This is a genomic window from Burkholderia latens, assembly GCF_001718795.1.
GTDB lineage: Bacteria > Pseudomonadota > Gammaproteobacteria > Burkholderiales > Burkholderiaceae > Burkholderia > Burkholderia latens_A.
On record NZ_CP013437.1, the window covers coordinates 745,886 to 860,451 of the forward strand.

The 114,566-nt window shown below is 67.7% G+C and carries 99 protein-coding genes (2 of these 99 running past the window's edge); 63 read left to right on the top strand and 36 right to left on the bottom strand.

Going from position 1 to position 114,566, the window contains the following annotated elements:
- Positions 1-498, top strand: the final stretch of a protein-coding gene (locus tag WK25_RS18850; RefSeq protein WP_069242355.1) for an HD domain-containing phosphohydrolase. The gene continues 915 nt to the left of window position 1, outside the view; the window shows 498 of its 1,413 coding nt (coding positions 916-1,413); its start codon lies off the left edge, out of view; the stop codon is at positions 496-498.
- 76 nt (positions 499-574) lie between these two features.
- Complete coding sequence (locus WK25_RS18855; protein ID WP_069242478.1) at positions 575-2,347, top strand: histidine kinase; 1,773 nt, start codon at positions 575-577, stop codon at positions 2,345-2,347.
- Positions 2,348-2,383: 36 nt separating this feature from the next.
- On the opposite strand, the gene WK25_RS18860 is transcribed toward WK25_RS18855, so the two are convergent.
- The 6 genes from WK25_RS18860 to WK25_RS18885 all read right to left on the bottom strand — a co-directional run bounded on the left by WK25_RS18860 (position 2,384) and on the right by WK25_RS18885 (position 9,084).
- On the bottom strand, positions 2,384-3,487 hold the full coding sequence (locus WK25_RS18860; RefSeq protein WP_069242356.1) for a PHB depolymerase family esterase: 1,104 nt from the start codon (positions 3,485-3,487) through the stop codon (positions 2,384-2,386).
- Between the two features lie 272 nt (positions 3,488-3,759).
- Positions 3,760-4,950: a glycosyltransferase family 87 protein gene (locus tag WK25_RS18865; RefSeq protein ID WP_069242479.1), complete on the bottom strand. Its 1,191-nt coding sequence runs from the start codon at positions 4,948-4,950 to the stop codon at positions 3,760-3,762.
- Between the two features lie 52 nt (positions 4,951-5,002).
- Positions 5,003-5,386, bottom strand: a complete 384-nt coding sequence (locus tag WK25_RS18870) for a GtrA family protein (protein WP_038571762.1) — start codon at positions 5,384-5,386, stop codon at positions 5,003-5,005.
- A 15-nt stretch (positions 5,387-5,401) separates the two neighbouring features.
- The gene (locus tag WK25_RS18875) at positions 5,402-6,445 is read right to left on the bottom strand and encodes a glycosyltransferase family 2 protein (protein WP_038571764.1); all 1,044 of its coding nucleotides are present in this window, start codon (positions 6,443-6,445) and stop codon (positions 5,402-5,404) included.
- Between the two features lie 24 nt (positions 6,446-6,469).
- Positions 6,470-7,849, bottom strand: a complete 1,380-nt coding sequence (locus WK25_RS18880) for a glycosyltransferase family 87 protein (protein ID WP_069242357.1) — start codon at positions 7,847-7,849, stop codon at positions 6,470-6,472.
- Complete coding sequence (locus WK25_RS18885) at positions 7,846-9,084, bottom strand: glycosyltransferase family 87 protein (RefSeq protein WP_069242358.1); 1,239 nt, start codon at positions 9,082-9,084, stop codon at positions 7,846-7,848. Before WK25_RS18885 ends, WK25_RS18880 begins: the two co-directional genes overlap by 4 nt.
- Before the next feature lie 1,060 nt (positions 9,085-10,144).
- On the opposite strand from WK25_RS18885, the gene WK25_RS18890 reads away from it, so the two are divergent.
- The 15 genes from WK25_RS18890 (at position 10,145) to WK25_RS18960 (ending at position 23,163) form a co-directional block, all read left to right on the top strand.
- A complete protein-coding gene (locus tag WK25_RS18890; protein WP_038571776.1) occupies positions 10,145-10,336 on the top strand; it encodes a Flp family type IVb pilin in 192 nt (63 codons plus the stop codon).
- 137 nt (positions 10,337-10,473) lie between these two features.
- On the top strand, positions 10,474-10,656 hold the full coding sequence (locus WK25_RS18895) for a Flp family type IVb pilin (protein WP_038571779.1): 183 nt from the start codon (positions 10,474-10,476) through the stop codon (positions 10,654-10,656).
- A 91-nt stretch (positions 10,657-10,747) separates the two neighbouring features.
- On the top strand, positions 10,748-10,954 hold the full coding sequence (locus WK25_RS18900; protein ID WP_038572347.1) for a Flp family type IVb pilin: 207 nt from the start codon (positions 10,748-10,750) through the stop codon (positions 10,952-10,954).
- Between the two features lie 30 nt (positions 10,955-10,984).
- Positions 10,985-11,524: an A24 family peptidase gene (locus WK25_RS18905; protein WP_038571782.1), complete on the top strand. Its 540-nt coding sequence runs from the start codon at positions 10,985-10,987 to the stop codon at positions 11,522-11,524.
- Positions 11,525-11,551: 27 nt separating this feature from the next.
- Complete coding sequence (locus WK25_RS18910) at positions 11,552-12,949, top strand: ATPase (protein ID WP_038571785.1); 1,398 nt, start codon at positions 11,552-11,554, stop codon at positions 12,947-12,949.
- Positions 12,950-12,984: 35 nt separating this feature from the next.
- Entirely contained in the window at positions 12,985-13,821 is an 837-nt protein-coding gene (cpaB, locus tag WK25_RS18915; RefSeq protein WP_038571787.1) for a Flp pilus assembly protein CpaB, read from the top strand.
- 113 nt (positions 13,822-13,934) lie between these two features.
- On the top strand, positions 13,935-15,929 hold the full coding sequence (locus WK25_RS18920) for a type II and III secretion system protein family protein (protein WP_069242359.1): 1,995 nt from the start codon (positions 13,935-13,937) through the stop codon (positions 15,927-15,929).
- A 20-nt stretch (positions 15,930-15,949) separates the two neighbouring features.
- Positions 15,950-16,249, top strand: a complete 300-nt coding sequence (locus WK25_RS18925; protein ID WP_038571791.1) for a hypothetical protein — start codon at positions 15,950-15,952, stop codon at positions 16,247-16,249.
- A gap of 25 nt (positions 16,250-16,274) precedes the next feature.
- Positions 16,275-17,546, top strand: coding sequence for a pilus assembly protein TadG-related protein (locus WK25_RS18930; protein ID WP_038571793.1), 1,272 nt, complete (start codon positions 16,275-16,277; stop codon positions 17,544-17,546).
- Positions 17,547-17,559: 13 nt separating this feature from the next.
- Positions 17,560-18,093 carry a TadE/TadG family type IV pilus assembly protein gene (locus WK25_RS18935; RefSeq protein WP_038571795.1) on the top strand — a complete coding sequence of 178 codons (534 nt, stop codon included), beginning with the start codon at positions 17,560-17,562 and terminating at the stop codon, positions 18,091-18,093.
- A complete protein-coding gene (locus tag WK25_RS18940; RefSeq protein ID WP_038571798.1) occupies positions 18,090-18,533 on the top strand; it encodes a TadE/TadG family type IV pilus assembly protein in 444 nt (147 codons plus the stop codon). Before WK25_RS18935 ends, WK25_RS18940 begins: the two co-directional genes overlap by 4 nt.
- A 21-nt stretch (positions 18,534-18,554) precedes the next feature.
- Positions 18,555-19,763, top strand: a complete 1,209-nt coding sequence (locus WK25_RS18945; protein ID WP_059545589.1) for an AAA family ATPase — start codon at positions 18,555-18,557, stop codon at positions 19,761-19,763.
- A gap of 18 nt (positions 19,764-19,781) precedes the next feature.
- Entirely contained in the window at positions 19,782-21,149 is a 1,368-nt protein-coding gene (locus WK25_RS18950) for a CpaF family protein (protein WP_069242360.1), read from the top strand.
- 32 nt (positions 21,150-21,181) lie between these two features.
- On the top strand, positions 21,182-22,159 hold the full coding sequence (locus tag WK25_RS18955) for a type II secretion system F family protein (RefSeq protein ID WP_069242361.1): 978 nt from the start codon (positions 21,182-21,184) through the stop codon (positions 22,157-22,159).
- A gap of 38 nt (positions 22,160-22,197) precedes the next feature.
- Complete coding sequence (locus WK25_RS18960) at positions 22,198-23,163, top strand: type II secretion system F family protein (protein WP_069242362.1); 966 nt, start codon at positions 22,198-22,200, stop codon at positions 23,161-23,163.
- Between the two features lie 247 nt (positions 23,164-23,410).
- On the opposite strand, the gene WK25_RS18965 is transcribed toward WK25_RS18960, so the two are convergent.
- The 3 genes from WK25_RS18965 to WK25_RS31345 form a co-directional block, all read right to left on the bottom strand.
- Positions 23,411-23,812, bottom strand: coding sequence for a helix-turn-helix domain-containing protein (locus WK25_RS18965; RefSeq protein ID WP_069242363.1), 402 nt, complete (start codon positions 23,810-23,812; stop codon positions 23,411-23,413).
- A 310-nt stretch (positions 23,813-24,122) separates the two neighbouring features.
- Positions 24,123-24,665 (bottom strand): hypothetical protein, encoded by a 543-nt coding sequence (locus WK25_RS18970; protein WP_069242364.1) that lies wholly within the window; start codon positions 24,663-24,665, stop codon positions 24,123-24,125.
- Between the two features lie 383 nt (positions 24,666-25,048).
- Entirely contained in the window at positions 25,049-25,264 is a 216-nt protein-coding gene (locus tag WK25_RS31345; protein WP_156789058.1) for a hypothetical protein, read from the bottom strand.
- 141 nt (positions 25,265-25,405) lie between these two features.
- On the opposite strand from WK25_RS31345, the gene WK25_RS18975 reads away from it, so the two are divergent.
- From WK25_RS18975 to WK25_RS19010, 8 genes are all read left to right on the top strand, one after another.
- Positions 25,406-26,425, top strand: a complete 1,020-nt coding sequence (locus tag WK25_RS18975) for a helix-turn-helix transcriptional regulator (RefSeq protein ID WP_038571822.1) — start codon at positions 25,406-25,408, stop codon at positions 26,423-26,425.
- A gap of 10 nt (positions 26,426-26,435) precedes the next feature.
- Positions 26,436-28,070 carry an ATP-binding domain-containing protein gene (locus tag WK25_RS18980; protein ID WP_038571824.1) on the top strand — a complete coding sequence of 545 codons (1,635 nt, stop codon included), beginning with the start codon at positions 26,436-26,438 and terminating at the stop codon, positions 28,068-28,070.
- A gap of 251 nt (positions 28,071-28,321) precedes the next feature.
- Positions 28,322-30,829, top strand: coding sequence for a dynamin family protein (locus tag WK25_RS18985; protein WP_167432657.1), 2,508 nt, complete (start codon positions 28,322-28,324; stop codon positions 30,827-30,829).
- 20 nt (positions 30,830-30,849) lie between these two features.
- Complete coding sequence (locus tag WK25_RS18990) at positions 30,850-31,488, top strand: hypothetical protein (protein WP_069242366.1); 639 nt, start codon at positions 30,850-30,852, stop codon at positions 31,486-31,488.
- Positions 31,485-33,326 carry a dynamin family protein gene (locus tag WK25_RS18995; protein ID WP_069242367.1) on the top strand — a complete coding sequence of 614 codons (1,842 nt, stop codon included), beginning with the start codon at positions 31,485-31,487 and terminating at the stop codon, positions 33,324-33,326. Before WK25_RS18990 ends, WK25_RS18995 begins: the two co-directional genes overlap by 4 nt.
- The gene (locus WK25_RS19000; protein WP_069242368.1) at positions 33,323-35,152 is read left to right on the top strand and encodes a dynamin family protein; all 1,830 of its coding nucleotides are present in this window, start codon (positions 33,323-33,325) and stop codon (positions 35,150-35,152) included. Before WK25_RS18995 ends, WK25_RS19000 begins: the two co-directional genes overlap by 4 nt.
- 15 nt (positions 35,153-35,167) lie before the next feature.
- A complete protein-coding gene (locus WK25_RS19005; protein WP_069242369.1) occupies positions 35,168-35,626 on the top strand; it encodes a hypothetical protein in 459 nt (152 codons plus the stop codon).
- A complete protein-coding gene (locus WK25_RS19010; protein WP_059545573.1) occupies positions 35,623-35,955 on the top strand; it encodes a hypothetical protein in 333 nt (110 codons plus the stop codon). Before WK25_RS19005 ends, WK25_RS19010 begins: the two co-directional genes overlap by 4 nt.
- Before the next feature lie 105 nt (positions 35,956-36,060).
- Here the strand turns inward: WK25_RS19010 and WK25_RS19015 are convergent, their stop codons facing one another.
- The 5 genes from WK25_RS19015 to WK25_RS19035 all read right to left on the bottom strand — a co-directional run bounded on the left by WK25_RS19015 (position 36,061) and on the right by WK25_RS19035 (position 40,975).
- Complete coding sequence (locus WK25_RS19015; RefSeq protein WP_069242480.1) at positions 36,061-37,020, bottom strand: SphA family protein; 960 nt, start codon at positions 37,018-37,020, stop codon at positions 36,061-36,063.
- A 42-nt stretch (positions 37,021-37,062) separates the two neighbouring features.
- Positions 37,063-37,581 (bottom strand): flavin reductase family protein, encoded by a 519-nt coding sequence (locus tag WK25_RS19020; RefSeq protein WP_038571852.1) that lies wholly within the window; start codon positions 37,579-37,581, stop codon positions 37,063-37,065.
- A 5-nt stretch (positions 37,582-37,586) separates the two neighbouring features.
- Positions 37,587-38,825 (bottom strand): styrene monooxygenase/indole monooxygenase family protein, encoded by a 1,239-nt coding sequence (locus WK25_RS19025; RefSeq protein WP_069242370.1) that lies wholly within the window; start codon positions 38,823-38,825, stop codon positions 37,587-37,589.
- 64 nt (positions 38,826-38,889) lie between these two features.
- Positions 38,890-39,678, bottom strand: a complete 789-nt coding sequence (locus WK25_RS19030) for an SDR family oxidoreductase (RefSeq protein ID WP_038571858.1) — start codon at positions 39,676-39,678, stop codon at positions 38,890-38,892.
- Between the two features lie 67 nt (positions 39,679-39,745).
- Positions 39,746-40,975 carry a dienelactone hydrolase family protein gene (locus tag WK25_RS19035; protein ID WP_069242481.1) on the bottom strand — a complete coding sequence of 410 codons (1,230 nt, stop codon included), beginning with the start codon at positions 40,973-40,975 and terminating at the stop codon, positions 39,746-39,748.
- A 354-nt stretch (positions 40,976-41,329) separates the two neighbouring features.
- On the opposite strand from WK25_RS19035, the gene WK25_RS19040 reads away from it, so the two are divergent.
- Positions 41,330-42,355, top strand: coding sequence for an AraC family transcriptional regulator (locus tag WK25_RS19040; protein ID WP_069242371.1), 1,026 nt, complete (start codon positions 41,330-41,332; stop codon positions 42,353-42,355).
- A 218-nt stretch (positions 42,356-42,573) separates the two neighbouring features.
- On the opposite strand, the gene WK25_RS19045 is transcribed toward WK25_RS19040, so the two are convergent.
- From WK25_RS19045 to WK25_RS19055, 3 genes are all read right to left on the bottom strand, one after another.
- Complete coding sequence (locus WK25_RS19045) at positions 42,574-43,683, bottom strand: S-(hydroxymethyl)glutathione dehydrogenase/class III alcohol dehydrogenase (RefSeq protein ID WP_069242372.1); 1,110 nt, start codon at positions 43,681-43,683, stop codon at positions 42,574-42,576.
- A gap of 57 nt (positions 43,684-43,740) precedes the next feature.
- Positions 43,741-44,016, bottom strand: coding sequence for a formaldehyde-responsive transcriptional repressor FrmR (frmR, locus tag WK25_RS19050; RefSeq protein ID WP_038571867.1), 276 nt, complete (start codon positions 44,014-44,016; stop codon positions 43,741-43,743).
- 95 nt (positions 44,017-44,111) lie between these two features.
- On the bottom strand, positions 44,112-45,074 hold the full coding sequence (locus tag WK25_RS19055) for a LysR substrate-binding domain-containing protein (protein WP_069242482.1): 963 nt from the start codon (positions 45,072-45,074) through the stop codon (positions 44,112-44,114).
- A 199-nt stretch (positions 45,075-45,273) separates the two neighbouring features.
- Here WK25_RS19055 and WK25_RS19060 point away from each other — a divergent pair, with 199 nt between their 5' ends.
- From WK25_RS19060 to WK25_RS19070, 3 genes are read left to right on the top strand one after another with little or no spacing between them, the layout of a single operon-like run.
- Positions 45,274-46,395 (top strand): M20 aminoacylase family protein, encoded by a 1,122-nt coding sequence (locus tag WK25_RS19060; RefSeq protein WP_156432157.1) that lies wholly within the window; start codon positions 45,274-45,276, stop codon positions 46,393-46,395.
- A gap of 59 nt (positions 46,396-46,454) precedes the next feature.
- On the top strand, positions 46,455-47,249 hold the full coding sequence (locus WK25_RS19065) for an ABC transporter substrate-binding protein (RefSeq protein ID WP_069242373.1): 795 nt from the start codon (positions 46,455-46,457) through the stop codon (positions 47,247-47,249).
- Between the two features lie 58 nt (positions 47,250-47,307).
- A complete protein-coding gene (locus WK25_RS19070) occupies positions 47,308-48,492 on the top strand; it encodes a porin (protein WP_069242374.1) in 1,185 nt (394 codons plus the stop codon).
- A 213-nt stretch (positions 48,493-48,705) separates the two neighbouring features.
- Here WK25_RS19070 and WK25_RS19075 read toward each other — a convergent pair whose 3' ends face one another.
- Together WK25_RS19075 and WK25_RS19080 are read right to left on the bottom strand one after the other, a co-directional pair.
- On the bottom strand, positions 48,706-49,794 hold the full coding sequence (locus WK25_RS19075) for an aldose epimerase family protein (RefSeq protein WP_038571878.1): 1,089 nt from the start codon (positions 49,792-49,794) through the stop codon (positions 48,706-48,708).
- A 27-nt stretch (positions 49,795-49,821) separates the two neighbouring features.
- On the bottom strand, positions 49,822-51,015 hold the full coding sequence (locus WK25_RS19080) for a XylR family transcriptional regulator (protein WP_059545559.1): 1,194 nt from the start codon (positions 51,013-51,015) through the stop codon (positions 49,822-49,824).
- Between the two features lie 267 nt (positions 51,016-51,282).
- On the opposite strand from WK25_RS19080, the gene xylA reads away from it, so the two are divergent.
- From xylA to WK25_RS19105, 5 genes are all read left to right on the top strand, one after another.
- Positions 51,283-52,605, top strand: coding sequence for a xylose isomerase (xylA, locus tag WK25_RS19085; protein WP_038571880.1), 1,323 nt, complete (start codon positions 51,283-51,285; stop codon positions 52,603-52,605).
- 4 nt (positions 52,606-52,609) lie between these two features.
- Positions 52,610-54,088: a xylulokinase gene (xylB, locus tag WK25_RS19090; protein WP_069242375.1), complete on the top strand. Its 1,479-nt coding sequence runs from the start codon at positions 52,610-52,612 to the stop codon at positions 54,086-54,088.
- Positions 54,089-54,174: 86 nt separating this feature from the next.
- Positions 54,175-55,203 (top strand): D-xylose ABC transporter substrate-binding protein, encoded by a 1,029-nt coding sequence (gene xylF / locus WK25_RS19095; protein ID WP_038571888.1) that lies wholly within the window; start codon positions 54,175-54,177, stop codon positions 55,201-55,203.
- Positions 55,204-55,270: 67 nt separating this feature from the next.
- Complete coding sequence (gene xylG / locus WK25_RS19100) at positions 55,271-56,830, top strand: D-xylose ABC transporter ATP-binding protein (protein WP_069242376.1); 1,560 nt, start codon at positions 55,271-55,273, stop codon at positions 56,828-56,830.
- Positions 56,827-58,026 carry a sugar ABC transporter permease gene (locus WK25_RS19105; RefSeq protein ID WP_059545550.1) on the top strand — a complete coding sequence of 400 codons (1,200 nt, stop codon included), beginning with the start codon at positions 56,827-56,829 and terminating at the stop codon, positions 58,024-58,026. The genes xylG and WK25_RS19105 overlap by 4 nt, the downstream gene beginning before the upstream one ends.
- A gap of 43 nt (positions 58,027-58,069) precedes the next feature.
- Here WK25_RS19105 and WK25_RS19110 read toward each other — a convergent pair whose 3' ends face one another.
- On the bottom strand, positions 58,070-59,026 hold the full coding sequence (locus tag WK25_RS19110) for a mannuronate-specific alginate lyase (protein WP_069242377.1): 957 nt from the start codon (positions 59,024-59,026) through the stop codon (positions 58,070-58,072).
- 252 nt (positions 59,027-59,278) lie between these two features.
- Between WK25_RS19110 and WK25_RS19115 the strand changes: the two genes are divergently transcribed.
- From WK25_RS19115 to WK25_RS19135, 5 genes are all read left to right on the top strand, one after another.
- Positions 59,279-60,775 (top strand): sensor histidine kinase, encoded by a 1,497-nt coding sequence (locus tag WK25_RS19115; protein ID WP_069242378.1) that lies wholly within the window; start codon positions 59,279-59,281, stop codon positions 60,773-60,775.
- A complete protein-coding gene (locus tag WK25_RS19120) occupies positions 60,760-62,127 on the top strand; it encodes a sigma-54-dependent transcriptional regulator (protein ID WP_069242379.1) in 1,368 nt (455 codons plus the stop codon). The genes WK25_RS19115 and WK25_RS19120 overlap by 16 nt, the downstream gene beginning before the upstream one ends.
- 254 nt (positions 62,128-62,381) lie before the next feature.
- Positions 62,382-62,927, top strand: coding sequence for an OB-fold nucleic acid binding domain-containing protein (locus WK25_RS19125; RefSeq protein ID WP_038571905.1), 546 nt, complete (start codon positions 62,382-62,384; stop codon positions 62,925-62,927).
- Positions 62,928-62,940: 13 nt separating this feature from the next.
- Positions 62,941-64,242, top strand: a complete 1,302-nt coding sequence (locus WK25_RS19130; protein ID WP_069242483.1) for an MFS transporter — start codon at positions 62,941-62,943, stop codon at positions 64,240-64,242.
- Positions 64,243-64,284: 42 nt separating this feature from the next.
- Positions 64,285-65,529 (top strand): arsenic transporter, encoded by a 1,245-nt coding sequence (locus tag WK25_RS19135; protein WP_038571907.1) that lies wholly within the window; start codon positions 64,285-64,287, stop codon positions 65,527-65,529.
- 103 nt (positions 65,530-65,632) lie between these two features.
- On the opposite strand, the gene WK25_RS19140 is transcribed toward WK25_RS19135, so the two are convergent.
- Positions 65,633-66,535 (bottom strand): LysR family transcriptional regulator, encoded by a 903-nt coding sequence (locus WK25_RS19140; RefSeq protein WP_069242380.1) that lies wholly within the window; start codon positions 66,533-66,535, stop codon positions 65,633-65,635.
- A gap of 100 nt (positions 66,536-66,635) precedes the next feature.
- Between WK25_RS19140 and WK25_RS19145 the strand changes: the two genes are divergently transcribed.
- A complete protein-coding gene (locus WK25_RS19145) occupies positions 66,636-67,511 on the top strand; it encodes an aldo/keto reductase family oxidoreductase (protein ID WP_069242381.1) in 876 nt (291 codons plus the stop codon).
- A gap of 54 nt (positions 67,512-67,565) precedes the next feature.
- Here WK25_RS19145 and WK25_RS19150 read toward each other — a convergent pair whose 3' ends face one another.
- Together WK25_RS19150 and WK25_RS19155 are read right to left on the bottom strand one after the other, a co-directional pair.
- Positions 67,566-67,964 carry a cupin domain-containing protein gene (locus tag WK25_RS19150; RefSeq protein ID WP_038571919.1) on the bottom strand — a complete coding sequence of 133 codons (399 nt, stop codon included), beginning with the start codon at positions 67,962-67,964 and terminating at the stop codon, positions 67,566-67,568.
- A gap of 139 nt (positions 67,965-68,103) precedes the next feature.
- A complete protein-coding gene (locus WK25_RS19155; RefSeq protein WP_069242382.1) occupies positions 68,104-68,967 on the bottom strand; it encodes an SDR family oxidoreductase in 864 nt (287 codons plus the stop codon).
- Between the two features lie 110 nt (positions 68,968-69,077).
- On the opposite strand from WK25_RS19155, the gene WK25_RS19160 reads away from it, so the two are divergent.
- Positions 69,078-69,977 carry a LysR family transcriptional regulator gene (locus tag WK25_RS19160; RefSeq protein WP_069242383.1) on the top strand — a complete coding sequence of 300 codons (900 nt, stop codon included), beginning with the start codon at positions 69,078-69,080 and terminating at the stop codon, positions 69,975-69,977.
- A gap of 41 nt (positions 69,978-70,018) precedes the next feature.
- Here WK25_RS19160 and WK25_RS31775 read toward each other — a convergent pair whose 3' ends face one another.
- The 10 genes from WK25_RS31775 to WK25_RS19205 all read right to left on the bottom strand — a co-directional run bounded on the left by WK25_RS31775 (position 70,019) and on the right by WK25_RS19205 (position 82,592).
- Complete coding sequence (locus tag WK25_RS31775) at positions 70,019-70,189, bottom strand: hypothetical protein (protein WP_167432658.1); 171 nt, start codon at positions 70,187-70,189, stop codon at positions 70,019-70,021.
- Positions 70,190-70,249: 60 nt separating this feature from the next.
- Positions 70,250-71,161 (bottom strand): DUF72 domain-containing protein, encoded by a 912-nt coding sequence (locus tag WK25_RS19165; protein WP_069242384.1) that lies wholly within the window; start codon positions 71,159-71,161, stop codon positions 70,250-70,252.
- A gap of 302 nt (positions 71,162-71,463) precedes the next feature.
- A complete protein-coding gene (locus WK25_RS19170) occupies positions 71,464-73,422 on the bottom strand; it encodes a phosphatase PAP2 family protein (RefSeq protein ID WP_069242385.1) in 1,959 nt (652 codons plus the stop codon).
- A gap of 199 nt (positions 73,423-73,621) precedes the next feature.
- Positions 73,622-75,220: a methyl-accepting chemotaxis protein gene (locus WK25_RS19175; protein ID WP_069242386.1), complete on the bottom strand. Its 1,599-nt coding sequence runs from the start codon at positions 75,218-75,220 to the stop codon at positions 73,622-73,624.
- 127 nt (positions 75,221-75,347) lie between these two features.
- Complete coding sequence (locus WK25_RS19180) at positions 75,348-76,874, bottom strand: GGDEF domain-containing protein (protein ID WP_059545531.1); 1,527 nt, start codon at positions 76,872-76,874, stop codon at positions 75,348-75,350.
- Between the two features lie 205 nt (positions 76,875-77,079).
- Positions 77,080-78,552, bottom strand: coding sequence for an NAD-dependent succinate-semialdehyde dehydrogenase (locus tag WK25_RS19185; protein ID WP_069242387.1), 1,473 nt, complete (start codon positions 78,550-78,552; stop codon positions 77,080-77,082).
- Between the two features lie 103 nt (positions 78,553-78,655).
- Positions 78,656-79,147, bottom strand: a complete 492-nt coding sequence (locus tag WK25_RS19190; protein ID WP_006749694.1) for an Lrp/AsnC family transcriptional regulator — start codon at positions 79,145-79,147, stop codon at positions 78,656-78,658.
- Between the two features lie 85 nt (positions 79,148-79,232).
- A complete protein-coding gene (locus tag WK25_RS19195; RefSeq protein WP_069242388.1) occupies positions 79,233-80,633 on the bottom strand; it encodes an aspartate aminotransferase family protein in 1,401 nt (466 codons plus the stop codon).
- A gap of 159 nt (positions 80,634-80,792) precedes the next feature.
- On the bottom strand, positions 80,793-81,719 hold the full coding sequence (locus tag WK25_RS19200; protein WP_038571939.1) for a 2-hydroxyacid dehydrogenase: 927 nt from the start codon (positions 81,717-81,719) through the stop codon (positions 80,793-80,795).
- Positions 81,720-81,731: 12 nt separating this feature from the next.
- Positions 81,732-82,592, bottom strand: coding sequence for a GNAT family N-acetyltransferase (locus WK25_RS19205; protein WP_059545523.1), 861 nt, complete (start codon positions 82,590-82,592; stop codon positions 81,732-81,734).
- 454 nt (positions 82,593-83,046) lie between these two features.
- On the opposite strand from WK25_RS19205, the gene WK25_RS19215 reads away from it, so the two are divergent.
- The 16 genes from WK25_RS19215 to WK25_RS19290 all read left to right on the top strand — a co-directional run bounded on the left by WK25_RS19215 (position 83,047) and on the right by WK25_RS19290 (position 103,863).
- On the top strand, positions 83,047-83,715 hold the full coding sequence (locus tag WK25_RS19215; RefSeq protein ID WP_069242390.1) for a haloacid dehalogenase type II: 669 nt from the start codon (positions 83,047-83,049) through the stop codon (positions 83,713-83,715).
- Between the two features lie 198 nt (positions 83,716-83,913).
- Positions 83,914-85,452 carry a methyl-accepting chemotaxis protein gene (locus WK25_RS19220; RefSeq protein WP_069242391.1) on the top strand — a complete coding sequence of 513 codons (1,539 nt, stop codon included), beginning with the start codon at positions 83,914-83,916 and terminating at the stop codon, positions 85,450-85,452.
- Between the two features lie 1,027 nt (positions 85,453-86,479).
- The gene (locus tag WK25_RS19225) at positions 86,480-88,066 is read left to right on the top strand and encodes an ABC transporter substrate-binding protein (RefSeq protein ID WP_059545519.1); all 1,587 of its coding nucleotides are present in this window, start codon (positions 86,480-86,482) and stop codon (positions 88,064-88,066) included.
- Positions 88,067-88,142: 76 nt separating this feature from the next.
- Positions 88,143-89,096, top strand: a complete 954-nt coding sequence (locus WK25_RS19230) for an ABC transporter permease (RefSeq protein ID WP_069242392.1) — start codon at positions 88,143-88,145, stop codon at positions 89,094-89,096.
- Between the two features lie 30 nt (positions 89,097-89,126).
- Entirely contained in the window at positions 89,127-90,083 is a 957-nt protein-coding gene (locus tag WK25_RS19235; protein ID WP_038571956.1) for an ABC transporter permease, read from the top strand.
- Positions 90,083-91,957 (top strand): ABC transporter ATP-binding protein, encoded by a 1,875-nt coding sequence (locus WK25_RS19240; protein WP_069242393.1) that lies wholly within the window; start codon positions 90,083-90,085, stop codon positions 91,955-91,957. Before WK25_RS19235 ends, WK25_RS19240 begins: the two co-directional genes overlap by 1 nt.
- Positions 91,958-92,159: 202 nt before the next feature.
- Positions 92,160-93,437: an NAD(P)/FAD-dependent oxidoreductase gene (locus WK25_RS19245; RefSeq protein ID WP_069242484.1), complete on the top strand. Its 1,278-nt coding sequence runs from the start codon at positions 92,160-92,162 to the stop codon at positions 93,435-93,437.
- 82 nt (positions 93,438-93,519) lie between these two features.
- Positions 93,520-93,975 (top strand): helix-turn-helix domain-containing protein, encoded by a 456-nt coding sequence (locus WK25_RS19250; RefSeq protein WP_083253050.1) that lies wholly within the window; start codon positions 93,520-93,522, stop codon positions 93,973-93,975.
- Between the two features lie 244 nt (positions 93,976-94,219).
- Positions 94,220-94,954 (top strand): cupin domain-containing protein, encoded by a 735-nt coding sequence (locus tag WK25_RS19255; protein ID WP_038572369.1) that lies wholly within the window; start codon positions 94,220-94,222, stop codon positions 94,952-94,954.
- 2 nt (positions 94,955-94,956) lie between these two features.
- Positions 94,957-96,282 carry an NAD(P)/FAD-dependent oxidoreductase gene (locus WK25_RS19260; protein WP_038571964.1) on the top strand — a complete coding sequence of 442 codons (1,326 nt, stop codon included), beginning with the start codon at positions 94,957-94,959 and terminating at the stop codon, positions 96,280-96,282.
- A 133-nt stretch (positions 96,283-96,415) separates the two neighbouring features.
- Positions 96,416-97,693, top strand: a complete 1,278-nt coding sequence (locus WK25_RS19265) for an NAD(P)/FAD-dependent oxidoreductase (RefSeq protein WP_038571967.1) — start codon at positions 96,416-96,418, stop codon at positions 97,691-97,693.
- Entirely contained in the window at positions 97,690-99,147 is a 1,458-nt protein-coding gene (locus tag WK25_RS19270) for an aldehyde dehydrogenase family protein (RefSeq protein WP_069242394.1), read from the top strand. Before WK25_RS19265 ends, WK25_RS19270 begins: the two co-directional genes overlap by 4 nt.
- A gap of 68 nt (positions 99,148-99,215) precedes the next feature.
- Positions 99,216-100,421: a M20 aminoacylase family protein gene (locus tag WK25_RS19275; RefSeq protein WP_038572372.1), complete on the top strand. Its 1,206-nt coding sequence runs from the start codon at positions 99,216-99,218 to the stop codon at positions 100,419-100,421.
- Positions 100,422-100,547: 126 nt separating this feature from the next.
- Positions 100,548-101,450, top strand: coding sequence for a GNAT family N-acetyltransferase (locus tag WK25_RS19280; protein ID WP_069242486.1), 903 nt, complete (start codon positions 100,548-100,550; stop codon positions 101,448-101,450).
- A gap of 278 nt (positions 101,451-101,728) precedes the next feature.
- Positions 101,729-102,406 carry a heavy metal response regulator transcription factor gene (locus tag WK25_RS19285; protein ID WP_069242395.1) on the top strand — a complete coding sequence of 226 codons (678 nt, stop codon included), beginning with the start codon at positions 101,729-101,731 and terminating at the stop codon, positions 102,404-102,406.
- Positions 102,403-103,863 carry a heavy metal sensor histidine kinase gene (locus tag WK25_RS19290; protein ID WP_069242396.1) on the top strand — a complete coding sequence of 487 codons (1,461 nt, stop codon included), beginning with the start codon at positions 102,403-102,405 and terminating at the stop codon, positions 103,861-103,863. The genes WK25_RS19285 and WK25_RS19290 overlap by 4 nt, the downstream gene beginning before the upstream one ends.
- On the opposite strand, the gene WK25_RS19295 is transcribed toward WK25_RS19290, so the two are convergent.
- Genes WK25_RS19295 through WK25_RS19305 form a run of 3 tightly spaced genes read right to left on the bottom strand, consistent with a single transcriptional unit; the run spans position 103,841 to position 110,196 of the window.
- Positions 103,841-105,352 (bottom strand): efflux transporter outer membrane subunit, encoded by a 1,512-nt coding sequence (locus WK25_RS19295; protein WP_069242397.1) that lies wholly within the window; start codon positions 105,350-105,352, stop codon positions 103,841-103,843. The genes WK25_RS19290 and WK25_RS19295 overlap by 23 nt on opposite strands.
- Before the next feature lie 27 nt (positions 105,353-105,379).
- Positions 105,380-106,894 carry an efflux RND transporter periplasmic adaptor subunit gene (locus tag WK25_RS19300; protein ID WP_069242398.1) on the bottom strand — a complete coding sequence of 505 codons (1,515 nt, stop codon included), beginning with the start codon at positions 106,892-106,894 and terminating at the stop codon, positions 105,380-105,382.
- Between the two features lie 53 nt (positions 106,895-106,947).
- Positions 106,948-110,196, bottom strand: coding sequence for an efflux RND transporter permease subunit (locus WK25_RS19305; protein WP_069242399.1), 3,249 nt, complete (start codon positions 110,194-110,196; stop codon positions 106,948-106,950).
- A 270-nt stretch (positions 110,197-110,466) separates the two neighbouring features.
- On the opposite strand from WK25_RS19305, the gene WK25_RS19310 reads away from it, so the two are divergent.
- The 6 genes from WK25_RS19310 to WK25_RS19335 form a co-directional block, all read left to right on the top strand.
- Positions 110,467-110,934: an MEKHLA domain-containing protein gene (locus WK25_RS19310; protein WP_069242400.1), complete on the top strand. Its 468-nt coding sequence runs from the start codon at positions 110,467-110,469 to the stop codon at positions 110,932-110,934.
- A 187-nt stretch (positions 110,935-111,121) separates the two neighbouring features.
- Positions 111,122-111,436 (top strand): DUF4148 domain-containing protein, encoded by a 315-nt coding sequence (locus WK25_RS19315; protein ID WP_038571989.1) that lies wholly within the window; start codon positions 111,122-111,124, stop codon positions 111,434-111,436.
- Between the two features lie 382 nt (positions 111,437-111,818).
- Entirely contained in the window at positions 111,819-112,625 is an 807-nt protein-coding gene (locus WK25_RS19320) for a transporter substrate-binding domain-containing protein (RefSeq protein WP_069242401.1), read from the top strand.
- A gap of 89 nt (positions 112,626-112,714) precedes the next feature.
- The gene (locus WK25_RS19325; protein ID WP_038571993.1) at positions 112,715-113,401 is read left to right on the top strand and encodes an amino acid ABC transporter permease; all 687 of its coding nucleotides are present in this window, start codon (positions 112,715-112,717) and stop codon (positions 113,399-113,401) included.
- The gene (locus WK25_RS19330; protein WP_038571996.1) at positions 113,398-114,048 is read left to right on the top strand and encodes an amino acid ABC transporter permease; all 651 of its coding nucleotides are present in this window, start codon (positions 113,398-113,400) and stop codon (positions 114,046-114,048) included. The genes WK25_RS19325 and WK25_RS19330 overlap by 4 nt, the downstream gene beginning before the upstream one ends.
- On the top strand, positions 114,035-114,566 hold the 5' portion of the coding sequence (locus tag WK25_RS19335) for an amino acid ABC transporter ATP-binding protein (protein ID WP_038571999.1). 218 nt of this gene lie beyond the right edge of the window; the window shows 532 of its 750 coding nt (coding positions 1-532); the start codon lies at positions 114,035-114,037; its stop codon lies beyond the right edge, outside the window. Before WK25_RS19330 ends, WK25_RS19335 begins: the two co-directional genes overlap by 14 nt.

Consider the following 114,566-nt stretch of genomic DNA (forward strand, 5'->3'; position numbering starts at 1 on the left):
TCGATCGTGCTGCACCAGTACGAGCGGTTCAACGGCCGCGGCACGCCGGACGGGCTCGCGGGCGACGCGATTCCGCTCGGCTCGCGGATCGTCGCGATCGCGCGCGACTTCGAGGGGCTGCGCAACGGCGAGATCGGTGCGCCGCATTCGGTCGAGCAGGCGATCGACGTGCTGCGTTCGCAGGCCGGCGTGCGCTACGACCCGGTGCTCGTCGCGTGCTTCGTCGAACTGATGCGCAACCCGGCGCGCGTCGGCATCGCCGCATCCGTCGCGGAGATACGGTCCGCGCAACTGCGCGAAGGGATGCAGCTTGCCGACGATCTGCGCACGCATCGCGGCGTCCTGCTGATGACGAAGGGCAGCGTGATGTCGGCGCATCAGATCGAACTCGTACGTCGCTTCGAGGCGCGTGAAGGGACGCCGTTCGACATTCTCGTGCTGACCGGTGCGGCTGCGGCGGCGCAGGCTCACGCACCGTCCGGCGCTTCGCCCGGCTGACGTCGCGCCGCGCGGCCGTTGCATCCGACCGACGACCCGCAGTCGCAACGCGTTCATCTCGACCGGGCGCCCGATCATGCATGGCACGTACAACCCGCCGCTCGTCCTGCTGTCGCTCGTCATCGCGACGCTGGCCTCCTATACCGCACTCGATCTGGCTGCGTTCATTTCGCTGCTCGACAATCCGCGGCTCAAGCGCGCGTGGCTCGCCGGCGGCGCGGCCGCGATGGGCACCGGGATCTGGTCGATGCACTTCGTCGGGATGCTGGCGCTGTCGCTGCCGGTGCCGCTCGGCTACGCGCTGCCGGATACCGGCGCTTCGCTGGCGATCGCGGTGCTCGTGTCGTACTTTGCATTGAACGTCGTCACGCGTGCGCGCCTGAACGGCGGGCGGCTGCTGGGCGGCGGCGCGCTGATGGGCGCGGGGATCGTCGGGATGCATTACACCGGAATGGCCGCGATGCGCATGGAGCCCGGTATTCGCTACGATCCCTTGCTGTTCGCCGCATCGATCGGCGTGGCGGTGATCGCGTCGACCGCCGCGCTATGGATGGCCCAGGCGTTGCGCGCGCAACAGGCGCGGCATGCGACCGCGCAGCGCGTCGGTGCGGCGCTCGTCATGGGGATCGCGATCACGGGCATGCACTATACGGCGATGGCCGCCGCGCATTTCGCGCCGGATGCGCGATGCTCAGCCGCAAACGGGATCGATGCGCCGTGGCTCGCGACGACGATCGCGCTGTTTACGACCGCGACGCTGATCGTCACGCTGCTCGTGAGCCGCTTCGATGCGCGCACGACGTTTCTGCGCGGAATGACGGACACGCTGGAACGGCTCGTGCGGTTGCGGACCGCGGAACTGGAAACGGCGTTGCGGCGCTACGAGCAGACGACCGCGATGCTGCAGCGCACGCGCGAGAACATGGCGACCGAGATCGACGAACGCCGGGCGGCGCAGGCCCGGCTCGAACAGGAGAAGGACGAGCAGCGGCGCCTGCTGCGTGAGCTCGAGGAAACGCACGTCCAGTTGCTGCAATCGGAAAAACTCGCGTCGATCGGCCAGCTCGCAGCCGGCGTCGCGCACGAGATCAACAATCCGATCGGCTTCATCAGCGCGAATCTCAACACGTTGAGGACGTGGGTGCGAACGCTGCTGGACGTGATCGCCGCGCACGAGGCGGCAATGCCGCAGCTCGAACCGCGGACGCGCGACACGCTGGCGGCGATGCACGGCGCGGCCGATCTCGACTACGTGCGAGACGAGATCGTGACGCTGATCGACGAATCGATCGATGGTGCGTTACGCGTGCGGCGCATCGTGCAGGATCTGCGCGATTTCTCGCGGCCGGGCAGTGGCGAGTGGAGCGTCGTCGACGTGCATGCGGGGCTCGAGAGCACGCTGAACGTCGTGCACAACGAGCTGAAGTACAAGGCCGACATCGTGCGCGAATACGGCGACGTGCCGCACGTCGAATGTCTTCCGTCGCAACTGAACCAGGTGTTCATGAATCTGCTCGTCAATGCGGCGCACGCGATTCCGGCGCGCGGCGTAATCACGATCCGCACGTCGAGCGACGGCGATCAGGTGTCGATCGCGATCAGCGACACCGGAACCGGGATGACGCCCGACATCGTGCGGCGCATCTTCGATCCGTTCTTCACGACGAAGCCCGTCGGGCAGGGCACGGGCCTGGGGTTGTCGGTGTCGCACGGCATCGTCGAGCGCCATCGCGGCACGATCGACGTGACGAGCGAGCCGGGGCGCGGCACGACGTTCTGCGTCCGGTTGCCGATCCGGCGCGCGGCAGGCAGCGCCGACGACGCGACGGCGGTCGCGCAGCGGGCATGAACGCGCGGGGCGCGATGCGCGCAACGGACGCGTTCGTCACGTCGCGCGCTTGCGCCGCCGCCTGCGGAAGAAATTCCAGAACATCGCGGTCGCGTCCGGTCCCGTTGCCGAGTGGAACGCTTCGCTTGGATCGCCGCCGCTCCACGCGTGCGCGAGCCGGCGAACGACGCATACCCTGACGATCAGCCGGCCGCCGCGCAGATAGTCCGTATAGTCGGCACCGTCCTGCGCATAAGCGAGTCGTTCGCCGACGCGCAGTGCGCCGTGTTCGTCGATGAGCCGATTGATCCGGGCGAATGCGATGCCGAGCTGTTGTGCGTTCCGTTCGTCGACGACCGTATCGAGGCCACCATGCACGACGAGCGCGGGCATGCCCGGATAAGTGCGGACGTCGACGCACGCGTCCACGACGCGGATCGGATCGTCGCGCAGGCCGCGCCGCATCACGCTCATCGCGGCCATCGTCGACAACGGCGGCGCGATGGCCGGCCCGGAATGCAGGCCGACCGCCGCGAACAGTTCGGGATGGGCGACGGCGAGCTGCGCGGCCAGCCCGGCGCCGGCCGACATCCCGGCCAGATAGATCCGATCGCGATCGAACCCGCGCTCGTGCACGAGCGCGTCGATCAGCGACGCGACCGCCGGGGCTTCCGACTGCGACGCGTCGCCATGCCAGTTCCAGCAGCGATGCGAATGCGCGGTCTTTGCCTGTTCCGGAAACAGTACCGCGAAGCCGGCACGGTCGGCGATGCGACAGATGCGCGTGCCCGCCGCGAACGACTCGGCGGTCTGCTTGCAGCCATGCAGCATCACGACGACGGGCATGGCCGCGATGGCGGCCGGCGTCGCGGGCAGATACAGCGCGTAGGCGAGATGGTTCACGAAGCGGCCGGCGGTCGGCCGCGCGGAGTGGAACGAGCGTAGCCACGTGCCTGCGGGCTGGCGCGGCGACGGGCGGGCAGCGTGGGCCGCGCGGGCGGGGCGCGGAGGTGCGGCCGGCTTGCGGCGCGCGGGCGGCGCAGCCGCGAGGCGCTTGGCTGCCGCGCCGGGTTTGGACGACCGCCTTTTCGGCCGCGGACTCGTCGCGGCGGACAACAGGTCGAGCGGCCTCAGCCATAGGCTGGTTTTTTTCCTGGGCATGGACGAATCTCGTGCTGGTGCTCGTGTAACCGCATACGACGAGCCGCCGTCGGGTGGTGTCGAATCGGGGTGGAGCAGGATCCGTGCTCGGGGTGCGTCGGCGCCGGGGCGATCACGCTTCGCCGGCACGGGCAGACGGCCGGTTGGATCGCGCGACGTGTCGCCTCTGCCGCAGCGTCGTGATACGGGCCGGCCTCGCATCATGCTAGCGGATATCGCGTGCGGGCGCGAAGCGGCTCGTCGCGCGAACGCGCAAGCGAGTGGCGCGGAGGTTATGTTGACTGGCGCCGCGATACCGCATGCCGGTGCACTGTGACGGCAAGCAAGGCCGCCATCGCGACCGGTGCCAGATGAAAACGTAGAGGGAAAACGCCGGTGCAGCACGCTTGCACGGGCATTAGCCATGCGACGCCGACGATCGCGCGATCGACGCGGGACAACGGGCTGTGGGTCGAATCGTGCGCGAGCAGCGCAATCGGGAGTCCGAGCCACGCCAGATCGTAGCTCATCATGTATGGCTGCATAAGCAGACTGGCCACCGACAACGCGGCTGTGCGCAATTCGAAACGTGCGCGGCGGGCCCACAAATACAACGCCGACAATACCGCCGGAACGGCGACGAGCATATGACACGCGTACGCGCCGACAACCGGAAGGCCCGCCATTCTGGCCGCGGCAAACACGGTCGGCATGCCCGCCCAATGATCATTCCCGTTCAGCAGCAGCGAACGGTTGAGTGTCGGCACGTATGACACATAGGTGCGCCACGCGTCGACGCCGAGCACCGCAGCGGTGCATGCCGCGAATGCGATGAACAGGACGGCCGACGCGAACAGCCCCCTCCAGTAGCGTCCGCACAGCAGCGCGAGCGGAAACAGCACGCCGAACTGGGGTTTGATCGCCAGGAACGCAATGCATGCGCCAGCGCGCAGCGGCGCCGTCTCCAGCAACGCAAGGGCGGCACCGGCCGCCGCTGCGGTGAGGAGCGAATTTTGACCGGCGTAAGCGGCAAGTGCGACGCCCGGAAAAGCGGCAACGACCAAAAGTGCGGACCGGTCGATGCCACGGCATAGACGGGCAATGACGGCGCTGTATGCGCTCAGGCCAAGGACCGTGAATAGCGCAACGGCGCCGTCGAACTTCAATGCGCCGAACGGGAGCAGGGCCAGCAGGAATGTCGGCGGGTAGGGAAACGGTGCATACGCTGCCATCGGCCTGACCTGCGCTTCGACGGTATTCATCCACTCGGCCGAGAATACCGCTGGTGCGCCATGTTCGATTGCGACCCGGGCCGCTGCCCAAAAAATGCCGAAATCGATTCCGACCATTGGCGCAGTCCGGTCGTTCAGTATGTAGTATTTGACGCACCAGATCGCGAGCACGGCAATTTGTGTCGCGAGCGCCGCACCGGCATAGAGCGGCACGCGGCCGACACGCTCGCGACGGTTGTCCCATGTGCTCACGATCCGTTTCCCGCTCAGCTGCGCCCTACTCGAGCGCACGTACTTCGGCTCTTTACCGATACGTCCACAACCGGTGCATCAGGAACGTCGTCGGCGGAATCAGCAGCGCGATCGCGACGATGCTCCAGCCGCGCGGCACGTCGAGCAGTTCCGCAGTTCGTGCGAGCAGCATCGTCTCGGTGAAACCGGCTGCGGCGACGGCCAGAAAACGCAGCAGGTTGCGCGATTGTACGGATGACGAAAAACTCCACAGCGTATTCGCGAGATACGAGAACACGGTTGCGCAGATGAACGCGACGGCATTCGCGGCAACCTGTGTCGCATCGAACAGCGCATACATTGCGCACGCGATCAACGCGTGCAGTGCGGTCGAGCACAGCCCCGACAGGCCGAAGCGGACCAGTCGCACGCGTTCGGCGTAGAGCAGCGCGAACATCGTCTCTTCCCCGGCTCAGCGCGCGCCGACCCGCACGCGGGCAGGCTGTACGCGGCGGCGCGCGATCGTGCGCCGCGCATCGCGCGCGACCGGCAACTCGACGACCTTCGCATGCGACTGATAGCGGCGGCGAATCAGATAGACCGGACGTTGCTTCGATTCGTCGTAGATGCGGCCGATGTACTCGCCGACTACGCCGATGCCGATGAGCTCGATGCCGCCGATGAACAGCACGACCGACAGGAGCGACGAGTAGCCAAGCACCGGATTGCCGAACACCAGCGTGCGGCCGACGATGAACGCGCCGTACAGGAATGCGAGCGCGGCGATGCCGAGGCCGATGTAGGTCCAGCTGCGCAGCGGCACGGTGCTGAAACTCGTGATGCCTTCGAGCGCGAAATTCCACAGCTTCCAGCCGGAGAATTTCGAGTGCCCGGCGCTGCGCGGGTCGCGCTGATACTCGACGATCACGGTCCGGTAGCCGACCCACGCGAACAGCCCTTTCATGAAGCGATGCCGTTCGGGCAGGCTGCGCAACGCGTTGACGACCTTGCGGTCCATCAGCCGGAAGTCGCCGACGTTTTCCGGCAGCTTTACGTCCGACAGCACGTTGTGCACGCGATAGTAAATCGCGGCCGCGGTGCGCTTCGCGAATGAATCGCACGCGCGGCTGCTGCGTTTCGCGGCGACGACTTCCGCGCCGTCGCGCCAGTGTTCGAGCATGACCGGGATCAGGCTCGGCGGGTCCTGCAGGTCTGCATCGAGCGGGATCACCGCGTCGCCGGCGGCTTCGTCGAGGCCGGCGGTCAGCGCGGCCTCCTTGCCGAAGTTGCGGGTGAGATCGATCACGCGTACGCGGCGATCGGCCATGCTGACGCGGACGAGCCGCTCCAGCGTGTCGTCTCGGCTGCCGTCGTTGACGCAGACGATCTCGAAACGGATCGCATCGAGGCCGGACATCAGCGGAATCACGACGTCGAAGAAGTGCTCGACGGCCTCGCCTTCGTTGTAGAACGGCACGACCAGCGAGACGAGCGGTGTGTAGAGCGATTCACGCATGATGGGATCCCCTGTAATCATGTATCAGCGATCGGCGCCGAAAGTCGGGCGGCCGATGCGGCGCAGTCCGTGCGGCGGGCGGTGGTGCGACCGGACCGGGTGCGTAAAGCCGGTGTCGGTGGAACGGTCGCGTGCGTCGGGCAACGACGGCATGTCCCGCCGTTCGTGTGCGATCCGGCCGACGAGCAGCGCGAGTGACGCGAGCGTGAAGATCGGCATGAACTGGAACGACAGGTGCGGTACCAGCAGCAGGCCGGCGAGCGGCATCGCCCACATCAGCAACAGCCATTCGCGTTCGAAGCGACGCCAGCCGTGCGTCCACGCATAGCGTGCGTACCACGCGATCACGAGCCCGTACCAGGTGAGGTCGTAGTCGTACAGGTACGGGCTGACGAGCAGGCATGCGCAAGCGAGGGTCGCGGCCCGCAGCGCATAGGCGCATGCGCCGCGCCATGCGTAGACGACTGCGATCGCGGCCACCGTCGCCGACAGCAACTGCAAGGTGTGCGCGACAAAGGCGGGCCAGCCGGCCATCGTCGCGAGCGCGAACAGCGTAGGCATCCGTGCAAGCTTCGACTGGCCGGTGCTGACGATCAGCAGCGCATCGTGGACTCCGTGTGCGAACGCGAGCCACGTGCCGAACCCGAACACGAGCGCCGTGAGCGCCGCGCTGCCCGCGATCGTCGCAGCCCACGCGGCCAGCGCGCGCCATTGCCCGGCGCACAGCAACGCGACGGGGAACAGCGCCGCGAGCTGCGGCTTCACCGTCAGCAGCCCCATGCAAATGCCGGCGACGACCGGCCGGCGGTTGAGCTCGATCAGTCCGATACCGGCGAGCGTTGCGGTAAAGAGGCTCGTTTGGCCGCCGATCAGCGTCAGGAACACGCCGGGGAACGCGAACGCGCAAAGCAGCGCGGTGTCGCGCTGCACGATCGCACGGATCACCGCCGCGAACGCGATGCAGGTCGCGCCAAGCCACAGCACAGCGGCGAGCGTGTACGGCAGCCAGCCAAGCGGCAGTACGACCAGCAGCATGGTCGGCGGATACAGCCAAGGCAGCGTGCCGTCCGCGACGCTCATCGTCGGGACCGCGAGCTTTTCGAGCGCGAACAGCGCCGGGAAATTCCACGCGTCGACCGCATGTCCGTGTGCCGCGAGCCGCGCGGCGCTCCAGATCGGCGAGAAATCCTGCGACAGCGGTTCCGGAGCGCCATGCCGTGCCAGCGACACACGGAACAGGTAGATGCCGATGAACAGCAGTTCGGTCAGCAGCACGCCGCCCGCATAGAAGCGCACGCGATCGCGGTTGAGCCAGTGCGGGAAGCGGCGAGGGCCGGCGATCGGTAGTTCCGGATGGAGATCGGCGGGCGAATGCCCATGGCGGACGGTCAGCGGCGCTCTCATCGCACGCTCCGCCCGGCAAGCATCGTGCGCCGCACGACGACGAACAGTACCGCGAGCAGCACGAATGGCCCGATCTGCGGCAGCTTCATCAGCCGGTTCAGCATCTCGAAGATCGGCAGCAGCCACGCGAGCACGAGGATGAGCTGTTCGCCCGGCAGCCAGCCGTCGTCGAGACCGCACGCGATCAGGCAAAACAGCGCGATGCCGAGCCAGGTCAGCTCATAGCTCCACAGATACGGCGTCGTCAGCAGTGTGGCGACGGCGACCGCCGCGGCGCGCAGGCGCATGTCATTCGTGCGGCGCCACACGTGGACGGCCGCGGCGATCGCGAGCAGCGCGACCGTCGCCTGGGCAGCCAGCGCGCCCGCCACCGACACGTGCGCGAGCCTCAGCGTAGCGAACAGCGTTGGCGATGCGAGCCAGTACGACGCCTGCATGAAATGCTGGTCCCGAACCGTCGACATCGCGTGGGTCAGCCCGTGCAGTGCGGCGGGACCGGTCAGTGCGATCCCGGCCGCCGCGAACAACGTCGCGGTGATCGCCGCCGCGGCGAATGTGCGCCACGCCCGCGCTGCGATCAGCACGAACGGGAATACCACCGCCAGCTGCGGCTTGATCGCGAGCAGCCCGATCAGCACGCCGGCGACGATCGGGCGCTTGCCGAGCAGATGCAGTGCGAGTGCGGCGGTGCCGGCGGTGAGGATGCTGTTCTGGCCGAACAGCGCCGACAGGCAAACCGCCGAGTAGCCGATCATCACGAGCCCTGCCGCGCGCGGTGCGGGAAGGTGCGTGCGCAGGCCCGACAAGCGGGAGATAGCGAACGCATAGCATAAAAGGCTGCCCGCGAGAAAGAGGAAGTAAGCGGGCAGGAAAGGCACAAGGGCAACCGGCGCGATGAGCAGCAACATCGTCGGCGGATAGAGCCAGGGAAGCGGCTGATGCTGCAGATATGCACCGAAGTGCATCGATTCAGCCTGCAGGAATGACGAAGTGTTGTAGACCGACGATGCGTGGCCTTGCAACACGAGATTCGAAGCGGTCCAGAAGACCGAGAAGTCGGTGCCCGGACGGCTGACCGCGCTCGACGTGAAACCGTCCGTGACGATACCCCAGACCGTTGCCAATGCAACGAAGAGCATCAGCATGATGCAGCTGTACGGAACGATCCGATCGGCTGTCAGCCATTGAGCACAGCGTATTGCGCGATCGCGCGTTCCACGATTGGCTGTGTACATGATGCCCCGTCTGTAGTGGAGGCCGCGTGGTCTGTCGCAGCCGTTTGAGTTTGATGTTGTCGTGCCTGCGGATCGAATCGCCTTGAAACGGCGTTGTCCGGTGAACCCATTGTTGGAGAAAAAAACGCGTGATGCAAACCGCGTACTGAATTCCGGAATCGGAAAGGGCGGCCAACACGCGCGATAACGGCTTTTTCTGGTATGAGAAAACGCGGCCGACGGCTTTGGTGTTTCCGAGTTGAAACATTCCAGGTTTTGCCGCACTGCTGCATCCCTCGGAACTGGCGACCGGCGATTGGCGCGCGGTGTTCGGGAAAATACCGACAAAATTTTTTTTGCCTCTTGCGCAGAGCCGCAGCGAGCGGTCGGGCCTGGGCGCACGTGGCCGCACGCATATCAAATCTGAAACATTTTCAACATTGCGCCCATACCGCCGGAACGCAGGTATCGCCGAAACCCTTGATACACATGGATTCCTGCCGATATGGCCTGCTCTTTGCGTAAGCCTCGGCACGGCAGTCGACGAGGTGACGACCGGACGGTATCGGCAAATGACCGATGGAACCCGCCCCGCGTCCCCCGCGGAAACGAAGGACCCGAGCGCGTCGGGGAACGTACGCAGCTTCGGGCCACGGAACCGCAAGCACCTTCGCCGATCGACCGACGAGACCCGGGTTGCTTCCGGGCGACAAGAAAATCGGCATGGCAGCACTTGGGGAATAAAAATGAAAGACCACAGCGCATCGCGGTCGGCAAGCCGCGGCAAAAGCAAGTTTCAGTTTCTCAGGGAGCTCTTCTCCCGTTCAATCGGATTTCGCGCGTCGAACGGCAATGCCGTCATTCGATTCGGCCGGCATGCGCGGCCCGTCGAACCGGCCATGCGATGCGCGTTTCTCCTGCCTTCCCCATCTTTGATAGTCGTTCGCACGGACAGGCGAGTGCATCCCTGTCATCGCGGCTGAGCGTCGCGTTTCGATTTCTCGAGTAGTGCCGGTGGTGCCAGCCCCCGACGTCGTGACGGGCGAAGGGGTTTTAGTAGCAGTCCGAAAGGAGTGTGCTCATGAGCAGCTTGATCGAAAAGATACCGTGGTTCATCCGGGATGAAAGAGGCGTGACGGCCATCGAGTACGGCCTGATCGCCGCGCTAATCGTGATTGGCATCGTTGTCGCGCTGACCACGGTTGGCACCGATCTGCAGACCGTGTTCAGCACGATCGCCGCAGACCTGGATTCGGCAGTAACAGGCTTCTGATGAACGGAAGGGGGGAGCGGTTCATCCGGATCGTTCATCGCCACCATACGGCATTGACAGCATTCCTCGACGTATCGACGCCGATCGTTCGATCAGGCCGGCACGCGGGGTATTGAACGTAACTCAAGGAGATCATCATGTCCAAGCTCATTCAACAAGCAGCCCGCTTCGTCCGCGATGAAGACGGCGTGACCGCCATCGAATACGGCCTGATCGCCGCACTGATCGCCGTCGGCATCATCGCCGCGCTGTCGACCATCGGCAAGGATCTGGCGACCGTGTTCAGCACGATCGCCGACGATCTGAACTCGGCCGTTTGACGTCGTTGAACAGCAGAGCGTGGGGCGGCTCGGCCGGTGCAGCGATCGAGCCGCCGCCACTCTCCTGACCGACCTGAAGCTGGAGACCGTCATGAAGGCCAATGTACGTGTCGTGATCGACCGGATCGGCGACGAGCAAGGCGTGACGTCGATCGAGTACGCGTTGCTCGGTGCGATGTTCGCAGTCGCGGTGCTGGGCAGCGTCGTCGGCTTGAGAAGTTCGGTGATCGACACGTACCGGGTGATCGCGGCAGCCGTGACTGCTGCCGTGACCACCGCGCTTTCCCTGGTTTCCTGAACGATTCGATTCGACCTTGCGAGGTTCGCCATGCTGCTCGTTGCGCCGCCTTACCCGGTTCCGTTGTGCGTGACGCTGCTCGCGGTTGCCGCGGCCAGCACGGACATCGCGAGCCGACGTATTCCGAACCGTCTCGTCGCGATCGGACTCGCCGGTGCACTGGTCGCCCAGTGCGTGTTGCATGGCGTCGCGGCCGGCGTGCTCGGTTGGCTGGCGGGCGCGGCAACCGGCTTTGGCCTGCTGCTGCCGTTCTACCTGTTGCGCGGGATGGCGGCCGGCGACGTGAAGCTGATGCTCGCGATCGGCGCGTGGGTGGGAGCGGAAATGACGGTGTACATCGTGCTCGCCACGTTCGTGGCCGGCGGGATCGCCGCGATCGGTTTCGTGCTGATGCGCGGCCGGATGCGCGAGCTGCTGACGAACGTTCGCGCACTGATCGTGCGCGGTGCGCGGCGCTCGCGCGCAGAAGCGGCGGACGGCACCGCGGAAATCGCCTCGGTCGGCACGCTGCCGTATGGCGTGGCGATCGCGGCCGGCACGCTGGGGATGCTGTTCGCGTCGTGCGCATAGCGCGACGTACCTGCAACGAGGACGAACATGAACACGAACCACACCGAACCGAAACGCGACGCGCAGGTATCGCACTTGCCCGACCCGTCGCCGTCGCGGGAAATCCATACGAAGATCGGTGCGCACCTGCCAGCGGCGCCGCGCTCGCTGGAGGACACCGGGCTGAGCATGACGTTCGTCGCCGGCCTCGTGCTGAAGTCGACGCTGATCCTCGGCCGCCCGTCTTACGGCGATCTGGTCGAGCGGCATTGCCTGCCGCTTGCGGTGCTCGACGACGTATTCGCTTTCCTGGTGCGCGAGCATCTCGTCGAGTTGACCCATCGCGGCGCGACCGATCTCGACGTGACCTTCCGCCTCACCGACGCGGGCCGCGTGCTCGCGCTGGAGGAAAAGGCGCGCAGCGGCTACAGCGGGCCGGCGCCGGTGACGCTCGAAGCGTATCTCGACTGCGTGAGCACGCATTCGGTCCGCAAGCTGCACATCGGTTGTCGCGACGTGTGGGAAGCGTTCGAAGGCATCGTCATCGACACGGCCGTGCTCGATGCGGCGGCCGCCGCGCTGAACGCGGGTCGTCCGTTGCTGATCTACGGCCCGGCCGGCAGCGGCAAGACGTTCCTCGCCGAACGCCTCGGTTCGCTGATGCGCGGGCGCGTGCCGGTGCCGCATGCGATCTGCGCGGCCGGCGAAGTGATCCAGATCTACGATCCGCTCGTGCATGTCGACGTGGCGGTGCAAAGCGGCCAGTCCGTCGATCGCCGCTGGCGCCTGTGCGAGCGGCCGGTCGTGATGTCCGGCGGCGAGCTGACGCTCGAAGAGCTCGATTTGCGCCGCGACGAAGTGTCCGGCTTCTATCAGGCGCCGCCGCACATGAAGGCGAACATGGGCATGTACATCGTCGACGATCTCGGCCGCCAGCGTGTCGAGCCGCGCGACCTGCTCAATCGCTGGCTGCGCCCGCTCGATCGTGGCGTCGATTTCCTGACGCTCGAATCCGGCAATCGCTTCGTTCTGCCGTTCGACGTGTGGCCGGTGTTCTCGAGCAACCTGGCACCCGAACAATTCGCCGACGATGCGTTCCTGCGCCGGCTCGGCTCGAAGCTCCACGTCGGCCCGATGTCGATCGACGAATATCGCGCCGTGTACGACGCGGCCTGCAAATCGCTGGGCCTCGTGTCGGCGAACGACGCGTTCGAATTCCTGCTGCACCGGTTGCACTTCCCGACCGGCAAGGCCTTTCTCGCATGCTTTCCGGCGGACCTGCTGCGCCTCGTTGCCGCCGGCGCGCGCTACCGCGGCGATCCGCTCGAGGTGACGCACGACGCGCTGTACGACGCGTGGGCCAGCTACTTCGGCGCAGCGCCCGAGCGCGACGGCAATCATCCGCCGCCGGCCGAGCGTGGTGGGCGTACGTTCATCACCGGTTGAGCCGTTTCTTTCACGCTTCATCGAGGAGCATAGCCATGAAAAACAGTCGAGCGGTCATGATGCTGGTCGTCGCGATGGTCGCGGGGCTTGCCGCGGTCATCTTCGCGTCCCGCTGGCTGGTGCAGACGTCCACCAGCTCGGTCACCTCGGTCGCAGTGGCGACCACCGACCTGAACCTGGGCGAGCCGCTCGGGCCGAACCAGATCCACCTGGTCAGCTGGCCGTCGGGGAGCGTGCCGACCGGCGCATTCACCGATACGAAGGAACTTGAAGGACGCGTCGTGCGGACCAGCCTCGCGCGCGGCGAACCGGTGATCGAGTCGAAGCTCGCGCCGGTCGGCACGAAGGGCGGGCTGTCCGCCGTGATTGCCAACGGCAGCCGCGCGATCACCGTGCGCGTGAACGACGTGGTCGGTGTCGCGGGCTTCGCGCTGCCGGGCAACTACGTCGACGTGATCGTCAATACGCAGGAACAACAGGGCAAGAGCGACGGGCAAAGCATTTCGAAGATCGTGCTCGAGCACATCCTCGTGCTGGCCGTCGCGCAGCAGGTCAGCCGCGACGACACCGCACCGAAGGTGGTCAACGCGGTGACGCTCGAAGTCACGCCGGAGCAGGCCGAACGCCTCGACCTCGCGCGCAGCGTCGGCACGCTGTCGCTCGTGCTGCGCAACCAGATCGACCAGAAGACGCTCACGACCGACGGCGCGACCAAGCTCACGCTGCTCGGCAAGGCGCCGGTTCCGCCCGCACCCGCGCCTGCGCCCGTGAAGACCGTGCGCGTGCACGTCGCGTCGCACGCGGCGCCGGAGGCACGCCGCGATTGCGTCGGCGTGCTGACCGGTGTGCGCGGCAGCGTCGAATGCTTCTGAATTCATAGAACACAACCAGATAACCAGATTAACCAGATCGGCCGCCGTCAACGCGCGACGGCCTTGGAAGACGAAAACCGGCGTCTCGCCGGTCACTCGGGGGATCAGACGAAATGAAGATCAATCCGCAACACTCAGGTGCCGGCCCGGTGCGCACGCGCATCGCGCGGAGCACGATGCTGGCCGCGATCCTGTGTACGGGAACGCTGACCGTGTACAGCGCACTCGCGCAGGAAGGTGCCGAGTCGGCCGCGCTGATGAAGGGAGGCGCGAGCGCCCCGGCCGCGGTCGCGAAAGGGCCGATGCAGATGACGATCAGCATGGCGCCGGCGCCGGCCGCCGCGGCCGCCGCGACGGCGGGCCCGCTGCGCGGCCCGAACTGCGTGGGCGCGGTGCGCGAGTCGACCAGCGTCAGCGTGCCGCTCGGCAAGTCGCTGCTGGTGCCGATGCCGGAGCCGGTGCGCAACCGGACGATCGGCAACCCGGCCGTCGCGCAGGCGACGATGGTGTCGCCGCAGACGCTGTACATCCTCGGACTGTCGGTCGGCACGACGAACATGATCGTGCAGGGCAGGAGCGGCGCGTGCCGTGTGATCGACGTCGCGGTCGGCGCGGACGCCGGCGGCCTGCAGGCGTCGCTGATGCAGCTGATGCCGAACGAGCGCGACATCCACGTGTCGACTGCCGCGGGCACGATCGTGCTGGCCGGCACCGTGTCGAACTCGCAGGCCGCGCAGCAGGCGATGCAGATCGCGCGCGCCTACGGCGACAGCGCGGCGGGCGACGGCGGCGGTGGCGGCGCCAAGGGCGGCGGTGTACTGAACATGCTGGCCGTCACGTCGCCGCAGCAGGTGATGCTCGAGGTGAAGGTCGCCGAAGTGTCGAAGACGCTGATCAACCAGATGGGCAGCGCGTTCAACATTCAGGGGGGCTTCGGCTCGTGGAGCGGCGCGCTCGTCAGCAACCTGCTTGCGGGCGTCGCGAGCGGCGCGGTCTTCAACAAGGCGAACAACAAGCCGTTCAGCATCGCGGCCGATGCGCAGAACACCGACAACCTGGTCAAGATCCTCGCCGAACCGAACCTTGTCACGATCAGCGGCCAGGAGGCCACGTTCCTCGCCGGCGGCAGGATCTTCATCCCGGTCCCGCAGAGCAGCGGCAACGGCGTTTCGTCGATCACGCTGCAGGAAGAGGAGTTCGGCGTCGCGCTGAAGTTCACGCCGACCGTGCTCGGGAACGGCAGGATCAGCCTGAAGGTTGCGCCCGAAGTGTCGGAACTGTCGCCGACGGGTGTCACGTTGAGCGCGACCAACGTCGGCGGCACGTCGATCCTGCCGCTCATCACCACGCGGCGCGCATCGACGACGGTCCAGATGGGCGACGGCGAATCGTTCGCGATCGGCGGACTGATCAAGGACAACGCCAGCGGCGCGCTGAAGGCGATCCCGGGCGTCGGCGAGGTGCCGGTGCTCGGTGCGCTGTTCCGCAGCACGTCGTTCCAGCAGGACCGCACCGAGCTGATCTTCGTGATCACGCCGCACCTGGTGAGGCCGCTGCAGACCGCCGACGTGCCGCTGCCGACCGACAGCTTCTCGAAGCCGAACGAGGTCGACGTGTTCGCGACCGGCAACATGGAAGGCCGCAAGGGAGTGCGCCGCTCGGGTGCGCAACCGGCGAACGGCGCGGCGGATGCACCGCAGACGCCGGCCCAGGCGCCGGCTCCGGCACCGCAATCGGGCGCGCCGGCTGCACCGGCCGCCGCGTTGCCCGCACCGCGTGCGCCGCAGCCCGCCGAAGCGCCGGCACCGGTGCCGGCGCGGCCCGAAAACGCTGCGGCGGCGTCAGCCGATGCAGCGGGGGCGGCGCGCGTCACGCCAGTGGATGTCGGGCAACCGGAATCGCGGCCGGCGTCGCAGCCGCAACCTCAACCGCAGGCGGACGCGGCGCGTGCGGCACGGATCGCGCGCATCGAAGCCGCGGCCGCGCGTCTCGCGGCGGCCGGCTCCGACACGCCGGCCAAACCGGCGTCGCGTCTGAAGCAGCAACCGGCCGCCGCCCACGCGCAGCTCGCAGGGGCGACGCCGGAACCCGCGTCCACCGATCGTTGAAGCCATTGAAGGGGAAGCCCATGAAATCCGCCTACCTCGTATTCATGCGCCGCGCGACGCTCGCCGTCCCGCTCGCGTTCGCACTCGCCGGCTGCATGTCGTCGACACCGGTGTGGGACAGCCGCTTCGGCGATTCGGTCCGCTCCGTCATGCAAGCCCAGATCATCGATCCGCATGCGGCCGAACACGCGGCCGCGCGCCCGGGGGTCGACGGCAGTGCCGCCGCGTCCGCCCTCGACAACTATGACAAGTCGTTCAAGCAGCCGGAGCCGAAAGGCAGCAATGCGTTCGTGATCGGCATCGGCAAGTCGTCGCAATAAAAGAGGCACGCTCAGGGAGAACGCCATGTCCAGCGCAGCTCGTCATCCGAAACTCACGCGTCGCAGTCTCCGTCGTCAGCAAGGCGCCGTCGCGATCATCGTCGGTCTCGCACTGGCGGTGATGATCGGGTTCGTCGGGCTCGCGCTGGATCTTGGCAAGCTGTACGTCACGCGCAGCGAACTGCAGAACAGCGCCGACGCCTGCGCGTTGTCCGCTGCGCGCGATCTGACTTCGGCCATCAGCCTGCAGGTCGCGGAAGCGGACGGCATCGCCGCCGGCCACTCGAATTTCGCGTTCTTTCAGCAGAACGCGGTGCAGATGCAGACGGATTCGAACGTCACGTTCAGCGATTCGCTGACGAATCCGTTCCTGACCAAGACGGCGGTCACCACGCCGGCGAACGTCAAATACGTGAAGTGCACGGCGCAGCTGAGCAACATCGCGCACTGGTTCATCGAGGTGCTCAACACGATTCCTGGCGTGCGGGTCGCGAACGCGGCGCAGGTCACGGCCAGTGCGATCGCGACGGTCGGCGCCGGCCAGACCACCTGCGCGATCCCGGTGTTCGTGTGCCGCGCGGCGTCCAGCGCGCCGTACAAGGTCGGCGACTGGATCTCGTCGCCATCCGGCTCGTCGACGACGTACGGGCCGGGCAACTTCGGCTGGGCGGCGCTCGACGGGTCGACGAACGAACCGACGATCGCAAGCGAGCTGTCGGGCAATACCTGCAACATCGTGTCGCCGCCCGACCTCGGATCGACGGGCCTGAAGGCTGCGTCGCTGCGCGCATGGAACACCCGCTTCGGCATCTACACGAACGGCGCGAACGGCTCGAGCGGCCAGCCGGATTTCACCGGCTACGCATATGTCGGCCCGAACTACGGGCCGCCGGGAACGCCCGGCATCGTCGGCGATGCGTACACGCAGTTCGTGAAGGATCGCGCGGCGTTCAAGTCGTACCAGGGCGATGGCGCGCCGCCGGCCGGCAGCGGCATCGCGACCAAAGGAACCGCCACGGCCAGCAACTACCAGACCTACGGCGGCGACCGCCGGGTTGCGCTTGCGCCCGAGGGCGACTGTTCGACGCTGTCCGGCGCAAGCAGCAAGCTGCACGTCACGCAATGGGACTGCGTACTGATGCTCGATCCGCTGCCGTTCAGCCCGGGCGCCGGCGGCGTCGTCGCGCATCTCGAATACCTCGGATCGGCATCGTCCGGCAGCACGCCCTGCGCGACGCACGGCTTGCCGGGCAGCGGCAGCTCGGTCGGCCTCAAGGTGCCGATGCTCGTTCAATAGAGGAGACGCGATCATGAAAATGCCCCCGATTCGCCGCTCGCGCATGCGCGGCATCGCCGCGGTCGAATTCGCGCTGGTGCTGCTGCCGATGACCGTGCTGGCGACCGGCGTGGCCGAGTTCGGGCGCGCGATCTACCAGTACGAGACGCTCACCAAGGCGACGCGCAACGCGGCGCGTTATCTGTCGGTGTTTCTGCCGACGGACAGCGCGTATCCGCTTGCGGCGGCGCAGTGCCTCGTCGTGTACGGCAATACGACGTGCGGCGCTGCCGGCACCGAACTGCTGCCGGGGCTTACGACGTCGATGGTGATCGTCTGCGACGCGCAGCATACGACCGATTGCGCGGACGCGTCCGATCCGCCGCAGTTCGCCAACCTGCCGACCTACGACTCGACCAACAACGCGGCAAGCGGCACGGCGACCGGCAGCATCAACGTCGTCGAGGTGAAGGTGAAGGGTTACAGGTATCAGCCGATTCCGGCGTACCCGGGGCTGTCGTCGATCACCTTCGGCAACATCGTCACCGTGATGAGGCAAGTGTCATGAACGCGCGCCCGCTTTCGCTACCTCGTCGCCGCGTTCAACGCGGCGCGACGATCGTCGAATTCGCGCTGGTCGCGTCGATCCTGGTGCTGCTGCTGCTGGGCATCCTCGAATTCGGGCGCGTGCTGTTCTACTGGAACACCGCGAGCGAAGCGCTACGCCTCGGCGCACGTACGGCGGTCGTCTGCGACGTGAACGCGGCCGGCGTCGTGAAGCGCGTACGCTCGCTGCTGCCGATCCTGTCGAACGCGAACGTGTCGGTTACCTACACACCGTCGGGTTGCGACGTGAGTTCCTGTTCGTTCGTCACGCTCAGCGTCACGAACGTGTCCGTCAAGACGATGATTCCGATTGCGAACGCCACGCTCACGATGCCGCCGTTCACCACGACGCTGCCGCGGGAAAGCCTGAACTCCACGACGGGCGGCACAGCCTGTCAATAATCGAACCGACGAGGCACTGTCATGATCAATATCCTCGTAGCTGCCGACGATACGGCCCGGCTCACGCAGATCGCGCGCATGGTCACGGAATGCGGAAACTATCGCGTGACGCGTGCGCATGGGCGACCGTCCCAGATCGAGCATCGGACCGACGGGCTCGATTCGTTCGATATCCTGCTCATCGACGGCGCCGTGACCGACGCGGCCGAGTTGTCTGCCATCGAGCGCATCTGCAGGCTGCATCCGGGCCTGACCGGCATTCTCGTCGCGGCCGATGCATCGCCGCACGTGCTGCTGGACGCGATGCGCGCCGGCGTGCGCGACGTGCTGCAGTGGCCGATCGATCCTGCCGCGCTTGCCCGCGGCCTCGAGCGTGCGGCCGCCCAAAGCACGCGGCGCGACGCCGAAGACACGCGATTCGTGTCTTTCATGTCGTGCAAGGGCGGTACGGGCACGAGTTTCGTCGCGAGCAACGTGGCCTACGAGATCGCCGAGGTCTACAAGCGTCGCGTGCTGCTGGTCGATCTCAATCAGCAGTTCGCGGATGCCGCGTTCCTCGTCAGCGACGAGACGCCGCCTTCGACGCTGCCGCAGCTGTGCGCGCAGATCGAGCGGCTGGACGGGGCATTTCTCGATGCGAGCGTCGCGCACGTGACGCCGACGTTCCACGTGCTTGCCGGCGCCGGCGATCCGGTGAAGGCCACGGAAATGCGCGAGGACGCACTCGAATGGATCCTCGGCGTCGCCGCGCCTCGCTACGACTTCGTGATCTTCGATATCGGCGTCAGCGTCAATCCGCTGTCGGTCGTTGCCCTCGATCGCAGCGACCAGATCCAGCTCGTGCTGCAACCCGCGATGGCGCACGTACGTGCGGGCCGCCGTCTGATGGAAATACTCGTGTCGCTGGGCTACCCGCCCGATCAGGTTCGGCTCGTGGTGAACCGGATGACGCGTGCCGGCGACCGGACCCGTGCCGCGCTGGAGGAAGTGCTTGGCCTGCGCGCGAGCTGCACGATCCCGGACGACGCCGACACGGTGCGCGAAGCGCTCGATCTGGGGCATCCGGTGTCGTGCGTCGCACGCGGCGCCACGGTCGCGCGTGCGTTGCAGGGGTGCGCGAAGCAAATCGTCGAGGGGGACGTGCGGGCCAGGCCCGGCGCCTCCAGCAGCGAACCGTTGATGTCCCGGCTGTTCGGCCGCAAGGCCACGCCGAAGCTCAAGTCCATGTGATCTTTCGGGGAATCCATCATGTCATTGCGCGAACAGATGTCCTTGCATCGGACTCAGCCGCTGGCGGCTGTCACCGAACCGGGTGCGGCCACGCATTCGTCGGTACGCGATGCGTATCAGAAGCTTCGCCGTGAAATCCATCTGGCCGTGCTCGAGCGCGTCGAGCTCGAGCGCCTGTCGCGCCTGCCGCAGGATCAGGTCCGCCAGGAAATTGCCGTATTGATTTCGCGCATCCTCGACGACGAGCGCATGCCCGCGAACGACATCGAGCGGCGCCAGCTCGCGATCGACATCTACGACGAGATGTTCGGCTTCGGTCCGCTCGAGCCGTTGCTGCGCGACCCCGGTATTTCCGACATCCTCGTGAACACCTATCGGCAGGTGTACGTCGAGCGCGGCGGCCAGCTCGAGCTGACCGACGTGACGTTCTACGACGATGCGCACCTGATGAAGGTGATCGAGAAGATCGTGTCGCGGGTCGGGCGTCGTATCGACGAGTCGAGCCCGATGGTCGATGCGCGGCTGCCGGACGGTTCGCGCGTGAATGCGATCATCCCGCCGTCGGCGATCGACGGGCCGCTGATGTCGATTCGGCGCTTTGCGGTCAACCCGCTGAAGATGGACGACCTGGTGCGCTACCACAGCCTCACGCCGCCGATGGCCGAACTGCTCGACGCGTTGGCCAAGGCGAAGGTCAACGTGCTCGTGTCGGGCGGCACCGGCAGCGGCAAGACGACGCTGCTCAACATCCTGTCGGGTTTCATTCCGCGGTTCGAGCGGATCGTGACGATCGAGGATGCGGCCGAGCTGCAACTGCAGCAGCCGCACGTGCTGCGCCTCGAGACGCGGCCGCCGAACATCGAGGGCAAGGGTGAGATTACGCAGCGCACGCTCGTGCGCAACGCGCTGCGCATGCGTCCCGACCGGATCATTCTCGGCGAAGTGCGCGGCGCGGAAGCGCTCGACATGCTCAATGCGATGAATACCGGCCACGAAGGTTCGCTCGCGACCATCCATGCGAACACGCCGCGCGACGCGCTCACACGACTCGAGAACATGATCAGCGTCGGCGGTCTGTCGTTGCCGCCGAAGACGATGCGCCAGCAGATCGCATCGGCGATCTCGGTGATCGTGCAGGCGACGCGGCTCACCGACGGCAAGCGCAAGATCGTCAGCATTCAGGAGTTGACCGGGATGGAAGGCGACATCATCAACATGCAGGAAATCTTCACGTTCAAACGCACCGGCGTGGATCGCGACGGCACGGTGCGCGGCTATTTCTGCGCGACCGGCGTCCGGCCCAAATTTGCCGAGCGGCTGCAGGCATTCGGCATCGACCTGCCTGATTCGCTGTACGACCCGTCCAGGCACTTCGAGACGAAGTGACGGACGGCGCGGTCCGATCCCGGGGAGGCGACATGGACTCGATCTTTTACGGTTTTGTGATTCTCACTTTCGTCGCGGTCGTGCTTGCGATCGAAGGCGCCTATCAATGGTGGAATGCACGGCATGGCGCGGCCGCGCGCCGCATCGAGTCGCGGCTGCGCGCGATGTCGGCTGGCGGCAATGTGCAGCAGGAGCGGCTGTCGATCCTGAAGAAGCGGATGCTCGACGAGTCGAAGCCGCTCGACCGGTTGCTGCTGCGTGTGCCGCGCGTACAGGCGATCGATTTGCTGCTGCAGCAGTCAGGGCTCGACTGGAGTGTCGCGAAACTGGCGACGCTGACCGTCGCGTTTCCGCTGGCGATCGGGCTGACTCTGCTCGTCACGCCATTGCCGACGGTCGTCTCGGCGCTTGTCGCGTTGCTGAGCGCGTGCTTGCCGACGATGTATGTGCTGCGTCATCGCAACCGGCGGATGGCCAAGCTGCATCGGCAGCTTCCGGACATCTGCGACATGATCTCGCGCGCGCTGCGCTCCGGTCATTCGTTCACGAGCGCACTGGGGATGGTTGGCGAGGAGTTTCCCGACCCGATGGGCGGCGAGTTCCGGATCACCTTCGACGAGATCAACTATGGCGTGTCGTTGCACGACGCGCTGGTGAATCTCGCGACCCGCGTGCCGGCTGACGACCTGCGCTATTTCGTGATCGCGGTGCTGATCCAGCGCGAGACCGGCGGCAATCTCGCGGAACTGCTCGACAGCATTGCGGCGCTGATTCGCGAACGTTTCAAGCTGTTCGACAAGATCCGCGTGCTGTCCGCGGAAGGGCGGCTGTCGGCCTGGATCCTCGGCCTGCTGCCGTTCGCTACCGCGTCGCTGATGGCCATCGTGAATCGCGAGTTCTTGTCGGTGCTCTGGACGGACCCCGCCGGGGTGAAGATGGTCGGCACGATGATGGTGTCGATGGCCTTCGGTCTCGTCTGGATGCGTCGCATCATCCGGATTCGCGTCTGACGCGTGTCACAGGCTTCACGAACCGTTTCGAGGTTGTCATGCAAAACCTGAGCGTAGTACACACCGTGATGCTGGCCGGCTTGTTCATTTTCGTGGCCGGTGGCGTGCTCGTCGCGATGCTGCTGTTCGCGCCCCGCAGCATGCAGCGCCGGCTCCAGCAGGCGAGCGGCGGTATCGGCGTCGGCGCGGACGGCGGCGGCAACGCGGGCCCGCGCTGGGTCGAGAAGCTCGTCGAGCTGTCGAAGCCGATTTCCAAGCTGTCGGTGCCGGAGGAGGGGTGGGAGAATTCGCCGTTGCGCCTCCGGTTGATGAATGCCGGGTGGCGTGACCAGAACGCGGCCGCGCTGTACTTCACCGCCAAGACGCTGCTCGCGCTCGCGCTGCCGTGCGCCGCCCTGTTGATGCTGATCACTACGCGGCTCGCGGAACAGCGCATGTTGCTGTCGTTCCTCCTCGTCGCGCTGGCCGGGATCGGTTACTACTTGCCGAACGTCGTGCTGACGCGGCGTGTCAATGCGCGCCAGCGGACGATCTTCGAGGATTTCCCGGACGCGCTCGACCTGCTGACGGTATGTGTCGAAGCCGGGCTCGGACTCGATGCGGCGTTGATGAAGGTGAGCGACGAATTGCGCTTTCGCAGCGAGGTGGTCGCAGGCGAATTCGATTTGTTGCTGCTCGAGATGCGCTCCGGCTTCACGAAGGAGACGGCGCTGCGCAACCTTGCGCTGCGGACCGGCGTGGAAGATATCGAGTCGTTCTGCGCGATGCTGATCCAGGCCGACCGTTTCGGCACGAGCATCGCGGAGTCGTTGCGCGTGTTGTCGGACATGCTGCGCACGCGGCGGCAGATGCGGGCCGAGGAACGGGCCGCGAAGATCGCGCTGAAGTTGTTGTTCCCGTTGATCTTCTGCATTTTCCCGGCACTGATGATGGTGCTGCTCGGGCCGGCGATGATCCACGTGTATCGCGTGCTGCTGCCGACCTTCACCAGTATCGGGCAGTGACCCGCGGCGCGGAGCGGCCGCGCGAGACTGACAAGCGTGTTGGCGGGGCCTCCCCGGCCGGCACGTCCACCGTCTTCATGGGAGGCTCCTCCTCCCCCCGGGCGGCGTCGCGAGACAGGTCGATCATAGCGGCGTCAATGCAACCCGGACCCATGGTCGACCCTGGACACAGCCATAGTCCACTGCCCGCGCGGGTGGCCCCCTACGGCTTCAGTCGTAACCGGGCGGTGCACCGGCCCCGCTCGTGTTACCGGCCTGCGTCGTTCTCGCTCGGCGATTGCTCCGGTGTGCCGCAGGCACAGTGACCGCATGCGACGTGAATGCGGGAACGCGCATGCGCGCGGCGATATTCGGTCGGCGACATGTCGAGGTGACGCCGAAACAGATGCGCCAGGTAATCGCCGCTGCCGAGCCCGCTGCGGCGGGCAATCGAATCGACGGGCAGCGCGGTGCGTTCGAGCATCGTTCGCGCGTGGGCGAGTCGCACCTGCGTCAGCCACGCGCTCGGCGTCATGCCGATTTCACGCGTGAAGCGGCGCAGCAGCGAACGCTCGCTCATTGCGACGAGGGCGGCGGCTTCCCGGATCCGCACGGGGCGGGCAAAGTTGGATGCGAGCCAGTCGGCGACATGGCGCATCTTCTCGGGCATCGTCCACTCATTCAACGGAATGCGGATCGCCCGGGCGTCAGGGCGGTCGGCACCGCGTGCGGCGCCGTGACGTACGGCGTGAAGTGACGTTGGGGTGTCGCTCCGGACCGATTCGCTCTGGTCGTCGTATTGGCGTTCGTTGTCGCAGGCACTGCACGTCGAGCGTCGAGCGTTCGGGATGAATGGCATCAAGAGGGTTGTCCTGTCGTTGTCATGTGAGGATTGTCGATGCGGTTTCGGACATTCGATGTCCGGATGCAGAACGAAGCTGCGCCGTCTGCGGCATCGTTCCGATCGATTCCTTGCGACTTCAGTCCTCGTCGAGCGCGGGCGCCTCCATCGCGTCGAGTCGGGTCGCGATCAGTGCAAGCAGGTCGGTGCGCACGGCGATCCTTCCATCGGGTCCATGCACGGCCGATGCATGCAGCGCGCGCGCGAGTGCATCGAGCGCGGCGCAGCTGTCGAGCGTGCCGGCAATTGCCCAATGGCCGGCGCGGCGATTGGGCAACTGGCGTGTGTGTCCGGCAAGCAGCGCGACTTCGCTGCGTGCACCATCGCGCGACCGCACCATCGCACCGTTGGCGCCGATGCTGTTCCAGCAGAATCCGTCTGACCGGCGCGCCGAAGGCTTGACGACGTGCACGACGATGTCTGCGCCGACGGCCGCGCGATCCCGAGCGATCTGCCATGCGAGCCGCGGATGTTGCGATTGCAGCCAGGGCAGCCACCCCTGTGCGGTGCGTTCGTCGATTCCCCACAACCGCAGCGCAACGCGAAGTACGCGCCGTAGGCCGTCGGGTGCGTGTGCATTCGATGCGTCGCTGGCGTTGAGGTGATCGATGGGTCGGGTCATAGGGTGGAGGCACGAGTGAAGGAAAGCGGATGGTGTGCCTTCGTCGGGACAAAATATGTCCCTTCTTGCGTCCCGACGAGAATGGCGTGTCGTACGACCCTCGGGACACGATTTGTCCCGATGCGAGGCTAAGGTGGCGGCGCGCACGATCGACGCCGCCGGACGCGTGACTCGCGAACGATTTGATTGCGATGCGGCGGTCGGTCAGGCGGACCGGTTTTGCGGAGCAGGCGGCCGCAAGCACGTCGCGGCACGCCACCCTCGACGGCAGGCGATCCCGCGTTCGCGCCGCCGGTGCGGTCCGCGTGCCGCCGCCTCATTGCGACGCCGGACGATCGATGCCTTTACAACGTTTTTCAAGGATCCCCATGAACGGCTATCCGTCACCGCTTGAAAGTCTTGCCGCGTTTGCCATTGCGTTTGCCGCTGGTGTGTTGTCGACCGCCGTGCTTACCCGATACGTCGACAAGTTGCATGCCGATGCACGGCGTGCGGTCGGCGAAGGCCGTTGACGATCTGACCGGCACCGGCACCGGCACCGGCACCGGCACCGGCACCGGCACCGGCACCGGCACCGGCACCCGGTCGGAGATGCGCACGCGATCTGCGGCGTGAGACGGCCGGGGCGGCGGCTTGCTGGGTGCAAGGGCGATGTCCGGGACGACGCGCGTCGTATTAAAGAATCAGGGTCTGGTGCCGTAAATCAGGGAGATTTCTCTTCAAGGCCCGATTCACGCCCCATGCCAGACCTCGATCGCGACATCATGCGCCTGCTGCCCGACGCCGGCACGCATGCGGACTACGTCAGCACGCCGGAGTTGTATGCGCGGATGCAGGACACCGTGCCGGACCTTCCTTCGATCAAGACAGTGCTGCGTCGTCTCGCTGAACTGGAAGCGCGCGGCCTCGTGGAGACCGACCGGCGCGGCACCGCTTCGGTGTGGCGCCGCAAGGACGGCGCGAGCGGCATGGCCGCCAAGGCGGGCTCGATCATGAGCTTCGACGAGGCGCTTGCATTGCAGACGTTGCGGCGCTTCTCTTCCCGGCAGATTCCCGGGCTTGTCGCCGATTCGATCTCCGCGTTGTTCAGGATCGCGGATGCGCGGCTCGAACGGCCCGTCAGCGAATCGGAACGGAAGTATGCGCGCTGGACCGCGAAGGTCGCGGTCGAAAGCGGCGGCTTTTCCCTCCACTATCCGTCCATCGACCGCAAGATTTTTGCGGCCGTTTCGCGCGCGCTCTTCGAGGAGCGCAAACTGAAGATTGTCTATCGGCCGCGCCACAACGCGGACAACGAGACGCCGAGGATCGTGCTGCCGCTCGGTCTCGTCGAGGTCGGCGGACTGGTTTACATGGTCGGCGCGACCGAGGGCAAGCCCGAACCGACGCTGTACAGGATGGACCGGCTGTCGCGCGCCGAGGCGATGCTCGAATCGTTCGTGTATCCGGCGTCGTTCTCGCTCGAGGTCTACGTGAAGCAGCAGCGACGCTTTGACTTCATGGTGGACAAGGCGGTGAAGTTGTCGCTCAAGTTCGTCAACCAGGCCGGCGACCATCTGCTGGAGGCGCCGCTGTCGCTGGACCAGACGACGCGCCGCACCGACGATGCGCTATTCGTGCAGGGCACCGCGATGCTGAGCCAGCGGTTGCGCTGGTGGCTGCGCTCGTTCGGGCCGAACGTCGAAGTGCTGGGGCCGGCAAGCCTGCGCGCCGAGCTGGCGGCCGAAGCGCGGGCACTCGCGCGGATTTACGGCGGATAACGGGCGGCGCATGGCTCAGATTTTTCCGAATGGCTGGGATGCGATAGCGGTCAGCGGTGCAGCACAACGCGAGATCGAGACGCTCGAGATCCTGCGGCGCGACTTGCCGGACAGCTACACCGTTTACCACGGTGTGCACTGGACGCAGCTCGACCGTGGTTTCGCCATCTTCGGTGAGGCCGACTTCGTTGTCGTCGGACCGTCCGGCCGCGTGCTCGTGATCGAGCAGAAGTCTGGCCTGCTCGAAGAAACCCCGAACGGTTTGGCCAAGGTATACGGGACGACCCGCAAGAGCGTGCCCGCCCAGCTCGCGAGGACAATAGCAGGGATGCACGGCCGCTTCACGACGGCCTTCGGCTCGATGCGCTATCGGCTCGAGGAGTTGTTGTACTGTCCGGACTACCGCGTCATGCGGCCGGAGATCGCCGGCGTGAACCCGGCGAGGATTGTCGATGCACGGCGCCGTACCGCGCTGGCGACGATCATCACGACAATTCTTCCTGCCGACGAAGTGCGCCTGCCCTGTGCCGATCGCATTCATGCGTTTTTGAGCGACGAGCTGTCGCTCACGCCCGACGTCGGCGCGACGATCGGCGAGGTGGCGCGCGTCGTTACGAGAATCTCCGGCGGTCTCGCGACGTGGGCACGGGCGATCGAGTGCCGGCCGTTTCGTCTGCGGGTGATCGGCACGGCCGGATCGGGCAAGACGCAGCTCGCGTTGCGTGTGCTCGACGATGCGGCAAGGGCGGGGCGCCGGGCGCTCTATCTGTGCTTTAACCGTCCGCTCGCCGACCATCTGAGCTTGATCGCGCCGTCCGGCGCGACCGTGCTCACCTATCACAAGCTCTGTCAGCAAGCAGCGGCGCGCCGCGGCGATACGATCGATTTTGCCGACGGCGACGTATTCGAGCGGCTCGAGCGCGCACTTGCCGGCTGGCAGCCGGACGAAGCCGAGCGCTTCGACACGATCGTCGTCGACGAAGGGCAGGACTTCGTGCAGGAATGGGTGGCGCCGATCGAGCGGCTGCTGAGCGCAGAGGGCAGGCTGTGGTGGCTCGAGGATCCGATGCAGAACCTCTACCGGCGCGACGGCGTCGCGCTGCCGGGCTATGTCGAGGTGCGGGCGATGTCGAACTATCGCAGTCCGCGCGACATCGTGCGCTTTGTCGGTGCACTCGCGGGTGCGCCGATGGGATTCGAAGCCGCCAGCCCGTTCGACGGTTCGGACGTGGAGCTCATGACCTATGCCGGCGCAAACGCGGCGCCGACGACGCGCCAGGCAGTCGACGCCGCGCTTGCGGCCGGTTTCGCGCTGTCCGACATCGCGCTGCTGAGCTTTCATGGCCGGGACAAATCGATGTTCACCGTGCTGGACAGGCTCGGCAGGCATGCGTTGCGCAGCTTCACCGGCGCGTACGACGCGCACGGCGCACCGGTTTACCGGGATGGCGAGCTGCGGTTCGAGTCGGTGTTCCGGTTCAAGGGGCAAAGTGCGCCGTGCGTGATTCTGACCGAAGTCGATTTCGACCACTTCGACGAGATCACACTGCGACGGCTGTTCGTTGGCGCGACGCGGGCGACGGTCAAGCTGTTTGTCGTCATGTCCGATCGCGCGGCGCGGATGTTGATGGAACGGATCGGGTAGCAGCGCAGTCGTGAACGCTACATGCCAGGGTCCCGTGTGTGCGCCGCACGCGTGGCGATCTCGCCGGCCGGCACACCGGCATCCGTCATCCACCGCGCCATGCGTTGCGGACATGAATTGTCCAAACCATGCGATATCTTCGCCGACGGCGGATTCGGAGCGCAAGGCGCCCCTAAAGAACGGCACGACCGTGCCGTTAGACCTTTAGCGGCAGTCCGCTTCCGGCGACGATGCAGCATCGCGAGCGTGCGATGCGGAAGCTCACGTTATCACGGCACTGGATTTTCATGAAAAGCGCGCGAGCGGCACAGGCAGAACTTGGCAAACTGATCGATCGGATCCGCACCATCATCTCGAGCGACACCTCGGTTGGCAACTACTTCGACGACGAACACCGTTGGTTGAACGATCGCGAGCGAATCTGGCGGAACGATGCATTCCGCATCGGGCTGATGGGCGTCACCAGTTCCGGAAAGTCGACACTGGTCAACGCGCTGCTCGGCGCGGAGCTGCTGCCGCGCGCGGTGCGCCCGAGCTCCAATAGTCTGGTCGTGTGCGAATGGGGCGAACAGCTCGAGTGCACGATTCATTTCGACACGGCGGGTGCGAAACCGAAGTCGCTGACCGGCAGCTCGATCGCGAAGCGGCTCAAGCACTACGCTGACGAAGAGACGAACCCCGGCAACCGCGAAGGCGTCGCGGAGATCCGGCTGCGCTCGCCGGACTTCCGGTTCCGGCGCGGCGTTGCACTGATCGATACGCCGGGGCTCGATGCGGCCGGCCATGACGATCACGAGCGGCTCACGCTGGAGGTGTTGTTGCCGACGGTGGATGTCGTGGTATTCGTCGCGACCTGCAAGGCCAATTCCGACGAGAAGATGCGCGATTACGTGTGCATGGCGGACGAACTCGGCAAGCCGATCGTCGTCGTGCAGAACATGATCGACAGCGTGACTCCGAAGCTGGGCCAGAACGGCGAACAGCTGAAGAGCTGCACCGAGGTGCTGGTCGAGCATCGCCGGCGCGTCGAGGGCGTGCTCGCGAAGGCGGGCGTCAAGGCTGCCGGGGTCTGCCAGGTCTCGGCCAGAATGGCGCTCGAGCGGTGGGACGATCGTTCCGGGATGCCCGACTGCGCCGCGTTGATCCAGCGGCAACTCGATGCGCTGGCGCCAGCGATCGCGAGCGGACGACGCCGGCAGCTGGACGACTACCTGACCAGACTCATCAAGCGCGAGTTGGAACCGGGCGATCAGGCCGCCGTATTGCGGCGGCAACACAAGGAGGCGGAGCGGCTATCGGATCTTCGCCGCACGCTTGCCGCACGCTACGCGTCGTTGCGGGAGGAGGCCGGACGCGTGCCGGCCGCGCGCGGCATCGAAGCCGATGCGCTGCGGCACGAAGCGGCAGCACTGACCGCGACCGACATCGACGCGGCACATGCATTGAAGACGCGCGTCGAGCAATGGCAGAAGCGATCGGCAAAGGCCCTCAGTGAACTGAACAAGCGGTTGAATGCGCGGATCGCGGATGATTGCACGACGTTGAATTTGCGTACGGAGGACATCGATCTCGCCGCGAAGCTGGCGCGGCCCGCCAGTACACTCAAGGTCGAAACCACCGAACGCACGCGCACGGTGCGGACCGAACAATCGAGCGGCTGGGGCTGGTTCAAGCGCAAGGTCGATTTCTTCGATCAGAACTGGGGCTATGACGAGCGGACCGAGAACTGGACTGAGATCCGCGATATCGGGGCGTTCCGGAAGTCCGTCGCGCATGCGATCGACAAGGAACTCGATTTCGTGGACGGCTTCGTCGAGGCGGCCGTCAAGCGCATCCAGCAGATCGACCGGCAGTTCAAAAACGAAGTCTCTGCGCAGGAGCGGGGTGTGGTTGCGAAGATGGCGGCGGCGAGCGCCATCGTTCAACGCAAGGCCATCGCGCAGCAACTCGATGCCTTGCTTGCCGAGCCGCGGCAATCTGCCGCTGCGCCGCAAGCGGACACGGGCGCCGCGCAGATAACGACGCCAGCGGTCGAACCAGAATGGCACGACGTTGACGTGCCGGCGATCGTGTTGACAATGGCGCGGCTCGCCAGGCGGATCTCGCGCCGACGCTTTCCCGATCTGCGGGACCAGGTGCTGACAGCCGCGACGGGCAAGCGCTCGCGCGACGGTCGACGCGTGCTGATGCTCGGCTACGACGCGGACAGCCTCGGCGACTTCGTCGACCGGTTCTGGTTCGACACGCTGAAGGGCTCCGATAGCGGGGCGGCGGGCTTCACGTCACGGAGCTTCGACACCGGCCGCTTCGACGAAATCGCGGTGGCCGTGCCGGCCGCCGGCACGCTCGACGCGGTACGCGAATTCATGACGTCGCCGTGCGTGATCTTCCTGATGCTCGACATCCAGCAGATCGGTGCGACGAAGAGCGCGCTGGATCGCTCCGGCATTCGGTTCGGCTCGCTCAAGCATCCGATCGTCGCCGTCGTGCAATCGATCCGCGAGCTTGAGCGATCCGGCTCGATCGTCGAGGCGCTGCGCGAACTCAAGCGGCTGTGCGACGAGCGCGGCTATCCGCTTGCCGGCGTGCTGGTCAACGACGAGAAAGATGTCTACTCGACGCTCGCAAACCGCCTGCTCGTCGCGGAAAAGCCGTTCGAAACGATCGCGGAGCAAACGCAGTTCATTGGCGGGCTTCCCGAATACCACCGAAAAGATGCCGCTGCGATCATCCGCTCCTGGGGAGCGATCGCAGCCTGACGCCGGTTTCAAGGACAACTATGATCAATCACACGCGAATCACTGTCGACGACGAGACGCGACGGGTGCTCGACGAACTCAGCGGGCACCTTGCTCAGACACCACCTTGGGCCGGTCAGCTGGCCGATGCCATCCACGCGGAACTTCGGGAGGCGACGCGCACCGCGCTGGCCGGGCCGATCAAGGCGATTGGGCAGCTCGACGCCCAGCTTGCCGCGCTTCAGGTCCGGATCGCGTCGGCGACCGACACGCTGGCCGGATTGACTGGCGCGGCGCAGGCGCTCGACGGCCGCATGGCGGCGCAGAGTGCCGTACTCGACCAGCAGGTTCGGGCGATCGACGAAGCCGGCACCGCGGTGGCCGGGCACACGCAGGCGATCGCGGGGTTGCAGCAGCACGCACAAGCCACCAACGACAAGGTGGACGCGCTGCGTGCCGCCGCCGATATTCACGGAGACCAGCTCGCTGCGCTGATCGACCATTCGCGAAAGCTCGGTGCGGCCACTGACGCGCTGCTCGGCACGCAAGCGGTGCTTCAGGACGTGCAGGCGGCCCAGGCCGCCCAGCGCGATGTGCTGCTGAGCGTGCTGCAACGCGTCGAGCACCTGTCGAAACCCTGGTGGAAGCGTCTGTTCGGCGCGGCGGAGCGCGCGCGATGACGAACCGCAAGGCGATGCTCGAATTACTGGACGATTCCCGTTGGGAAGCGCTCGGCGAGCGCCATGATCCGCGCGAGCCGGACGGCGAGGCGCCCGGCCTGGTCGAGCGCCTGCATGCATACCATGGCCAACTGTCGGCGGAGCGCTTCGTGTTGCCGATCGCCGGTATCCAGGGCAGCGGCAAGAGCACGCTGCTGAATGCGCTCGCGTTCGACGAACCCGTGCTGCCGATCGATGCGGACGAAACCACCTGCGTGCCGGTGGAGATTGCGTGGGCGGCCGGCCAGAGTCCGCACGCGCGGGTCTACTTCGCTGACGGCCGCATCGAGACGCTGTCTTGCACCGAGGACGCGCTTCGCTCGGTCGTGCACAACGAGCAGAATCCCGGCAACGTCAAGCAGGTCACGCGTGTCGCGCTCACGTCGAACCGGGAGCTCTTCCGGCACGGGCTGGTACTGGTCGACCTGCCGGGCGTCGGCAGTCTGACGCAGGCCAACCGGGACACCACGCAGCGCTACCTCGCCGAAGCGGTCGGTGTCATCTTCATGCTGCGGACGGTGCCGCCGCTCACGCGCTCCGAAGCCATTTTCGTCAGGCTGCAGTGGGCATCGCTGCGCACGGCGATTTTCGTGCAGAACCGCTGGAACGACGAGTCCGACGACGAGGCGCTGGCCGGACGCGAACATAACGCGAAGGTCTTGGGGCAAATTGCTGGGCAAGCCGGGATTCCGTTCGACGAACCGCCTGCCATTCATGTCGTGAACGGGTTCGACGCACTGCGCGGTACGCTGTGCCGGGACGCCGGACTCGTCGAGTCGTCGGGACTCGCCGCGCTGGTCGCCGAACTCGGCCGTTTCGGCGCCGGCTGGGCGGCGCGTGTGGCCGATACCGTCGCGACGGCGCTCGCGGCCGACGCCGAGCGGCTGGCTGCCGCCATCGGCGATCGCCTGGAGGAAACGAAACTGGACCGTAGTGCGCACGCGGCCCGCATGGCCGAGGATGCGCGGCTGCATGTCGAGCGCCTGCAGGCGCTCGACGAGCGCGCAACGCGCATGCGGGACGATGCCGACGCGTTTCGTCGCGCCGTGCGCCAGCAATTGCGCACATGGGCGAACGACAAGGGCGCGGAACTGCGCAACCGCATGCGGACCAAGATGCGCGCGGGCATCGTCGACGGGCCGCGCCTGTCGCGCGCGCTGAAGGATGAGCAGTCGGATGCAACGGACGACATCTTCAATCAAGTACAGGAAGATGCCCTCGAGATGCAAGAGCGCTTGCGCATGGACCTAGACGGGCTCGATGCGTGGTCCGCCGACATGCCGGATATCACGTTCACCGTCGACAAGGCGGAAGCGAAGCGGTTCGAGAACCTGGCTGCGCGAGCCGGTGCGGCCGCGGGCGGTGTATGGGCCGCAGTGGAAGCGGGCGCGCTGGTCGGCAGTTTGGGCGGCGGGCCGGTTGGCGCCGTGATCGGCGGCGCCGTCGGTGGCCTGCTCGGTGCGATGGCGGGCCAGTGGCTCGGCGGCAAGGCCAGGGAAGGTGTGACTGAACTCCGCGCACGCGCCGTGGAGCCAGAGGTGTTTGCTGCGATCGACCGGTACGTGTCGGAGACGGCCAATGCGCTCAACCGGATCGTCGATGAATTCGTCGAGCATCTCGACTTGCTGCTCGAGCGCTGGCGCGCCGCAAAATCCGCGGCATTCGAGCAGGAGCGGGAGTGCTCGCTTTCGATGATGAACATGTCGGCCGACGAAAAGGCGCGCGCGGCTGACATGCTGACGGCCGATCTCGATGCGGTCGCCGTGTTGCGCGGCAAACTGGCGGAGGTGCGTGCATGACGGCGCATGCCCATCACTGGATCGACGGCACAGGCGAACTCGTCGATCTGCTTGAGCGTGGCGGCGAAGAGGCACGGGCGAGCGTCGCGCGGCTGCTGCTTGGCCGTCTGACGTTGCCGCAAGCCTATGTGACCGTGGTCGGCGAGACCAGCACCGGCAAGTCGTCGCTGATCAACGCGCTGCTCGGACAGGACGTGCTGCCCGCCAGCGCACGGCCGACGACCGGCGTGGTCACGCATGTCGCGTGCCGCGACGAAGCCGCATCGCGTTATTTCGCGATCTATCGCGACGCCACGCAGGAAGCGATCGACCACGATCGGTTCCGCACGCTGAGCGAGACGCCGGACGGCGATATGTTGCGACTTCAGGTCCGGACAAGACCGAAGGCAGCCGGCAACGTCGGCCTGCACGTGTTCGATACACCCGGCTACAACGCGGTGCTGAGCGAGCATGAGGAAGTGTTGATGAACTTCCTGCCGAACAGCGACGTGATCGTGTTCGTCGTCGGCTATCGCACCGGGTTCGGCCAGACAGACCAGGATCTGCTCGAGGCGATCGCGGCCGCGACCGCTCACGACAGCACGATTCCGCTGGTGCTGGCGATCAACCGTGTACCGGCGGGCTGCGGCGTCGACGACAAGCGGGTCACCGAGATCAGGCGCCTGGTCGAGGACGGGCTCCGGCGGCCGTTCACGCTTCAGCTTGTCGGATCGGCGAACCGGCTGGCGGACGGCGCGCCGATCGCACGGGCGCCGCTTGAGGCCGATGCTCTGTGGGATGAAGTGCGCCGGCACGCGTTCGATTCCACGGTGCTGGAAACCGTGCACGAACGCCTGCAGGCAAGCGTCCTGGCGGTGCTCGACGATGCCGACGCGGCGCTCGAGCGCGAGGAGGCCGGCCTGCTCGCCAGCGCCGACGAAGCGGACGCGATCGCGCGCGCGCTTGACATCGCGCGTACCGCGCAGGCCGAGTCGCTGCGCGAAATCGAGCGGACGATGGCGAACCTCGAAACCGCGCTGCCTCATCTGCTGGACTCGCTCGTCGCAGCGTCGCTGCAGCAGGTCGAAGCCGAAGTCCAGGGCGCGGACAAGTGGCTCGGCTACGCCGATTGCGCGGAATGGCTCGCCGGCCATTGCCTGCCATTGGAGGTCCGCCGGATGGGCCGTCAGCTCGAGGCGCACATGGAAGTCGAGATGGTGGCGCTGAACCGGCGACTCGAGGAGATTGCGAACACGGCGGTCGGCGAGCTGGACAAGACCGTGTCGCTACGGCCCGACGATCCGGTGCGACGCTTCACGTTGAACGTGTCGCGCACTATCGCGCAGCGTCTGACCGGCAATGCCGTGAACGCGATGCTGCGGGGGATCGGCGGGGTCGGCGGCGCAGCCGCCGGCGCCGGCAACCTGGCGAAGATGGCGGTCAAGCGGCTTGGCGAGATGTTCGGCCAGCGGTTCGGGCGTGAGGTCTATGACCAGATCGGCCGGATATTCACGAAGCGGATGCTCGAGCGTCTGAACGTCGCGGTGACCGTGCTCGTCGAGATCGGCTCGTTCGTCTATGAGGCCCAGGTCTGGCAGCGCAAGCTGATCGAGCAATGTCGAAAAGCCGTGGGCACCTGGCGAGACGAAATCGCACAGGTGTTGCGCAACCAGCACTTGCCGTCGCTGCGCGCGTCCAACGAGGCGATCGTCAACGAGTTGTACGGCGAATTCGAAGGCAGTCCGGTGGCGGTGCAAGAGCGCCCCGTGCGCCTGGCCGCGGTGCAGCGCACGCGCGAACAGCTGGCGGTCCTGCGTGAGCGGTTGATGCAGACGGCAAATCCCTGAACACGAAAGGAATACATGATGAGCGGTGATTCGATGGATCTGCCGGCCCGCCGGCCGGCAACGGTGCCCGCCGAACGTACCGGCACGCCGACGACCGGCCGCGGCGCGTTTACGGAGCGGCAGGTCGATGCACTGATCGCAGGCGGCACGCAGGCGGCAAGCAATGTGCTTACCATTGTGGCCAACGTGTCCGAAATCGCGAAAATTCGCGCGAACTCGGAGGCGCAGGTCGATCAGATCGAGGCGCGCACACGTCAGGTGCGCGAAGCGTTCCGGGCCGAGGTCGAGCGCCTGTCGGCCGTGCGCGACACGATCGTCACGCGCGGCGATACCGCGGTGAAGCTGATCCGCGAGGTGCTCGCCGGCATTCCGGAATCCGACCAGCAGTCACGTCGGCAAGCGCTGGAGATGCTGACGAAAATGGTCGAAGTGGTCGTCGCGGATTCCGGGGCATCGTCGGTGCCGCGGCCATGATTGCCGATCTTTCCGCGATCGCTGTCGATCTCGTCGAGCTGATCCGTGCGCTGGAGCTCGAGCGTGCGGATCAGCTCGCGCAGACGGTCCGGCGCGATGCGCAGCGCGCGCATTTCGAAGGGCGTCAGCAGACGGTCCACGCGCTGACACTGGCGATAGCGAACGCGAAAATGCAGCGGACCAAGCTGTTCGACGCCGTGGCCACGTTGCCGCCAAGCGAGCAGTCTCGTGCGCGTCACGCGGTCGAAGGCATTTGCCGCGCGTTGTTCGACGAACAAATCGCGTCGATGGTGACGCGCAAGCGGCAGTTGTCGCGGCCGGCCCGGTAGGCGCGTGCGTGGCCGCGACGTGCGCTGTCCGGTCCGGCCGCGCGGTTGAAATGGCGATGGCGGCGCATGATCGTCGTGGTGCGCGCTGCCGGCCCCGCTCGCGCGTCACTGAAAATGATGCACGTACCGCAGCACCATGCGCGCGCCCTGCGGCCGATTGCGCGCATAGACTTCGAAATACGCGTTGAACAGCAGGTGATCCTGCGGCGAGAAGCTGACCATCGCGCCGGGCCCGATTGCGAGCACGGCTTCGCGCGTGCCGGACACGTCCTGCCCGTTCGCCCGCATGTCGGTGGTCTGGCGCAGCCAGTAACCGTTCAGACCCAGCCGCAGCCCGGGCCGCACCTCGTACTCCGTCGCGAAGTTCGCATGAACCGCCTGCCCGGCCTGCGTCGACGTCACGTCGGGCCCGAGCGCCGCGGCCGGCTCGTGATTGGTCGCATTCCACAGATAGTGCAGCCGCCATGACACGGTCCACTTCGGTGTGACCCAGAACGTGGCCGCCCAGTACGGATCGAACGACCAGAAATGGCTGCCGGGATTGATCGCACGCGCCGGATCGTACGCGCCGGTCGGCGCAATGAACTGGAATTCCAGCCGCTGCGCGAAACGCGGCCCGTGCGCGCCCATCACCGGATCGAACTGAATGAACGGGCCGACGAGAAGGTCGCCGAATCCCGGCCGCGAATTCAGCGCGACGTTGCCGATTCCGTCGTTCGTATGCACGGCGGCCACCCACGGCAGGATCACGTCGAGCCCGGGATGCATGCCGCCGAACGTCAGCGGCGACTGATAGACGAGCTGGCTGAGCCCTGCGAACAGGTCGATATCCTGCTTCGGCAACCCGACCTTGTTGCCGGCATTGTCGTTGACGCGGCCGGCCGTGTAGTACTCGAGATACTGCGTGCCGTACCAGCCGGAGCCGGCCGGCGGCATCCCGTCGAGAAAACTCGTCATGCCGAGGTTGACCGACGGCAGGTCGGTTGCCCGGGCCGGCGTGTGACCGGCGACGCCGGCGAACACGAGGCCTGCGATCGCAAGCAGGCGGGAGCCGCGCTTCATCATCACCATCTCCTGGTTGGTTGTTCGTATCACTAAGCAAACAGGTCAGCAAAGATCCGGGTGGTCCGAGATCGCGCGATACTGGCCTGCGTGAAACACGAGCGGCGCGCGCCCGAACATATCGAACTGCTCGATCTCGCCGATGAACAGAAGATGATCGCCGCCTTCGTAATGGCCGACGTTGCGGCACACGAAGCGCGCGCTGGAACCGTCGAGGCACGGCACGCCGCCGGCGTCGGCATCGACATGCGGCACGCCGTCGAACTTGTCGGCGCTCGGCGTCGCGAAGCGGCGCGACAACTCGATCTGGTCGTGCGCGAGGATATTGATCGCGAAGTGCGTGGCTGCGACGAAATCCGGCCGGCTCGGTGCGACCTTGCGCAGGCTCCATAGCACGAGCGGCGGGTCGAGCGACAGCGACGAAAACGAATTCGCGGTGAGGCCGACCTTGCGCCCGTCCTGCGAACGCGTGGTGATCACGGTAACGCCGGTCGGAAACTGTCCGAATGCGGCGCGCAATTGCAGCGGGTCGACTGCGGAGCCGCACGAAGCGAGGGTGTGCATGGCGATTACTCCGGGCGCGCGGCGTGTTCGCGGATCAGCGCGGCGCAGGCTGACGGCTCGAACCACCATGGCGAGAATTCGCGCGGGTCGTCGAAGCCGTTGACGATCTTCGACGCGAGCGACGGCAGACGGGCCGCCGCGCCGAGCAGTTCGAGGATATGCGGCGGCGGCGGCGCGAGCAGCGAGTTGGTCCAGCGCACGACGTGCTGCGCATACGCCCAATAGCGTTCGAACGTGTCGTGCATCCACCGTTCGTCGAACGGCTCGGCCTCGCGCGCGAGAATCGCGTCGCCATACACCTTTGCGCATTTCGCTGCATTGTTCGAGCCCTGCCCGGTGATCGGATCGTTGACGACCACCGCATCGGCCATGCCGAACACGGTGCGCCCCGACGGCAGGCGGAAGAACGGCTTGCGCACGGTCGGCGTGAAGCGGCCGGAGAGCGTGCCGTTCGGATCGGTAAGCTCGACATCGCGGCAGCGTTCGAATTCCCACGGCACGTACTGCTGCAGGAACGACAGGCTGCGGTCCAGATGCTGCTCGGGCGTTTTCACGTCCGCCCAGCAGTCGAGCGGGCCGCCCGGAATGCCTTCGAACACCATGATTTCGCACGGGCCGGTGGTGGTCAGCGCCGGGAACACGAAGTACTCGCCGACACCGGGCAACAGGTTGAAGCGCACACGCGAGTACGGCTGGCTCGATGTCATGCCTTTCACGTAAGTGAGCGCGAGCGCGCGCTGCGGGCGTTCGAACGCGCTGCGCGCATCGTCGCGGCCGAGCAGGTTGACGATTTCGCCCTTGCCGGCCGCGAGCAGCACGAGATCGTGACTGTGTGCGAGTTCCTCGAGCTCGGGTACGCCGACGTCGCAGATGCGTACGTCCGCGCCGCGACGGACGATCGCATCGAGCCAGTCGGCCATTTTCACGCGCTGATCGACCGACTGCGCATAGCGCGTCAGCCGCGACGACCATTCGATCGCCTTGCGGCCGCCGCCCTCCGGATGCGGCACCACGATGCCGATGCCCTCGACGGACGGGCAGGCTTCTTCCCACGTGTTCAGGCCGAGATCGCGCTCGGTCTGCAGCGCGGTATGAAACATGCACTGGCTCGACATGACCTTGCCGGTGCGGATCTGTTCCGCGTCGCGGTTGGTCGCGAGCGTGACGTGATAGCCCTGATCGAGCAGCATGAAGGCGAGTTGCAGGCCGGACTGGCCGGCGCCGACGATGGCGATGCGTTTCATGATGAAATCCTCTGGATAACGAATGAATCTGACCGGACGACGACTCGAACGAAGCGGCCCGAGGCTACTCGGCCAGGCGCGGGATCGCCGGTACCGCCTGTTCGGGGCCCATCGCGGAATAGCCGCCGTCGACCGCGTAGTCGGCGCCCGTCACGAAGCTCGCGGCATCGCTGCACAGGAACGTGACGACCTGCGCGACCTCCGATGGATCGCCGACGCGGCCAAGCAGGTGATACGGTGCGGCCACGCGGTCCGTTTTTGCGCGATCGCCGTGCGTGAGTTCGTCCATCACACGCGACCACGTCCATCCCGGCGACACCGAGTTCACGCGTATCCGGTCGGCGGCGAGATCCATCGCCATGCTGCGCGTGAGCTGGCGCATCGCGGCCTTCGAGGTCGGGTAAAGCCAGCGCCCCGTCTGCGCGCATTGCGCGGAGATCGAACTGAAGTTCACGATCGCGCCGCCGCCGCGTCGCGCAATGTGCGGCTGCACGGCCTTGACCAGCATCGCGGCCGACACGACGTTCACGTCCATCGCAGCGAGCCAGTCGTTGCGCGAGGCCTGGATGCCGTTGTCGACGTAGCTGCAAGCGAGGTTGATGAGCAGGTCGATTGCGCCGAAGCGTTCGGCGACGGCCGACACCGCGCGCTCGATCGCGAGATCGTCGGTGATGTCCGTCGCGATGAACATCGCGCGTTCGCCGAGCGCATCGGCCGCACGCGCGCCGTTCTCCGCATCGAGGTCGAGGATCGCGACGCAGGCGCCGGCGCGGTTCAGGTCCTGCGCGACGGCAGCGCCGATCAGCGTGGCGCCGCCGGTGACGATCGCGACTTTGCCAGCAAGGGCAGTCATGGGGTGTCTCCTGACATGGTTGAACGAAGACGGCACGCGCTCGACGTGCGGCCGCCCTATCCGGCGATCAAGCACTGTCGCGCCAACGCTGCATCAGCGTGTTCGACGGCACGGTTTCGTCGAGCAGCTTGCGCGCCGTCTCGACGCCGGCAACGGGCAATCCGGCCGCGTCGAGCAGGCCGATCTGCACGAGCACGCTCGCCTGGTCCCAGTAGATGTGTTCGTGATACAGCTTGTCGCCGCGGAACTTGACGATCGCGACGAGCGGGATTTCGACGCGCCTGCCGGTCGGCGCAACGCCGGGCAGCATCCAGTCGATCTCAGTCGTATGCGTGAAGCAGAACAGCAGTTCGTCGACGATCTGGCTCGCGCCGATCGTGCGCGAGATCGGCGTGATCGTCGTGTCCGGCGGGTTCGCGTGCACGAAGTGGTGCGTGTAGAAGCGCTTGAGCTCGTCGTAGCCGACGCCGCCCGTCAGCGTCGGAATATGGTTCACGTACGGCTGCGCGACCATCGTGTCCATTGTCGCGTCGACGTTGCGCGTGTCGAATTCGTGCCGCAGGTGCGTTTCCCACAGTGTGGACAGGTCGTAGTGCGGGCCGAGCGCCGAGCGGAACGCGGCGATCGCGCGCTGGTGGGCCATCACCGAGGCCGCCTTGTCGAAGTGATCGCCGCCGGCGCGCGCGAACGCGTGGTCGACGCCCGGGTACACGTACACCTCGACACCATCGCGCCCCGCGAGCGCAGCCGTGATGCGCTGCTGCGCGTCCGGCGGGCAGAAACGGTCCTGCGCGGCGATCTGCAGCACCAGGCGCGCGCGCAGGTGCGCGGCTTCGTCAAGCGCGTGCTCGATGCCGACGCCGTAGTAGCTGACGGCGGCGGCCACGTTCGGCAGCCGGCATGCGGCGAGATATGCGAGCTTGCCGCCGAGGCAGAAACCGAGCACGCCGGCCTTGCCCGTGCATTCCGGCCGTTGCGTCAACACGGCCAGCGCGGCCGCGACGTCGTCGACGCCCTTGTTTTCGTCGTAGTCGCCGTACAGCGCCATCGCTCGCTCGAAATCGGCCGCGGCGTAGCCGAGCTCGACGCCCGGCGCCTGGCGCCAGAACAGGTCGGGCACGAGCACCGTATAACCTTCTTCCGCGTAATAGTCGGCCACGTCGCGCATCGTCGCGTTCGCGCCGAAGATCTCGTGACACAACACAATGCCGGGCCCCGTGCCGCCGGCCGGCGTGCTCAGATAAGCGCGAAACGCGCCGCCGTCCGGCGACGGGATCTCGATGTGTCGTCCTTTCATGTGTCCCTCCATTCTGTTCGTCGCTTGCATGGGCCCAGTATTGGCGGACGAAATCGGCGCTTCTATCCGCTTTCTTCGGCCGGTATCCACGAATTCCGGAAACCTGTCGAGCGGCCGGCCGCGCCCGGGCAGGAACGCCGCGCACTGCGGGTATCTGCGGATGCGGAACGCCCGCACAGTTTTCTACGATGCGCGAACGGTCCGCTTCTTGCGTGAGGCATGCAGGGCTTGCGTAGTGTAACGACGCGGATTGTCCGGAAAGTCCGGACGTTATCCGGATCGTGCGACCGGATTCCCCGGGAGCGGGAATGCGTGCACAGCGCAAGTGCGATCGAGCACGACGGGAGAACTTCGATGGGGCAATTTTCCGGAACCGGCTGGCTGGGCGACGCCGCCTGTTTCAATCGCGACACGCTGCTGCTGCAGTCGAACGATCTCGACGAAGTGCGTGCGCGCGTCGGCGACGTGTTCAAGCCGCATCGACTCGCGTTGACCGGCAATTCGCGCGTGCTGCACAGCCGCATGCATCATGCGCGCTGGGGAAACCTGTCGCTGAACCTGCTCGACTATGGCGGCGAGGTGTCGATCGAACCCGGGCCGCTCGAGCACTTCTATCTGCTGCAGATTCCGCTGCGCGGCGACGCGGAGATCGAATGCGGTGCGGTGCGCTTCGTGTCGTCGGCCGATACTGCGTCGCTGCTGTCGCCGACGCTGGCACTGCGGATGCGGTGGGGCGAAGCGTGCCCGCAAGTGGTTCTGCGCATCGAGCGCGATGTGATGGAGCGGCATGCGCAACGGCATTTCGGTGACGACCGGCGCGCGCCGGTGGAGTTCGAGCCGGAGTTCGGGCTCGCGTCGCCGCAGGGCGCGTGCCTGACGCAAATGCTGCCGGTGCTGACCGACGCAATCGCGACCGACGGGCATCCGCTGCGTCATCCGCTTGCGTTCGAGCAGCTCGAATCGACGCTGCTCAACCTGTTGCTGTACGGCCACCCGAACACCGCGCGCGATCGCACCCGCCCCGCACCCGCGCCGCTCGCGCCGTTCTACGTGCGGCGCGTCGAGGAATACATTCGCGCGCACGTCGACGAGCCGCTGACGATCGAGCGGCTCGCGGAACTCGCGGGCGTCAGCCCGAGCACACTGTTCGCGGGGTTCCGTGCCCGTCACGGCATCACGCCGATGGCGTTCGTGCGTCAGCTGCGGCTGCAGCATGTGCGCGACGAGCTGCTCGACGACGCGACACCGGCGCTCGCATCCGTGACGGACATCGCGTTGAAATGGGGCTTCGCGCACCTCGGGCGATTCGCGATCGACTACAAGCGCGCGTTCGGCGAATCGCCGTCGGCGACGCTCAGGATGCGGCGCGTGCGAGGCTGACGAGATCGATTGGCGAGCTCGCCGGCGGTGTCGCCGCGTGCGTGACGTCGCGCACGCGTCGGATCGCCACGTCCAAGCGGAAAGCGGAAATGCGATGGCGACCGTTGCGGGTCTGACGCGCAACGGCCGAACATGCAACGCGCGGACAAGCCCGACGGCGTGCCCGCGCGATCACGCACGGAAACCGGCTACTGCAGCCGGTGTTCCGCCGCGTGTTTTCAGTAATGCACGACGGTCCGGATCGACTTGCCTTCGTGCATCAGGTCGAATGCTTCATTGATGCCGGTGAGCGGCTTCGTGTGCGTGACGAACCTCGCGAGCTGGATTTTCCCGGCCATTGCATCTTCGACCATCCCCGGCAGCTCGGAGCGGCCCTTCACGCCGCCGAACGCGGTGCCGAGCCAGCGGCGGCCGGTCACGAGCTGGAACGGACGCGTCGAGATTTCCTGGCCGGCGCCCGCGACGCCGATGATGACGGACTGACCCCAGCCGCGATGCGCGCATTCGAGCGCCGCGCGCATCACGTTGACGTTGCCGATGCACTCGAAGCTGTGGTCGACGCCCCAGCCGGTCATGTCGACGATCACTTGCTGGATCGGCTTTGCGTGGTCCTTCGGGTTCACGCAGTCGGTCGCGCCGAACACGCGGGCGAGGTCGAATTTGCCCGGGTTCGTGTCGATCGCGATGATGCGGCCGGCCTTCGCGAGCTTCGCGCCCTGGATCACCGCGAGGCCGATGCCGCCGAGACCGAACACGGCGACCGTGTCGCCTTCCTGCACCTTCGCCGTGTTCTTCACCGCGCCCAGGCCGGTCGTGACGCCGCAGCCGAGCAGGCACACCTGCTCCGGGTTCGCGGCCGGGTTGATCTTCGCGAGCGACACTTCGGCGACGACCGTGTATTCGCTGAACGTCGAGCAGCCCATGTAGTGATAGATCGGCTGGCCGTTGTAGCTGAAGCGCGTGGTGCCGTCGGGCATCACGCCCTTGCCCTGGGTCGCGCGCACCGACACGCACAGGTTGGTCTTGCCGCTCTTGCAGAACAGGCACTCGCCGCATTCGGCGGTGTAGAGCGGAATCACATGGTCGCCGGGCTTCACGCTCGTCACGCCTTCGCCGACTTCGACCACGACGCCGGCGCCTTCGTGGCCGAGCACCGCGGGGAACAGGCCTTCCGGATCGTCGCCCGACAGCGTGAACGCATCGGTATGGCAAACGCCGGTATGCGTGATCTTGACGAGCACTTCGCCCTTGCGGGGCGGTTCGACGTCGATTTCGACGATCTGCAGCGGCTTGCCCGCCTCGAATGCAACTGCGGCACGTGATTTCATGGGGAGTTCCTTTAAAGAATCATCGAATGAAGCGGTACGCCGACGATCGCGCGCCGGTCAGCGCAAGTAGGACCGGACGAGGTTCACGATATCGTCGATCGATTCGGAAGCAGGCCGCGGAGCATCCGCGAGCTGGGTAAATTCCTCGCGCAAATGGCTTTCCAGCACGCCGGCCATCACGCCGTTGATCGCGCCGCGAATCGCAGCCAGCTGCTGAAGCACCGGGCCGCAATCCGCTCCGTCCTCGAGCGCCTGCTCGAGCGCGTTCAGCTGCCCTCGCACACGGCGCACGCGGGTCAGCACGCGCTTCTTTTCTTCGGGGGAATGCGGCATGGAAGTCAGTCGGTTTCGATACTGGGGGGTAGTATAGAACAACGCGATGCCGGCGGTCTACCCGGTGTTGTCCGGGTGCGGCCGGACGGCCGCGGTCAGATCAGCAACGCAAGCGTGCGGAACAGCGCAAGGTCATCCTTCCGCGCCGAGCGCGCGTGCCGCCGGATCACTTGCAGCAGGCAATCGATGAAGCAGCGCGCGGCGTCGCTCAGCGTGCTGCTGCGGCGCGTGACGATTCCGAGTTCGCTCGGTTCGAACGTCTCCTTCAGCGACAGCACGCGCATCCGCTCGCCGAACGGCGGCACCGCTGCGAGGATCGTCGGGCACCACGTGCACATGCCGGCCTGTTCGAGCATCGTCTGCAGCATTGCGACGGACTGTGCGCGCACGATGCGCCGCTCGTCGATGTGCGCGCCGTGCCGCGTGAACAGATAATCGACGAGCGCGGCCTGGCCGTCGGCCGACGAATTCAGCACCCAGTCGCAATCGAGCAGGTCGTGGACCGATTTCGCACGTTCGCGCGGATGGCCGGCCCGCACCATCACCGACGTGTCGTAGCGCAGCAGCGCCTCGAACGCGAACTCCTGCGCGCCGTTGCCCGGCTGCACGTGGCCGAGCGCGAAGTCCATGCTGCCGTCGCGCAGCAGCGGTTGCGCAACGGCCATCAGCGCCTCGTACAGCTCGAGCCGCACGTCGGGCATCCGCTCGCGGAACTGCAGCACGGTTTCCGCGAGAAACGTCATCGTCAGCCACGGCGTGACGCCGACACTCAGCCGCCCCTCGACGCGCCCGCGCATCCGCTCGAGATCGCTCTGCGCATGCTCGAGCTGCTTGAGCACGAGCTTCGCATGCGTGAGCAGCGTCTTTCCGTATTCGGTGAAACCGATGCCTTCCGGCGCACGCACCAGCAGCGGCAGGCGCTCGCTGGCCTCCAGCTCGCGCAGCGCGCGCGTGACGGCCGCCTGCGACAGCCCGAGCGAGCGGGCCGCGCCGCGAATGCTCCCGGCCTCCGCGCTCGCGACGAGCGCCTGCAACTGATGCAGCTTGATCGTGGTCATGGTATGCGGTGGTATGAAGAATGGCGACAACGAGCCGTTGTCATCATAACGAAACTGCGGCTGTTCGACGGTATTTTCGCTGCCTACGATCTCGCCACGATCTGCCGCTCCGGCGATCGGCAATCGGCACCTGGCGAGAGGAGTAGCGATATTGGACGGAACACCCATTGCGCCTGAAATGGCGGCCATCGAGACGGAGATGATCGCGCTGCGCCGGCGGTTGCATGCGCATCCGGAACTCGGCTTCGAGGAGCATGCGACGAGCGAGTTGGTCGCCGATTACCTGACAACATGGGGTTATCGCGTCACGCGCGGCCTGGGCGGCACCGGCGTCGTCGGCTCGCTCACGCGCGGTGCCGGAAAGCGGCTCGGGCTGCGCGCCGACATGGATGCGCTGCCGATCCGCGAGACCACCGGGTTGCCGCATGCAAGCCGGCGCGACGGCGTGATGCACGCATGCGGTCACGACGGTCACACGGCAATGCTGCTAGCGGCGGCCCGTTGCCTTGCGGAGCGCGAGCGCTTCACCGGCACGCTGAACCTGATTTTCCAGCCCGCCGAGGAAGGGCTCGGCGGCGCGAAGCGGATGCTCGACGACGGGCTGTTCACGCAATTCCCGTGCGATGCCGTATTCGCGATGCACAACGTGCCGGGGCTGCCGGCCGGCGTGCTCGGCTTCTGCGACGGGCCGGCGATGGCGTCGGCCGACGAAGTTCGCGTGCGCGTCATCGGGCGCGGCGGCCACGGCGCGGCGCCGCATACGACGATCGATCCGGTGGTCGTGTGCGCGTCGATCGTGATGGCGCTGCAAACGGTCGTGTCGCGCAACGTGAATCCGCAGGAGCTCGCGATCGTGTCGACCGGCTCGATCCACGCAGGCACTGCATCGAACGTGATTCCGACGCATGCGGATCTCGAGCTGAGTGTGCGCGCGCTGTCGCCAGACGTGCGCGCGCTGCTCGAACGGCGCATTCGCGCGATCGTGCATGGCCAGGCCGAAAGCTATGGCGCGACGGCCGAGATCGACTATCGCCATGGGTATCCGGTGCTGGTGAACCACGCGGCGGAGACGGCATTCGCGCGTGACGTGGCCCGGGAATGGGGCGGCGACGCTGCACTGATTCCACATTTGCGGCCGATCGCGGCTAGCGAGGATTTCGCGTTCATGCTCGACGCGTGCCCGGGCAGCTACCTGTCGATCGGCAACGGCGAGGGCGCGGCCGGCTGCGGGTTGCACAACCCGGGCTACGACTTCAACGACGCGTGTCTCGCGACGGGCGCGAGTTACTGGATCGCGCTCGCGGAGCGCTATCTCGCGTGAGCCGGTGGACGCACGCACGGATTCGATTCATCTTCAACGACGGAAACAAGGAGACGGCAATGAAACAGTGGATGGCGGCGCTTGCGGTAGCGCTGACGGCAACGACGATCGCAGGGGCCGCGCACGCGGGCGACTGGACGGGCAGGGAGATCCGGCTCGCGGTCGATCCCACCTACCCGCCGCTCGAATACAAGCAGCCTGACGGCACGCTGATCGGCTTCGGGGTCGACATCACGAATGCGCTGTGCGCGGAACTGCATGCACGCTGCGTGTGGGTCGAGTCGAGCTTCGACGGGATGATTCCCGGGCTGCTCGCGCGCAAGTTCGACGTGATCGCGTCGTCGATGACGATCACGCCGAAGCGGATGCAGCAGATCGCGTTCACGAACCGGATCTCGAATGCGCCGGCGCGGCTGATCGCACGCAAGGGGTCGCCGTTGCTGCCGACGGCCGCGTCGCTGAAGGGCAAGCGGGTGGGCGTCGAGCAGGGCTCCGCACAGGCCGACTATGCGATCGCGAACTGGCAGCCGGCCGGCGTGCAGATCGAGTCGTACCAGAATCAGGACCAGGTGTACGCCGATCTCGTGACAGGGCGCCTCGATGCGGCATTCCAGGCGTCGATCGCGGCGAGCGACGGTTTCCTGAAGAAGCCGCAGGGCAAGGACTTCATGTTCGTCGGCGCGGCGATCGACGATGCGAAGTATTTCGGGCAAGGCGACGGCCTCGGGTTGCGCAAGCAGGACACCGAGCTGCGCGACGCGTTCAACCGCGCGCTGGCGACGATCCTCGCGAACGGCACGTATCAGCGGATCAACCGCAAGTACTTCGACTTCGACATTTACGGCGCGAAGTAAGCATCGCAGCAGCACGCCGCTTCGAGCGGCCGGATACTCATATCAATAAGGAAAGCGAATGAACTGGAGACTGTTTTTCGTTGCGATGCCGGCGTTGTGCGCGGCACCCGCATTTGCGCAAGGCAGCGTTACGCTGTACGGGCTCGTCGATGCGGGCATCGACTATACGAACAACGTCGGCGGCCACAGTGCGTGGCAGATGGCGAGCGGGTTCGCGCAAGGCAGCCGCTGGGGGCTGAAGGGCACCGAGGATCTCGGCGGCGGCTACAGCGCGCTGTTCCAGATCGAGAACGGCTTCAACCTGAACAGCGGCACGCTCGCGCAGGGCGGCCGCATGTTCGGGCGGCAAGCTTACGTCGGCGTCGGCAGCACGCGCTTCGGCACGCTGACACTCGGCCGCCAATACGACTCGGTCGTCGACTATCTCGCGCCGACGACCGCGAACGGCAGCTGGGGCACCTATCCGTTCTCGCATCCGCTCGACAATGACAACACCGGCAACACGTTCCGCGTGAACAACACGGTAAAGTATGCGAGCCCGGACGTTGGCGGCTTCTCGTTCGGCGGTACGTACAGCTTCAGCAATGACACCGGGTTCGCGAACAACCGGCAGTGGAGCGTCGGCGCGCAGTACGAGCACGGCGGGCTGCTCGTCGGCGCGGCGTTCCTGAATGCGGACAACGCGGGTGCGACGCCCGGCGGCGCGATCGCGGGCTCGGGGTCGGTCGGCGCGGATGCGAATTTCGCGGCTGCGCGGCAGCGGATCTTCGGCGCGGGCGTCAACTACACGGCTGGCCCCGCGACCGTTGGGCTCGCGTATACGAACAGCAACGTCACGCGGCCGACCGCGAACGTCGGCTATCTGTTCGGCGACGAGACGATCCAACCGGTCACGGGGCCGCTCGCCGGCGGCACGGTCACGGCAATCAAGTACCAGAACTTCGAAGTGAACGGGAAATACCAGTTCACGCCGGCGTTTTTCGTCGGCGCGCAGTATGTGTACACGACGGTGCACTACGATGCGACCACGGGCAGCGCGAAGCCGAAGATCCATTCGGTCGGGCTGATGGCCGACTACAACCTGTCGAAGCGCACCGACGTTTACGTGATGGGCGCGTACCAGCGGATCGCAGGCGACGCAACCGGTTCTTCGCTGGATCAGGCGTATATCCCGGGTGCGGCCGACCTGTCATCGACGTCGAAGCAGTTGATGGTGCACGCGGGCATCCGGCACAAGTTCTGACCGGATGGACGAACGGGACGGCGCTGGGCGAGTCGCCATGGTGCCGCCCGGACGCATCGTGAATTGCCGGTGAGCGTCGCCGCGATTCGACGACCGCGGCGTCGATGTCGCCACATTGCGCCGCGCAAGCGGATGACCCGAACGCTCCGCCGACCGCCGGCCGCCTGCAGAACCGGCCGCGCGCGGCCGCCTTTCGCCGCGCGGCCATATCTGCTAACCGCGTACCCCGACCCGATACCGCGTCGTCTGCCGATAGGTGGCGCCGGGTTGAAGAATGGTTTCGCCGCGCAACGCGTCCATGTTCACCTGATTCGGAAAGAACCCGGCCTCGACGCACAGCGCCGCGTGCCGCGCGCAGGTCACACCGCCGCTCACGCGCACGCCATCCAGATAGTTGCCCGTATAGAGCTGTAGCCCGCGTTGATCGGTCGACACGGTGAGCTCCCGGCCGCTCTCCGGATCGTAGATCGACGCGACGGCCCGCACGCCGTGTCCGGGTTCGCGCAGCACATAGCAATGGTCGAAGCCGCGTCCGCGTGCGAGCTGAGCATGCGGCCAGTCGAGGCGGGCGCCGATCGGTGCGCTCTGCCGGAAATCGAATGCGGTGCCGGTCACGTCGGCGGTGCCGGTCGGAATCAGCGCGTCGTCGACTTCGACGAACGCATCGGCGTCGATTTGCAACAAGTGGCCGCGCACGTCGCTGCCCGGGCGTCCGCTCAGGTTGAAGTAGCTGTGATTGGTCAGGTTCAGCGGCGTCGGCGCATCGGTGACGCCCGCGTAGTCGATTGTCAGCGTGCCGTCGTCGTCGAGCGTGTAACGCACCTGCACGCTGACGTTGCCGGGGAATCCCGCATCGCCTTCCGGCGAATCCAGCCGCAGCGTCAAGCCGCCGCGATCGTCGATCACGTCCCAGCGCGCGCGATGAAAGCCGCTTGCGCCGCCGTGCAGCAGGTTGCCGTTCTCGTTGCGGTCGAGCGGATAGTCGACGCCGTCTAGCGTGAAGCGCGCACCGGCAATCCGGTTCGCCCAGCGGCCGACCGTTGCGCCGAGGTACGCGCCCGATTCCGCGTACTCGGCCGGCGTGTCGTGTGCCAGCACGATATCGGCAACGCGCCCGCTGCGGTCGGGGGCAAGCCACGACACGACGGTCGCGCCCAGGTCGCTGACGACGACGCGCATCCCGTGCGCGTTGCGCAGCGTATAGCGCCGGACCGGGTCGCCGCCGGGCAGCGCGCCCCACGGCTCGGATGGAATGCGGCCGACGTCGGACGCCGGGCGGGAAGAATCGGTATCGATACGCATGAGTGGGTTCGCTCGTGGGCGGTGAATTCAATGGGCGGGCGCGGTGCGCTCCTGGTATTCGCGCGGCGTGCAGCCGAGTTCGCGGCGGAACACCGCATACATGTACTGCAACGACGTGAAGCCGCAGCGGATCGCGACTTCCGCGCTCGACACATGGCGGCTCGCGAGCATCGCCTGCGCGGCCTCGAGCTTGTGACGCAGGATTTCCTGGTGCACCGTGCGCTGCAACTCGCGCCGGAAGTGATCTTCGAGCAGCGAGCGCGACACGCCGACATAGTCGGCCACCTGTTCGGTCTTGATCCCCTGGCACGCGTACTGGCGGATGAAGTGCCGGGCGCGCATCACGTGCGGGCTCGCGAGCGGCTGATGGCGCGTCGATTCGAGCACGTTGATCCCGACCGGCGGCACGAGGATCCGCTGCCCTGGAAAGCGCGCGCCGCGCAGCATCCGGTGCAGCAGGTGCGCGGCGGTGCGGCCCATTTCCTCGGTGCCCTGGATCACCGACGACAGCGGAATGCGCGTGAGCGTGCGGGTGAGCGGATCGTTGTCGATGCCGATGATCGCAACCTGCTCGGGCACCGCGATGCCGGCGATCAGGCACGCCTGCAGCAGATGCCGCGCGCGTGCGTCGGTGACCGCGATCACGCCGACCGGCTTCGGCAGCGCATGGAGCCAGCCGATCAGCTGCTCGATCGCGTGATTCCACCCCGACGCGCTGGTCGACAGCCCGCGATAGATCGGCGCTTCGACGCCGTCGGCGCGCGCGAGCCGGTCGAATGCGAGCTCGCGCTGCTGCGCCCAGCGGTTTTCCTGCGCGACCGGCAGGCTGTACATCGCGAAGTGTGCGAGGCCCGCACCGATCAGATGCGTATACGCGAGCGACACGAGCTTCGGGTTGTCCGTCGCAATATATGGGACGCCTTCCGGATACTGCGCCGGATCCTCGTAGGACGAACCGACTGCGACGATCGGCAGCGGCGAGCCGGCGAGCGCGTCGGCGACGGCCGGATCGTCGAAGTCCGCGATGATGCCGTCGCCGTCGAAACGCTCGATGCCGGCGAGCCGGCAGCGGAAGTCGTCCTCGAGGAACAGATCCCACACGACGCGGGTGGTGTGCAGATACTGGCCGATGCCGGCAATGATCTCGCGATCGTAGACCTTGTTCGCGTTGAACAGCAGCGCGATGCGGTGCGGTGTCGGGGCGGAAGGCGTGCGGGTCATGTCAGTGTCGGGGCGTGCGCCGCTCGGGCGTCGTGCCGTTGTCTCCGGGGGCGCGCTCGCCGGGCGGCGCGCGATCGTCAGGTGTCCGGCGATTGTAGGACGGAACGTGCGGCGCGCGCGCGCGGCTGGCAAGAAACATTACGCGCGCTGCGCAATTTCGCAATTGCCGGCCGGCGGGGGCGCGGGCACGATCCAGCCAACCGAATCAGACCGCGTGCGTCGTCGCGACGCGCGTTGCGCTGCAACGAGACACTGCACGGAGACGCCATGTCGTATTTCGAACACATTCCCCCCATTCGTTACGAAGGTCCGCAGTCGGACAACCCGCTCGCTTACCACTACTACGACCCCGAGAAGCGCGTGCTCGGCAAGACGCTCGCCGAGCATCTGCGGATCGCGGTCTGCTACTGGCACACGTTCGTGTGGCCGGGCCATGACATCTTCGGGCAGGGCGCGTTCCAACGCCCGTGGCAGCAACCGGGCGACGCACTCGAACGCGCGCGGATGAAGGCAGACGCCGCGTTCGAATTCTTCACGAAGCTCGGCACGCCGTTCTACACGTTCCACGACACCGACGTGGCGCCGGAGGGCGACAGCCTGCGCGAGTACACGGCGAATTTCGCTCGGATGGTCGACTATCTCGGCGAACGCCAGCAGGCGAGCGGCGTGCGGCTGTTGTGGGGCACCGCGAACCTGTTCTCGCATCCGCGCTTCGCGGCCGGCGCCGCGACGAACCCGAACCCCGACGTGTTCGCGTGGGCCGCGACGCAGGTACGTCACGCGCTCGACGCGACGCACCGGCTCGGCGGCGAGAACTACGTGCTGTGGGGCGGCCGGGAAGGATACGAGACGCTGCTCAATACCGACCTGAAGCGCGAGCGCGAGCAGTTCGCGCGCTTCCTGTCGATGGTCGTCGAGCACAAGCACCGGATCGGCTTCAACGGCGCGCTGCTGATCGAGCCGAAGCCGCAGGAACCGACCAAGCACCAGTACGACTACGACGTGGCGACCGTGCACGGTTTCCTCGTGCAATACGGACTGCAGGACGAGATTCGCGTGAACATTGAGGCGAACCATGCGACGCTCGCCGGCCATTCGTTCCATCACGAGATCGCCAATGCGTTCGCGCTCGGCGTGTTCGGCAGCGTCGACGCGAACCGCGGCGATCCGCAGAACGGCTGGGACACCGACCAGTTCCCGAACAGCGTCGAGGAGCTCACGCTCGCGTTCTACGAGATCCTGCGCCACGGCGGCTTCACGACCGGCGGGATGAACTTCGACGCGAAGGTGCGGCGTCAGAGCGTCGATCCGGAGGATCTGTTCTACGGCCACGTCGGCGCGATCGACGTGCTCGCGCTCGCGCTTGAACGCGCGGCGGTGCTGGTCGAAAACGATCGGCTCGACGCGTTGCGGCGCCAGCGTTACGCGCAATGGGACGATGCATTCGGCCGCAAGATTCTGTCGGGGGGCTATACGCTGGAATCGCTCGCCGACGATGCGCTCGCTCGCGGCGTCGATCCGCGGCACGTGAGCGGCGCGCAGGAGCGGCTCGAGAACATCGTGAACCAGGCGATCTACGGGCTGCGCTGACACCATGTATCTCGGACTCGATCTCGGCACGTCCGGTGTAAAGGCGGTGCTGCTCGACCGCGACGGCGCGGTGCGCGCGAGCGCGAGCCGCCCGCTGACCGTCAGCCGGCCGCAACCGCGCTGGTCCGAACAGGCGCCGCGCGACTGGTGGGACGCCGCATGCGGCGCGCTGGCCGCCGTCGTCGACCCGGCCCGTGCGGCCGGCATCGACCCGCACGACATCTCCGCGCTCGGGCTGACGGGGCAGATGCACGGTGCGACGCTGCTCGACGAACACGGCGACGTGCTGCGCCCCGCGATCCTGTGGAACGACGGGCGCGCGGATGCGGAGTGTTCGGAGCTCGAGCGGCTCGCGCCCACGCTGCGCACGGTGGCCGGCAACATCGCGATGCCGGGCTTCACCGCGCCGAAGCTGCTGTGGCTGCGCCGTCACGAGCCCGACGTATTCGCACGCATCGCATACGTGTTGCTGCCGAAAGACTATTTGCGTTACCGGCTGACCGGCGCGTTCGCGACCGATCCGTCGGATGCCGCCGGCACGCTGTGGCTCGACGTCGCGAAGCGCGACTACGACGACACGCTGCTCGCCGCGTGCGGGCTGTCGCGTGCGCAGATGCCGGCGGTGTTCGAGGGGAACCGCGTGACAGGCACGCTGCTGCCGGCGGTGGCGCGCTCGCTCGGGCTGCCGGAGATACCGGTGGTCGCGGGCGGCGGCGACAACGCGGCCGGCGCGGTCGGTGTCGGGATCGTGCGGCCCGGCGACGCACTGCTGTCGCTTGGCACGTCGGGCGTGTATTTCGCGGTGTCCGACGGATTCCGCGCGAACCCCGAATCGGCGGTGCACAGCTTCTGCCACGCGCTGCCCGATACGTGGCATCTGATGTCGGTGATGCTGAACGCGGCCGGCTGCATCGACTTCACCGCGCAACTGGCCGGTTACGACGGCGTGCCGGCGCTGCTTGCCGACGCCGAAGCGAACGCGCGCACCGGCCGGCCGTGGTTCCTGCCTTATCTGAGCGGCGAGCGCACGCCGCACAACGACGTGAATGCGAAGGGCGTGTTCTACGGGCTCACGGCCGACACGCGGCGCGCGGATCTCGCGAACGCGACGCTCGAAGGCGTCGGCTTCGCGCTGCTCGACGGGATGGACGCGCTGCACGCGGCCGGGCTCACGCCCGACGGCATTACGGTGATCGGCGGCGGCTCGCGCAGCGCGTACTGGACGCAGATGCTCGCCGACCTGAGCGGGCGCGCGCTGACACTGCGCGAGCGCGGCGAGGTCGGGCCGGCGCTGGGCGCCGCCCGGCTTGCGCATCTGGCGGTCGAACCGGATGCGCGGCTCGCGGACGTGTGTCCGCAACCGCCGGTCGTCGCGGTGCGCGAGCCCGACCTTGCGCGGCATGCGTGGTATCGCGACACGCGGCGGCCGACGTTTCGCGCGTTGTACCGCGCGCTCGAACCGGTGTTTGCAACGGGCGCGTGATGCGCGTTGCAGTGAGTCGAGGCGGGCGGCCCGTTCCGGCGGCCGCCCGGCGTTCGTGAAGTGGTTCCATAACAAGGAGTGGAGACATGAAATCCGTAACGCGTCGTACCGTATTGAGTTCGCTTGCCGGCGCCGCTGCGCTGGCGATGTTCGCGCTGGGCGCGCCGCTCGCGCACGCGAGCAAGGACAAGCCCGAGATCGGCTTCTGCATCGACGACCTGCGCGTCGAACGCTGGTCGCGCGATCGCGATTATTTCGTTGCGGCCGCCACCAAGCTCGGCGCGAAGGTGTCGGTGCAGTCGGCCGATGCAAGCGAGGAGCGGCAGATTTCCCAGATCGAGAATCTGATCTCGCGCGGCGTCGACGTGATCGTGATCGTGCCGTTCAATTCGAAAACGCTCGGCAACGTGGTAGCCGAAGCGAGAAAGGCTGGCATCAAGGTCGTATCGTACGACCGCCTGATCCTCGACGCCGACGTCGATGCGTACATCTCGTTCGACAACGAGAAGGTGGGCGAACTGCAGGCGCAGGGCGTGTTCGACGCGAAGCCGAAGGGCAACTATTTCCTGCTTGGCGGCGCGCCGACCGACAACAACGCGAAGATGCTGCGCGAAGGGCAGTTGAAGGTGCTCAAGCCCGCGATCGATCGCGGCGACATCAAGGTCGTCGGCCAGCAGTGGGTGCCCGAATGGAGCGCGTCGACCGCGCTGCGGATCGTCGAGGACGCGCTGACCGCGAACAACAACAAGATCGACGCGATCGTCGCATCGAACGACGGCACCGCCGGCGGCGCGATCCAGGCACTCGCCGCGCAGCATCTGGCCGGCAAGGTTCCGGTGTCCGGGCAGGATGCGGACCTCGCCGCGGTGAAGCGCGTGATCGCCGGCACGCAGACGATGACCGTCTACAAGCCGCTGAAGCTGATCGCGAGCGAAGCCGCGAAGCTGGCGGTCGATCTCGCGAAGGGCACGAAGCCTGCATTCAACGCGCAATACGACAACGGCAAGAAGAAGGTCGACACGGTGCTGCTGCAGCCGACGCTGCTGACCAAGCGCAACGTCGACGTTGTCGTGAAGGACGGCTTCTACACCCAGGCCCAGCTGGCGAGCCAGTAAGCGTACGACGGAACGCGACGCGCGGCCGCGACGACGGCGGCCGCGTCTACTGCGAGGCAATGAATGTATGACCGAACCCTTGCTGACGATGCGCGGCATCGTCAAGGCATTCGACGGCGTGAAGGCGCTCGACGGGATCGACCTGACCGTGCGTCCCGGCGAATGCGTCGGGCTCTGCGGCGAGAACGGCGCCGGCAAGTCGACATTGATGAAGGTGCTGTCGGGCGTCTACCCGCATGGCACGTGGGACGGCGAAATCCGCTGGGAAGGCGAGCCGCTCGTCGCGTCGGGCGTGCGCGACACGGAGCGCGCGGGCATCGTGATCATTCACCAGGAGCTGATGCTCGTGCCCGAGCTGTCGGTTGCCGAGAACATCTTCCTGGGCAACGAGATCACGCTGCCGGGCGGCCGCATGCATTACGCGGAGATGGTGCGGCGCTCGGAAGCGTTGCTGCGCGAGCTGCGCATCGACGCGATCAACGTCGCGCAGCCGGTGATGAACTACGGCGGCGGTCACCAGCAGCTGATCGAGATCGCGAAGGCGCTGAACAAGCGCGCGAAGCTGCTGATCCTCGACGAGCCGTCGTCGTCGCTGAGCGCGGCCGAGACGCGCATCCTGCTCGATATCGTGCGCGACCTGAAGCGCCGCGGCGTTGCGTGCGTATACATCTCGCACAAGCTCGATGAAATCGAAGCCGTGTGCGACACCGTGACCGTGATCCGCGACGGCCGCCATGTCGCGACCGAGCCGATGCGCGCGCTGACCACCGACCGGATCATCGCGATGATGGTCGGGCGCGAGATCAGCAACCTGTATCCGCGCGAGCCGCACGAGATCGGCGACATCGTGCTCGAAGCGCGCAACGTGACTTGTCACGATGTCGCGAATCCGCGCCGCAAGCGCGTGGACGACGTGTCGTTCAGCGTGCGCCGCGGAGAAATCCTCGGCGTGGCCGGGCTCGTCGGCGCGGGCCGCACCGAGCTGATGCAGGCGATTTTCGGCGCGTATCCGGGGGCGAGCACGGCGAGCGTGCGTATCAACGGCCGGCCGCTCGCGATCCGTGCGCCGGCCGATGCGATCCGCGCGGGCATCGCGATGGTGCCGGAGGATCGCAAGCGTCACGGGATCGTGCCGCAGCTCGGCGTCGGCCACAACATCACGCTGTCGGTGCTGCGCCGGTTCGCCGCGCGCGGCCGGATCGATGCGGCCGCCGAACTTGACGCGATCCGCACCGAAATGCAGAGGCTGTCGGTGCGTGCCGCGCACCCGTTCCTGCCGATCGCGAGCTTGTCCGGCGGCAACCAGCAGAAGGCGGTGCTCGCGCGGATGCTGCTCGCCGACCCGCAGGTGCTGATCCTGGACGAACCGACCCGCGGCGTCGACGTCGGCGCTAAGGCCGAGATTTACCGGCTGATCTTCGCGCTCGCGAAACGCGGCGTCGCGCTGATCGTCGTGTCGTCGGAGCTGCCGGAAGTGCTCGGGCTTGCCGATCGTGTGATCGTGATCGGCGAAGGCGAGCTGCGCGGCGATTTCGTCAACGAAGGTCTCACGCAGGAACAGATACTCGGCGCCGCGCTGAAGCCCGCGCGGCGTCCGGCCGACCCCATTGCAGCGAGTGCGACATGAATACCGAACTTTCCTCTTCCTCCACCGTGCCGCCGGACACCGGCGCGCGCCGCCTGCGCGGCCGTCCGCTGAGCCAGATCTTCGTGCGCTACAAGGTGCTCGCGCTGCTGTTCGCGGTTGCGGCGATCTGGGTGTTCTTCTCCGTGCTGACCGACGGCGCGTTCGTCACGCCGCGCAACGTGTCGAACCTGCTGCGGCAGATGTCGATCACGGGAATGCTCGCGTGCGGGATGGTCTTCGTGATCATCGCCGGCGAGATCGACCTGTCGGTCGGCTCGCTGCTGGGGCTGCTCGGCGGCGTCGCGGCGATCCTCGACGTCAATCGCCACTGGCCGGTTGCGGCGACGGTGCCGGCGGTGCTCGCGCTCGGCGTGCTGGTCGGGTTGTTCAACGGCTGGTGGTCGACGTATCGGCGCGTGCCGTCGTTCATCGTCGGGCTGGGCGGGATGCTCGCGTTCCGCGGGATCCTGCTTGGCGTGACGGGCGGCTCGACGATCGCGCCGGTATCGGACGGCTTCGTGTTCATCGGGCAAGGCTATCTGCCGCGCGCGGCGGGCGACGGCCTCGCGGTGCTGCTGTTCGCGCTGGTCGCGCTGCTGGTCTTCCGGCAGCGCGGTACGCGGCGCCGCTACAAGCTCGCGGTCGCGCCGCTGTGGCAGGACGTCGCGAAGATCGTCGGGGCCGGCGCGGTGCTGTTCGCATTCGTCGCGACGCTCGACCGCTACGGCGGCATCCCGGTGCCCGTGCTGCTGCTGCTCGCGTTGCTCGGCGTGTTCTCGTGGATCGCGACGCAGACGGTGTTCGGCCGGCGCATCTACGCAGTCGGATCGAACCTGGAGGCGACGCGGCTGTCGGGCGTCGACACCGATCGCGTAAAACTGGCGATCTTCGCGCTGATGGGGTTGATGTGTGCGTTCGCCGGCATCGTCAATACCGCGCGGCTTGCGGCCGGCTCGCCGTCGGCGGGCTCGATGGGCGAGCTCGATGCGATCGCCGCATGCTTCATCGGCGGCACGTCGATGCGCGGCGGCTCGGGCACCGTCTACGGTGCGCTGATCGGCGCGCTCGTGATGGCGAGCCTCGACAACGGGATGTCGATGCTCGACGTCGACGCGTACTGGCAGATGATCGTCAAGGGCGCGGTGCTGGTGCTGGCGGTGTGGATCGACGTGGTGTCGCGGTCGAACCGGCGGTGACGCGAGGCGACGTGAGGCAACGGCAACGTGGGGCCGCCGCCGCTCAGTGCAGCGGCACGCCCCATGCCGCCGTCACGTTGCCGCCGAGCCGCCATTCCGTGAACGGGCGGCGCGGCGCGATCATTGCCTGCAGGCGGCGATCGCCGAAGCGGGCGTAATACGGCTCGACCCAGCTCAGCTCGTCGCGCAGCGTCCACGGAAACAGCGTCTGCGGGACCGGCGTGATCTTCGCGAAGCTCGCGGGATCGTTCACCGCGTCGATCACGAGATTCGCGAGGCGGCCGATCGCGCCATCGTTTTCCCGATAGAGATCGATATGCCGCCGCTGCACCAGTTCGGCTGCGAACACGAGCGGCAGCAGCGCGAACGTGTGATAGTGCAGCGCGCGGTTGCCGCGCTTCACTTCACGCGCAAGCGTGCCGTCGGGGCCGATGTCGCGAATGCCTTCGCGCACACGCACGAGCCCCGAATCGACGAGGCTCGCGTCGCCGGTCACGGTGCCGGTCGCGATCAGGTCGAGCCCGGCCCAGTACACGAGATTGTTGTGCAGGCGATTGATCGCTTCCGCATTGCGGGTGGCGATCGCGATGCGTTCGAGCCACGGGCCGAGCGCGTCGAGCCGCGCTCGGTTTGCGTCGCGCACGTCGCGCGGCATGCGCAGGATCACCATCGCGAAGTCGGTGCCGGCCCACGAGCGCTCGAAATATCCCTGGTAACCGTCGATCGGCCCCATCAGCGCGTCGGCTTGCGACCAGCGTTCCAGCAATGCGAGCGCGCACGACCAGTCGCCGCGATCGGCAGCGGAATTGAGCCGCGCGATGAAGTCGCGCATCGGTTTGACCGCGCGTGCGTAGCCTGCCGCATCGTCGTAATAGCCGGGCGGATCGATGCTCGCCACGGCGGCGGGCACGCCGCACGCGCGCACGGGCGCCGACGCGCAGCAGAATGCGGCGGCTGCGAGCAGCGCGGCGAACGCCAGACGCTTCTTCGAATCGCGCATGCGGGCCTCGGCTTGAAAGATGGCGAGGGCGCAAGCCGTACCGCGCTGCGCGGCGCACGGCGTCGATGCCGCGCGCGTCTTGCCGCACGCAGTCTAGCGTTCGGGTCTTTCATCCGCCTTTCTCGCCGTCGCATTCGTGCGTGCGGCACGCATGATAGCTGCGGCACGCACCGCGCATCGGTGCCGCCGCCGTAGCTGGGTGCGGCGCATGCGTTGCGCTATCCTGTCGCGATCGACAATTCACCCGACGCCATGAAGCGCCCGTCGTTCTCCACCCAACTCGTGATGTTGTGGGCACTCGTTGCCGCATTGTGCGCGACGCTGGTCGCGCTCGTGTGGATCGTGGCCCGTTCCGCCGAGAGTGAACAGATCGCCGGCGCGCGCGCGCAGGGCGCGGCCGCATGCGAGGCGGTCGCGGCCCGCTATGCGGGCTCGGTGCAGCCGTCCGCCCGGCGACCCGATCCCGAGCCGATGCACGCGATCCTCGACATCGTGCTCGCGCACGCGCCGGACGTCGAAGGCGGCTTCTGGACGCGCGACGGTGCCGGCGGCGATGGCCGTTTTCTCGCCTATGCATTTCCAACCTATCAGGGCAGCGGCATCAAGCGCGACGTGCCGGAAGCGGAAACGCCGCTGATCGTTCGCACGCTGGGCGCGGCGGCCGCTACGCGCGCCACTGCGACGAACGTCGTCGAAGGCGCGCAGGATGCGGTCGTGGCGGTTGCGTGTCCGGTGCCGGCGGGGCCGGATCTGTTCGTCTGGATGCTGACCCGCGCGCATCCGCCGCTCGGCCGGCATGGCGAACTGCTCGCGACGGGGCTCGCGGCGGTGCTCGCGGTGCTTCTCGCGATCGCCGCGGCGCTCGCGTTCGCGTTGCGCCGCTGGAAGCGCAATCTCGGCCGCGTCGAGGCGGCACTGTCGCCGGCGGCGCGCGCCGCGCACCTGCCGCGTGTCGGCGAGCCGGATCTGGACCGGATCATCGACGCGTTCAACGCGCATGCGCGGCAAGCCGAGCGATTGCAGCAGCAGGCCGGCGAACTGGCCGCGCGGCTCGCGCAGGCCGAGCGCTTCGGCATGCTCGGCAAGCTCGCCGCGCAGCTCGCGCATGAGATTCGCAACCCGATGGGCGCGATGCGGCTGAAGGCCGAGAATGCGCTCGTCGCCGACTGCGGCCGCCAGCAGGACGCGCTGCGCGTCATCCTCGCGCAGATCGCCCGGATCGACACGCAGCTGTCGGGGCTGCTCGCGCTCACGCAGCCGGTGAGCCCGCACATCGCGCGCGTCGATCTCGATGCATGGCTGCCGGCGGTCGTCGACGCACACCGCGAGCTCGCGCAGCGCCAGTCGGTCGCGCTCGCATGCAAGCCCGACGGGCGCGGCGAGCGGTTCGCGCCGCCGTCCGACAACCCGGCGTTCGATCCCGACCAGATGCGCCGCGCGCTCGACAACCTGCTGCTCAATGCGCTGCGCCATGCGGGCGACGGCGGCGCGGTGTCGGTCACGGCCGTGCGCACGACGGCCGATGCAGGCGCGACGCTGCGGTTCACGGTGTCCGATACGGGCCCGGGCGTGCCCGATGCGCAACGCGAGCGGATCTTCGAGCCGTTCGTGACGGGCCGCGCGGACGGCACGGGCCTGGGCCTCGCAGTCGTGCGCGAAGTGGCGGCCGCGCACGGCGGCCGCGCGTGGCTCGATGCGACGCCGGGCGGCGCTTCTTTCGTGATCGAGATTCCATGGCAACCATCCTGATCGTCGACGACGACGCCGCGTTTCGCGACGGCCTTGCGGAAACGCTGCACGATCTCGGTCATCGCGTGGTCGAGGCCGCATCGGGGCGCGCCGCGCTTTCGATGCTGCGCGACGACCGCCGTATCGATTGCGTGTTCCTCGATTTCCGCCTGCCGGACCTCGACGGCCTCGCGGTGCTCGCGCAATGGCGTGACGACGCCGCACTCGCCGCGATTCCGGTCGTGATGCTGACCGCGCATGCGACCAGCGACAACACGATCGACGCGATGCGCGCCGGCGCGTTCGACCATCTGACGAAGCCGGTCGGGCGCCGCGACATCGTGCAAGTGCTCGAGCGCATCGTGTCCGCACATGCGCCGCGCGCCGACGGCGACGCGGACACAGGTGCGTTTGCCGGCGAGCGCGCGTCGGATCGCCCGCGCTTGCTCGGTGTCAGCGCCGCGATCCGCGACGTGCAGAAACAGCTGGGGCGCGCCGCGACGAGCGATGCAACGGTGCTTGTCACCGGCGAAACCGGCACCGGCAAGGAAGTGGCCGCGCGCGTGCTGCACGCGGCGTCGGCACGGCATGCCGGGCCGTTCGTGGCCGTGAACTGCGCGGCCATTCCGGCCGAGTTGCTCGAAAGCGAATTGTTCGGACATCGCCGCGGCGCGTTCACGGGCGCGCAGGCGGATCGCACGGGACGGCTCGTCGAGGCCGACGGCGGCACGCTGTTTCTCGACGAGATCGGCGACATGCCCGCCGCAATGCAGGCGAAGCTGCTGCGCGCGTTGCAGGAGCGCGAGGTGACGCCGCTCGGCGCGGACCGCCCGACGCCGGTCGACATTCGCGTAGTGGCCGCGACGCACCGCGATCTTGCCGCGGCCGTTGCGAGCGGCACGTTTCGCGAAGACCTGTTCTACCGGCTGAACGTCATCCCGCTGCACCTGCCGCCGCTTGCCGAGCGCGTGGCCGACATCCTTCCGCTCGCCGCGCACTTTCTCGAACGCGCGGCCGGTGCACGCCCGCTGCATCTGACGAACGATGCGCAGCGCGCGCTGCTCGGCCACCGCTGGCCCGGCAACGTGCGCGAACTGCGCAACGTGATGGAGCGCGTTGCGGCGCTCGCACCCGGACCTGCGATCACCGCGGCCGATCTCGCGCTCGGTGCCGCGCCCGCGGATGCCGCGCTTCCCGCGTTCCTGTTCGACCTGCCGCTGCCCGATGCGCTGGCGGCGGTCGAGCGGGCGGCGATCCTGCGCGCGCTCGAGCGCGCGAACGGCAATCGGGCCGAAGCCGCACGCCAACTCGGCATCGGCCGCCAGTCGCTGTATGCGCGCATGGCCAACCTCGGGATCGCGCGCGACGACTGAGCGGGGCGCCGGGTGTCGGATTTTCCGACACAGGCTGCGCGCATCTGTCGGCCTGTCCGACACCCGCTCGGCGGCGGCCCGACGCGGGGCGCCGCCGCACGGGCGCGCGTGCGGTGGCACGGGGTTTGCAAATAGCGTGTACCGCAACCCGTCGTCGCGGTGCGCTCACGCCGCGCGCTTGGCCGCCGCAATGTGCGTCCGCCTTCCGTCGATGCGCAACGCACGCGACGACATCCCGATGGAGGATTCACCTCATGCACTGGATCGATCCGGCGTGCCTGCCCGAAACGCGCGGCCGCGTTACCCAATTCCTGATCAATCCGCACGGCGAAGTCGACGGGCTGATCCTGAACGGCGACCTGCAGGTTCACGTGCCGCCGCATCTCGGCCGCGAACTCGTGCGGCACGTCGCGTGCGGCGATCGCATCCGCGTGCGCGGCATCAAGCCGCGCGGTGCCGACATGATCGCGGCCGTACAACTGACCGGTCGCGACGGCGCGGACATCGTCGATACCGGGCCGGCTCACGAGCCGCGTCCGCTGCCACGCGCGGGCCGCGAACCGATGGACGTTCGCGGCGAGGTCGCATTTGCGCTGCATGGACCGAAAGGCGAGTGCAACGGCGCGCTGCTGACCGATGGCATCGCGGTGCGCATGCCGCCGCACGCGGCTGCCGAACTCGCCGACTATCTGCGTCCCGGCACGCACGTGCAGGTATGGGGCGATGCGATCGTTACGCCGCACGGTACGACGATCGACGCCACCGACATCGCCGAACTCGTCGATGCGCCGGCCGCGTGAGTGCGCAACGGCGATGAGACCGGCGCGCGCGCTCGAAGCGCTCAACTTCTTCCTCGCCGACGTGCAGGCCGGGATCGGCCCGTTCGCGGGCGTCATCTTGTTGTCCCGCGGCTGGAGCGCGGACGCAATCGGCTCCGTGATGACGCTCGCGGGCCTGGCGGCGATGGCGGCGACGCCGTTGGCCGGCGCGCTGGTCGATGCGCTGCGCGCGAAGCGCACGCTGATCGTCGGCGCGACGGCTGCAACCGCGTTCGCAACCGTGATGCTGCGTTTCGCCGACGGCTACCCGGCGGTAGCGGCCTCGCAGGTCGTCGCCGCCGTCTGCGGCGCGGCGCTTGCACCGGCGGTCGCGGGCGTGACGCTCGGCATCGTGCGCACGCACGGCTTCGATCGGCAGTTCGGCCGCAATCAAATGGCCAACCACGCAGGCAACGTCGCCGGCGCGGCGCTCGCTGGCTGGCTCGGCTGGCATGCGGGATTCGATGCGTTATTTGCGCTCGTGGCGGTATTCGCGGTGCTTGCGATCGGGAGCGCTTGCGCGATTCCCGCGCGCGCGATCGACCATGCGTGCGCGCGCGGTCTTGCCGGGCACGAGCAGGATGGCGCGGGCCGCGCCCCGCGCGCCGGGAACGATCCGGGCCGAGATCGGGCGAATGACGCTGCGGGACCGAGCGCCGGCGCGTGGCGCACGCTCGCGGCGAACCGGCCGCTGCTGCTGCTCGGCGTGTCGCTCGCGCTGTTTCATCTCGGCAATGCGGCGATGCTGCCGCTGTACGGTATGGGCGTAGTCGCCGCGCACCGCAGCGATCCGAGCGCGTTTACCGCGCAGACCATCGTGATCGCGCAATGCGTGATGATCGCGGCAGCATGGTGCGCGCCGCGGCTGATTCGCGATCACGGATACTGGCGCGTGCTGCTGCTGTCGTATCTGGTGCTGCCGGTGCGCGGCGTGCTCGCGGCCATGCTGATGAGCGAGGCGGGTGTGTGGCCGGTGCAGTTGCTCGACGGCATCGGTGCCGGTCTGCAAAGCGTCGTCGTACCGGCGCTCGTCGTGCGGCTGCTCGACGGCTCGGGGCGCGTGAATGCCGGACAGGGCGCGGTCGCCACCGCGCAAGGCATCGGCGCGGCGCTGAGCCCGGTGCTCGGCGGCGTGCTCGCGCAGCATTACGGCTATCCGGCGGCCTTCGTCGTGCTGGGCGCGGTGTCGACGGGTTCGGTCGCATTGTGGCTCGGTCACGCGCGCTCGTTGCGCGACGCGTGCGGCAAGCCGCCGCGCGGCGGCGCGCCGGGCGATTTGCCGGCCGCATCGCGATGAAGCGCGCGCCGGTTCGTTCCCGATATCCGCGGTGCCGATGCGATGAATAGCGCCCCGTTTGCGTGGCTGATTTCTGCGCTGGCCACCGCCGGCGTGATCGTGCGCCCGTTCGGCTGGCCCGAGGCGATCTGGGCCGTGGCTGGCGCGGTGCTGCTGGTCGGTCTCGGCTTGTTGCCGGTGCATGCCGCGCTCGCCGCCGTTGCGAAAGGCGGCGACGTGTACCTGTTCCTCACCGGGATGATGCTGCTGTCCGAGGTCGCGCGTCGCGAAGGGCTGTTCGACTGGATTGCCGCGCATGTCGTGAATCGCGCACGCGGTTCGCCGCGGCGGCTGTTTGCACTCGTCTATCTGGTCGGGACCGTCACGACCGTGTTCCTGTCGAATGACGCGACCGCCGTCGTGCTGACCCCGGCCGTGTTCGCGGCCGCGCGCCGCGCGAAGACAGACCCGCTGCCGCTGCTGTACATCTGCGCGTTCGTCGCCAACGCGGCGAGCTTCGTGCTGCCGATCTCGAATCCCGCGAACCTCGTGTTGTACGGCGCGCACATGCCCGCGCTCGGCACGTGGCTCGCACGTTTCGCGCTGCCGTCCGTTGCGTCGGTCGCGTGTACGTACGCGATGCTGCGCGCGACGCAGCGGCACGCGCTGCACGGCCGCTGCGCGACCGGTCTGCCGGTGCCGCCGCTCGCCGCGGGCGGTCGCATCGCGCTGGCCGGCATCGCCGCGACGGCCGCCGCGCTGATGGGCGTGTCGCTGCTCGACCGGCCGCTCGGGTTGCCGACCGCGGTGGCTGGCGTCGTCACCGCAGCGTGCGTGCTGTGGCGCGATCGCGCCGCGTGCGGGCCGATGCTGCGTGCGATCTCGTGGAGCGTACTGCCGCTCGTGGCCGGCCTGTTCGTCCTGGTCGACGCGCTCGATCGTACCGGCGCGGTGCATGCGCTGGCCGACACGTTGCGCGCGCTGACGGCGGCCGGCGCGGCACGTGCGGCGGCGGCGTCGGGCGTCGCCGTCGCCCTTGGGTCGAACCTGGTCAACAACCTGCCTGCCGGGCTCCTCGCGAGCGCGACCGTCGGTGTCGCGCACAGCCCGCAGCCGGTGATCGACGCGCTGCTGATCGGCGTCGATCTCGGGCCGAACCTGTCCGTCACCGGATCGCTCGCAACGATCCTGTGGCTCGCGGCCATCCGCCGGGAAGGGCAACAGGTCAGCGCGGCGAAATTCGCCGCGATCGGCGTATGCGTGATGCTGCCCGCGCTTGCGGCGGCGCTTGCGGTACGGCTTGCGTAAAGAGTGACCGGACACGAAGCACGACGTTCCAACGCATGCGGGCGGCACGGGCCGGTGACGGCCGCCGTGGCGCGGCTAGCGGAAATCGATCGCCGGCCGCCCGCTACCCCGCATCCGCCTTGATGAAATCCACGAACGCGCGCAGCGGAGCCGGCACGAAGCGCCGCCCCGGATAGTACAGATACGGGCCCGGGAACGGCCGCCACCAGCCGTCGAGCACGGGTTCGAGCGCACCGCTCGCCAGGTGCGGGCGCAGCCAGTCTTCGTACAGGTGCACGATGCCGAGCCCCGCACAGGCGGCGTCCACCGCGAGATCGACGGCGCCGCCGATCTGCACGACGAGCGGCCCGGCCGGCTCCACGCGCACGACTTCGCCGTCGCGTTCGTACTCCCACGCCGGCATCGCGCCGCTCGCGAAGCGGCCGCGCAGGCACGCGTGATCGAGCAGGTCGCGCGGATGGGCCGGGCGCCCGCGACGGTCGAGATAGGCGGGTGCTGCGGCAGTCGCGAAGCGTTGCAAACGCGGGCCGATCGGCACGGCGATCATGTCCTGCTCGAGGCGCTCGTCGTAGCGGATCCCGGCGTCGCAGCCGGCGGCGAGGATATCGACGAAGCTCTCGTCCGCGATGACCTCGACGCGGATCTCCGGATACGCATCGAGAAAACGCGGAACGATCGACGGCAGCACGAGCCGCGCGGCGCTCATCGGGACATTCAGCTTCAGCGTGCCGACCGGTTTCTCGCGGAACGTGTTGACCACGTCGAGCGCCGCCTCCACCTCGACGAGCGCCGGCGTGAGCCGCGCAAGCAGGCGCGCGCCGGCTTCGGTCGGCGACACGCTGCGCGTCGTGCGGTGCAGCAGCCGCACGCCGAGCTGCGCCTCGAGCCGGCGTACGGCTTCGCTGAGCCCCGACGCACTCGCGCCGGCCACGCGTGCGCCCTCGCGGAAGCCCTTCGCGCGGGCCACCGCCACGAACGCATTCAGATCGCCGAGATCGACTTGCATTGTTCGCCTTTTCGTACAGGTTGTGCACATTATTGCCGGTTATCGCGCAGCGCGACACGGCGTAACCTGCGATTCATTCATTCGATCCAGGAGTCACGCCATGTCACCCATCGTTCAATCCGGCACCTTTTCCATTGCAGGCCGCCGCGTGCATCGCGTCGGTTATGGCGCGATGCAGCTGGCCGGTCCCGGCGTATTCGGGCCGCCGAGAGACCGCGCCGCGGCGCTCGCCGTGCTGCGCGAAGCCGTGGAATCGGGCGTCGACCATATCGACACCAGCGATTTCTACGGTCCGCACGTGACGAACCGGCTGATTCGCGAAGCGCTGCATCCGTATCGCGACGACCTGCTGATCGTGACCAAGATCGGTGCGAAGCGCGGCGACGACGGTTCGTGGCTGCCCGCGTTCTCCGCCGACGCGCTGGCCGCCGCCGTGCACGACAACCTGCGCAACCTCGGCCTCGACGTGCTCGAGGTCGTCAACCTGCGGATCATGTTCGACGTGCACGGTCCGGCCGAGGGCTCGATCGAGGCGCCGCTGACGGCGCTGGCCGAACTGCAGCGGCAGGGGCTCGTGCGGCACATCGGGCTGAGCAACGTGACGGCCGCGCAGATCGCCGAAGGCCGGCGAATCTGCGACATCGTCTGCGTGCAGAACCATTACAACCTCGCGCACCGCGACGACGATCGCCTGATCGATGCGCTCGCACGCGACGGCATCGCTTACGTACCGTACTTTCCGCTCGGCGGTTTCAGTCCGTTGCAATCGTCGACGCTCGATGCCGTCGCCGCGCGGGTCGGCGCGACGCCGATGCAGACCGCGCTCGCGTGGCTGCTGCGCCGCGCGCCGAATATCCTGCTGATTCCGGGCACGTCGTCGGTCGCGCATCTGCGCGAGAATCTGGCGGCGGGGGCGCTGGTGCTGCCGGATGACGCCGTGCGCGAGCTGGATGGTGTCGCGGCGGCCGGCCGTTGATCGCGCCGGCGAACGGCGGATTCCACCGCCGCGCTCGCCGGCGCGATGCACGCTTCAGCGAGCCTGACCCAACTGCTCGTCGATCGACCGCGTGAGCGGCGACTGCACGTCGCCGGTGTGTTTGGTCTGAACGGGCTCGATCAGCACGATCCAGCATTCGTCGTCGGCCACCGGATTGTGCTGCGTGCCGCGCGGCACGACATGCATCGAGCCGGCAGGCAAGTCCACGACGCGGCCGCCTTCGTACTCGATCTTCAGATGCCCGCGCACGACGAAGAACAGCTCGTCTTCGTGCGCATGGTCGTGCCACACGAGCTGGCCGCGAACCTTCGCGACCTTCACGTACTGATCGTTGACCTGCGCAACGATCTTCGGCGACCAGTAGTCCGAAACATCGGCGAATGCGGATTCGAGGTCGAACGATTCGGCAAACGGAACGGCGGGAAGGGGCATTTCGTCTCCAGATCCAGTGTTGCGCATGCGGGAGCGACACCGGCGCGAAGCCGGCCGTCGACACGCGGGGAACGCCGATTATAGGCGCGCCGCCATGACGCTGCATGACGGCGCGGCGCGGCGCGGCGCGGCGCAGTGCTCAGCGCGCCAGCGCGACCGCGAAGTCGCGGTACGTGCGCAGCGGGCGGCCGAGGATCGCGGTCAGCCGTTCGACGTCGCCGGCCTGAGCCGCCATCCCGTCGCTGACGTAGCGTTCGGCCATCAGCCGCATCTCGTATGCCATCCACTTCGGCATGAAGCCCGCGAGGTTGTTCTCGAACGCGGCCGGATCGTCGCCGCCGTATGCGACCGGCCGGCCCAGCACGTCGGACCAGATCGACGCCAGTTGCGGACCGGTCAGCGTGTCGGGGCCGACCAGATTGATCGTCTGGACCGGCAGCTTGCCCGGCGCGTCGTTGCGGCGGATCAACTCGAAGGCGGCGACTTCCGCGATGTCGCGCACGTCGACCATCGCGACGCCCTTGCTGCCGATCGGCATCGGATACACGCCGTGGCCGACGATCGCGTCCTTGACCATCCGATCGTTTTCCATGAAATACGCGGGCCGCAGGATCGTCGCACTGAAACCCATCTGTTCGATCATCCGCTCCGCGCCGGATTTCACCGCGAAGTGCGGCACGTTCACGAAGCGGTCGGCGTGCAGCACCGACAGATAGACGACGCGCTCGATACCCGCATCGCGGGCGAGATTCAGCGCGATCAGCGCCTGCGTGAACTCGTCGCCTGCGACGCCGTTGAGCAGGAACAGCGTGCGCACGCCGGCGAATGCGGTGCGCATCGCGTCGAGATCGAGCATGTCGCCCTGGACGACCGCGACCGCGGCCGGGAAATCGGCCTTCGACGGATCGCGCACGAGCACGCGCACGTCGGCGCCGCGCTCGACGAGTTGATGGACGACCTGGCGGCCGACACGGCCGGTCGCACCGGTAACGAGGATGGTCATGATGTTCACTCCTGGGGTTACGGTTGAGTTGACTGCCCAGGTAAGTTAAGTGATCCACACATGATCCGGAAGGTATGGTAAATAGACGAGGTGTCTCATTGGTGGAACGCATGGACCTGCTCGCTCTCGCCGATTTCAATCTCGTCGCCCGTCACGGCAGTTTCGGTGAAGCCGCCCGCGCGGCCGGTCGCCCTAAGGCGACGCTGTCGCGCCGCGTGACGGAACTCGAGAACAGCCTCGCGTTGCGTTTGTTCGAACGCGGGTCGCGCGGCGTGACGCTCACGCAGGAAGGGCGCGCGCTGTACGAGCGCACGGGCGCGCTGCTCACCGAGCTGGCCGACAGCGCGTCGGCGATCGCGTCGGGCGGCGAGCGCCCGCGCGGGCGGCTGCGCATCAGCGCGCCGACGCTGTTTTCCCAGCTGGCGATGGGCAGGCTCGTGGCGACGTTCGTCGCCAAATATCCGGACGTGCGCCCGGACGTTACGACGGAAGACCGCCCGGTCGACATGATCGACGAAGGTTACGACCTGGTGATCCGCGTGAACCCCGACCCGGACGAAAGCCTGATCGGCCGCGTGCTGCTGCGCGACCGGCTCGTCGTCGTCGCGGCGCCTGCGCTGATGCGACCGGCCGGCGATGCGGCCGTACCGGCCATCGTCCGCGGCGGGGACGACGGCCGCGATGCGTGGGACGTCGTCGGCCCGACCGGCAGGGCGCGCATCCGGTTCGAGCCGGTCGTACGGCTGTCGTCGCTGCTTATCGTGCGCGATACGGTCAGGCTCGGCGTCGGCGCCGCTTGCCTGCCCGTGTCGCTCGTGAGCCACGAGCTCGCGGCGGGCACGCTCGTCAGCTGGGGCGACGTGCCGGGGCCGGAAATCGCGCTGTGGGCGCTTTATCCGTCGAGGCGGTTGTTGAGCGCGCGCGTTTCCGCGTTTCTCGAGCACCTGAAGGACGCGTTTCCGGCCGGCACGCCGGAAGACCTCGCCGCATACATCGGACCGGCGTGCTGAACCGGCGCCGCGGCGCTCCGACCGCGGCGGCGACGCGGACGCTACGTCCGGTCGCGATGGCGTGCGCGGGTCGCGCCCGTGATCACCGCGACGCCGAACAGAATGACGGCGACGATCTCGATGATGTGCTGCGATACGTGCAGCGTCATCAATCCCCACGCGACGCCGGCGATGAAAATGATCCAGCCGAGCAGGTAGATGAGCAGGGTCATCGTTGTTCTCCTTGTGGTTGGCGGTTCGTCGGGCGGGCTGCCGCCGCGCGGCATGCCGTTTCATCCGGCCGCTGCCGCATGCGCATGCAGGCCGAGGCGTTCCATCAGACGCTGCGCGTCGAACGGTGCGTTCGTTTTCGCGTCGTTGTCGAAGTAGCAGTACACGTCGCGCGAGCGCGCACGCGGCGGCGACAGGTCCGGCGCCGCGAGATGCGCATCGCCGGGCTGTTCGCCGCGGCGCCACGACTCGATCCTGCGCGCCCATTGCTCGAGCGCCGCGTCCGAGTATTCGCCGGAATACTTCGTTTCGGTGCCGTGCAGCCGCATGTAGACGAAGTCGGCGCTCAGGTCCTCGAACTGCGGCCAGGGTTCGGTCGAATCGGAGACGACGAGCGCGACCTTGTGGCGTCGCAGCAGCTTCACGAAGGCCGGATCGACGAAGCTCGCGTGGCGCACTTCGATCGCATGACGCAGCGGGCGCGTTTCATCGGTGCGCACATAAGGCGTCCTGACGCGGCGATCGTGCTGCTTCGCGAGCGCGCGCGCCGCCTCGGTATCGTGCGGCAACAGGCTCAGAAAATGCGCGATGTGCTCGGGGTCGAAGCGTAGCGACGGCGGAAATTGCCACAGGATCGGCCCGAGCTTGTCCTTCAGCGCGAGCAGCCCTTGCGCGAAGAAATTGGCGCAGGCGACTGTCGCCGCCTCATCGCGAAAGCGCAGCATGTGCGTGAGGTAGCGCGCACCTTTCACGCTGAACGTGAATCCGGGCGGCGTTTCGTCGTACCAGTGCCGCCAGCTGTCCAGCGATTGCAGGCTGTAATGCGTGCCGTTGATCTCGATCGTCTGCATCCGGTGCGACGCGTACTGCAGCTCGGCGGCCTGCTTCAGCCCTTTCGGATAGAAGGTGCCGCGCCAGCCGTCGTAGCGCCAGCCCGAGATGCCGATGTGAATGTCGCCTGAAGTGCTCGTCACGTCGTTGCCCGCCGGGTCCGTTGAATCCCGATGCGGGGAGCAATGCGCGTACCTGCGTACGGAACGCGTTTTGCGTAGGTTGGATCGCGCCTTTCCGGGCGGCGAGAGCGGGGCAACCGTCAGGCGCTTCCCTCAAGCGCGCGCCGCGCACGGGCTCGCCACGACTTTACGCGGCCCGTGTAACCGGCGGAGGCCGCCGCCATTCTGCAACGCAGCGGGCTCGATCCGCGTTGACGGTGGCGCGCGCGCCGCATGCCGGCGGAGGTTCGACGTGAACCGTCGAACCTTGAGCCTCGCCGCCGTTACGACGCCGACAACGTGACCGACACGCCGGTCGCCGTATAAACCGGCGTTGCCTTGAACCCGTCGACCGTCACCGTCGAGAACTTCGCCGCCGAGGCAGCGCCGTCGATCAGCGCGATCGTGTCGCCGGCCTTCGGCGCATAGCCGTTCACGAACTTCACGTGCAGCGTGCCGCCCGCGACGGTAAGCGGGCCGCCGACGCGCAGCCGTCCGCCGCCGTGGCCGTCGATGTCGAGTTCGAGCGTCGTGTTGTCGAGCTGCGTGTAGCGCGTCGCAACCGTCACCGGCGAGGCGGCCGCGATCCGTACGCTGCCGCCGGCGCCCACATAGACGTCGCCATTGCCGAATGCACTCGCCGACGCGGCAGCGAGCGTGCCGCCGCTCACCTGCGCGCCCCCGGTATAGCTGTTGTTGCCGGCGAGCGTGAGCGTGCCGGTGCCTTGCAGCGTCAGCTTGCCGGCGCCGGCGATATCGTTGCGCCACAGATCGGCCGCATTGAATCCGCCCTGCGATGCGTCCATCGACACGACGACGTTGCCGTTGAACACGCCGTAACCGTCGGCCGCGGCGAACAGGTTCAGCCGGCCCCAGCCCTCCGCATCGTCCATCACCGGATAGCCGGACGGCATTTCGGTGGTCTTCAGCACGACCCGCCGCTGGTCAGCGCTCAGATACGGAAAGCGCGTCTGCAGCAGGATTTCCGCGCCTTTCGGCACCACGGGCGGCGCGTCGGTCGATTCGATCGCGCCGAAGCCGAACGTCATGCGGCGCAGGAACGCGGCCTTGTTCGCGGTGTAATCGGCGAACCGGTCGGTTGCCGTCGTGCCCGAGTGCGCGAACGCGGCGAACGTCGTGCCGGTCGTGCCCGTGAGCTGCTGCAGCGTCTGATGAGCCTGTGCATACGCGGCCTGCGCATCGTTCACATACGCGGTCAGGTTCGCCGCGCTGATCGCGAGCGCGAGCATCCGGCCGCCGATCACGTCGAGCGGCGAGTGCATGCCGGCGAGGATCCGGTTCTCGCCGAGTTCGAGGCCGCGGCCGACCATCTCCTGGAAGCGCTCGGGCACGAGCCACGCCATCGTCATTGCGTCGCGCACCGCTTCGGACGTGTGACCGCTGATGAAGCCGCCGTCGGTGGCGGGCGTCGTGCTTTCGGCGGGCACGAGCGTCGGCGCGACGACGACGCTCGTGCTCCAGCGGTACGGCCGTGCATACTTGTAGAAGCGCTTCGCCGGCTCGGTCGATGCGTTGTTGCCCATCTCGTTGAGCAGATCGACGACCTTGCCGAAGCTTGCATTGGTGCTGCTGCCCACACCGACGTTGTTGCCGGAATCGTTGTACAGCACGGTGGTCGCATCGGCCGGAATGCTCGTGATGCTGGTCGTTTGCTGGGCCGCGGTGCGCCATGCGTCGGTGAGCGGCCCCATGCCGTCGGTCACGCTGTAGCCCTTGCCGCGCCGGTCGTCGAAGTACGCGGCCTCGGCTTGCTGCGGCGTGCGTGCGGCCGTCGCGTCGATCACGTACTGTACGTTGGCGCCCAGTACCGTCGCGTTCAGGATCGTGCCGCACGGCGTGCCGCTGCCGGGCAGGCCCGAGCAGGTCGACGCGACGATCGCCGGGAATGCGCCGTTGGCCGGCGCGTTCACGCCCGCATCGACGAGCATCGTCGACGGTTGCCACAGGTCGAGAAAACGGCTCACCACACGCACCGCCGCGTTGGTCGACAGCGTCGCGTAGCGCGCATCGCCGCGCTGGTTGGTCGCGATGTTGTCGACGAACGCGGGCACGCTCGGCACCGGCGCGCTATCGACGAAGCCGGGGTCGGCCGGCGGCGCCGGCATCGCCGCGCTGGTCGCGGCGGGCGATACGACGTCGTCGCCGCCGCCGCAGGCAGCAAGAACGATCGCACTCGACAGCGCTGCGACGTGCAGCGGGAAACGGCTTCGTGACGCGAACATGCAAAACTCCATCCTCGGGGTGAAAGATGGCGGATTGTCGTGTGCGATCGTGACGCAGCCGTTAAGGATTTGTTGCGGGCCGCGGTCGGCGGGCCAAAATTCTCACTATTTGGTGAATTCGTGATGCTGAACGTTTGCGGCCGGATCGATCCGGCTGCACCAGCCGCAACGGCCGCAACGGCGGCACGGAGGCGGGCGGCTATGCGCCCGCACTGCGCGCGTCGAGCCGGAACAGGCCCACCGCTTCGGCGAGCCGGTTTCCCTGTTCCTCGAGCGATCGGGACGCGGCGGCGGCCTCTTCGACGAGCGCCGCGTTTTGTTGCGTTACCTCGTCCATTTGCGTGATGGCCAGGTTGACCTGCTCGATGCCGCGGCTTTGCTCGTTCGATGCGGACGCGATCTCGCCCATGATGTCCGTGACCCGCGCGACAGCCTGCGTCACCTGGACCATCGTTTCCCCCGCGCGGCCCGCGAGATGCGAGCCGTCCGCGATCTTCTGCACCGACTGCGAGATCAGTTCGCGAATTTCCTTCGCAGCGCTCGACGAGCGCTGCGCGAGACTTCTGACCTCGCTCGCGACGACCGCGAAGCCGCGCCCTTGCTCGCCTGCACGGGCAGCCTCGACGGCCGCGTTGAGCGCGAGGATGTTGGTCTGGAACGCGATGCCTTCGATGATCCCGGTGATGTCGGCGATCTTGGCGGAGCTCGAGCTGATGTCCGTCATCGTGTCGACCATCGAACCGACGGCCGCGCTGCCGCGCCGCGCGACTTCCGACGCGTCGTTGGCCAACGCGCTCGCCTGCTGCGCGTTGTCGGCGTTCAGCCGCACGGTGGACGTCAACTGCTCCATGCTCGACGCGGTCTCCTGCAGCGATGCGGCCTGCTGCTCGGTGCGCGACGACAGGTCGAGATTGCCGGACGCGATTTCGCTCGCGCCCGTCGCGACGTTGCTCGATGCGGCACGGACCTGCGAGATTAACCGCACGAGGTTTGCCTGCATTTCCCGCATCGATGCGAGTACGCTGCCGCTCGGCGCGGCGCCGCCGGTCGATTCGCCCGCGAGGTCGCCGGCCGCGATCCGGCGCGCGATGTCGCTGAGCGCGGCGGGCTCCGTTCCAAGCGAGCGGATCACGCCGCGTGCGATGACGAGCCCGGCCACGATCGCGCCTGCCGCCGCGGCGACGCAGATCAGCACCAGCAGCAGGCGCTGTGCCGCATAGCGCTCGGCCGACTCGGTCACCAGCTGCGCGGCCCGCGCACGCGTGTACGCCGTATAGGCGTCGGTCGCGGCGACGAGCTTGGCCAGCAGCGGCCGGCACTGTTCGTTGATCATCGTGATTGCCTGATCGCGCCGATTGTTCGCCGCGGCATCGACGATCGCGCGAGCGACAGGACCGTAGCTCGCCTCGATCGTGTCGATTTGTCCAACGAATTCGCGGGCCTTGTCGGTTGCGTCGGTTTGGGCGCCGGCTCCGACGCCGACGGCGAGCCGCAGCTGCGCGAGCACTGCACCGACGTCGCGGTCCGCCTGCAGCGCCGCAGCCTTTTCGAGTTCGACGTCTTGCGGTGAGGTCGCGAGCACGATGTTGCGCGCGGCAATCGCGCGCCGGTCTACCGCGACATGCACCTGATCGGCGAGCGTCGCACGAGCGTTGATGCCGTGCACGTAGTTGGAGAACGTCGCGTTCACGCGGCTGAGCGCCACGATGCCGAGCAGCGATACGAGCAGGACGACACAGGTCAGAAATCCGAACGCGAACATCAGCTTCGCGCGAATCGTGAACGGTTTGTTACGCATCTGGCAATCCTTCGATGTAAATATTGGCTAGCTTTCCTGATTATCCAGACGGTACATTAAGGATTTGCGGCTGTGAATCTCCCAATCGTTTGCGCGCCGCGCGGGCGTCCGTGAACGGCCCGAGCCGCTACGAACGCGCCGTTTGACCGAGCGCTTGCGCTTCCGCCCGGCACACGCGATTTCTGCCCTGGCGCTTCGCCGCATAGAGTGCGAGGTCGGCCTGATGCGACAGCGCGTGCACCGAACGCGGGTGCCCGCGATGCCCGGTCGCGCAGCCGATGCTGACCGTGAACGGCGGAATCGTCGCATCGAAGCCGACGAGCCGGTTCTGTTCGACCGCGCGGCGGACGGCCTCCGCGACTTCCGCGGCACCGTTCTCGTCGGTATCGGGCAGCACCGCGACGAATTCCTCGCCGCCGTAGCGTGCGGCGATGTCGCCGCGCCGCCGCACGTTCGTGCGAATGCATTCTGCGAGAAAGCGCAGCGCGGTGTCGCCTTGCGCATGGCCGTAGCGGTCGTTGTACTGCTTGAAGTGATCGGCGTCGATGAACAGCACCGACAGGCTGCCGCCGCTGCCGCGCTGCAGCCGCTCCCATTCGTCGGCGAGCGCCGCATCGAGCGAGCGGCGATTGTGCAGGCCCGTCAGCGGATCGGTGCGCGTGAGGTCGGTGAGCAGCGCCTGCTTGCGCAGGTTGTCGCGCAGCGCGAACGCGAGCAGCCACACGACCGCGCAGAAGAGCGCGCCGATCACGGACGCCGATACGCCGACCGTCCACGACAGGCGCGTGATGCCGGCCAGCACGTCGCGCTCGGCCGGCGCGACGACGGCGATCAGCGGCGTGCCCGGCACGCGCTGGTACGTGTACAGCCGCACGATGCCGTCGATACTCGAGCGCGCCGCATAGAAGCCCGATTCGCGGCTCACCATCCGCTCGAACGACTTCGACCGGCGCAGCCGCACCATCTGGTGATCGCTCAGCGGCGGATTGCGCGCGAGGATCGTGCCGTCCGCGCGCACGATCGCGCTGACGCCATGCTGCCCGACGTTCAGTCGGGACAGCAGCCGGTCGAAATACGCGAGGTCGACCGCGACGACCGCGATCCCGTCGAACGTGTGATCCGGCCGCTCGATGCGCCGCGACAGCGCAATGGATTCCGTGCCACCGCGCGAACGTGCGCGATACGCTTCGGACACGTAGAGGCCGACGTTGTCCGCATCGCGATGGACCTTGAAGTAGTCGCGATCGCTGAAGTCCCAGTTGTGGGTCGTCCCGCAACAGCCGTCGATCAGTTGCCCGTACCGGTTCGTCACGCCCATGCCGGTCACGTATTGCGCGGCCGTGCGCTCGAACAGCACGTCATGACGCAGCCCTGCGTCCATGCGCACGACCGCGGGGTTGCCGAGATCGGCTGCGAGCGACACCAGCGCGTTGTTGGACGTTTCGACGGTGCGGCCGATCTCGCTGACCAGTACGGCCGCGACGTTGCGCGACGTCTCGTGTGCATGTTCGACGACTTCGCTGCGCGCGGCCCATAACGTTGCAGCGCTGATGCCGAGGGCGGCGAGCGACATCAGCGTACCGATCACGCCGACGATCAGGTGATGGCGCCCGGCCCAGTCGGCAACGTTCTCGATCGAAGTGAATGCAGGCATGCTCGCGCTCGTGCGGGAAGGCCGGCTGCAAGGGCAGCGGCGCGGGTCAAATCCGGGTTAACGGCAGGTACGCCCGGAAATCGAGGTCCGCACGCGACGCGAAGGCAGCGCGGATTCCGCAAACGTGTGCGGCACGGCGCCCGCTGCCGGCGCCGCGCCGTGCAGCGGGGCGACGCACCAGAATTGGGCGCGCCGGCGCGCCGCTTCAGTCGAGCCCGCCCTGGCACAGGTACTTGATCGACAGATAGTCGTCCAGGCCGTAGCGCGAGCCTTCGCGCCCGTAGCCCGACTCCTTCACACCGCCGAACGGCGCGGCCTCGCTCGCGAGCGCGCCTTCGTTGATCCCGACGATGCCGGTTTCGAGCCGCGCCGACACGCGCGCGATGCGCCGCACGTCCTGCGTGTAGAAGTACGCGGCGAGCCCGAACGGCGTGTCGTTCGCTGCGTCGACGGCTTCGTCCTCGGTGTCGAAGCGGAACAGCGCGGCGACCGGCCCGAACGTTTCCTCGCAGGTCAGCTGCATGTCGGCGGTCGCGTCGGCGAGCACGGTCGGCGCGTAGTAGTTCGGCCCGAGTTCGGGCAGGCGCGTGCCGCCCGTCAGCACGCGCGCACCGCGCTCGACCGCGTCGCCGACGTGCCGCGCGATCTTGTCCACCGCGCGCGCGTTGATCATCGGGCCGATCTGCGCGGCCGGGTCGGTTGCCGGCGCGACCTTCAGCGCGGCGACGCGCGCAGCGAGCTTCGCGGCGAACGGTTCGTAGACGCCGGCCTGCACGTACACGCGATTCGGCGATACGCACGTCTGCCCGCCGTTGCGGAACTTCGCGGCCATCAGTCCGTCGACGGCCGCATCGAGCTCCGCATCGTCGAACACGATGAACGGCGCATTGCCGCCGAGTTCGAGCGACAGCTTCTTCAGTGTCGTTGCCGACTCGCGCGCGAGCAGCTTGCCGACGGCCGTCGAGCCGGTGAACGTGATCTTGCGAACGCGGGCGTCGGCGAGCCAGTCGGCCGCGGCGTCGATCCCGCGTTCGCGCGACGCGGTAACCACGTTCAGCACACCGGCCGGCACGCCCGCTTCCTGCGCGAGAAACGCGAGTGCGAGCGCGGTCAGCGGCGTGTCTTCCGCAGGCTTCGCGACGACCGTGCAACCGGCCGCGAGGGCGGGCGCGATCTTGCGCGCGATCATCGCGAGCGGGAAATTCCACGGCGTGATCGCGGCGACGACGCCGATCGGCTCTTTCACCGCGCTGAGCCGCTTGCCGCGCTGCTGCTGCGGAATCAGGTCGCCGTACGTGCGCGTCGCTTCCTCCGCGAACCACTGCACGTACGACGCGCCGTATGCGACTTCGCCGCGCGCTTCGGCAAGCGGCTTGCCTTGTTCGCGCGACATCAGCTTCGCGAGATCGTCCGTGTGCGCGACGATCGACGCATGCCATGCGCGCAGGATCGCGGCTCGATCGCGCGCGGGCGTCGCGCGCCACGCGGGCAGCGCGCGCACGGCCGCATCGGTTGCCGCGCGCGCATCGGCGGCGTCGCTGTCCGGTGCATGCGCAACGATGTCGAGCGTCGCGGGATCGGTAACGGCGAAGCGGCGGCCGTCGAGTGCGTCGCGCCACGCGCCGTCGATCAGGTTGGCGCGGCGCAGGAGTTCGGTGCGGGTCAGCGTAAGCGGCATGGCAGTTCCTTGGATGAGCGATTCGGCGGCAACGGCGGCGCGGGCGCGCGAGCGCCCCGCGCGGACAGCGGGCTGCCGCGTTGCAGGGTGCCGCGCAGGTGCGTCAGTGACGTTCGCCGAACAGCGATTCGAGCGGATAGTGCCGTTTGACGAACGGCGACTTGATGATCACGTAACTGAAATACTTCTCGATGCCGATGTTCTGCTCGAGCAGCCCTTCGACGATCGTCTGGTAGTGGCTCACGCTGCGCGTGATGAACTTCAGCAGATAGTCGTAGCCGCCGCTCGCGAGGTGGCATTCGACGATCTCGTCGACGTTGCGGATCGCCGCGACGAAACGGTCGAAGTCCTCGCGACGATGGTCGGCCAGCGTGACTTCGGTGAACACGACCTGCACGTCGCCGAGCTTCTCCAGCTGGATGTGCGCGCCGTAGCCGCCGATGTAGCCGGCTTTCTCGAGCCGCTTCACGCGGATCAGGCACGGGCTGGGCGACAGCCCGACCGCATCGGCCAGTTCGACGTTGGTCATGCGGCCGCGCTTTTGCAACTGGGAGAGGATGCGCAGGTCGATGCGATCCAGCTTGCTGTCCGTCATGTTCACGTGAGTCGGAAAAAATGGAATGTCCGGTTACTTTAGAGTCGAACGATGGCCGCCACAAGCCCGGCTTTCCCTTGGCCCGTCAGGCTGCCTGCGCGTGCGCGGCGTCGAGCGCGCGCTGTACGCCCGCATCGGCGAGCACGTCGTCGAGCGTCTTGCGCACGCGTTCGAACATCAGATCGAACTCGCCGGCGGTGAAGCTCAGCGCCGGCGCGAAACCGAGCACGCCGTCGCCGAATGCGCGGAACACCACGCCGTTCGCGTACGCGGCCGCCGCGATCTTGTCGGGCACGTTCAGCGCCGGGTCGAAGCGCGTCTTGTGCGCCTTGTCGGCGACCAGTTCGAGTGCGCCGAGCAGGCCGACCGAACGCGCGTCGCCGACAAGCGGATGCGCGCGCAGCGCATCGAGCCCCGCGGAGAAGCGCGGCGCCAGCGCCTGGCCGTTCGCGAGCAGCCCGCCGTCGTGATAGAGCTTCAGCACTTCGAGGCCGATCGCCGCGCTGACCGGATGCGCGGAATAGGTATGGCCGTGGCCGATCACCGGCGAATCGGCGCGGTCGCCGGCGATCCCCTCGTAGATTTCATCGGACATCAGCACGGCGCCCATCGGCGCATAGCCGGCGGTCAGCCCCTTCGCGACGGTCATCAGGTCCGGATCGACCTGCTCGCGCTCGCACGCGAACAGCGGGCCCGTGCGGCCGAAGCCGGTGATCACCTCGTCGGCCACGAACAGGATCCCGAGCCGCCGGCACGCGTCGCGCATCGCCTTCAGCCAGCCGGCCGGCGGCACGATCACGCCGCCGGAACCCTGCACGGGTTCGCAGAAGAACGCGGCGACATTGTCCGCGCCGAGCTCGGCGACCTTTGCGTCGAGCGCGGCGACCGACGCGGCGATCAGCGCCTGCGGGTCGTCGCCGAGCGGATGGCGGTACGGGTACGGCGACGGGATATGGTGCTGGTCGGCGCGCGGCAGGTCGAAATGGCGGTGAAATGCGGGCAGCGCAGTGAGGCCCGCGCCGATCGACGACGAACCGTGATACCCGCGTTCGAGCGCGATCATCTGCTTTTTCGACGGGCGGCCGGTCGCATTGAAATAGTGCGTGATGAAGCGCACCGCGGAGTCGATCGCGTCGGAACCGCCCAGCGTGAAGTACACGCGATTCAGCGACGGCGGCGCAAGCGCCGCGAGCCGCTCGGCCAGTTCGATCGCGGGCTGCGAGCCGAAATGAAAATAGCCGGTCGCGTACGGCAGCTTCGCCATCTGGTCGGCCGCGGCCTTGACGATGCTGTCGCGGCCGTAGCCGACGTTCACGCACCACAGGCCGGAGAACGCATCGAGCAGCGTGTGACCGGCGGCGTCGCGCAGGAATACGCCGTGTGCGGATTCGAGCACGGTGACGCCGCGCGCCTCGTGCGCACGGTAATTGACGACGGGGTGGATCAGATGTTGACGATCGGCTTCGATCAGCTCGGCTCGGTTCATGGCAGGGGGACTCTCGTCGGGTGTCAGCGGTGAGTTCATGCTACCGGGCGGCCGCTGTGCATGCGTTTTCAATTTGCTGCCGGAAACGTACGGACGTGGCGTTTCGACGGGACGTTGCGGCATTTTCTGCTGCGCGCCCGGCCGGGCCGCGCGCGCACGTCAGTAGCCGCGCGTGCGGTCGACGACGCCCACCATCGGCTGCCCCGCGCGATGGCGTGCGAGGTTCGCGAGCACGGCGTCGACCGCGGTGTCGGGTCGCGTCGCGCTCGCGATGTGCGGCGTGATCCGGATGCGCGGATGCGTCCAGAACGGATGACCGGCGGGCAACGGTTCGGGGTCCGTCACGTCGAGGATCGCACTGTCGAGCCGGCCGCTCGCGAGCGCCGCGAGCAACGCGCCTTCGTCGAGCTGCGGGCCGCGTCCGACCTGGACCAGCGACGCGCCGGCCGGCAGCGCATCGAACACGCGCGCGCCGAGCAGCCCGCGCGTGCTGTCGGTGAGCGGCAGCAGGCAGATCAGGATGTCGGTGCGGGCGAGAAACGCGTCGAGGGCCGCGTCGCCCGCGTAGCAGTCGACGCCGTCGAGCGTGCGCGGCGTGCGGCTCCAGCCGGCGCACGGGAAGCCGAAGCGCCGCAGCATGTCGAGCACGGCCTGGCCGAGCGTGCCGAGACCGAGCACGCCCACGCGCCGCGACGCAGCCGCGCGTACCGGGTGCTCGCGCCAGCGTTGCGCGCGTTGCTGCCCCGCGTAGTCGAACAGGTCGCGATGGATCGTCAGCACGGCCTGCGTCACGTATTCGACCATGCCCTCGACGATGCCGGGCTCGATCATCCGCACGACCGGGATGTGCGGGGGCACGCGCGACAGGTCGAACTGGTCGATGCCGGCGCCGACCGAGAACACGACCTCGAGGTTGGGCAGCAGCGTGGCCGGATCGTCGGGCGGCTGCCATGCTGCGAGGTAGCGGACCGCTTCAGGATCGCCGACGTCCGGCCAGATCCGGAACGGCAGGTCGGGCGCCTGCAACGCGAAGCGCTGCGCCCATTGCGCGCCGCGCACCGGGTCGGCCTTGTAGAGAAAGCTCATCGTGCGCGCCGCTCAACCGAGTGCCTGGTTGACGATCGCGAACGTGCGCAGCGCCGGGTCGCCGGCGGGCGCCGTGCCGCGCGCCATCGCGACGACGGTGTCGACGCGCGGCAGCCCGAGCCCCTGCAGCCAGTCCGACAGCCCGCTGTCGCCCGGCACGTCGAGGCGCACGAACATTCCCTCGTGCAGCGCGAGCCAGTGGCTGATCAGCGCCTGCGCGCGCAGCGCGTCCGGTGCGACGACCGGGCCGATCACGTGGCCGCGGCCGAAGCGGCGGAACAGCGCGAAGCCGAGCAGTTCGCCGTCGCGATCGAGCGCGATCCCGTTCGCGACGTCGAGGAGCGCGTCGATCACGGCTCCGCGCCCGTAGCCGGCCGCGCGCGAGGCGAGCGCGGCGAGGCGCGGCCCGTCGTTGGTGCCGAGCGGGCGCAGCCGCTCGCCCGGGGCCAGCGAGATCAGCGGCGGCTGGAAGGCCGCGCCCTGGTGCTGGTCGATCGTGCCGATCGCGTCGAACCCGAATTTGACATACAGCGGCTCGCCGGATGGCGTCGCGTGCAGGAAAATCGTGCGCGCACCGAGGCTGTCGACGACGCGCGCGAGCAGCTCGCGGCCGATGCCGCGGCCCTGGCGCTCGGGCGACACGATGACCATGCCGAGCGACGCGTGTGCATCGTCGAAGCGCCAGCCGAGCGCGGTGCCGACGATTCCCGATTCGTCTTCGGCGACGAAGCCGCTGCCGAGCTGGAATGCGAAGCGCCAGTCGTCGAGCCGGTGCGGCCACTTGACCGCTTGCGACAGGCCATGTGCGGCGGCCAGATCGGTTTCGGCGAACGGGCGATAGGTAAGCGTGCTGGAAGAGTTGAGGTCGGACACGCCGGACTCCGGATGGGTAGGAACGATGCACTCACTCTGCCAGCGCAGTGGCGGCGCGGATAGGACGATTCGCCTGTTTTCAGGCCGCGGCCGCCACCCGCGCGCGTTCGACGCAAACCCGCTGGTTGGGCGCGCACGAACGCGCGGTTCGTGCCGTCACGGCCCGTCAATCCGACAGCGCCTGCTGTGCGAATGTCACTACGATGAAGTCACGGCATCGCCGTCGCTTGCCGGCGGGCGGCCCTGGCGCCGTGCAGCTCGGCGATGCGTGGCGGCCCGGCCGCGCCGGCGGGGTCGCGCCGCACATCGTGCTGCACACGCCGGGCAACTTGCGGCGATCGTGCGTTTTGAGCGGCGCCGAACGATGCGCGCACGGTTTTTTGCCCTGATTCAATTTCGTTGAACCCAGCCCGTCCCCGGCCCTGCCGGGGCTTCACACCGACAGGACGTCACCATGATCCAGTTTGAACCGAAGTTCATCACCTTCGACTGCTACGGCACGCTGACCCATTTCCGGATGGCCGAGACGGCGCGCGAAATCTATGCCGACCGGCTGTCGCCGGCGGCGATGGAGGCATTCGTCCGTGCGTTCGCTGCGTATCGGCTCGACGAGGTGCTAGGCGCATGGAAGCCGTACCGCGACGTCGTCGTCAACGCGGTCCGCCGCACCTGCGCGCGCATCGGCGTGACGTTCGACGAGGCCGAGGCCGAACGCTTCTATCACGCGGTGCCGACGTGGGGCCCGCACCCGGACGTGCCGGCCGGCCTGTCGCGGCTCGCGAAGAAGTACAAGCTGGTGATCCTGTCGAACGCAATGGACGACCAGATCATGAGCAACGTCGACAAGCTCGGCGCGCCGTTCCACGCCGTGTTTACCGCGCAGCAGGCGCAGTCGTACAAGCCGCGGATGCAGGGCTTCGAGTACATGTTCGACAAGCTCGGCTGCAAGCCCGAGGACGTGCTGCACGTGTCATCGAGCCTGCGCTACGACCTGATGACGGCCGAGGATCTCGGGATCAGGCACAAGGCGTTCGTCAATCGCGGCCACGAGCCGGGCACGCCGTTCTACAACTATTACGAAGTGTCGGACATCGGCCAGCTCGCGACGCAACTGGGGCTGTAAGCCGGCGGGGGCGCGTGCGCCGATCGTCGCGACCGGGCGCGGCCGCGATGCCGCCGGCGCCCGCCGCGACGCATCGCACGCGCCGTCACGCGTTCGATCAGCGCACGAAACGAGGGTAATTACCGATATTGAGCGGTTCAAGGCCCGGCGGCGCGGGCCGATATATGTACCGAACGGTTAATATCGAGAGGCCCTCGCATGAAGTTGTCCACGAAACTGCTGATGCTTGTCGCCGCGGCGCTGCTCGGCGTCGTCCTGCTCGCGGCGTTGTCGCTGCACACGCTGCGCGACGCGCTGATCGACAGCCGCCGCGAAGAGATCGTCATTCTGTTGACCAAGGCCGAGCATCTGGTCGATTCGTATCGCGCGCTGCAGGCGAGCGGCACGCTGACGCGCGAGCAGGCGCGGCAGCAGGCGAAGGCCGCGTTGTCGGCGCTTAACGCAAATTCGAAGAGCTACTTCTGGGTCACGACGTCCGACGGCGTCAACCTCGTGCATCCGAACGCGAAGTTCATCGGCACGCGTGCAAAGGGCAACCGCACGACCAGCGGCCTGACCGACAGCGAAGCGTACCGCGCGGGAATGGCGCAATCGCATTTCGCGCTGGTCGACGTGCTGATCAAGCGCAGCCCCGACGCGGACCTGGAGCCGAAGCTCCAGGGCGTGGTCGCGATTCCGGACTGGGACTGGTGGATCGGCACGGGATTCTTCTACGACGACATCAACGCTGCGTTTACGCGGCTCGCGATGGTGCTGGGCGCGATCACGCTCGTCATCGCGGTGGCGCTCGCGGCCATCGCATGGGGCGTGCTGCGCAGTGTGAGGCGCACGCTGGGCGGCGAACCCGCGCAGGCGGCGCAGATCGCGGCCCGCATTGCCGCCGGCGAGCTGGACGTGCAGTTCGATACGGCGCACGCCGCGCCCGGCAGCCTGCTCGTTGCGCTCGGAGACATGAAGGCGCGACTGACCGACACCATCGCCGACATCCAGACCACCACCCACTCGATCGCCACCGGCACCGGCGAGATCGCGCAAGGCAACCTCGATTTGTCGCAGCGCACGGAGCAGCAGGCCGCATCGTTGCAGGAAACGGCCGCGAGCATGGAACAGATCACGTCGACGGTCAAACAGAACGCGGACAACGCGCGCCAGGCGAATGCGCTCGTGACGCACGCGAAAGAGGCGACCGAACTCGGCGGCGCGGCGGTGCAGGAGGTCGTCGAAACGATGCGGCAGATTGCCGACGGATCGGTGCGGATCGCCGACATTACCGTCGTCATCGAGAGCATCGCGTTCCAGACCAACATTCTCGCGCTGAACGCCGCAGTCGAAGCCGCGCGAGCCGGCGAGGAAGGGCGCGGGTTCGCCGTCGTCGCGTCGGAGGTGCGTTCGCTCGCGCAGCGCAGCGCTGCCGCGGCGAAGGACATCAAGGGGCTGATCGAGGCGTCAGTCGAGCAAGTCGGCAGCGGCAGCCGGCTCGTCGAGACGGCCGGCGCGCGCATGACGGAGATCGTCCGGTCGATCGATCGCGTGGCCGACATCATGGGCGAGATTTCCGCGGCGTCGGCCGAGCAGAGCACCGGCATCGAACAGATCGGGCGTGCGGTTGCGCAGATGGACGAAGTCACGCAGCAGAACGCCGCGCTCGTCGAGCAGGCCGCGGCGGCTGCGTCGTCGCTGGACGAGCAGGCCGCGCGTCTGCGGGCCGCCGTGTCGGTGTTCCGGCTGGCCGCGTGACGGGCGCGTGCCGGCCGCTCGCGGCCGGCGCGTTCTTTCCTGCGCGGGCGGGGGGGCCGAGTGACGCGTCGGCGCGTCGGTGCGACGGTGCGACGGTGCGACGGCGACGGCGACGGCCGAGGCGTCGCACCGAATCGAGGCGCCTGGCGGTTGTCACACGCGGCGCACTATCGGCGGGCGGTATGGCCTGCACGCTGCCGGTTCCCGGTCTGACTCGCTGACCGGTTCGCCAACCGATTCCGGGCCCATTTCGGTCGCATCCCGAGTCGATCCCGGGCGCGATTCCCGAGCGACTCCTGGCTAGTCCCGAGCGATTTGCGAGACGTTTTCCGGAGCCGTTTTCCAGAGCCGTTTTCCAGAGCCGTTCCCCGAGCCGATTCCCGAGCCAATTCCCGAGCCAATTCCCGAGCCAATTCCCGAGCCGCTTCCCGCCCGTTCCCAACCGTTTCCCGGGCGATTCCCTGACCGACTCCCATCCGCCTCGCCCCTGTCCCGGCCATCTCTCCCGGTCCTCATACGAAGCCTGCGCGATCGCGCGGCAATCCTCCGCGCTTTGCGCGCGTGGCGCCACCGCGACCGAGGCCCGCCAGCCCATCCACGCGCGACCGCGACCCGCGCCCCGCCGCGCATTTCGACCTGAGCCGGCACCCGCACGCCCGTTCGACGCAAACGTGCGGTTTGCGCGAGTCAAACGCGCGCCGGATGCCGAACGGGCAATTTTGTCGGCGCAATCTGCGGCGGCCGCGGCTTTACGATTTCCTGCATCGGCATCGCATGTGCAGCCGCCGCGCCCATGCGGCGCGCCAATGGCGGCACGTGCGCGGGCGCAGCAATTCATGCTGCGCGGGCGGCCCAAAACGGTCGATTCGTATCGTGCGGGCCGCCCGAATCGCGACAAACCGCATTTTGGCGATGCTTAAATGAATTGCATGACGACGTTGCGGCCGCCACCAGCACGCGGGCGCGGCGGGATTCGACAACGATGCTGGACCCAAGGACCCACTTTCCACAGTCAGGAGCAGTTCGGATGAACGACGATATCGACAACGGCGGCGGCAACGGCGGCTTCACGCGCCGCGACATGATGCGGGTCATGGCGGCAAGCGGCATGATGGCCGCCGGCGCCGGCGGACTGCTGATGAACCCCGGCACGGCCTTCGCCGCGCCCGCGCCGAAACGCGGCGGCAAGATCCGGGTTGCGAACGAATCGAGTTCGACGGCCGACACGCTGGATCCGGCGAAGGGCTCGACGGGCGCCGACTACATCCGATTCTTCATGTTCTACAGCGGCCTCACGCAGCTCGACGCGAGCCTCACGCCGCAGATGAATCTCGCCGAGTCGCTGCAGACCTCCGACGCGAAGACGTGGATCATCAAGCTGCGCAAGGGTGTCACGTTCCACGACGGCAAGCCGGTCGGCCCGGCCGACGTCGTGTATTCGCTGATGCGCCACAAGAACGCGGCCACCGCATCGAAGGTCAAGCCGCTCGCCGACCAGTTCGTCGACGCGAAGGCAAGCGGCCCCGACGAAGTCACGTTGACGCTTGCGAGCGCGAACGCGGACCTGCCGGTGATTCTCGCGACGCCGCAGCTCGTGATCGTCAAGGACGGCACGACCGATTTCAGCAGCGGCATCGGCTGCGGCCCGTACAAGCTGAAGTCGTTCAAGCCGGGCGTATCGACCGTCGGCGTGCGCAACGACAGCTACTTCAAGCCGGGCAAGCCGTATCTCGACGAGATCGAGCTGATCGGCATCAGCGACAGCGCCGCGCGCCTGAACGCGCTGCTGTCGGGCGACGTGCACCTGATCAACGCGATCGATCCGCGCTCGACGCAGCGGGTCGCGTCGACGGCCGGCTATGCGCTGAAGGAAACCAAATCGGGCCTCTATACCGACCTGATCATGCGCAGCGACAACCCGATCGTGTCGAATCCCGATTTCGTCGAAGGGATGAAGTACCTGTTCGATCGCGAGCAGATCCGCTCGGCGGTGTTTCGCGGCTACTCGGTGATCGGCAACGACCAGCCGATTCCGCCGGGGCATCGCTACTTCAATGCGTCGGTGCCGCAGCGGCCGCACGATCCGGACAAGGCGAAATTCCTGTTCCAGAAGGCCGGGGCGCTGGGTGCCGCGCTGCCGCCGATTTACGCGACGTCCGACGCGAACGGGTCGATCGAAATGGCCGTGCTGCTGCAGCAGGCCGGCCAGAAGATCGGGCTGAACGTGCAGGTCAACCGCGCGTCGCCCGACGGCTACTGGTCGAACCACTGGATGAAGCACCCGCTCACCTTCGGCAACATCAACCCGCGCTCGAGCGCCGACGTGCTGTTCACGCAGTTCTTCAAGTCGGATGCGCCGTGGAACGAGTCGGGCTGGAAGAATGCGAAGTTCGATCAGCTGCTGCTCGCCGCACGTTCGGAAACCGACGACGCGAAGCGCAAGCAGATGTACGGCGACATGCAGGTGATCGTGGCGCAGCAGGGCCGCGTCGGCATTCCGGCCTTCATCAGCTTCCTCGACGGCTACGACAAGCGGCTGGCCGGTCTCGGTTCGATCCCGACCGGCGGGATGATGGGCTTCATGTTCGCCGAGAACGTGTGGTGGAACGCATGACGTTGTCGTTGGCCGCCGCGCGGCCGGTGCGGGCCACCGCACCGGCCACGCGCGGTTTTTTCGGGAGTGCCGCTCCATGAACCGAGTTCTCATTGGCCTGATCGGCCGGCGCGTCGCGATCACCGCGCTCACGTTGCTGATCGTGTCCGCGATCATCTTCACGATCACGAACCTGCTGCCGGGCGACGCCGCCCAGGCGGCGCTCGGGCAGTCGGCGACGCCTGAGACGATCGCCGCGCTGCGCCAGCAGTTCGGCCTCGACATGCCGGCTCACGTACGCTATCTGCACTGGCTCGCCGGCCTGTTGCACGGCGATTTCGGCCGGTCGCTGTCCGGCGACATGCCGGTGTCGGAAATGATCGGCGGGCGCCTGCCGAAATCGCTCACGCTCGCGGCGATCACGACCGCCGTGTCGGTGCCGATCGCGCTGTTGCTCGGGATCCTCGCGGCAGTCAAGCGCGAGTCGGCGATCGACCGCGTGATCAGCCTCGGCACGCTGTCGCTGGTCGCGACGCCGGAGTTCCTGATCGCGACGGTCGCCGTGCTCGTGCTGGCGGTGAAGCTGCACTGGCTGTCCGCGTTGTCCTACAGCGGCCCGATCGAAAGCGTGCACGATTTCCTGCGCGCGTACGCGATGCCGGTGCTGACGCTGTGCGCCGTCGTGATCGCGCAGATGGCACGCATGACGCGCGCCGCGGTGATCGAGCAGTTGAGCGCGTCGTATGTCGAGATGGCCGTGCTCAAGGGCGCGAGCCCCGCGCGCGTCGTGCTGCGCCATGCGTTGCCGAACGCGATCGGCCCGATCGCCAACGCGATCGCGTTGAGCCTGTCGTATCTGCTCGGCGGCGTGATCGTCGTCGAGACGATCTTCAACTATCCGGGGCTCGCGAGCCTGATGGTCGACGCCGTCAGCAATCGCGATTTCCCGCTGGTCCAGGCGTGCACGCTGATCTTCTGCGTCGCTTACCTGACGCTCGTGCTGTTCGCCGACCTGTGCTCGATCGTGTCGAACCCGCGACTGCGCACCTGAGTGTTTGGTCTTTCTTCCGAGATGCCGCCCATGCAACCGATCGAACCCGTACAACGCAGCAGCGCGCTGCCGCCATCCGGCGACCCGCCCGTCGGGCGGGGCAGCGTGCCGCCTGCCGCGCCTGCCCCCGACCAGCCGCGCAAGCGCCGCGGCCCGCGCATCGCACTGACGGCCGGCGGCCGCGCCGGCCTGTCGATGGTCGGCCTGATGCTGTTCGTCGCCGCGTTCGCGCCGCTGCTCGCGCCGCACGACGTCGGCGCGATCGTCACGCCTGACGTGTTCGCGCCGTTCAGCGCGAAGCTCCCGTTCGGCTCGGACTTCCTTGGCCGCGACATGCTGAGCCGGATCCTGTACGGCACGCGGCTGACCGTGCTGCTCGCGCTCGCGGCAGTGCTGCTCGCCGCGCTGACCGGCACGACGCTCGGTCTGCTCGCGACCGTGTCGGGCCGGGCGGTCGACGAAACGATGAGCCGGCTGCTCGATGCGCTCACATCGATTCCGTCGAAGATGTTCGCGCTGATGTTCGTCGCCGCGTTCGGCTCGTCGCTGCCGTTGCTGGTCCTCACCGCGGCGGTCAGCTACATGCCCGGCTCGTACCGGATCGCACGCGCGCTCGCGATCAACATCAGCACGCTCGAATTCGTGCAGGTGGCGAAAGCGCGCGGCGAGAGCGCGCTGTACATCGCGTGCGTCGAGATGCTGCCGAACATGATTCATCCGATGCTCGCCGATACCGGATTGCGCTTCACGTTCGTCGTGCTGCTGCTGAGCGGCCTGAGCTTTCTCGGGCTCGGCGTGCAGCCGCCGTACGCGGACCTCGGCTCGCTCGTACGCGAGAACATCGCGAGCCTCGGCGACGGCTCGGCCGTCGCGATCATGCCTGCGGTCGCGATCGCGATCCTGACGGTGGGCGTCAACCTGTTGATCGACGGCCTGCCGCATCGCGGCCGCCGCAAGGGCGCGGCCCCGGCCGCGGGAGAACACTGATGCGAGATCAATCGACTCCGCTCGTCGAGGTGCGCGGGCTGCGCGTCGTCGGCGGCCGCCCGGGCGGCGCGGAAACGACGATCGTTCATGACGTCGACTTCGACATCGCGCGCGGCGAGGTGCTCGCGCTGATCGGCGAATCGGGCTCCGGCAAGACGACGATCGCGCTGTCGCTGATGGGCCATGCGCGCACCGGTTGCCGGATCGCCGCCGGCTCGGTGAAGATCGGCGGCACGGACGTCTGTACGCTGTCCGCGCAGGGCCTGACCGCACTGCGCGGCCGCAAGGTCGCGTATATCGCGCAGAGCGCAGCCGCCGCGTTCAACCCGTCGCGCACGATTCTCGACCAGGTGATCGAGAGCGCGCTGATCCACAAGACGATGTCGAAGCGCGACGCGCAGGCGAAGGCGGTCGAGCTGTTCCGCGCGCTCGCGCTGCCGGAGCCCGAGACGATCGGCGCGCGCTATCCGCACCAGGTGTCGGGCGGCCAGCTGCAGCGGCTGATGGCCGCGATGGCGCTGATCACCGATCCTGAACTCGTGATTCTCGACGAGCCGACCACCGCGCTCGACGTGACCACGCAGATCGACGTGCTGCAGGCGTTCAAGAGCGTGATCCGGCGCTGCGGGATGAGCGCGGTATACGTGTCGCATGATCTGGCCGTGGTCGCGCAGATGGCCGACCGGATCGTCGTGCTGAGCGAAGGCGTGATCCGCGAGACCGGCGGCACCGAACAGATCCTGCACGCACCCGCGCATCCGTACACGCAAAGCCTGATCGCGGCGGTCACGCCGAACGGTGCGCAGCGCGACGAAAAACCGGCGCCGGCCGAACCGGCGCCGCTGCTCGACGTGCGCGGCGCGGTCGCCGGCTACGGCGGCCGGACGGCGAAGGGCTGGCCCGCGAAGCTGATCCTGCACGAAGTCGACTTGCGGATCGGGCGCGGCCAGACGGTCGGCGTGATTGGCGAGTCGGGCTCCGGCAAGACGACGCTCGCGAAAGTGATCGCCGGTCTCGTGCCGGCGACGGCCGGGCAGATCCTGCTCGACGGCGAGCCGCTCGCGCTCGATGCGGCCAAGCGCACGAAGGAGCAGCACCGTCGCGTGCAGATCGTGTTCCAGAACGCGGACACCGCGCTCAATCCGGTGCATACCGTCGAGCGCACGCTCGCGCGGCCGCTCGCGTTCTATCACGGGATCAAGGGCGCGCGTGCGCGTCGGCGCGTCGCCGAACTGCTCGACCTCGTGCGGCTGCCGCAGGCGGTCGCCGCGCGGCGCACCGGAGAGTTGTCCGGCGGGCAGAAGCAGCGCGTGAACCTCGCGCGCGCGCTTGCCGCCGAGCCCGACCTGATCCTGTGCGACGAGGTCACGTCCGCACTCGACACCGTGGTCGGCGCCGCGATCATGGATCTGCTGCGCGATCTGCAGGCGAAACTCGGCGTGTCATACGTGTTTATCACGCACGACATCGCGAAGGTCCGCGCGATCAGCGACGACATCGTCGTGCTGTACGCGGGCCGGCGTGTCGAAACCGGTAGCCGCGATGCGCTGTGCGCGCCGCCTTATCACCCGTATTCGCATCTGCTGGTGTCGTCGGCCCCTGAACTCCGCGCGGGCTGGCTCGACGATGCGGCCGAGCGTTGCCGGCGGCCGCTGGCGCCGATCGGCGAACGCGCCGACGACGCGCAGCTGTGTCCGTTCCTGTCGCGCTGCGCGATGCGCATGGACGGCGTGTGCAACCGGACGGCCCCGGCGCTGCGCACGCTCGGCAACGGTGCGCAGGTGCTGTGCCACCGCAGCGAGGAAGACCTCGCACGTTTCCAGGCCGGCCCGGTGCAGGCGAGCACGGCGCCGGTGCAGCCGGTGCGGCTGTAATGCAGGCGATCGTTCGTTCACGGCGTGCTCGCGTGTACCGGCGATCGGCATTGCGCATAGTGTGCTGCGGCAGTCGAACAAAACAGCGAATTGCACGTGTGCTGCGCGCGAATACGCGGCAACTGCGCTTTTTGACGGTGATTAAATGAGTGTCACTGAACGGTCGCCGATCGTCGTCACCGGAATGCTCGAGAGACATTCGATGAAACTGGAATCGTACTGGCTGGATACCCGCCCCGGGTTTCGCGGGGGCCGTGACGGCCCCGTCGAAGGGCGCGCCGACGTGGTCGTCATCGGCGGCGGCTTCACCGGATTGTCCGCGGCGCTCGCGCTCGCGCAGCGCGGCGTGTCGGTGGTCGTGCTCGAAGCCGCGCAGGTCGCGAGTGAAGCGTCGGGCCGCAACGGCGGCCAGTGCAATACCGGCGTCGCGCAGGACTTCGCGTCGCTCGCGGCGCGGATCGGCATCGAGCCCGCGAAGCAGTTTTATCGCGCGTACGAAAGCGCGGTGAAAAGCGTCGAGACGATCGTTGCCGAACACGCGATCGACTGCGACTTCCGACGCGCGGGAAAGCTGAAGCTCGCCGCGAAACCGCAGCATTTCGCGGGCCTCGAAAAGACCTTCGACGCGTTGCGCCGCGATGTCGATCCGGACATCGAACTGATCGAGCCGTCGCGAATCCGCGATGAAGTCGCGTCCGACGGTTTCTACGGCGGGCTCCTGCAGCGCAACGGCGCGCAGATGCACATGGGCAAGTTCGGCGTGGGCCTCGCACACGCGGCCGTGCGGGCCGGCGCGCGCATCTACGAGCACGCAGCCGTCACGCAGCTCGAGCGTCTCGACGGCGAGCGTCACACGATCACATGCACGCGCGGCGCGATCGTCGCCGAGCGCGTGCTGGTGGCGACCGGCGCGTCGCAGCATGGGCCGTTCGCGTGGTTCCGGCGGCGCATCGCGCCGGTCGGCAGCTTCATCGTCGTGACCGAACCGCTGCCGGAGGCACAGCTGAACCGGCTCCTTCCGCAGCGCCGCGCGTACGTGACGTCGCGCCAGATCGGCAACTACTTCCGCGTGACGCCCGACAACCGGCTGCTGTTCGGCGGACGCGCGCGCTTCGCGATGTCGAGCCCGCGCTCCGACTCGAAGAGCGGCGACGTCCTGCGTGCCGGCATGGCCGGGTATTTCCCGGAACTCGCCAACGTGCGGCTCGACTACTGCTGGGGCGGGCTGGTGGACATCACCGCCGACCGGCTGCCGCGCGCGGGCCAGCACGACGGGCTCTATTACTCGATGGGCTACAGCGGCCACGGCGTGCAGATGTCGGTGCACATGGGCCGCGTGATGGCCGACGTGCTGTACGGCGCGGCCGCGTCGAACCCGTGGCGCGAGCTCGACTGGCCGGCGATGCCGGGGCATTTCGGGCACGCGTGGTTCCTGCCGATCGTCGGCGCGTATTACCGGATGCAGGATTTCCTGCACTGATGCGCATGCGTCGAGGACCGGATATGACAGCACGAATCATTTGCCCGCTCGGCGCGCGGGCGACAGCATGAGGACCGCCAGCATGGCCACCCTGTTCCAGGACGCGGTAGAAGGCACGATGCCGCGCGCGCCGCGTGTCGCGCGGCCCGTGTCGCCGGCAATCGCCGACGTGCTGCGCACGATCGACGCGTCGTTCGCGCAACCGCTGAATCTCGACACGCTGGCGGCCGTCGCGGGCCTGAGCGTGTCGCGCTTCACCGCACGCTTTCGCAGCGAAGTGGGCTTGTCGCCGCATCGCTATTTGTGCGCGGTGCGGGTGCGCCGCGCGCAGGATCTGTTGCGCGCCGGCCTCGCGCCTTCGCTCGTGGCGACCGAGGTCGGCTTCTTCGATCAGAGCCACCTCGGCCGGCATTTCCGGCGCGTGCTCGGGATCACGCCGCGCGATTATGTCGCCGCGCGGCCGGCCGGCGCAACGGCGCGAGCGTTGCCGATGCGCGCGCGTGCCGAGCACCGCGACGCGGCGTGTCATGTCGTGTAGGGCAGTGGATGGGCGCGAACGTCATTCAGCGCGTGGCATGCGCGCGATCGATGCCGAAGCACACGGCCCGCGCACATCGAGCGCAACGCGCGCCGGCCGCGAGACCGAGCGCGTTCGCCGGCAGCGCCCGATTCGCGACAGTTCGATGTCCCGAGGGCGAGCGAACGGCGAGCCTTCGAACGACGATTTCACATACCGCGCGACGGGCGCCGAACGGCACCGTCGCGACCATGCAGGAGCAGAAATGACCGCAGTTTTCGTATTGCATCGTGCCGACGGGGCGGCCAATCCGACCGTGTTGCGCAAGCAGGCGTTCGGCGCGGACGATCCTTTCGCGGAACACCGCGAGATCGCGTGGGAAGGGCCCGACGCGATGGCCGCCGGGCGTATCGGCTTCGTCGGCGAGCTCGACGTCGCGAGTTATCCGCATATCGAAACGCTCGTCGTCGTGTCGGGCGAGCTGACGCTCGAGACGGCCGGCGCCGCGCCGCTGGTGCTGGGTGCGGGGGAAGGGGCCGTCATCGGCGGCGGCACGGCGCTTCGCGCGAGCGCGGCAGCGCCGGTGCTCGCGATGTTCTGCGCAGCCGCGTGCGCGCAGCCGACGAAACGCGGACTGTTCCGGCTGCGCGCCGACGCCGACTTCAAGCCGTCGTCGACGTTGCCCGCGGAGGTGCTGCTCGGCCCCGCGCCGCAATGCCGCAGCGACAACGTGTTCATCGACGACGGTGCCGAATACTGCGCGGGCGCGTGGGATTCGACGCCGTATCACCGGATCGTGCGCCCGCATCGCGTGAACGAGTTCATGTTCCTGCTGGCCGGCGGCGTGCGGTTTGCCGCGCCGGACGGCAGCGTGCTGTCGCTCGGCGCCGGCGATGCGCTGTTCGTGCCGCGCGGCGCGTCGATCGGCTGGGAAAGCAGCGAGCGCGTGGCGAAGTTCTACGTCGTGCAAAACGTCCAAGCATCCACCGAACGAGACTGACCATGTCCCCTCCGCTGCGCCATATCGAAACGCGGCCCACGCCGCCCGCTTCGGCCGACGTCGTCGTGATCGGCGGCGGCATCATCGGCGTCTTCACCGCGTACTACCTTGCGCGGCGCGGGGTGTCGGTCGCGCTGGTCGAGAAAGGCCGAATCGGCGCCGAGCAGTCGAGCCGCAACTGGGGCTGGTGCCGGCAGCAGAACCGCGATGAGCGCGAGTTGCCGATGGCGAGCAAGAGCATCGACCTGTGGGAACGATTCAGCGAGGAAACCGGCGAAGACACCGGCTTTCACCGCTGCGGGCTGCTGTACCTGAGCAACGACGACGACGAGCTGTCCCGCTGGGAAAGCTGGGGCGCGTTCGCGAAAACGGCCGGCGTCACCACATACATGCTCGACAGCAAGCAGGCGAGCGAGCGCGGGCGCGTGACGGGCCGGCAATGGAAGGGCGGCGTGTTCTCGCCGACCGACGGCACGGCCGACCCGGCCAAGGCCGCGCCGGCCGTTGCCGCCGCGCTGATCAGGCTCGGCGGCAGCGTGCACCAGCATTGCGCGGCGCGCGGCATCGAACTCGAGGGCGGCCGCGTCAGCGCGGTCGTCACCGAGGCCGGCGTGATCCGGACGAAGACGGTCGTCATGGCCGGCGGTGCGTGGGCGTCGTCGTTCTGCCGCCAGCTCGGCATCCGCTTTCCGCAAGCGTCGATCCGGCAGTCGATCCTCAGCGTGTCGCCGATCGAGCAGGCGCTGCCGGATGCGCTTTACACGTCCGGCGTGTCCGTGACGCGCCGCAGCGACGGACGCTACGCACTGGCGATCAGCGGCCGCGCGCGCGTGGACGTGACACCGCAGTTCCTGCGCTTCGCGCCGCAGTTCGTGCCGATGTTCGCGAAGCGCTGGCGGAATCTGCTGCCGGGCGGCCTCGAAGGGATGCGCGGCGGCCATGAAACGCTGAAGCGCTGGCGCCTCGACGCGCCGACGCCGATGGAAGCCGTCCGCATTCTCGACCCGAAGCCTGACATGCCGACGGTCAACGAAACCTACCGCCGCGCGGTCGAGCTGCTGCCCGAACTGCGCGACGCGACGATCACGCACGCGTGGGCCGGGTATGTCGACAGTACGCCGGACGGCGTGCCCGGTATCGGCGAAGTGCCGGGCGTACCCGGCTTGATACTCGCGGCGGGTTTCTCGGGGCACGGCTTCGGAATCGGCCCCGGCGCCGGGCACCTGATCGCGGATCTCGCGACGGGCGCGCAGCCGCTGGTCGATCCGGTGCCGTATCAGCCGGCGCGGTTCAGCGATTCGGCATGGGGCAAGGTCGCGGATTTCTAGGCTCGCGCCGCCACGCGAAAGCGGTGGCGCACTATCGGCGATGTGCGGCGATGCGCGTTGCGCGCGAGCGGCCGGATCGATGCGGGCGCCTGGCACGTATGGTGGCCCGGCGCCGACGGGATTGGAGTGTGTGATGCGTTTCGTTTCGTATTGGCTCGATACATCTCAGCCGTTCGTCAGCAGCTCGCCGGACCTGCCGGGCGGAACGTGCGACGTGGTCGTCGTCGGTGGCGGAATCACCGGCTCGGCTGCCGCCCTGGCGCTCGCAAAAAAGGGTGCGCGCGTGGTCGTCTGCGAGGCGGGAACCGTCGGGCAGGCGGCGTCCGGGCGCAACGGCGGGATGTGCAACAACGGCTTCGCGCAGGACTACGCGTCGCTGTCGCAGCGCATCGGCACCGAACTCGCCAACCGGCTCTATCGCGCGTTCGATGCGGGCGTCGACACGGTCGAGCGGCTGGTCACGGAGGAGTCGATCGATTGCGATTTCGTGCGGCGCGGCAAGCTCAAGCTCGCGGCGAAGCCCGAACACTACGACAAGCTCGTGCGTAGCCAGGCACTGCTCGCCGCAAACGTCGATCCCGACACGCGCATCGTTACGAAAGCGGCGTTGCGCGATGAGATTGGCTCGGACCGTTATCACGGCGGGCTGCTGTTCGGCAAGAGTGCGGGGATGCACGTCGGCCGATATGTACGTGGCCTGGCGACGGCCGCGCAAGCGCGCGGCGCGCACATTGTCGAGCATGCGCCGGTGCTCGGATTGAAGCGGGCGGCGAGCGGCGCGTATGCGGTGCGGACACCGCTCGGCGAGATCCGCGCGCGCCAGGTGCTGCTCGCGAGCGGCATCTCGCAGGTTGGCCCGTTCGGCTGGATCCGGCGCAGGATCGTGCCGGTCGGCGCGTTCATCATCGTCACGGAGCCGTTGCCGCAGGCGCTGCTCGACCGGTTGCTGCCGACTCGCCGGATGGTTACCGACACCAAGAACTTCGTGAATTTCTTTCGCGTCACGCCGGACAACCGGATGCTGTTCGGCGGGCGCGCCCGTTTCGCGACGTCGAATCCGCGTTCGGACGAAAAGAGCGGCCGAATCCTGGCGCAGCAGATGGCTGCCGTGTTTCCGGAACTGGCCGGCGCGCGCATCGACTACTGCTGGGGCGGGCTGGTCGACATGACGGCCAACCGCCTGCCGCGCGCGGGCGAGCGCGACGGCGTTTATTACTCGATGGGCTACAGCGGCCACGGCACGCACATGGCGACGCTGATGGGCACGCTGATGGCGGAGATCATGGACGGGCGTGCGGCGCTCAACCCGTGGCAAGGCTTCGACTGGCCCGCGATTCCCGGCCACTTCGGCAAACCGTGGTTCCTGCCGTTCGTCGGCGCCTGGTACCGACTCAAGGACACCCTGCAATGAATTCTCCTGTTGTTCACCTGATGCGAGCCGGCAGGCTCGATCGCTTGTTCATCGACGGCGACTGGGTGCTGCCCTATGGCGGCGACCGGTTCGCGGTCGTTTGCCCGTCCACCGAGGACACGCTGTGCGAGATCCCGCTCGGCAGCGCACGCGACGCCGAGCGCGCCGTGAGCGCCGCGCGCCGCGCGTTCGAATCGTGGTCCGTCACGCCGCCGCACGCGCGCGCCGCGCTGCTCGACCGCATCCATGCATTGATGCTCGAGCGCGCGGAACTGTTCGCCACGGCGCTCGCGCTGGAGATGGGTGCGCCGATCGGCTACGCGCGCAGCGCGCACGTGCCGCTCGCGGCGGAACATATCCGCGTCGCGCGCGATAACCTCGCGCGTTACCCGTTCGTCGAGCGGCGCGGGACGACCGCGGTCGTGCGCGAGCCGATCGGCGTGTGCGCGCTGATCACGCCGTGGAACTGGCCGATCTACCAGATCACCGCGAAGGTCGGGCCCGCGCTTGCGGCAGGCTGCACGGTGGTACTCAAACCCAGCGAACTGTCGCCGCTCAGCGCGCTGCTGTTCGCGGAAGTGGTCGCCGATGCGGGCGTGCCCGCCGGCGTGTTCAATCTCGTGAGCGGCAGCGGCGAAACGGTCGGCGCCGCGCTGTCGTCGCATCCTGAAGTCGACATGGTGTCGATCACCGGCTCGACGCGGGCCGGCGTGCTGGTGGCGCAGGCGGCCGCGCCGACCGTCAAGCGCGTCGCGCAGGAGCTGGGCGGCAAGTCGCCGAACGTCGTATTGCCCGATGCAGACCTGCAGCGCGCGATCGCGCCGGGTGTCGCGGCCGCGTTCCGGAACATGGGCCAGTCGTGCAGCGCGCCGACTCGCATGATCGTGCCGCGCGACGTGCTCGGCGCGGTCGAGGAACTGGCCGTCGCGGCGGCGCAGCGGTTGATCGTCGGCGACCCGTTCGACGACGCGACGACGCACGGTCCGCTCGCGAATCGCGCGCAGTTCGGCCGGGTCGCGCAGATGATCGACGCGGGGATCGACGAGCGCGCCAGGTTGATCGCCGGCGGTCCCGGCCGGCCGTCGGGTTTCGACAAGGGCTTCTATGCGCGACCGACGATTTTCTCCGACGTGCGCACCGACATGACGATCGCGCAGCAGGAGATCTTTGGCCCAGTCCTCGCGATCCTGCCATACGACACCGTCGACGAAGCGATCGCGATCGCGAACGACACGGTCTACGGGCTCGGCGCGCACGTGCAGGGCGCCGACATGGAGCGTGTACGGGCGGTGGCCGCCCGCATCCGCTCGGGCCAGGTGCACCTGAACTACCCGGCATGGGATCCGCAGGCGCCGTTCGGCGGATACAAGCAGTCGGGCAACGGCCGCGAATACGGGATCGAGGGGATGGAGGAATATATGGAGGTCAAGTCGATCCTCGGCTTTTATGATTGAGCGGCCGTCGCGCGCGATTCGCGCCGGCAGTACGGCCGGAAGCCCTCACCACTCCGAAGGTGCCGAAATTGGACGATCCCGTCATCCCCGACCTGTCGCTGAACGCGCATCACGCGCACTGGTCGAAGCTGCGCCGCGACCTGCATGCGCATCCCGAACTGCGGTTCGAGGAACACCGCACGGCCGACGTCGTCGCCCGCGAACTCGAAGCGCTGGGCTACGCGGTATCGCGCGGCCTCGGCGGTACGGGCGTCGTCGCGAGCCTGCCCGGCGCGGATCCGCACCGCGGCATCGTGCTGCGCGCCGATCTCGACGCATTGCCGATCCACGAAGCGAACGATTTCGCGCACGCATCGTGCACGCACGGGATCATGCACGCGTGCGGGCACGACGGGCATACCGTGATGCTGCTCGGCGCCGCGCGCGTGCTGAAGGAGCTGCCGCAGTTGCCCGGCACCGTCCATTTCGTGTTTCAGCCGGGCGAAGAGGGCGGCGCGGGCGCGCGCAGGATGATCGACGACGGGCTGTTCGATCAGTATCCGACCGAAGCGGTGTTCGGCATGCACAACTGGCCCGGGTTGCCGGCCGGACATTTCGGGTTGCGCACCGGCCCGATCATGGCTGCGGGTTCGCGGTTCAGGATCACGGTCACCGGCAAGGGTGCGCATGCGGCGCAGCCGCATCTTGGGATCGATCCCGTGCCCCTCGCATGCTCGATCGTGCTGCAGTGCCAGACGATTGCCGCCCGGCACAAGGATCCGGTCGACCCGGCGGTCATTTCCGTCTGCATGTTCCATGCGGGCGCGACGGACAACGTGATTCCCGACACCGCCGAACTGCGCGGCACGATCCGCACGCTGTCGTCCGCGTTGCAGCAGCAGTTGCAGCGCGATATCCGGCTGATGTGCGAAGGACTGGCCGCGGCTTACGGCGCGCAGGTCGACGTGGAATTTTTTCAGTACTACCCGGCGACGGTGAACACACCGGCCGAAACCGCGTTCTGCGAAACGGTGATTCGCGACACGTTCGGCGCTGCACGACTGTCCGGCGACGTGCCGCCGAACATGACGTCCGAGGACTTCGGCTTCATGCTGGAGGAGCGGCCGGGTACGTACGTGCTGATCGGCAACGCGCCGGACGGCGCGGCTGGACCCGCGCCCGCGCTGCATCATCCGAAATACGACTTCAACGACGACATCATTCCGGCCGGCGTCCGGTATTGGGTTGCGTTGGCACAGCGGTATTTCGCGCGGATGCCGTCAAACGCGGATTGATGGACGATGTATCGGCCGTTAGCCACGCATCGCGCGACGGCGGTTATCTTCGACGCCATGGACGGGCCGCGAATGCGGAGTGCCGATGACGGCCCGTCGAACGACGCAATTACCCAGGATCATCGAATGAAATTCGAACACGCGACGAACGCGTCCGGCGCCGTGACGGCGCTTCACTATCGAAGATTCACCGCGGCGGACGTGCCCGCCGCCCACGCACTGTCAATGGCGCTGAGCTGGCCGTTCAGGGCGGAAGACTGGCAGTTTTCGGCGGATACGTCGACCGCGTTCGCGGTCGAGGAAAACGGCGTGGTCATCGGTACGGCGATGTGCTGGAAGTACGGCGCCGACCGTGCCGCGATCGGGCACGTGATCGTTTCGTCCGAGCACCAGGGCCGCGGGATCGGCCGCGCGCTGATGGAGATGCTGATCGGCGAACTGGGGCCGCGCATCACGTTCCTGCATGCGACGCCGGCTGGCCGGCCGCTGTACGAGAAACTCGGCTTCGCGGTGTGCGGAGCGCTGGATCAGTTCCAGGGCATCGTGAGCCGGCCCGTGGCGATCGAGTTGCCCGACGGCGAGCGACTGCGCGCCGGCACACGGGCCGATCTGGCTCGCCTCGTCGAACTGGACGCACGCGCGTCCGGCCTCGAGCGCGACGCGCTGCTGTCGGCATTGCTCGAGCGCGGCGAAAGCGTCGTGCTCGAACGCGGCGGCCAGGCGATCGGGTTTGCCGTGCTGCGTCGCTTTGGCCGCGGCTGGGTGATCGGCCCCGTCGTCGCCCCCCGCGCGCACGGCGACCTGCATGCGAAGGCTTTGATCGCGCAATGGCTGAGCGGGCGCGAGAACGAATTCGTCCGCATCGACGTGCCGTCCGGCACGAACTTGCCGGACTGGCTCGACGCGCAGGGTCTGAAACGCGTGGACACCTGCGCGAAGATGGTCCGCAACGCACCGGCCGCGGCATTCGACGGTGCGCCCGATCCGGAATACGGGCTCTACGGGCTCGTCAGTCAGGCGATGACGTAAGCGGCGGCAACGCGTGTCGCGCGTCAACGTCGCCGGGCGTCGGCGCGCCGGCACGGGCAGACGGTCGCGCCGAAGCGCTTGCGTGCGGCTCGCCGGTGGGCGCGTGGACGCGCGCGGCAAAGCCGTGCGTCCGCATTCTGGCCGCGCCGCCGCACACGAGGCTGACGGGCTGATTACCGTTTTGTAATCGACCGCGCGCGCGGACGCACGGAGCGGTTCTTCGTTTCCGTTTCCCGGTAACATCGCCGCATGTCCCACGAAATGCGACGGAGCCGGCGATGCGCATCCTGATAGTCGAAGACGAACCGAAGACGGGCGCGTACCTGAAGAAAGGTCTCGAGGAATCGGGCTTCAGCGTCGATCTCGCGAAGGACGGCGCCGAGGGGCTGATGCTCGCGCAGGAGGAGCGCTACGACGTGATCGTGCTCGACGTGATGCTGCCGGTGCTCGACGGCTGGGGCGTGCTCAAGCGGCTGCGCGATACGCACACGACGCCGGTGCTGTTCCTGACCGCGCGCGACGACGTGCAGGATCGCGTGCACGGTCTCGAGCTCGGCGCGGACGATTACCTCGTGAAGCCGTTCGCGTTCGTCGAACTGCTCGCCCGCATCCGCACGCTCGCGCGCCGCGGGCCGCCGCGCGAAACCGAGCATCTGGCGGTCGGCGATCTGGAGATCGACGTGGTGCGCCGCCGCGTGAAGCGCGGCTCCACACGAATCGATCTGACGCCGCGCGAATTCTCGCTGCTGCAATTGCTCGCGCGCCGGCAGGGCGAGGTGCTGAGCCGCACGCAGATCGCGTCGTACGTGTGGGACATGAACTTCGACAGCGACACCAACGTCGTCGAAGTCGCGATCCGCCGCCTGCGCGCGAAGATCGACGACGCGTTTCCGGTCAAGCTGATCCATACGGTGCGCGGCGTCGGCTACGTGCTCGAACCGAAGGACGGCGCATGACGCGGCCGCGCTCGCTCGCCGCGACCCTCGCGCTCGCGTTCGCCGCGACCACGCTCGCCGCGTTTGCGCTCGTCGGCGCATACGTTTACGCGGGGCTCGAACGACAGGTCAACACACAGGACGATCTCGACATCGTGCTCGCCGCGCGCCACACGCGCCGGCTCGCGGGCGAGCTCGAGTCGGTCGATGCGGTCCGCACGCATGCGGAGCTGCTCACCAGCCAGGTGCTCGGCAACGAGGCGCTGTCGATGGCCGCCGTCGATGCGCGCGGCGACGTGCTCGCGCGCCACAACGTGCGGCTCGCCGCATTCGACGATGCACCCGCCGGCGCGTCGGTTCCGTTGGCCGACGCGCAGCTGTTTGCGCCGCGGGCGGCGCCGGTTCCGGCAAACGACCGGATCACGGCCGACCGGCTCGTCACGTGGACGGCCGACGGCGGCACGCCGATGCGCGGCGTCGTGATCGAGGCCGCGCTCGGCGATCGCACGCCGATCCGCATCGCGATCGCGCGCAACATGCGGGACCGCGCCGACCTGCTTGACGGCTACCGCGACCGGCTCGAAATCGCCGGTGCGCTCGGCGCGCTGTTCGCGCTGCTGCTCGGCTACTGGCTGATCCGCACCGCGCTCGCGCCGCTGCGCGAGATCGTCGCCGACACCGGCCGGATCACCGTCGACAAGCTCGATACGCGGCTCGACGCGTCGCGCGCGCCGAGCGAGCTGCGCGCGCTGGTCGACGCGCAGAACGCGATGTTCGGCCGCCTGCAGCAGGCATTCGCGCATCTGTCGCAGTTCAGCGCCGATCTCGCGCACGACTTGCGCACGCCGCTGAACAACATGCGCGGCGCGACCGAAGTCGCGCTGTCGCGCGCGCGTTCGACGGACGAGTATCAGGCGCTGCTCGAATCGAATCTCGAGGAATACGATCGTCTCGCACGAATGATCGACAACGTACTGTTTCTCGCGCGCGCAGAGCATCCGAACTTCGTCACGCGGCAGCGCACGTTCGACGTGCGCGACGAGCTCGAGCGCATCGCCGGGTATTTCGAGGGGCTCGCCGACGAAGCGGGCTCGACGCTGCGCGTCGACGGTCAAGGACAGCTCAGCGCCGACGTCGAGCTGTTTCGCCGCGCGGTGGGCAACCTGCTTGCGAACGCGCTGCGTTACACGCCGGCCGGCGGTGTCATCACGCTCGCCGTCGACGAAACGCCGGACGCGGTGCGCGTCGTCGTCGCGAATCCGGGCGAGCCGATCGATCCCGCGCTGCTGCCGCGGATTTTCGACCGGTTCGTGCGCGGCGACCCGGCCCGCAGCGGCGGTGCGCCGGGCGGCACCGCCGGGCTCGGCCTCGCGATCGTGCGCTCGGTGATGGAGCTGCACGGCGGCACCGCGCAGGTCGAAAGCGATGCGCGCGGCACGCGTTTCGTGCTCACGTTCAACCGGCCGACGGCCGCGTGACCGCGGCTTCGGGCGCCGCGGCGGCCGCGGATTCGTGCGTGCCCGCGGCTGCCTGCCAGCCGCCGCCCAACGCCTTCAGCAACCCGACCGCGGCCTCCATGCGACGCGCGTCGATCTGGTCGGCGGTGCGGCGGTTCGTCAGCGCGATCGTCTGAGCGGTCACCACATCCAGATAGCTGACGGCACCCGCGTTGAAGCGATTCGTCGTCAGCCGCAGCGACAGGTCGGCCGCATCGGTCGCACGCTGCTGGCTCGCCGCCTCCGACGCGAGCGCATCGAGCGCCGACAGCTGATCCTCTACCTGCTGGAACGCGACGAGCACGGTCTGCCGGTAATCGGCGACCGCGCCGTCGTATTGCGCATGTGCGCCGCGCAGCGTCGCGCTGCGGCGGCCGCCGTCGAACAGCGTGCCGGCCAGCTGCGGGCCGAGCGACCAGAACAGGCTCGGCGCGGTGAGCCACGGTGCGAAGAACGAGCTTTCGAGCCCAGCACTCGCGGACAGCACGAGATCGGGGAAGAACGCGGCGCGCGCTTCGCCGATCTGTGCATTCGCTGCCGCGACGCGGCGCTCGGCCGCCGCGATGTCGGGCCGCCGTTCGAGTAGCTCCGATGGCACGCCGGCCGGGATGGCCGGCACGCGGAACGACTGCACGCGCGGCGGAATCGCGAACGTCGACGCGCTTTCGCCGACGAGCGTCGCGATCGCGTGCTGCAACTGCGCACGCGACGCGTCGATGTCGGTGTCCTGCGTGCGCGTCGATTCGAGTTGCGTCCGGGCTTGCGCGACTGCCGACGCGTCGATCGCGCCAGCCGCGAGCTGCTGTTCGAGCAGCGTCAGCGCGTTTGTGTACGCGCGCACCGTGTCGTCGAGCAACTGCTTCTGCGTGTCGAGCGAGCGCAGCGCGAAATAGTCGGTCGCAAGCTCGGCCGTGACGGACAGCTTCACGGCCTGCAGGTCGGCTTCGCTCGCCGCGGCGCTCGCCTGCGCGCCCGCGACCGCGTCACGCACGCGGCCGAATACGTCGGGTTCCCAGCTCGCGGCCACGCCGGCCAGATAGTCGGGCGTCGTCTTGCCGGCGAGCGACGAACCGAGCCGGTTCTGCGACACGCGTGCACGGCTCTGCGCGGCGCCCGCGGTAATCGTCGGCAGGAACCCGGCGTGCTGATAATCGACCGTCGCGCGTGCCTGCTCGAGATCGGCGACGGCTTTCTTGACCGTCTGGTTCGATACGTCGACGCGCGCTTCGAGCGCGTTCAGGTCGGCGTCGCCGAATACGGTCCACCACGCGCCTCGCGCCGCCGCGTCGGCCGGCATCGCGACGTGCCAGCCGGCCTGGGCGGCCGGTGCGCCCGCATAGTGTGCGGGCACCGTGACGGCAGGCGGCGAATATGGGGGCAGCGTCGAGCACGCGGTCAATGCGGCCAACGCCGCGGCGGCGCCGAGCGCGACGGCGCGGCGGGCGAACGGGAGCGGATGAGGGAGGCGCATGGCGGGAATCTCGTGGGTCGTCGATGGTTAGCCGCGGGCGGGCGTGGGAGCGGGCGTCGCCGCAGCTGGCGCGGTGCCGGCCGCGCGCAGTGGCGGCGTGTCGTGGGCAGCGGTCGCGGATGCCGGCTGCGCAGCCGTTGTGGTCTGCGCGGCCTGCGTGATCCGCGCGGATGAAGCGGATGACGCAGACGAAGCAGACGAAGCGGACGAAGCAGACGAAGCGGACGAAGTCGCCGGAACCGGCGAAGTGCCAACCGGTGTCGCCTCGCGCGCGGTCGCCACGATCTTCACGGCCTCGCCGGCCGTGATCGCATCGCCCGGGTTGTCTATCACGCGATCGTTGGCCGCGAGCCCGGCGACGATCTCCACGCGCGTGCCGAAATCGCGCCCGATCTGAACGGTTTTCAGCACGGTTCTGCCGTTCGCGCCGACGGTCGCGACCGTCACGCCGTTCGGGCGGAACAGCAGCGCGCTGACCGGCAGTTCGAGCGCCGGCGCCGCGCTCGGCACGACGAGATGCGCCTGCGCATACGCACCGGGCATCAACGCGCCGTCGCGGTTGTCGACGTCGATCTCGACACGCAGCGTGCGCGTGACCGGGTCGATCGCGCCCGCGCTGCGCGCAACGCGCGCGGCAAAGCGCCGTCCCGGATATTGCGGGGTCGTCAGGTACACCTGCGTGCCGGTCGACACGCCGGCCGCGCTGTCCTGCGGCACGTCGACGAACACGCGCAGCGTGTCCGTCTGCTCCAGATGGAACAGTTCGCCGGACAGCCCGGGGCTGCCGGGCGTGCCGCCTGCCGTGACGAGCGTGCCGACGTCGACGTTGCGCGCGGTGATCACGCCGTCGAACGGTGCCGTGACGGACTCGTACGACACCAGTTCGGCAAGGTGCGCGACGTTCGCCTGCGCTGACGCGAGCATCGCGCGCTTTGCGTTCATGTCCGCGACTTTCGTGTCGGTGTCCTGCTGCGACACCGATTGCGTCTGCAGCATGTCCTGCCAGCGCTGTGCGGTGGATTTCGCATAGTCGTAATTCGCCTGCGCGCTGGCTTCGTCCGCCCGCGCCTGGCGCAACTGCGCATCGAGATCGGGCGCCGAAATCTGCGCGAGCGTCTGGCCGGCTTTCACGTGCGTGCCGAGATCGGCGCTCCAGTGCGCAATGTAGCCACTCGTGCGTGCGTAGATCGAAGCATCCGCATACGGCGCGACCGAGCCGGGCAGCGTCAGCGTCTGGTCGGCCGGTGCCACGCCGGGCGCGATGACCGACACCGGCAGCGCCTGCTGCACGGCCACCTGGGCACGCTGTGCGGCCCGCGCATCGATACGCGGCACGATGCCGAGCGCGAGCAGCGCGGCCGCGAGCGCGACGGCTGCGAGCGGCGCCGCGAGCTTGCGAGGGCGGCGTCCGGGCGGCGCGTCGCGTGCGGCGTCGCGGGCCGCATCGTGCGCCGTGGGCGGCACGGCCGCGGTGACGGTCGGCGTGACCGCAGTGGCCGCTTCGGCGGGCGGCGGGGCAACGGGTTCGATCGAGTCGTTCATGATGGGTCCGGGGTCGGGCGATTCGAAGGATGGAAAGGGGCGGCTGTCCGCGCTCAACCCAGCGCAGGCGTGTCGGGCGCGTGCTGCGGGCGCTGCGCGGCCGCAGCGTCGCGGCGCCGCGCGAGCCATGCGTGGACGAAACCGAACAGCACCGGGACGAACAGCAGCGTCGAGCACGTGCCGAACGCAAGCCCGCCGATCACCGCGCGGCCGAGCGGCGCGTTCTGCTCGCCGCCGTCGCCGAGGCCGAGCGCCATCGGCAGCATGCCGATCAGCATCGCGAGCGCGGTCATCACGACCGGCCGGAAGCGGCTGAAGCCTGCGTCGAGCGCGGCCTGCCACGGCGGCGCGCCGCCGGCAAGCAGTTCGCGCGCCGCGTTCACGACGAGGATGCTGTTCGCGGTCGCGATGCCGATGCACAGGATCGTGCCGGTCAGCGCGGGCACCGACAGCGTGGTGCGCGTGACGAACAGCATCCATGCGATACCGGCGAGCGATGCCGGCAGCCCGCCGACGATCACGAGCGGATCGAGCCACGACTGGAAATTGACGACCATCAGCAGGTAGACGAGCGCGATCGCGAGCACGAGGCCGCCGAGCAGCCCGGCGAACGACTCGTGCATCGCCTGCACCTGGCCGCGCAGCACGATCGACGAACCGGGCGGCAGTTGCGCGCGCGCGGCGTCGACGAGCTTCGTCACGTCGGCGGTGACGCCGCCCAGGTCGCGCCCCTGCACCGACGCGAAGATGTCGAGCACCGGCTGCACGTTGTAGTGCGATACCACCGCCTGCTGCGTCGAGCGCGAGAACGTGCCGAGCGAGCCGAGCAGGTTCTGCGCGGGCGCGCCCGCGGCCGGGCCGCCGGCCGGCGTCTGCGGCCAGTGCGCGGTGCCGTCGGGCAGCGGCACGTTCGCGAGCGACTGCAGCGAATTCACCGTGTATTGCGGCGTCTGCACGAGCACCGGATAGCTGACGCCATTGCGCGGATCGAGCCAGAAGTTCGGCGTCGTCTGCGAACTGCCGGACAGCGCGATCAGCAGGTTCTGCGCGACGTCGCGTTGCTCGAGCCCGGCCTGGATCGCTTTCGTGCGGTCCACGTTCACGTTGATCGCCGGTTCGTCGCCGGGCTGCTGGATGCGCGCGTCGACGAGCCCGCGCACGCCGCGCAGTTTCGCGAGCAGCGCGTTCGCGACCGCGCGGTTCTGGTCGAGCTTGTTGCCGACGATCTGGATGTCGATCGGCGCGGGCAACCCGAAGTTGAGGATCTGGCTGACGATGTCGGCCGGCAGGAATGCGAACGTCACGCCGGGGAACGATTGTGCGAGCACGTTGCGCAGTTTCGCGACGTACGCGGCCGTTGACGCGTGGCCCGCCTTCAGCGTGACGAGCACGTCGGCGTCCTCGGTGCCGATCGGGTCTGACGAGTCGTACGTGAGGTTGATGCCGCTCACCGGCACGCCGATGTTGTCCAGCACGCCGGCGAGTTCGTTCGCCGGAATCACGGTGCGGATCTTCGCCTCGACTTCGTCGGTCAGCCGCGCGGTTTGCTCGATCCGCGTGCCGGTCGGCGCGCGCAGGTGCAGGCGGATCTCGCCGGTGTCGACCGACGGGAAGAAGTCCTGGCCGGCGAACGCGTAGAGGCCGGTCGATGCGATGCACGCGAGCAGGAACGCGGCCGCGAAGCGCCGGCGGCGCGCGATCGCCGCCGACAGCAGCGCACGATAGCGCAGCCGCACGGCCTCGAAGCGATGCTCGAACGCGGCCTGGAAGCGTGCCAGGTGCACGAGCGGCGCCAATACGCCGCGCGCCGGCCGGCTTTGCCCTTTCGCGCGCATCAGCGCCATCGCGAGCGTCGGCACGAGCGTGCGCGAGAAGAAGTACGACGCGATCATCGCGAAGATCACCGCCTCTGCGAGCGGTACGAACAGATAGCGCGCGACGCCGGTGAGCAGGAACATCGGCACGAACACGATGCAGATCGACAGCGTCGACACGAACGTCGGCACCGCGATTTCTCCGGAGCCGGTGAGGATCGCGTCCTCCAGCGGCGCACCCAGCTCGAGATGATGAGTGATGTTCTCGATCGCGACGGTCGCGTCGTCAACGAGGATCCCGACCGCGAGCGCGAGCCCGCCGAGCGTCATGATGTTGATGGTCTGGCCGAGCGCGGACAGCGCGAGCAGCGACGTGAGCACCGCGAGCGGGATCGTGATCGCAATGATCAGCGTCGCGCGCCAGCTGCCGAGAAACAGCAGGATCATCAGCGCGGTCAGGCACGCGGCGATCAGCGCTTCGCGCACGACCCCCTGGACCGCCGACTTCACGAACACCGACTGATCGTCGAGCGGCGTAATGTGCAGCGCCTTCGGCAGCCCGGCCGCGATTTTCGGCAGCATCGCCTTCACCTGGTCGATGATCGTCAGCGTCGACGCGCTGCCGGTCTTCTCGACCGTCAGCAGCGCCGCGCGCTTGCCGTCCGCGCGCACGATGTTGGTCTGCGGCGCGTAGCCGTCGCGAACGTGCGCGACGTCGCGCACGTATACGACGTTGCCGCCGATCGTCTTCACCGGCAGGTCGTTCAGCGCGGCGACCGTTTGCGTGCTGCCGTTCATCTGCACGTTGTATTCGTGCGTACCGATCTTCGCGGTGCCGCCCGGCAGGATCAGGTTCTGCGCGTTGATCGCATTCACGACGTCGATCGGTGCGAGCCCCTTTGCCTGCAGCGCGCGCGTATCGAGATCGACGACGATCTGGCGGATCTTGCCGCCGAACGGCAACGGCACCGCCGCGCCCTGGACGGTCGCGAGCTGCGTGCGGATGAAGCTGTTGCCGAGGTCGTACAGCTGCTGCTCGGGGAGCGTGTCGCTCGACAGCCCGAGCTGCAGGATCGGCACCGTCGACGCGTTGTACGTGATGATGTTCGGCGGCAGCGTGCCGGGCGGCAGGATGCGCAGGATCGACGCGGCGTTGCTCGCGGCTTCGGCGATCGCGCGATTGATGTCGGCGCCCGGATGGAAGAAGATCTTCACGACCGACACGCCGTTCAGCGACTGCGATTCGATATGCTCGATATCGTCGACGTCGGACGTAAGCGCGCGCTCGTAGTTCGACGTGATCCGCTTGGCCATGTCTTCCGCGGAGAAGCCGTTGTACGACCACACGATGCTGACGACCGGAATGTTGATGTTCGGGAAGATGTCGGTCGGCGTGCGCAGCAGCGCGAGCGGTCCCGCGATGAAGATCAGCAGCGCGAGTACGACGAACGTGTAGGGCCTGCGTAATGCCAGCCGGACGATCCACATGATGGTGCTCCTCGAAGCAGGGCATGGATGCCGCGTGCGATGCGGCGAGCATGCAGTCTGCCGGCGTGGCGTTGACCCGATCCTGACCCGAGGATTACGAAGTCGTTATCTGCGAGGGCCGGGCGGTGTCGGCCGTGCCCCGGGCGGCGCATCGCGATGCGGTCCGTCGCTCCCGTCGCCGCGGTGCACGGTGCGCCGCTTCGTCCATATAATGTCCGGCGGAAATTCCGTGCACCGTCGCGTATCTCGCCGATTTCAGGAGCTGGGCCGATGTCGTTGTCCACCGATGCAAACTTCTTCCGCCTTCTTGCCGATTCCTACCGCCGGCTTGTGAACCGCCCGCTCGTTCCCGACGGCATGAGCCCATCCGAAGGCGCGGCGTGGCTGTACGAAAGTGCGCCGTTCGGCGTCCTTGCGCACGATACGTCGGCCGATCCGGTATTCGTGTACGGCAACAAGCGCGCGCAGGCGATTTTCGGATACGACTGGAATGAATTGACGGCATTGCCGTCCCGGCTGTCGGCGCAGCCAATGGAGCGGCACGAGCGCCAGGTGTTTCTCGACAAGGTGATGCGGGACGGTTTCGTATCCGAATACCGCGGCGTGCGGGTGACAAAGTCCGGCAAGCGCTTCCGCATCGAGCGCGCGACCGTGTGGCAGCTCACGGACGCAGACGGAACCGTGCACGGCCAGGCCGCGATGATTCCGGAAGCGAGGCCGCTCGACGCGTCCGAATGAACGCGACGATCGACCGGCATGGCGGTGTATCCGGCGAGCCGGCCGGATAACAAAACCGTAATCGAAGCCTCACCTTCAGGAAAGCGCGCGAATCGCAGAATGGACTCAACTCCTCATCGCATCGATGCGGAGCGGATGTCCGGCCTGATCTGCGGACGCAAACATGCCATCTTGTGAGGTGAACATCATGAACAACCTGATTCGTGCAGTCCTGCTGTCATGTGCGCTGAGCGCACCGATCGCCGCATTTGCGCAAACCGCCGACCATGCGGTTACGCGTGCCGATGTGCGCGCCGATCTCGTCCGGGTCGAGAAGGCGGGCTATCGTCCGGCCGGCAGCGATCCGTACTATCCCGACGACATCCAGGCCGCGGAAGCGAAGGTCGCCGCGCAGCAATCGCAATCGGCCGCCGCACGGCCCGGCATCGCAGCCAACGCCGCCACGCCGTCGTTTGCATCGCTCGCGTCGCTCGACACGCAGCAGCTGTACGAGCATCACTGAGCGCGGTTCGCGACCGCCGCCCGCGGCCGGACGGCGGCTCGCCCAACGGCGTACATGCCGCAGCCAGTCAGCCTTGATCCGCGTCGAACTCACGACCGGAATGCGAATTTGAACCGGTCCCCGTTCGCATCCGCGCATCGGAAGGGGCGGCGCCGGATGAACCAGCCAGTTAATTTGGTGCGCCGGCGCGCGCTGCGAGGGCAACCGCTAACGCCGGCCCCGGCGCACGCACCGAAATGGGGAATGCGGTTCCCGGGAGTTTTCGTCCGGGCGCCGTGCCGCACGCGTTTCACCGCAATGGCCCGGTTCTTGCTGGAGTGATCCCGGCCGCGCAATCGTTGCGCGCTGCCCGAAGACGACACCCAGACAAGGAAGATTCACCGTGAGCCCGACGACCCGACCGTTCCTCCGACGCAGCTGGCTGGCTGCGTTGCTCGCTGCACCCGTGATGGCGCTGCTTGCCGCCGCGCCGGCCCATGCCGACGCGCTCGACACCATCGCGAAAAGCGGCACGCTGCGCGTCGCGGTGCCCGAGGACTATCCGCCTTTCGGCTCGGTCGGCACGGACATGCAGCCGCAAGGCTACGACATCGACATGGCCGGAGTGCTCGCCAAGGCGCTCGGCGTCAAGCTGAAGCTGGTGCCCGTGAACAGCGCGAACCGGATTCCGTACCTGACGACCAACAAGGTCGACATGGTGATCTCGTCGCTCGGCAAGACGCCGGAGCGCGAGAAAGTCATCGATTTCTCGACCGCGTACGCACCGTATTTCCAGGGCGTGTTCGGGCCGTCCGACGTGAAGGTGAGCACGCCCGCCGATCTGACCGGCAAGACGGTCGGCGCGACGCGCGGCGCGCTCGAGGAGATCGCGCTGTCGCAACTCGCGCCGAATGCGACGATCAAGCGCTTCGAGGACAACAACGCGACGATCCAGGCGTTCCTGTCGGGACAAGTGCAATTGATCGCGGCCGGCAACATCGTTGCGGCGGCGATTCTTGCGAAGAATCCGCCGCGCCGCCCCGAGGTCAAGTTCGTGATCAAGAATTCGCCGTGCTTCGTCGGCGTCAACAAGAACGAACCGCGCCTGCTCGCGAAGATCGACGATGCGATCGCCCATGCGAAGCAGGACGGCACGCTCGGCGAAATGTCGCGAAAGTGGCTCGGCCAGCCGTTGCCGGCCGGGCTGTGACGTATCGCGGCGCTGCCTGACACGTCGCCGCGGCCCGCATGCCGGGCGCGGCGCGTGTCGTTGTCCGACTCTGAATTTATCCGCTTCCCATGAGCTACCAGCTTCAATTCGGCGAACTTGCCGATTACGCCGGCGTGTTCGCGAGCGGCGCGGCGATCACGCTCGCGCTGACCGCGGTCGCGACCGTGCTCGGCGTGGCGCTCGGCGTGCTCGGTGCGGCCGCGTACAGCGCCGACGCGCGCGCGGCCGTGCGCGTGCGCCCGCTGATCGGCGCATACGTCGAGGCGATTCGCAACACGCCGTTCGTCGTCCAGCTGTTTTTCATCTTCTTCGGCTTGCCGGCGCTCGGCGTGCACATCGGCGAATACACGGCCGCGATCCTCGCGATGACGCTCAATCTCGGCGCGTACTCGGTCGAGATCGTGCGCGCGGGCGTGGCCGCCGTGCCGAAGGGGCATCTGGAAGCGGCGTCCGCGCTGGCGATGTCCCGCGCGCAGATGCTGCGTCACGTCGTGCTGCCGCAGGCGCTCGCGAAGGTGTTTCCCGCGCTGTCGAGCCAGATCGTGATCACGATGCTCGGTTCGGCGGTCGTGTCGCAGATCTCGGTGGCCGACCTGACCTATGCGGCCGGCTACATCCAGTCGCGCAACTTCCGCGCGTTCGAAACGTATTTCGTGATCACGCTCGCGTATCTGGCGATGGCGCTGCTGCTGCGCGCCACGCTCGGCGCGATGGGGCGCCGCCTGTTTTCCCGCCGTGTGCGAGGTGCGCGATGACCGATTTCACGTTCGCTCAGATTCTGTCGAACCTGCTGCTGGCCGCGCGCTGGACGATCGTGCTGTCGCTCGTGTCGTTCGTGACGGGCGGCCTTGTCGGGCTCGGGCTGCTCGTGATGCGCGTATCGAGCTCGAAGGTGCTGCGCGGCGCCGCGAAGCTCTATATCGAAGTGTTCCAGGGCACGCCTTTGCTGATGCAGCTGTTCATCGTGTTCTTCGGCCTGCCGCTCGTCGGGCTCGACGTTTCGCCGTGGGTCGCGGCCACTGCCGGGCTCACGTTCTTCACCAGCGCGTATCTTGCCGAGATCTGGCGCGGCTGCGTCGACGCGGTGCCGAAAGGGCAATGGGAAGCGTCGGCGAGCCTCGCGATGAGTTATGTCGAGCAGCTGCGGCACGTGATCCTGCCGCAGGCCGCGCGCATCGCGATCGCGCCGACCGTCGGCTTCGGCGTGCAGGCCGTGAAGGATACGGCGCTGGTGTCGATCATCGGTTTCACCGAGCTGACGAAGGCCGGCATCGCGATCTCGAACGCGACGTTCCGGCCGTTCGTCGTGTACGGCCTTGTCGCGCTGATCTATTTCGCGCTCTGTTATCCGCTTACCCGTTATGCGCGCACGTTGCAAAGGAGATGGCATGCCGCTCGTTGAAACCCGTGGTCTCGAAAAGAACTTCGGCACCCATCACGTGCTCAAGGGCATCGATTTCTCCGTCGAGCGCGGGCAGGTCGTGTCGATCATCGGCCGCAGCGGATCGGGCAAGAGCACGCTGCTGCGTACGCTCAACGGGCTCGAGAGCATCGACGCGGGCACGATCTCGATCGACGGCGAACGCGTCGATGCGCGGCACGCGGACTTGCGTGCGCTGCGGCTGAAGGTCGGCATGGTGTTCCAGCAATACAACCTGTTTCCGCATCTGAGCGCCGGACAGAACGTAATGCTCGCGCAGTCGGTGGTGAAGAAGGCACACCGTCAGCAGGCGCGCGCGATCGCGGAGCTGATGCTCGAGCGCGTCGGCCTCGGCGACAAGTTCGACGCGCTGCCGGAACAGCTGTCGGGCGGTCAGCAGCAGCGCGTCGCAATCGCGCGCGCACTCGCGATGAAACCGAGCGTGCTGCTGTGCGATGAAATCACGTCCGCGCTCGATCCCGAGCTCGTCGGCGAGGTGC

Excerpts from the sequence above, each read along its gene's own strand:
- WK25_RS18855 (WP_069242478.1), top strand. The coding sequence starts at position 575 with ATGCATGGCACGTACAACCCGCCGCTCGTCCTGCTGTCGCTCGTCATC.
- WK25_RS18860 (WP_069242356.1), bottom strand. The coding sequence starts at position 3,487 with ATGCCCAGGAAAAAAACCAGCCTATGGCTGAGGCCGCTCGACCTGTTG.
- WK25_RS18870 (WP_038571762.1), bottom strand. The coding sequence starts at position 5,386 with ATGTTCGCGCTGCTCTACGCCGAACGCGTGCGACTGGTCCGCTTCGGC.
- WK25_RS18875 (WP_038571764.1), bottom strand. The coding sequence starts at position 6,445 with ATGCGTGAATCGCTCTACACACCGCTCGTCTCGCTGGTCGTGCCGTTC.
- WK25_RS18880 (WP_069242357.1), bottom strand. The coding sequence starts at position 7,849 with ATGAGAGCGCCGCTGACCGTCCGCCATGGGCATTCGCCCGCCGATCTC.
- WK25_RS18885 (WP_069242358.1), bottom strand. The coding sequence starts at position 9,084 with ATGTACACAGCCAATCGTGGAACGCGCGATCGCGCAATACGCTGTGCT.
- WK25_RS18890 (WP_038571776.1), top strand. The coding sequence starts at position 10,145 with ATGAGCAGCTTGATCGAAAAGATACCGTGGTTCATCCGGGATGAAAGA.
- WK25_RS18895 (WP_038571779.1), top strand. The coding sequence starts at position 10,474 with ATGTCCAAGCTCATTCAACAAGCAGCCCGCTTCGTCCGCGATGAAGAC.
- WK25_RS18900 (WP_038572347.1), top strand. The coding sequence starts at position 10,748 with ATGAAGGCCAATGTACGTGTCGTGATCGACCGGATCGGCGACGAGCAA.
- WK25_RS18905 (WP_038571782.1), top strand. The coding sequence starts at position 10,985 with ATGCTGCTCGTTGCGCCGCCTTACCCGGTTCCGTTGTGCGTGACGCTG.
- WK25_RS18910 (WP_038571785.1), top strand. The coding sequence starts at position 11,552 with ATGAACACGAACCACACCGAACCGAAACGCGACGCGCAGGTATCGCAC.
- cpaB (WP_038571787.1), top strand. The coding sequence starts at position 12,985 with ATGAAAAACAGTCGAGCGGTCATGATGCTGGTCGTCGCGATGGTCGCG.
- WK25_RS18920 (WP_069242359.1), top strand. The coding sequence starts at position 13,935 with ATGAAGATCAATCCGCAACACTCAGGTGCCGGCCCGGTGCGCACGCGC.
- WK25_RS18925 (WP_038571791.1), top strand. The coding sequence starts at position 15,950 with ATGAAATCCGCCTACCTCGTATTCATGCGCCGCGCGACGCTCGCCGTC.
- WK25_RS18930 (WP_038571793.1), top strand. The coding sequence starts at position 16,275 with ATGTCCAGCGCAGCTCGTCATCCGAAACTCACGCGTCGCAGTCTCCGT.
- WK25_RS18935 (WP_038571795.1), top strand. The coding sequence starts at position 17,560 with ATGAAAATGCCCCCGATTCGCCGCTCGCGCATGCGCGGCATCGCCGCG.
- WK25_RS18940 (WP_038571798.1), top strand. The coding sequence starts at position 18,090 with ATGAACGCGCGCCCGCTTTCGCTACCTCGTCGCCGCGTTCAACGCGGC.
- WK25_RS18945 (WP_059545589.1), top strand. The coding sequence starts at position 18,555 with ATGATCAATATCCTCGTAGCTGCCGACGATACGGCCCGGCTCACGCAG.
- WK25_RS18950 (WP_069242360.1), top strand. The coding sequence starts at position 19,782 with ATGTCATTGCGCGAACAGATGTCCTTGCATCGGACTCAGCCGCTGGCG.
- WK25_RS18955 (WP_069242361.1), top strand. The coding sequence starts at position 21,182 with ATGGACTCGATCTTTTACGGTTTTGTGATTCTCACTTTCGTCGCGGTC.
- WK25_RS18960 (WP_069242362.1), top strand. The coding sequence starts at position 22,198 with ATGCAAAACCTGAGCGTAGTACACACCGTGATGCTGGCCGGCTTGTTC.
- WK25_RS18965 (WP_069242363.1), bottom strand. The coding sequence starts at position 23,812 with ATGCCCGAGAAGATGCGCCATGTCGCCGACTGGCTCGCATCCAACTTT.
- WK25_RS18970 (WP_069242364.1), bottom strand. The coding sequence starts at position 24,665 with ATGACCCGACCCATCGATCACCTCAACGCCAGCGACGCATCGAATGCA.
- WK25_RS18975 (WP_038571822.1), top strand. The coding sequence starts at position 25,406 with ATGCCAGACCTCGATCGCGACATCATGCGCCTGCTGCCCGACGCCGGC.
- WK25_RS18980 (WP_038571824.1), top strand. The coding sequence starts at position 26,436 with ATGGCTCAGATTTTTCCGAATGGCTGGGATGCGATAGCGGTCAGCGGT.
- WK25_RS18985 (WP_167432657.1), top strand. The coding sequence starts at position 28,322 with ATGCGGAAGCTCACGTTATCACGGCACTGGATTTTCATGAAAAGCGCG.
- WK25_RS18990 (WP_069242366.1), top strand. The coding sequence starts at position 30,850 with ATGATCAATCACACGCGAATCACTGTCGACGACGAGACGCGACGGGTG.
- WK25_RS18995 (WP_069242367.1), top strand. The coding sequence starts at position 31,485 with ATGACGAACCGCAAGGCGATGCTCGAATTACTGGACGATTCCCGTTGG.
- WK25_RS19000 (WP_069242368.1), top strand. The coding sequence starts at position 33,323 with ATGACGGCGCATGCCCATCACTGGATCGACGGCACAGGCGAACTCGTC.
- WK25_RS19005 (WP_069242369.1), top strand. The coding sequence starts at position 35,168 with ATGATGAGCGGTGATTCGATGGATCTGCCGGCCCGCCGGCCGGCAACG.
- WK25_RS19010 (WP_059545573.1), top strand. The coding sequence starts at position 35,623 with ATGATTGCCGATCTTTCCGCGATCGCTGTCGATCTCGTCGAGCTGATC.
- WK25_RS19015 (WP_069242480.1), bottom strand. The coding sequence starts at position 37,020 with ATGATGAAGCGCGGCTCCCGCCTGCTTGCGATCGCAGGCCTCGTGTTC.
- WK25_RS19020 (WP_038571852.1), bottom strand. The coding sequence starts at position 37,581 with ATGCACACCCTCGCTTCGTGCGGCTCCGCAGTCGACCCGCTGCAATTG.
- WK25_RS19025 (WP_069242370.1), bottom strand. The coding sequence starts at position 38,825 with ATGAAACGCATCGCCATCGTCGGCGCCGGCCAGTCCGGCCTGCAACTC.
- WK25_RS19030 (WP_038571858.1), bottom strand. The coding sequence starts at position 39,678 with ATGACTGCCCTTGCTGGCAAAGTCGCGATCGTCACCGGCGGCGCCACG.
- WK25_RS19035 (WP_069242481.1), bottom strand. The coding sequence starts at position 40,975 with ATGAAAGGACGACACATCGAGATCCCGTCGCCGGACGGCGGCGCGTTT.
- WK25_RS19040 (WP_069242371.1), top strand. The coding sequence starts at position 41,330 with ATGGGGCAATTTTCCGGAACCGGCTGGCTGGGCGACGCCGCCTGTTTC.
- WK25_RS19045 (WP_069242372.1), bottom strand. The coding sequence starts at position 43,683 with ATGAAATCACGTGCCGCAGTTGCATTCGAGGCGGGCAAGCCGCTGCAG.
- frmR (WP_038571867.1), bottom strand. The coding sequence starts at position 44,016 with ATGCCGCATTCCCCCGAAGAAAAGAAGCGCGTGCTGACCCGCGTGCGC.
- WK25_RS19055 (WP_069242482.1), bottom strand. The coding sequence starts at position 45,074 with ATGACCACGATCAAGCTGCATCAGTTGCAGGCGCTCGTCGCGAGCGCG.
- WK25_RS19060 (WP_156432157.1), top strand. The coding sequence starts at position 45,274 with ATGATCGCGCTGCGCCGGCGGTTGCATGCGCATCCGGAACTCGGCTTC.
- WK25_RS19065 (WP_069242373.1), top strand. The coding sequence starts at position 46,455 with ATGAAACAGTGGATGGCGGCGCTTGCGGTAGCGCTGACGGCAACGACG.
- WK25_RS19070 (WP_069242374.1), top strand. The coding sequence starts at position 47,308 with ATGAACTGGAGACTGTTTTTCGTTGCGATGCCGGCGTTGTGCGCGGCA.
- WK25_RS19075 (WP_038571878.1), bottom strand. The coding sequence starts at position 49,794 with ATGCGTATCGATACCGATTCTTCCCGCCCGGCGTCCGACGTCGGCCGC.
- WK25_RS19080 (WP_059545559.1), bottom strand. The coding sequence starts at position 51,015 with ATGACCCGCACGCCTTCCGCCCCGACACCGCACCGCATCGCGCTGCTG.
- xylA (WP_038571880.1), top strand. The coding sequence starts at position 51,283 with ATGTCGTATTTCGAACACATTCCCCCCATTCGTTACGAAGGTCCGCAG.
- xylB (WP_069242375.1), top strand. The coding sequence starts at position 52,610 with ATGTATCTCGGACTCGATCTCGGCACGTCCGGTGTAAAGGCGGTGCTG.
- xylF (WP_038571888.1), top strand. The coding sequence starts at position 54,175 with ATGAAATCCGTAACGCGTCGTACCGTATTGAGTTCGCTTGCCGGCGCC.
- xylG (WP_069242376.1), top strand. The coding sequence starts at position 55,271 with ATGACCGAACCCTTGCTGACGATGCGCGGCATCGTCAAGGCATTCGAC.
- WK25_RS19105 (WP_059545550.1), top strand. The coding sequence starts at position 56,827 with ATGAATACCGAACTTTCCTCTTCCTCCACCGTGCCGCCGGACACCGGC.
- WK25_RS19110 (WP_069242377.1), bottom strand. The coding sequence starts at position 59,026 with ATGCGCGATTCGAAGAAGCGTCTGGCGTTCGCCGCGCTGCTCGCAGCC.
- WK25_RS19115 (WP_069242378.1), top strand. The coding sequence starts at position 59,279 with ATGAAGCGCCCGTCGTTCTCCACCCAACTCGTGATGTTGTGGGCACTC.
- WK25_RS19120 (WP_069242379.1), top strand. The coding sequence starts at position 60,760 with ATGGCAACCATCCTGATCGTCGACGACGACGCCGCGTTTCGCGACGGC.
- WK25_RS19125 (WP_038571905.1), top strand. The coding sequence starts at position 62,382 with ATGCACTGGATCGATCCGGCGTGCCTGCCCGAAACGCGCGGCCGCGTT.
- WK25_RS19130 (WP_069242483.1), top strand. The coding sequence starts at position 62,941 with ATGAGACCGGCGCGCGCGCTCGAAGCGCTCAACTTCTTCCTCGCCGAC.
- WK25_RS19135 (WP_038571907.1), top strand. The coding sequence starts at position 64,285 with ATGAATAGCGCCCCGTTTGCGTGGCTGATTTCTGCGCTGGCCACCGCC.
- WK25_RS19140 (WP_069242380.1), bottom strand. The coding sequence starts at position 66,535 with ATGCAAGTCGATCTCGGCGATCTGAATGCGTTCGTGGCGGTGGCCCGC.
- WK25_RS19145 (WP_069242381.1), top strand. The coding sequence starts at position 66,636 with ATGTCACCCATCGTTCAATCCGGCACCTTTTCCATTGCAGGCCGCCGC.
- WK25_RS19150 (WP_038571919.1), bottom strand. The coding sequence starts at position 67,964 with ATGCCCCTTCCCGCCGTTCCGTTTGCCGAATCGTTCGACCTCGAATCC.
- WK25_RS19155 (WP_069242382.1), bottom strand. The coding sequence starts at position 68,967 with ATGACCATCCTCGTTACCGGTGCGACCGGCCGTGTCGGCCGCCAGGTC.
- WK25_RS19160 (WP_069242383.1), top strand. The coding sequence starts at position 69,078 with ATGGACCTGCTCGCTCTCGCCGATTTCAATCTCGTCGCCCGTCACGGC.
- WK25_RS31775 (WP_167432658.1), bottom strand. The coding sequence starts at position 70,189 with ATGACCCTGCTCATCTACCTGCTCGGCTGGATCATTTTCATCGCCGGC.
- WK25_RS19170 (WP_069242385.1), bottom strand. The coding sequence starts at position 73,422 with ATGTTCGCGTCACGAAGCCGTTTCCCGCTGCACGTCGCAGCGCTGTCG.
- WK25_RS19175 (WP_069242386.1), bottom strand. The coding sequence starts at position 75,220 with ATGCGTAACAAACCGTTCACGATTCGCGCGAAGCTGATGTTCGCGTTC.
- WK25_RS19180 (WP_059545531.1), bottom strand. The coding sequence starts at position 76,874 with ATGCCTGCATTCACTTCGATCGAGAACGTTGCCGACTGGGCCGGGCGC.
- WK25_RS19185 (WP_069242387.1), bottom strand. The coding sequence starts at position 78,552 with ATGCCGCTTACGCTGACCCGCACCGAACTCCTGCGCCGCGCCAACCTG.
- WK25_RS19190 (WP_006749694.1), bottom strand. The coding sequence starts at position 79,147 with ATGACGGACAGCAAGCTGGATCGCATCGACCTGCGCATCCTCTCCCAG.
- WK25_RS19195 (WP_069242388.1), bottom strand. The coding sequence starts at position 80,633 with ATGAACCGAGCCGAGCTGATCGAAGCCGATCGTCAACATCTGATCCAC.
- WK25_RS19200 (WP_038571939.1), bottom strand. The coding sequence starts at position 81,719 with ATGAGCTTTCTCTACAAGGCCGACCCGGTGCGCGGCGCGCAATGGGCG.
- WK25_RS19215 (WP_069242390.1), top strand. The coding sequence starts at position 83,047 with ATGATCCAGTTTGAACCGAAGTTCATCACCTTCGACTGCTACGGCACG.
- WK25_RS19220 (WP_069242391.1), top strand. The coding sequence starts at position 83,914 with ATGAAGTTGTCCACGAAACTGCTGATGCTTGTCGCCGCGGCGCTGCTC.
- WK25_RS19225 (WP_059545519.1), top strand. The coding sequence starts at position 86,480 with ATGAACGACGATATCGACAACGGCGGCGGCAACGGCGGCTTCACGCGC.
- WK25_RS19230 (WP_069242392.1), top strand. The coding sequence starts at position 88,143 with ATGAACCGAGTTCTCATTGGCCTGATCGGCCGGCGCGTCGCGATCACC.
- WK25_RS19235 (WP_038571956.1), top strand. The coding sequence starts at position 89,127 with ATGCAACCGATCGAACCCGTACAACGCAGCAGCGCGCTGCCGCCATCC.
- WK25_RS19240 (WP_069242393.1), top strand. The coding sequence starts at position 90,083 with ATGCGAGATCAATCGACTCCGCTCGTCGAGGTGCGCGGGCTGCGCGTC.
- WK25_RS19245 (WP_069242484.1), top strand. The coding sequence starts at position 92,160 with ATGAAACTGGAATCGTACTGGCTGGATACCCGCCCCGGGTTTCGCGGG.
- WK25_RS19250 (WP_083253050.1), top strand. The coding sequence starts at position 93,520 with ATGGCCACCCTGTTCCAGGACGCGGTAGAAGGCACGATGCCGCGCGCG.
- WK25_RS19255 (WP_038572369.1), top strand. The coding sequence starts at position 94,220 with ATGACCGCAGTTTTCGTATTGCATCGTGCCGACGGGGCGGCCAATCCG.
- WK25_RS19260 (WP_038571964.1), top strand. The coding sequence starts at position 94,957 with ATGTCCCCTCCGCTGCGCCATATCGAAACGCGGCCCACGCCGCCCGCT.
- WK25_RS19265 (WP_038571967.1), top strand. The coding sequence starts at position 96,416 with ATGCGTTTCGTTTCGTATTGGCTCGATACATCTCAGCCGTTCGTCAGC.
- WK25_RS19270 (WP_069242394.1), top strand. The coding sequence starts at position 97,690 with ATGAATTCTCCTGTTGTTCACCTGATGCGAGCCGGCAGGCTCGATCGC.
- WK25_RS19280 (WP_069242486.1), top strand. The coding sequence starts at position 100,548 with ATGAAATTCGAACACGCGACGAACGCGTCCGGCGCCGTGACGGCGCTT.
- WK25_RS19285 (WP_069242395.1), top strand. The coding sequence starts at position 101,729 with ATGCGCATCCTGATAGTCGAAGACGAACCGAAGACGGGCGCGTACCTG.
- WK25_RS19290 (WP_069242396.1), top strand. The coding sequence starts at position 102,403 with ATGACGCGGCCGCGCTCGCTCGCCGCGACCCTCGCGCTCGCGTTCGCC.
- WK25_RS19295 (WP_069242397.1), bottom strand. The coding sequence starts at position 105,352 with ATGCGCCTCCCTCATCCGCTCCCGTTCGCCCGCCGCGCCGTCGCGCTC.
- WK25_RS19300 (WP_069242398.1), bottom strand. The coding sequence starts at position 106,894 with ATGAACGACTCGATCGAACCCGTTGCCCCGCCGCCCGCCGAAGCGGCC.
- WK25_RS19305 (WP_069242399.1), bottom strand. The coding sequence starts at position 110,196 with ATGTGGATCGTCCGGCTGGCATTACGCAGGCCCTACACGTTCGTCGTA.
- WK25_RS19310 (WP_069242400.1), top strand. The coding sequence starts at position 110,467 with ATGTCGTTGTCCACCGATGCAAACTTCTTCCGCCTTCTTGCCGATTCC.
- WK25_RS19315 (WP_038571989.1), top strand. The coding sequence starts at position 111,122 with ATGAACAACCTGATTCGTGCAGTCCTGCTGTCATGTGCGCTGAGCGCA.
- WK25_RS19325 (WP_038571993.1), top strand. The coding sequence starts at position 112,715 with ATGAGCTACCAGCTTCAATTCGGCGAACTTGCCGATTACGCCGGCGTG.
- WK25_RS19330 (WP_038571996.1), top strand. The coding sequence starts at position 113,398 with ATGACCGATTTCACGTTCGCTCAGATTCTGTCGAACCTGCTGCTGGCC.